Origin of the sequence: Bradyrhizobium sp. CCBAU 53340 (assembly GCF_015291645.1) — a bacterium.
Taxonomy (GTDB): Bacteria; Pseudomonadota; Alphaproteobacteria; order Rhizobiales; family Xanthobacteraceae; genus Bradyrhizobium.
On record NZ_CP030055.1, the window covers coordinates 6,664,585 to 6,775,896 of the forward strand.

Sequence of the window (111,312 nt, forward strand, 5' to 3'; positions counted from 1 at the left end):
CGCGCGGAGCATGATAGGCCTTTTCCAGCCGGCCCCGCATCCGCGTCAGCGGCGTGCGCAGATCATGAGCGACGTTGTCGCTGACCTGCTTGACCTCGCCCATCAGCGTCTCGATGCGGTCGAGCATCTGGTTGAGGTTCTCGGCGACGCGGTCCCATTCGTCGTGGCTGCCGCGCAGCGGAATGCGCCGGTCGAGGCCGGACAGCATGATGGCGCGGCTGGTGGCGTTGATCTCCTCGATGCGCCCGACCGTGCGCCGCGTCACCAGCACGGCGGCGACGGCCGACAATACGACCAGCAGCACGGCGACTGTGATCATCGCCAGCTCGAGCATCGCCGTAAAGCCGCTCTGGTCGCCGACATCGCCGACCCGGCTCCGCACATAAGCTAGCGTGCCGAAATAGACGTAGGCCAGGATCGCCGCGACGATCAGGCCGAAGACCGCGATCGCGATCAGCGCCAGGCGGAAGGTCGAGGACCGAAGCGTGTTAGCCAGGAGCACGGAGGCAATATCCGATGCCGCGGATGGTGTGGATCAATGGATAGGCCTGGGCATCGTCGACCTTGCGGCGGACGCGTCCGACATAGACGTCGATGATGTTGGTCGAGGGATCGAAATGCAGGTCCCACACGTGCTGCAGCAGCATCGCACGGGACACGACGCGGCCCTCATTGCGCACGAGATATTCGAGCAGCTGGAATTCGCGCGGCAGCAGCGGAATCTTGCGACCGCGGCGGCTGGCGTTGCGCGCAATCAGATCGATGGCGAGATCGCCGACGCGCAGGATGGTTTCCTTGGCGATGGTCTCGCTGCGCCGCCCGAGCGCCTCGAGGCGGGCGAGCAGCTCGACGAAGGAAAACGGCTTGACGAGGTAGTCGTCGCCGCCGGCGCGCAAGCCCCGCACGCGGTCGTCGACCTCGCCGAGCGCGGAGATGATCAGGAACGGCGCGGCAATGCCGTCGTCGCGCAATTGCCGCATCACGGTGATGCCGTCGATGTCGGGCAGCATGCGGTCGATGGTGATCACGGCATAGTCGCGCGCAACACCTTGGCTGAGGGCTTCACGGCCGTTGGCTGCGAGATCGACCTCATAGCCTGACGTCGTCAGCTCCTCGGCGAGCTGGCCTGCGGTCTCCGCATCGTCCTCGACGACGAGGATGCGGCGATGGCCTCCGGTCATGACGAACTCCGCGCGACGATCGCCACCAGATTATCCCGTTCCGGGGCTGAGCGGAACCACCCGGTGACGATCGCGACAATGGTGCGGTCCGGCGGTGCTAGTACCAATTATCCCCGCACACATTGACCCATTGCCACCCATCGGGCGTCCAGCTCCTGCGCCAACAGCCGTCGTCATAGTAGTTGGCGTAGTAGAAGGGCGCGCCAAAGAAGGCGAACCGGTGGAAGCGGTGATGGTGGAAGAAGAAGGCATGACGGCCGATGAAGGGCCTGCCGTGCCAGGCGGTGCCGGCAAACCGCGGGCCGAAGGCCGCGCGGGTTGCGAGCGGTGCGCCGGCAAAGCGCGGCCCGATGGCTGCGTGGGCAGCCATCGGCGAGCCGACAAAGTGCGCGCCACTGAAATGCGCACCGCCCATGCTACCACTGAAGCCGGCGGCGTGCATGCCGCCCATGCCGCCGCCCAAATGGCCGCCGCCCATACCACCACCGTGACCGCCGCCTCCGCCACCGCCGCGGGCGAGCACTGGTGAAGCCAGCGCCATCGCTGCGGCGATCGCCACCGCAGTGAGGCCTTTGAGAAGCCTGTTGTCCATCGAAGCATCCTCCGTGCTGCGCGGCGATATCGTTGCCGCACCGGAGGGATCAGAGAGGAAGGGACAGGCCGCTTCAACTTACAAGCGCGCCAGATTCTGACGCGGAAGTTAGGATGCAGGCTCTCTCCCTGTCATTGCGAGGAGCTCTTGCGACGAAGCAATCCAGACCGTTTGCGCAGAGGGACTCTGGATTGCTTCGCTACGCTCGGACGACGCGGGGAGAACTCGCCCTATATCTCACGCCCGCTTGCCGTTGTTCTTCTCCGCGGCCCTGCGCATCGCCTCGGCGAGCGCGCCGCCGCTGCCGGAGGATTCCTGCTTGCGGGGGGCCGACGACGTCATGCGGGCTGGATTGCGCGCGCCGTTGTCGCGCTGCATGCCGGGGGCGTCCTTCTTGGCGCCCACCTCGTCGTCGAGGCGAAGCGTCAGCGAGATGCGCTTGCGGGCGACCTCGAAGTCCAGCACCTTCACCTTGACGATGTCGCCGGGCTTCACCACCTCGCGCGGATCCTTGATGAAGTTCTTCGACATCGCCGAGATGTGCACGAGGCCGTCCTGGTGCACGCCGATGTCGACGAAGGCGCCGAAGGCCGCGACGTTGGTCACGGTGCCCTCGAGGATCATGCCCTTCTGGAGATGCTTGATCTCCTCGACACCCTCCTTGAACACCGCGGCCTTGAAGGCCGGACGCGGGTCGCGGCCGGGCTTTTCCAATTCCTTCAAGATGTCGGTGACGGTCGGCAGACCGAAGGTCTCGTCGACGAAATCCTTCGGCTTCAAGGTGCGCACGATCTCGCTCGAGCCGATCAGTGCCTTGATGTCGCTCTTGGTCGCCGCGAGAATTCGGCGCACCACCGGATAGGCTTCCGGATGCACGCCGGAGGCATCGAGCGGATCCTCGCCGCCGAGGATGCGCAGGAAGCCGGCGCACTGCTCGAACGCCTTCGGCCCCAGGCGCGGCACTTCCTTGAGTGCCTTGCGCGACTTGAACGGCCCGTTGGCGTCACGATGCGCCACGATGCTCTGCGCGAGACCCGAACCGACACCCGACACGCGGGCGAGCAACGGCGCCGAGGCCGTATTGACGTCGACGCCGACGGCGTTCACGCAGTCTTCGACCACGGCATCGAGCGATTTGGCGAGCTTGGCCTGGCCGAGATCGTGCTGATACTGGCCGACGCCGATCGCCTTGGGCTCGATCTTGACGAGCTCGGCAAGCGGATCCTGCAGCCGGCGGGCGATCGAGACCGCGCCGCGCAGGGTGACGTCGAGGCCCGGCAGTTCCTCCGAGGCGAAGGCCGAGGCCGAGTAGACCGACGCGCCGGCTTCCGATACCACGATCTTGGACATCTTGAGCTCTGCGAGGCCCTTGACCAGCTCGGTCGCGAGCTTGTCGGTCTCGCGCGAGGCGGTGCCGTTGCCGATCGCGATCAGCTCGACGCGATGCTTGATCGCGAGCCGGCCGAGCGTTGCGAGCGACTCGTTCCACTGCCGCTGCGGCTCGTGCGGATAGATCGCCGTGGTGTCGACCACCTTGCCGGTTGCATCGATCACCGCGACCTTGACGCCGGTGCGGTAGCCGGGATCGAGACCCATGGTGACGCGGGTGCCGGCCGGCGCGGCCAGCAAGAGGTCGCGCAGGTTGGAGGCGAACACGCGCACCGCCTCGGTCTCGGCCGCATTCCACAGCCGCATGCGCAAATCGATGTTGAGATGCACCTGGATCTTGGTGCGCCAGGCCCAGCGCACGGTGTCGATCAGCCAGCGGTCGCCGGCGCGCTTGAGGTCGGCGATGCCGAACCGCTTCATGATCTTCAGTTCATAGGCGCCCGGAACTCCGGCGGGCGGCGCATCCTCGGCCTGGATCTGGAGATCGAGGATCTCTTCCTTCTCGCCGCGGAACATCGCGAGGATGCGGTGCGAGGGGAGTTTGGTCAGCGGCTCGGAGAAGTCGAAATAGTCGGCGAATTTTTCGCCCTCGGTCTTCTTGCCGTCACGCACCTTGGAGGCCATGCGCGCATTGGTCCACATGTCCTCGCGCAAGGCGCCGATCAGGTCGGCGTCTTCGTCGAAGCGCTCGACCAGGATGGCGCGGGCGCCGTCGAGCGCGGCGGCCGCATCGGCGACGCCCTTCTCGGCGTTGATGAAGCCTTCGGCGACGACCTTGGGATCGTTGCCGGGTTCGGCCATCAGCTGATTGGCGAGCGGCTCGAGGCCGGCCTCCTTGGCAATCTCCGCCTTGGTGCGGCGCTTCGGCTTGAACGGCAGATAGATGTCTTCGAGGCGGGCCTTGCTGTCGGCTGCCAAGATGGAAGCTTCGAGCGCGGCATCGAGCTTGCCCTGCTCGCGGACTGATTCGAGGATGGCCTTGCGGCGGTCTTCGAGCTCGCGCAGGTAGACCAGGCGCTCCTCCAGGGTGCGCAATTGCGCGTCGTCGAGCGCACCGGTCGCTTCCTTGCGGTAGCGGGCGATGAAGGGAACCGTGGCGCCGCCGTCGAGCAGCGCCACCGCCGCCTCGACCTGCTCCGCCCGAACCCCAAGCTCCTGCGCAATTTTCTGGTTGATATTTGCCACGCGAGATTTCCTCTATATTCCCAAGCACGCGACGCAGACCGAAATCCGGCCGCGGGACGCCGCTTATGGACCAACCAAGGTTGATTCATCAAGGTGCGGTGCGCAACCGTCGACAGAGGATTTTTTTCTTGCCTTGATGCGATCTCGCCACAATCATGGGGACGGCGCCGCTTCGTGTCCCGGACGCGCTGCAACGCTGTTGCGTTGCTGCGCAGAGCCGGGACCCAGGAGGCGACACTGGCGGTGTGGAGAGATGGGCCCCGGCTCTGCAGCGCACCGCACCGGACGATGCTTCGCATCGCCGGGGGCGTTGCGCTGCGTCCGGGGCACGAGAGTGCAGTGTGACGCACCGCTGCCTCCAGATCGTCATTGCGAGTGCAGCGAAGCAATCCAGAATCGCTCCGCGGAAGGGCTCTGGATTGCTTCGCTACGCTCGCAATGACGGAACAAGGGGCGGCGTCGGCATTCTCCAATGGGTATTACAGCTTGCAGACACACCCTCGCATCCTCGCGGCGTGTTTCGCCCGAGTTTTGCTTGTCCGCTTCACGCCCCTTCAAACAAAGGGCGCAGGGAAGGCCGGGTGCCGGCAGGCACCCGCGGTCTGCTGCGCGAAGATGTAGCGCAAAGAGACCGCACAGCAGCATACAGGTGGTGCCGAACACACGGCCTTCCCTGCGCGATGGTCGGACGGCTTATGCCGTGCTCTCCCGGGAGCCGAATTCCTTCTGGCCTCCCTCGCCTTGCGAAATTCACCGGCACAGCGCCGGTTGGCGCCATGCCGCATCCGCAAGACTTGGCCGTAGCGACGACGGTCGGGACCACACGGTTTTGCCGTACGCAGACTTTCCCGCTCAGCCATAAGGCTTCGCAGGACATCAAGCGCCGTTCGTACAACGCGGCTTGCGAGACGCTCACGGGGCTCGGCTCAATCCACTGCCCCGCCCTGCGACCCGCATCCGCGACGGCGCTGCCCGCGTCCACCGCAGCCCGATCCGCGGCTCGTGACGACGTACGACCGCCCCTTTTCGCCGGATCAGGATGAGCGAAACATACGACAAATCCGAATTTCGGTAAAGTGGAATATTTTTGGTGGGCGGGATTGACAGGCCGGCGAAACAGGGGCGTGGTCGTGCCACAAATTCAGTGTCGTCCTGGCGAAAGCCAGGACGACATCGAGGGATTGACATCCACCTCGGTTCTGCGGCTGGTTGGCGCGCCGGCTATCGAACGACGAGGACCACCCATGCGCACCACATCGGTCGGCGTTTTCAAGATCGCCACCAAGGGCCCCGGCGACGTCTCTGGCCTGATGAGCCTGATCGACACAGGCGCGATCGATCCCGACTCCATTCTGGCCATCCTCGGCAAGACCGAGGGCAATGGCGGCGTCAACGATTTCACGCGGGAATATGCCGTCGCGGCGCTGTGCGCGGCGCTGGCGCCGAAGCTCGGCCTGGCGCCTGAAGAAGTCGAGCAGCGCATCGCCTTCGTGATGTCGGGCGGGACCGAGGGCGTGCTCAGCCCGCACCTCACGGTGTTCACGCGCCGCGAGGCCGAGCGCCCGGCAAACATGTCAGGCAAGCGCCTGAGCATCGGCATGGCGCAGACGCGCGATTTCCTGCCCGAAGAGCTCGGCCGCTCGGCGCAGATCACCGAGACGGCCAAAGCGGTGAAGGCCGCGATGGACGATGCTGGCATCGCCAATCCTGCCGACGTTCATTTCGTCCAGATCAAATGCCCGCTGCTCACCAGCGAGCGTGTCGAGGCGGCCGCCGCACGTGGCCACAAGACGGCAACGATCAGCGCCTACGGCTCGATGGCCTATTCGCGCGGCGCTTCCGCGCTCGGCGTTGCCGTGGCGCTGGGCGAGGTCGCGCCTGAAATCTGCGATGAGGACGTGCTGCGGCGCTACGATCTGTTCTCCAAGGTCGCTTCGACCTCGTCCGGAATCGAGCTGATGCACAACGTCGTCATCGTGCTCGGAAATTCGGAAGGCTCGGCGAGCGAATTCGAGATCGGGCACGCCGTGATGAGCGACGCGATTGACGCTTCCGCCGTGACCGAGGCGCTGGCCAGCGTCGGACTTGGCGTCGGATTTGGCGTCGGATTTGGCGCGCAGGCAAAAGCCGGCCACGTGCTCGTCAACGTCTTCGCCAAGGCCGAGGCTTCGCCTGACGGCACCGTGCGCGGCCTCCGCCACACCATGCTCGAAGACACCGACATCAGCTCGACACGCCACGCCCGCGCGGCCGTCGGCGGCCTGATCGCCGGCCTTGCCGGCACCGGCGCGGTTTACGTCTCCGGCGGCGCCGAGCACCAGGGGCCGGCCGGCGGCGGGCCGGTTGCGGTGATCGCGCGGCTCTCCGATTGAGCGGCCACCCCTCCGCCCGGCGCAACCCTGCCCTTCGCGCCGGCTCAGTTGATTCAGGCCGGCCCTTGCGAAAAAGGTGGCGCCGCCATCCACGGGGATTTTGACTTCATGACTTTGCCGATGAGCTGGAACGAATGGGCGCAGCACGATGGCGTCGGCCTTGCGGCACGCGTCCGCAAGGGCGAGCTGACGGCAAAGGAATTGGCCCGACAGGCTGCGGCCGCCGTGGCCAAGGTCAATCCGACGCTGTCGGGCGTGGTCGAGCTGTTCGATGACGTGATCGCCGATCCGGCCAAGGACGGCGCCAATCTCGCCGGGCCCTTCGCCGGCCTGCCTTTCCTGATGAAGGATCTGGGTCCGACCATGAAGGGGCGACTGCAGGAAATGGGCTCGCTGCTGATGCGCGGCAATCGCGCCGCGGCCGACACGTTCCTCACTGGCAAATTCCGCCAGGCAGGCCTCAATCTGATCGGGCGCACCACGACGCCGGAATTCGGCGTGTGCTCGTCGGCCGACAATCCCGCCGTCTATGTCACGCGCAATCCCTGGAATACCGACTACACCACCTGCGGCTCCTCCGCGGGGAGCGCCGCGATGGTCGCGGCCGGCGTGGTGCCGATTGCACATGCGACCGACGGCGGCGGCTCGATCCGCATTCCCGCCGGAGTCAACGGCAATATCGGATTGAAAGTGTCGCGCGGCGTGTTCTCGCTGGCACCGCACATGTCCGATCTCACAGGTCTCGTCTCGATCCAGGGCTGCCAGTCGCGCACGGTGCGCGACACTGCGGCCTTCGTCGATCATGCCCGCGGGCCAGCGCCGGGCGAGTTCATGCCGTTCTGGACCACGGCGCAGCCTTACGGCGAGATGATCAAGCGCGATCCGTCGAAGCTGCGCATCGCACTCTCACACACCTGGGGCGACTACACCGCAACGCCGGAGATCGCCGCCGAGCTGGAGAAGACCGGCAAGTTCCTCGAAGGCCTCGGCCATCACGTCGACTATGCGCTGCCCGAGCTCGATTTCCGCGCTGCCTTCGCGGCGCAGACCACCTGCTACATCTCGAACTTCTCGGTGGTGATCTCCAACATGCTCGCGGCGCGCGGGCTGGAGCGACCGCCGGAAGATCTGATCGAGCCAATGAACATCCGGATCTGGGAAGCCGGCCTTCACACCAGCTTTGCCGACCGCGCAAAGATGCAGGCCGTGTTCAACACGACCTCGCGCGGCTTCGGCAGCTTCTTCGAGCAGTGGGACGTGATCCTGACGCCGATCACCGCGCTGCCGACGCCGAAGGTCGGCACCAGGCAATATCTCACCCTCTCCGACAATCCCGATGTGCTCGACTGGTTCGACAATCTCTGGCGCTTCTTCGCCTTCACGCCGCTCGGCAATCTCTGCGGCATGCCGGCGATCTCGCTGCCGATGGGTGCCCAAGATCACGGCCTGCCGCTCGGCATCCAGGCCATCGCCAAGCAGGCCAATGACGGCCTCTTGCTGCAACTCGCCGCCCAGATCGAGCGCGCGCTCGACGGCAAGTGGAACGGCGGGAAGAAGCCGACGGTGCATGTCGGCTGAGGCGATCGCACGCTCTAGCCAACGCCTCGTGCAATCGCCTTGTCGACACGCCCGCGCGACACACCATGCTCGGCGAGCAGGCGTGCCGCCGGGCTTCGCGTTTCGGCAAACAGAGCGACCAGCGCATTGACGCCGGTCACCTCCGGATATCCGACCTCCTGGGCCAGGAACGGGGCGCGCTGATCGACGCGCTTGAATGCCGCCGTGGGCTCGGCATGTCCAGCCTCGATCACGGTGTGCTTGAGTTCATTGTCGAGATACTGCACGAGGCCTTGTCTCAGCTTGTCGAGACCGGCGTCGCAGGCGCGCATCACGGCGGAGGCGTCCGCATCATCGGTCAGGGCCAACAGCAAATGCTCCAGCGTCGCGTATTGATGGCGGCGCCGGTCAGCCTCATCAAGCGCCCGCCGTTTCGTGGCCACATAGCCTGCCGAGACCGGCCGTTGCGACAGGTCGAGCAGCGCGTCGATCCGCTCGAGCCGTTTCATGGGATCGAGCGTCGCCAACAACTCGTACTTGTCACAAACGGGCAGCTTCATCCGCGTCGCGACGGTATCGGCGATCTGCCCGGGATCACGGGTTGAATCGAAGAACAGCCAAAGGTCCGGCAGCAGAATTCCGTGAGCCGCCGTGTAGTCCTGGAAGCGTTGATAGATCCTTCGGATCAGATCCCTGGCATCGCGGACCGCGCCCTCGCTGACGTCAACGACCTCAGCCTGATAGGCGACCGCCTCAGTCGCAAAGCTGCGGAGCGCGACGCGCCGAAGCCCGCGCGTCAGCACCTTGAACGTGCCATCCTGGAGCGGTTCAAGTTCGAGCAGTTGCGACAGGATGCCGATCTCGTAGACATCGGACAATCGGGGATCATCGACGGCTGCCTCGCGCTGGATCGCTATCACGATCTCCCGTCCACCTTCGAACGCCTGGTTCAGAGCCCGAATGGTGCTCTCGCGGCCGACAAACAGCGGGTAAGTTGCGTTCGGAAACGGAACGAGATCTCGCAACGGAATGGCCGGATAGAGCGCCGTTGTCCTCTTGAGCCGTGCAGCCGGCACGATGGGGTCACGGCGCTCGGCGTGGAGCAGCGCCGACAGCGTGTTCCAGTCGGCCAAGCCGAACATTTTCGACACCAGCTCCAGGCTTTCGCTGTGACTGATGGTGACGGCCTTGGTGGTCAGGGAGTCGCGCAGGGTCTGCGCCATAGCCTTGGCATCGCGAAAATCGCGCATCGGTTCGTCCTCTGCATGAGCGATCCAGGTGTGTCAGGTGGTTGCGTTGCTGACCCGGTCGCTCGGGCAAAGGGGGGCCGATCAAGGCTCGATACATTCACCGTACCACGGAGGGTGCAACCGGCAGGTCGTATCAACCTGCGCGAAAAGTGACGCAAAGCCGGATGGCTGTCAATCTCAGTTCTTGCTCAGTTCTTCACCGCCGGAATCTCTTCCGCCGGTTGCTGCTGCTGGCCGAGCTTGAGCATCGCCAGCGCCTTGTCGAGCGCTTCGCGCAAGGCGAGCGCCGCGGCCGGGCTGCAGCGTAAGTGCGCGGTCTGGACCACATCGACCCTGACGGCGGCACCGATCGGCACCAGGAGATTTGCGGCGAGCTCGATCTGGATCGCGCCGTTGTGATGGCCGAAGCAGGATGCACCGTCGAAATAGATGATCGGCGCCCGCTCCGAGCTCGAGGTGGAAATGGTGACGGGCCCCGGATCGGCGGCAGGCGTTTCGGGATCGGCCATGGGGCACTCCTCGCAGGCAGGGAACGGACGTCCACCATCGTTGCTTCGGCGGGCCCTGTCGAGGCCAAACCTGCCGTGCTAGCTTCGCATGCGGGTTTTGCGCGGCGCCCGACACTGGTTTAGAACACCTCCATGTCCATTTCAGCGACCACGCTTCCGTTCGAGGAACTCGCCGAGGCCATCAAGGGCCGCCGCTCCGATTACGGCCATATCAGCGGGCTCCAGCTCGACCGGTTCGCGCCTGGTGAGGCATGGTCCAGCCTGCCCTATCGCCCCGTCTTCGTCGGCGACACCGAGACCGGCGTGCTGCATGGCGGCGTCGTCACCGCGATGCTGGACGAAAGCTGCGGCATGGCGGTGCAGCTTGCGCTCGACGGCAGCAGCGCGATCGCGACGCTCGATCTGCGCATCGACTACCAGAAGCCGGCGACGCCCGGCCTTGCCATCAAGGCGCACTCGGTCTGCTATCGCACTACCCGCTCGATCGCCTTCGTGCGCTCCACCGCGTACCAGGAGTCTGAGGACGATCCGGTGGCGACGGCCACGGCCTGCTTCATGATCGGCGCCAACCGCACCAACATGCTCGCGGACCGCCGGATGGATTCGCGCAGCATTCCGACGCTGGAAGCGCCTGATGATCCGGACGGCCCGTTCGCCACCAGCCCGTTCGCGCGCGCCCTCGGCATTCGCGTCAACGACGACAGCACGCTGACGATGCCGTTCTCGCCGAAGATCATCGGCAACCCGATCCTGCCAGCGATCCATGGCGGCATGACCGGCGCCTTTCTCGAGACCACGGCGATCCTTGGCGTTCGGCGCGAGCTTGGGATCGCGACGCTACCGAAGCCAATCGGACTCACTATCAACTACTTGCGCTCCGGTCGGGCGCTGGACACGATCGCCAATGTCTCGATCGTAAAACAGGGAAGGCGTATCGTCGCCTTCGAAGCGCGGGCCTGGCAGGACGATCCGGACAAGCCGATCGCCTCCGCCTTCGGCCATTTCATGCTGCGGCCGACGCCCGAAGGCGACGAGGAATAGGCGTATTTTACTTGACGGAACGGGCTTGACGTCGAAGGTTTGGGTCCCACCATAGCGCATTCCGGCGAGAGGTATTGGCTTGCGGCATCCGATCGACATCATCGCCATGTTTGCCGCCATCTGGCTGCTCGCCTCGATGGTGCTCGATGCGCTGACGCCGAAGGAGCTGACGGCGGTCATGATCGCGATTGCGATCGCGCCGGCCGTGGTCATCACCGCCGTGTTCTATTATCTGCGCTGCCCGCGCACGGATTTCGCGGTGATGTTCGCGGCGCTCTGGCTGATCTCCGATATCGCCATCGCCTTCATCTCGCCGAAGGAGCTGCCGCTCTGGCTTCTGCTGCTCGGCTTCGTGCCGGCGGCGCTGATCGGCATCGTGCTGCACTGGCAGCGCTTCCAGCGCCGCCATGAGCAACTGCCCGCGCCGTCCGCGAAGCGCGGCTAGCACAAGAACTCAGCCGCTCTGAACGGCGAGATCGTAGGCGTCGATCGTCACCTTTGCGCGCGCGGCGACATCCGATGCAGACATGCCAGGCTTGTAAAGGCTGGAGCCGAGGCCGAAGGCGGTGACGCCGCCCTTGATGTATTCGGCAAAATTCTGGTCGGACACGCCGCCGACGGCGGCAATCATCACGCCGGCGGGCAGCACCGCGCGGATCGCGGCGATGCCGGATGCACCGAGCACGCTCGCCGGAAAGAACTTCAGGCCCGATGCGGCGGAACGTGCCGCCAGCAATGCCTCCGTCGGCGAGAATACGCCGGGCAATGTCACCATGCCGTGCTGATGCGCGCGCGCCAGCACGTCAGTATCGACATTCGGCGAGACCATCAGCTTGCCGCCGGCGTCGTTGAGGCGATCGACATCCGCCGCTGACAGCACCGTGCCGGCGCCGATCAGCACACGCGCCGGCGCGAGCTTCGCGGCGGTCGCGATCGAGCGGAACGGATCGGGAGAATTCAAGGGTACCTCGATCGCGGTCATGCCGGCCTCGATCAACACACTGACGATGGCCTCGGCCTCGTCGGGCTTGACGCCGCGCAGGATCGCGACCAGCGGACGCTTCATCGGCGGAAAGGGAACGCTCATCTCAAAGATCCTCTCACTTCGTCCAGATCGCCGCAGCCGCCATCGACAGGCCGCGACGCACCGCTTTATCGGCATCGACCGAGTTGACGCTGACCGCCAGCGCATCGAAGGCCTGCCGATACAGAGCCGCCAGCCGTCCCGACGCAATCAGCGTGACGCCGGCTTTTGGCACCGTGCCGGAAAGGCCGGCTGCGAGCTCGGCGCCGATCAACGTGCCCGACAAGGTCTCGCGCGCCGCGGCCGGCGTGCTGCCGAACAAGAGCTGACGCGACCGTGCGGTGAACAGCAGATTGGCGGCGAAGGCCGGCGCCGCGAATGCGGCTTTCACGGCCGCCTCGAAGCTTTCGGTATCCTCGGCGTCATCGGCGCCGGCGACCGCGAGCGACAAAATCGTCTCGCGCGAGACGACGCTGAAAAGCTCGCCGGTCATGAACGTCGAGAAATGCGCAACGGTGCCGTTCTGCACGCGCACCCATTTCGAATGGGTGCCGGGCATGCAGACCAGCGCCTCGCCGGGGGCCTCGAGGCCGAGCGCGCCGAGCAACTGGGTCTCTTCGCCGCGCATCACGTCCGGCACTTTCACGTCGCGTTGCGCGATGCCCGGCAGGATGCGGATGTCGCGCGCCTCGCCCGGCACCCGCGCGGCCTGTTTGAGGATCGCCGAAAGCGGCGCCGGCGTGTCGACATAGCCGGCCTCGACCCAGCCGGTCTTGGCGCCGGCCATGCCGCAGACCAGCACCGGCAGATCATGCGGCGCGCTGACAGCGGCCAGGTGCGCTTGCAGCACGCCGGCGAAACCGGCCTTCGCCGCAGCCAGCATGCCCTCGTCGCTGCGACGCTCGGCCAGCACGCGGCCGGTGCGATCGACCAGCCACAGGCGGAAACTGCTGGTGCCCCAATCGACCGCGACAAAAGCGGGTTCGGTCATTTCGAATCGTATCCCTGTCGTGTCCCTTGTCGTGTCCCTGGGTCTCACGGCCGAGACGCCGTCTCGCGACAATGAGACGGACGCCTCGCAAATCTGCCCCGGGATATCGGCTATTGCGGCCCTAAACCAGCGTTTTCTCGCAAGGCTGCGGGGCAAGCGGCGCTGGCACACCGCTTGCTGAAGCTGTGCTGTTCGAATCCCGGAACGCGCAGCAAGACGCGTCAACGCCAGATGAGGAAACCCATGGAGATCGGCTATTTTACGATGCCTTCGCATCCGCCGGAGTGCGGGTTGAAGGAAGGACATGATTGGGACCTGCAGGTCCTGCGCTGGCTCGACGAGCTCGGCTATCAGGAGGCCTGGATCGGCGAGCACCACACCGCGCCCTGGGAACCCAATCCCACGCCGGACCTCTTGATCGCGCAGGCCCTGATGCAGACCAAACGTTTGCGGATCGGGCCGGGCGGCTTCCTCTTGCCCTATCACCACCCGGCCGAGCTCGCCAACCGCGTTGCCATGCTGGACCATCTCTCGGAAGGGCGGCTCAATTTCGGCGTGGCGGCCTCGGGGCTTCCAAGCGACTGGGCGATGTTCAACGTCGACGGGATGAGCGGCCAGAACCGCGACATGACGCGCGAGGCGCTGGAGATCATTTTAAAGCTCTGGACCGAGCCTGCGCCATTCACCCACAAGGGCAAGTTCTGGACGGTGACCAAGCCGGACACGATGTTCGATTTCCTCAAGCCCCACATCAAACCGCTGCAGGCGCCGCATCCGCCGATCGGCGTTGCCGGGCTGTCGAAGAACTCGGACACGTTGAAGCTCGCGGGCGAACGCGGCTTCATTCCGATGAGCCTCAACCTCAACCCGACCTATGTCTCCAGCCATTGGGACTCGGTCGAGATCGGCGCCGCGAAAACCGGCCGCAAGCCGAACCGGCAGGACTGGCGGCTGGTGCGCGAGGTGTTCGTGGCCGACACCGACGAGGAGGCGTGGAAGCTCTCGACCGGCGACATGATGGGCCGGATGATGAGCGAGTACTTCCTGCCGCTGCTCGGCCATTTCGGCTTCAAGGATTATCTGAAGCACTCACCCGAGGTGCCCGATAGCGACGTCACCGTCGAATATTGCGCCAAGCGGAACTGGGTCGTCGGATCGCCGTCGACGGTCGCCGAGAAGATCGAAAAGATCTACGACGAGGTCGGCGGCTTCGGCGTGCTCTGTGTGTTCGGCTTCGACTACAAGCACAAGCCGGAAGCCTGGCACCGCTCGCTCGCGCTGCTGAAGAACGAGGTGATGCCGCGCCTGAAGCATCTCGGCTCCGCGAAGAAGGCAGCTTGACGCTTTGCGGGTGCGGCGCGAACGTGTCGCACCCGCATTGATTTCGGAGATTTCCGCGTGACGGTCGATACCAAGCCTCTCGACGCAAAGGATTTCAAGCAGGCGATGCGCCAATGCGCCGGCGCGGTTGCGCTGGTCACCGTTGGTGCCGAGCACGGCAAGCGCACCGGACTGACAGTGACATCGGCGACCTCGCTGTCGGACAATCCGCCCTCGCTGATCGTCTGCGTCAACCGCAACGCCAGCGCCCACGCCCGCATTCGCGAGGAAGGCGCGTTCGCGATCAATTTCCTGCAGGAGGATCACGCCCTGCTGGCGCTGACCTTCAGCGGCCAGAAGGGCGTCAACGGCGACGATCGGTTTGCGTTCGGGCAATGGACGCGCGGCGCCACCGGCGCGCCGGTGCTGACCGACGCCGTCGCCGCGTTCGATTGCGTGCTGGCGCAGGAGTTCGAGACCAGGACGCATTCGATCTTCGTCGGCGAGGTCCGCGGCGCGACGCATTCGGCCACGGCGACCCCGCTGGTTTACTTGCGCAGCAGCTTCCACACGCCGCAGGAAATCCGCGAGACCGTTTCAGTCGGCGACCTCGACTCCCGGCATTTGAGCTGGACGGATTTTTCGTAAGCAGCGGCATCGGCAGTGCGCGCCCTCCCCGCTTGCGGGGAGGCGAAGGCTTGCCACTGTTCCTCATGTCGAGTGCTGCTGCCGAGGTGCTGCGCTTGCGCCCGAGGGCGGAACTTTCAACTCGTGGCCGTGCAGGCCCAACGCAATCAACATGACAGCCGCCAGGGCGACACCACCAAACGCAACTTCGGGCGCAGCATCGGGTGAGACCACCAACATGCTTGCGCGGAGCGGTACTTGGCGGACGGGGTCCTGTTCGCTGTTATGGCGTGGGTCGGCCGAATGTCCCGCGAACCGGCGCAGGCAAAGGAAAACGAGGAGCAGCAATGCCGCGCCGCCCGCGAGCGGCTCGATCGGGGCGGTCAAAGATGCGTAAGAGAGCGTGTGAGCCCCGGTGTAGAGAAGGAGCGTGGCCGGCAAAGCCATGCTGCTAATCAGCGGTGCGAGCGCGGGACGATACTGGGCGGGGCGATCTTCTCGATCCGCGAGCACCACGAAAAGTATGGCAACGATCATCAAATGACCTATCCCGTCCACCTTGCCAAAATCGAGGGTTGCGGCGGTAAGCACCAGCAGCAAGGCAAGCGCGGAGAGACGTCGGACTAACGGTGTCCAGAACAGCGCGAAAGCCAGGCCGAATTCCACAATCCCGGCGGCGGTAACGACGGTCGAGACATCGAAACCCAAGGTCAACTCTGGATGATCGACCGCGATCGCAGCGACCCAGGCCGGGTATACAAATTTCTCCATCGACGGCCATAACAGGGACAGGGCGACGGTCCATCGCAGGAAATCAGAGCGAAAAGCAAGCAGTTTGGCATCGCGCGATACGGAAAGCACGAACCAGACCCCGAGCCCCAGAAAGACCGGGTAGTCCAGCATGTGAAACAGACCATAGCAGGCGGCACCATAGCCATAGAGCAGCAGTATGGCTGCCCCCGCCGCCGGGAGTGTGGGCCGCGCGGCCAAAAACAACGGGATGAGCAACTGAATGGCCGAGAGCCAGATACTGTTTGCTTCGAGTTCCGGGGTGAGAATGAGCCCACCGTGAGCCCACAACAAAGCGAAGAATACCGCCGCGGCCCCTCGCAGAAGGTCATCGACGCGACGGCGCAGAGGCTCGGTCACGTGATCCAGAAATCTTGATAGCATGAGTCCGACCGTGGTCTGCTCTGCCGCACAGGCGAGATAAAACAGTGCAAGGAACAGCGCCAAGAACAGAAAAAACGTGGTGGTGAATACCGCCTGAATCGGCAGCGGATCATCGGACACGATGCATGGCACGAACCACTTCACGTGAGCGGACGCCATGTCGGTCATTGAGATGAGGTTGACGACCAAACATCCGGAGAAAATCACCGCTTTTGTGCATCTTGATCTGACGCGTCTGGAATTGAACAGGGTGGAAATGCCATTGCAGCTGGCCGCGTGATCAATACTCATCAGCTCATCCAAATATTTTTGTCCGAAAATCATTCGCGGTCGACTACAGTAGTGCGTGGACCGAAGAATGCGTTCGTTGATTTAGGTGACGTTCGGCTTTCCGCGTGTGAACCGGCTCACTGCGGCTGGTCACAGATCCGTTAAGGCAGTGCGACTGCTACTCCGCAATTCAATTGCCGGTTGTAATCCTGTCAATCTTCCCTCCCTTCAGCAAAGCAGTCGACCGCACCGTGGGAGCGGAGTGAAGTGAGTGGGGCTGACAAGATCGACGACACGCCGACAAGGGGAGAGGGGAAGAACGCCGGCCGGACGAGATTGAACGCTACTGCGCCGTCTCGATCTTCAGCTGCTTGATCTTCCGATACAGTGTGGCGCGGCTGAGTTTTAGCGCGCGGGCTGCTTCGGTGACGCGGCCGCCGTGCTTGCGCAGCGCCTCGATGATCGTGGCGCGCTCGGCCGCTGCGAGATCGGCTTCCGCTGCCCTTCCCCCAAATGGGGGCAGGTCGAGATCGGCGTCCGTGATGACGCCATCCTCCGCCGTGCAACCGGCGAGCCGCAGCACGTGGCGGAGCTGGCGCATGTTACCGGGATAGGGATAGGCCGAGAGCAGCGCCCAGGCTTCGCCTGAGAGGCAGCAATTCGGCGCCTCCTCGCGCGCGACTTGGGCGATTATATCATCCCTGTCGGCGCGCTCGCGCAAGGCCGGCAGCCGCACCTCCATGCCGCGCAGGCGGAAATAGAGGTCGGCGCGGAAGGCGCCCTCCTCCGCCATGCGGCCGAGGTCGCGATGGGTGGCGCTGATCAGGCGGATATCGACCGGCACCGGCTTGAGCGCACCGAGCGGCCAGACCTCGTGGTTCTCCAGCACGCGCAACAGCCGCGTCTGCAGCGCGATCGGCATGTCGCCGATCTCGTCCAGGAACAGCGTGCCGCCATCGGCCTGCACGATCAGTCCCTTCGAGCCGTCGCGCCGCGCGCCGGTGAAGGCCCCGGCCTCGTAGCCGAACAGCTCGGCGTCGATCAGGCTCTCCGGCATCGCCGCGCAATTCAGCGCGACGTAATTGTTGCGCGCGCGGTTGCTGGCCGCGTGAATGGCGCGCGCGAACACGTCCTTGCCGACGCCGGTCTCGCCATGCAGCAGCACCGGCAGATTGTGGTCGCCGATGCTGCGGAGCCGCTTCACGCTCTTGACCAGGCCGGGATCACGGCCGGCAAGCCGGTGCAGCGCGTCGAAACGATCGAGCGCAACATCGTTGCGCAGTGCAGAGGGTCTTGCGCGCAGCGGCGGGCTGACATGGCTCTGGCCCAAGGTGCGGCCATCGGCGCGGCGCAGCTCGACGAGCTCGTCGACATTGCGCGAATGATCGAGCTTGATGTAGCGCGACAGGTCGATGCCCGAGGCGATCAGGCCGTCGGTGAGGCCAAGCAAGGCGCGCGCCGAGCGGCAGGCACCGACGATGCGCCGGTCGTCGTCATAGGCGAGCAGACCGCTGCCGCCATCGCCGGGCACGGTCGCGATCCAGGCGGTACGGAAATGCGCGCGAAAAATCGCGCCCTCCATCCGCCGCGTCGCCTCCATCGTCACTGCGAGGGCAAGCTGATGCGCGGCGCGCTCGAGGTCCTCGCGGCAGGACGTGATGTTGATCGCACCGGCGAGGCGTCCGGCCTGGTCGAACAGCGGCGCCACGGCGCAGGAGAACATGTGCCATTGCGCGCGAAAATGCTCGTCGCGATGCACCAGGATCGGCTTCTGCTCGGCGAGCGCGGTGCCGAGACCGTTGGTGCCCTCGAACGTCTCGGCGAAATTCGAGCCGGTATAGATCTTCCAGTCCATGAACATCCGTGCGTCGGCTTCGCCAGGCAGACGGCTGAACAGCATGGTCGCATTGGCATCGGCCAGATTGACGCAGTAGCCGGCGTCGCGCAGCACGCGGGCGAGATCGTCGAGTTCGGGCGTGAGCAGCCGGATGGTCTCTTCCATCGGCTCGGCGACGTGACGGATCTCCGCTTCGGTGAGCGTCTGCGGCGGGCCCTGGCGGGCGGGATCGAGCTTGTGGCTGATCAGGCAGCGCCGCCAGGAGTTTTCGATGCGCGAAGAGGCATCGACGTCGGCCACATGATTGGCCACGGACAAGACACGGGCGACATGGTTCGAGGCCGACAGGCTGGCCATCGCGGACGTCTCCACCCTGTATTATTGTGCAAAGTCTGGCACCACAGGCGGGGATGTCAATCGGGAACCGGGAAGGTGTGTATGGCACACGGTCTCAACGGTCGTCATGGCCGGGCTTGTCCCGGCCATCCACGTGGTCGCCGCCCGTGCGAAAGAACGTGGATGCCCGGGACGAGCCCGGGCATGACGATGTGGAGGCAGATAGCCTCAAACGGCTCTGATTTGCTGCACCGCCCTCACCACGTGTCGATGCATGGCCGCTTCTTCGACGTCCTCGGCCCCGGCTTCGGCACCGAGCGCAGGCCCGCCATGATCCAGCGCCGCGTCTCGGCGGGGTCGATGACGTTGTCGATCTCGAACACCGAGGCGATCGAGACCGCCTTGCCGTTGGCGTAGAGCTCGGCGACCTTGTTGCGATAATACGTCTCGCGCTCCTCGGGATCGGCGATCGCCTCCATCTCCTTGCGGAAGCCGAGGCGGACATAGCCTTCGAGGCCCATGCCGCCGAACTCGCCGGTCGGCCAGGCCGCCGTGAAGAACGAGGCGTGGAAGCCGCCGCCGATCATCGACTGTGCGCCAAGGCCATAGCCCTTGCGCAGCACGATGCCGAACAACGGCACGGTCAGGCTCGCGCCCGTGACGAACATGCGCGAGACGTGACGCACGATCGCGGTCTTCTCCGCTTCCGGGCCGACCATGAAGCCGGGCGTATCGCAGAGCGAGACGACGGGCAGATCGAACGCATCGCAAAGCTGGAGGAAGCGCGCAGCCTTGTCGCCGGCGTCGGCGTCGATGGCGCCGCCGAGATGGCGCGGATTGTTGGCGATCAGGCCGAACGGTTTGCCCTCGATGCGGATCAGCGCGGTGATCATGCCGACGCCGTAATCACGGCGCAGCTCCAGCACCGAGTCCTTGTCGGCGACGAGGTCGATCACACTGCGGATGTCGTAGACGCGCAGGCGGTTTTCGGGGATGGCGCGACGGAGCAGGCGCTGGTCGGCCGCTTCCCAGTCCTTCACCGCGCCCTGGAAGTAGGAGAGGTATTTCTGCGCGACCGAGGTCGCCTCCTGCTCGTCTTCAACAAGAATGTCGATGACGCCGTTCGGCGACTGGAACGAGACAGGGCCGACCTCGGCCGGATGATAGACGCCGAGCCCGCCGCCCTCGATCATGGCGGGACCGCCCATGCCGATCGAGGCGTTCTTGGTGGCGATGATGACGTCGCAGCAGCCGAGCATGGCGGCGTTACCGGCAAAGCAATAGCCGGAGACGACGCCGATGACCGGCACGAGGCCGGAGAGCCTTGCGAACTGGACGAAAGATGGACCGTCGAGGCCGGTCATACCGAGCCGGTCGGTGTCGCCCGGCCGGCCGCCACCGCCTTCGGCATAGAACACCAGCGGCACGCGCCAGTCTTCCGCAAGGGTCAGCATGCGGTCGATCTTCTTGTGGTTCATATGGCCCTGCGTGCCCGCGAGCACGGTGTAGTCATAGGCCACGACGATGCAGCGGGCGGCGTCTCCGCCGAACTTTTCGGCGTTGACAGTGGCAACGCCCATGACGAGGCCGTCGGCCGGCGTGTTCTTGATGAGATCGTCGAGCTTGCGCCGGCGCCGCTGCGCCGCGATGGCGAGGCTGCCATATTCCATGAACGAGCCGTCGTCGACGAGCTGCGCGACGTTCTCGCGCGCGGTGCGCTGGTTGGTGTTGCGGCGGCGCTCGACCGAGGCCGGGCGGTTCGCATCGAGCGTATTGGCCTGGCGGGCGATCAGCTCGGCAAGATCAGGGCGGATGTGATCGAGATCGATGTCGGCTTCCGCCGCAGCGTGATCGGCCGCAACGTCGAGCGGCTCGATATACATGATCGGCTCGCCATGGAGCAGCGTGACGCCGTCACCGGCCGCGAGCTTCATGACGCGGCCGCCCTGCTCGGCCATCACGAGATGCTCCATCTTCATGGATTCGATCACGGCAAGCTGCTGGCCGGGGCGCACGACCTCGCCCTCCCGCACCTGAATAGTGACGATGGTGCCCTGCAAGGGCGCCGCGACCATCACGGCGCCCTCGGGCACGACTTGCGCGACGTGCGCCTCGGCGGCATGCGCGCCGCCACGGTCGGCCGCGGCAAAGTACAGCGGCTTGGCTGCGCCATCGGCCGCCTCGACGAGCTTGGCGATGTTGCGGTCGATAAAATCGGTGGCGATGCGGTTGGTCCTGAAATCGGGATGCGCCAGCACGGCCTGGAGGAAGGCGATGTTGGTGACGACGCCGTCGATCCGGAACTCGCGCAAGGCGCGCAAGGCCTTGGCCACGACGTCATGCCAGGCCTCGCCCGGCGTATGCACGATCACTTTTGCGAGCAGCGAGTCGAACGCAGCGCTGGTCTTGTAGCCGGCATAGCCAAAGCTATCGACGCGGACACCAGGCCCGGATGGCGGCTCGAACACGGCGAGCACGCCGCCGGTCGGATGTGTCGCGCCTGACACGTCCAGCGTCTCCATGTTGACTCGGAGCTGCATCGCATAGCCGCGCGGCTTCGGGATCGCGCTTTGCGCAAGGCCGAGCGAGGCCAGCGTCGCGCCTGATGCGACCGCGAGCTGGGCACGAACAAGGTCGAGGCCGAGCACCTCCTCCGTCACGGTGTGCTCGACCTGAAGCCGCGGATTGGCCTCGATGAAGGCGAAGCTGTCCTCCGCGGTGCCGTCGACCAGGAATTCGAAAGTGCCGAGGTTGTCGTAAGACGCTGCCGCCGCGAGCTGCCTCGCCGCCTCGATAATGCGGCCGCGCAAGCCGTCGCTGAGCGACGGGCTCGGCGCCACCTCGATCAGCTTCTGATGCCGGCGCTGGATGGTGCATTCGCGCTCCCAGAGATGCGAGATCGCACCGTGACGATCGCCGATGATCTGCACCTCGATGTGGCGCGCCTGCCGGATCAGTCGCTCGGCATAGACGCCGTCGTAGCCGAATGCCGCCTTGGCCTCGGACTGGCAGCGCGCATAGGCTTCTGTCAGATCGGCCGCGTTCTCGACCACACGCATGCCGCGGCCACCGCCGCCGGCCATCGCCTTGATCACGATCGCCGCGTTGTTGCCAAGCGAGCTGAAGAAGGCGGTGATCTCGTCGAGCGACGACGGCCCGCTGGTGCCGGCAATGATCGGCACGCCGCAGCGCTTGGCAAGTTGTCGGGCCGCGACCTTGTCGCCGAACAATTCGAGTGCCGTCGCCTTCGGCCCGACGAAGGTGATACCTGCATCGGCGCAGGCTTTTGCGAACGCTGCGTTCTCACTGAGGAAGCCGTAGCCGGGATGCACGGCATCGCAGCCGGCGCTCTTCGCCGCCTTCACCACGGATTCGATGTCGAGATAGGCCCGTGCGCCGCGGCCGGGGATTTCGATCGCCTCATCGGCCACGCGCACATGCAAGGAGAGCGCATCATCAGCGGGATGGATCGCAACCGTCGCAATGCCGGCGTCAGCCGCGGCACGCGCGATGCGGATGGCGATCTCGCCGCGATTGGCGATCAGGAGCTTCTTGAACGACATCGTCTCTCTCACTCAGGCTGCGGCAGGCTGGTTCGGGTTGAGGTCCTGCTTCTTCACCTTGCCCGTGGCGGTCAAGGGCAGCGCGTCGATGATGCGCACCTCCGGCACCTTGTAGACGGCCATGCGCTCGGCGCACCAGGCGCGAATATCCTCCGCGGAGATGGTGCCGACCGCCTCCGGTTTGAGCTGGATATAGGCCACGGGCACCTGTCCCTTGTCAGGGTCGTCGCGCCCGACCACGCCGGAGCCGAGCACCTTCGGATGCTGGCCGAGCAGCGCCTCGATCTCCGGCGGAAACACGCTCATGCCCTTGACCTTCAGCATCTCCTTGCGCCGGCCGAGGAAGTGCAAAAAGCCGTCCTTGTCGATGGTGCCGATATCGCCGGTCCGCAGCCAGCCGTCGATCAGCGACTCCGCGGTCGCCTCCGGCTTGTTCCAGTAGCTCTTCAGCAGCGACGGCGTGCGCACGCGGATCTCGCCTTCCGCGCCGAGCGGCAGCAACGCGCCGGTCTCGAAATCGGTGATCTTGAACTCGGCGCCGGGGACCGGCAGGCCGACGAAGATCGGCTGATTGTTGAGATCGAAATCGTCGTCCTGGAAGCCTGCCGTGAACGTGTTGGAGGTGTGGGTCTCCGTCATGCCCCAGGCCGCCTCCATCAGGATGGTGCCGGTGAGGTCCTTCCAGCGCTTGCGATAATCGGCGTTGAGCTTCTTGACGAAGGAGACGACGCGGACCTGCTGCAGCGACGACAGGTTGAACTCGCTCCAGCGCGGATGGTCCATCAGCTCGACCGCGCCGTCGACCGGCATCGCCGTGATCGTGACCTTGTATTTGTCGATCGCAGCCATCGCGCCGACCGCGTCCCAGCGCGCCAGCAGGACCAGCGTCCCGCCCGAGAATAACGGGAAGATCAGGCCGAAATTCTCACCTGCAATCCAGAACTCCGGAAAGAAGGACAGGAACACACTGCTCTCGTCAGACAGCACCGAGACGCCGTAATTGGCGGCCGCCGTGTAGATCATGTCGCGATGGGTATGGACGCAGCCCTTGGGCATGCCGGTGGTACCGCCAGTGTAGTTGAGCGCGGCGACCTCATCGAGGCCGGGCGGCGGCAGCGGCGTCGGCGCGGGCAGCGCGGCAAGGGCGGGCAGCAGATCGGTCGCACCTGAAACCGCGATACGCGGCGCGCGGATCGAGTCGGGCGTCGGAAATGAGGGCGTCGCAGGGACAACATCTGCAAAGCTGGTGACGACGATCTCGCGCAGGCTCACTTCGCTTCTGACCTGCTCGACGATGGGGATGAGCTGGTCGAGCGCCACGATCACCTCGGCCTTGGTGTCGTTGAGCTCGTAGGAGAGCTCGAACGCGCGCGACAGCGGGCTCACGGGCACATGGACCGCGCCGAGCTTCAAAATGCCGAAGAACACGATGTGGAACTGCGGACAGTTCGGCAGGAAGACGGCGACGCGATCGCCCTTGCGCACGCCCTTGGCCTGCAACAGCGCCGCGAAGCGATCGCTCTGCTGGTCGAGATCGGCGTAGGTCGTGACATGCCCGTAGAAGATCACCGCGGGACGTGTGGGGCTCCGCTTCGCCCAGGCGCGCAGATATTCCGTCAGGGGGACTTCGCCGTGCAGATAGTTGGGCGAGCGCGGCAGGCCCTTGGGCCAGGCCTTCTCCCACAGGCCGTGCAAGGTGGCGAGGTAATCCTTCTCATTGAGGCCTGCACTCATGACGTCATCCCGTGTTGCTTTTCTTTTTCGCTGGGCATGCGCCAGCCGCCCACCGATATGATTACAGGTCGAGCACGGGAGTGATCATGTCAAGGAAAACAGTTTCGCATCACGGGCGATGCCGCGACGCGGAAAAATCACGTCTTGATCAGCCGCATCATCCGCGCCACGGCAGACGGGACCGGCGCGATAACGGGCACGGAAAACATCGATTGCAGGTCGCGAGCAGCCTCACCCAGCGGCCCGCCGCCGATGATGACCGCCTCGGCGCGGTCGTGCACGATGCAGGCCTCGACCGTGCCGGCCAGCGCCCCGCGCAATCGCGGGGGATCGCGCATCAACTCTAGCGGATCACCCTCAGCGAAGCGGCTGCCTGTATAGAACGATCTTATTCCCAACGCGTCGGGCATCGCGTCGATCTTAGCCTTCAGCAGCGGCGTCGTGGTCGCGACGCCGAAGCGGCGACCGCCTTCGGCCGCTTCCAGCATCGAGGACTCGCCGATGCCGACCGCGGGCATTTTCAACGCCGCTCTGATCGCCGCGAGACCGGGGTCGCCGAACGCCGAGACGATGATGCCGTCGCAGAAATTTTGATGCGCTCGCGCGATTTCGTCGACCTCCGACGCGGCGGCCTCGAGCGCATCCGCGGAGACAATCATCTGTGGCGCACGCGTTGCCGTGGCGCCGATGATGTCGAAAACATCGGCAGCGGCGGACTTCGCGATGGCGACCATCATCGCGGTGGTCGCCGCCTTGCTGTTCGGATTAATCAGCAGGATGCGGTGGGGGGATGAAGCCATCCTCCAACCATACTAGGCCGCCCGCACGCCGGCAACGAAGGCGCTGACCTCGTTCTCCAGCGACTGCAGCTTCTCGGTCAGCCGGCCGCTCGATTGCAGCACGAGGCCCGCGGCCTGGCCGGTCGCCGCCGTCGCATCAGTGACGCCGGAGATGTTCTGCGAGACCTGGTCGGTGCCGGAGGCCGCCTCCTGCACGCTGTGCGCAATGGCCTGGGTCGCGGCGCCCTGCTCCTCGACTGCGGCTGCGATCGACGAGGAAATCTCGTTGACCTCCATGATGGTGGCGCGGATGCTTTCGATATTGCCGACGACCTGGTTGGTCTCGGCCTGGATCGCGGTGATCTGCGCGCCGATCTCGTCGGTTGCCTTCGCGGTCTGGCTCGCGAGCGATTTCACTTCGCTCGCGACGACCGCAAAGCCCTTGCCGGCCTCGCCGGCACGCGCCGCTTCGATCGTCGCATTGAGCGCGAGCAGATTGGTTTGCGAGGCGATCTGGTTGATGAGGTCGATCACCTCGCCGATCTTGTGGGCGGCCTGAGCGAGCCCCTGCACGGTATCGTTGGTGCGCTGGCCATCGGCGGCCGCCTTGTCGGCGACCATTGCAGCCTGCGCGACGCGCTGGCTGATCTCGGTGATCGAGGCCGACAGCTGCCCTGCGGCGGACGCCACCGTCTGCACATTGTTCGAGGCCTGCTGGCAGGCGTTGGCGACGAAGCTGGCGCGGTCGGTCGCCTTGTCAGCGGTCTCCGACATGCCTTGCGCGGCCTGCTGCATCGCGCGCGCCTCGTTGAAGACGTCGCGGACGACGGCCTGGACGCTCGCTTCGAATCTGCCGGCGAGATCCGCCATCGTCTTGCGCTTCTCGTCGTCGGCCTTCTGCTTGCTCTCCTGCTGCTCGGCATGCATCCGGCCCACGGCCGACGCATTGTCCTTGAACACGGCCAGCGCCTTGGCGAGCCCGCCGACCTCGTCGGCGCGGTTGGTGTAGGGCACCTCGAATGCGCTGTCGCCGGCGGCGAGGCGCTCGGTAAGGTCGGTGATCTTCGCCAGCGGCCGCGTCACGCTGCGGCCGATCACGAAGGATGCGCCCAGCACTAGCACGAACACGGCGAGACAGACGAGGCCGAACGTCATTGCATCCTGGCGGAATACCGCATCGACATCGTCGAGATAGATGCCGGTGCCGATGATCCAGCCCCACGGCGCAAAGCCCTTCACATAGGAGATCTTCGCGACCGGCTGCTCGAAGCCCGGCTTGGGCCAGAGGTAGCTGTAGAAGCCCGCACCCTGTTTCTTGACGACGTCAACGAAGCCGAGGAACAGCGCGTTGCCGGACGGGTCCTTCATCCCGGCGAGATCCTTGCCGTCAAGCTCGGGCTTGATCGGATGCATGACCATCTTCGGGGTCATGTCGTTGATCCAGAAATACTCGACCTTGTCGTAGCGCAGGCTCTTGATCTCGGCCATGGCGCCGGCCTGCGCCTGCTCGCGCGTCAGCTTTCCGTCGCTCTCGAGTTTCTGGTAGTGCGCCAGGATGCCGTAGCCGACATCGACCATGTGCTGGGTCTTGGCCTGGCGGTCGGCGATCATCTGGCTGCGCAGGGTCGACAGCGCAATCGGGGCCAGTGCGATCATGCCGACAAGGCTGATGCCGACAATGAGGACCAGCTTGAAACTGATGCGGGAGAAAATCATCGGTGCTCGCTAGAATTGGCGGGGCTGATATGCCATTTTATCCCGTGCCCCTTAGCAAAGCTTTAAGCATTGGGGTTCCCGGCACGGATCTTCGGCGTCGTCTGCGAGGAGGCCCCACCGAAACCAGGTCCATCCTGTTGCTAACGCCTAGCGGCCACCCTTGCCGAGCACGAGGTCGATCGTGTGGGCAGCGATCTTGCGCAACTGCGGCTCGTCATCGAAGGCGCGCTCGAGCACGGCAAGGCCGCGCGTGACCGTGATGATGTGCAGTGCTGCGGCGGCCGCATCGCCGTTGAACTCGCCGCGCGCGGCGCCTGCCGACATCGCGTCCTGAACCAGCGTGGTGATGCGCGAGATGAGGGTCGCAAAGGCCTTCCGCGCCTCCTCGTCGAGCCCCTCGCCTTCAGCCGCGCCAAGCTCCATCAATCCCCGCGTTGTCGGGCAGCCACGCGGCGGCGAGCCGGCGCGGAAATTGCTGATGGTGAGGTCGAAGAACGCCGTCAGGCGTTTGCGCAATGAGCCGGTGCCAAGCGCCTTTTGCAAGGCGAGGAGATAGTCGCCGGCGTAGCGCTCATAGGCCTGAAGGAACAACGCCTCCTTGCTGCCGAAGGCGTTGTAGAGGCTGCCGCGCTGGACGCCGGCATCGCGCGCGATGTCCGACAGCGAGGTGCCGCGCACGCCCTTGCGCCAGAACTGGTCGAACGCGATGCGCAGGACCTCGTCATGATCGAATTCGCGCGGCCTCAATTGACTCTTCCAGTATTTGACACGGCGTCAAGAATGTGATTTCTGGACATCGTGTCAAAAACCAATCGGGATTGATAGCCCGTTTTCGCCAATGGGCCGAACGACCGGCGCTCGCATGCGCCCGGCCGGACGGTCCCGCATGCTAAGGGACCAGCTGATGCCATTGCTTCACATCTCGATGCGCGCCGGAAAGCGGGATGCCTACCGGCAGGCGATCCTCGACAGCCTCTACCGCGCCATGCGCGAGGCGCTGAACGTGCCCGATGGCGACGAGTTCATGACCATCAGCGAGCTATCGCCCGCAAACTTCCGCTGTGGCAACGCTTACGGCGTCAACCGCAGCGAAGATGCCGTGCTGATCCAGATCACCGTGTTCGCCTCGCGCACCCCTGAGCAGAAGAAGGCGCTCTACCGCCGGATCGTGGAGCTACTCGGCGACAACCCCGGCATCCGCCCCGAGGATGTTTTCGTCAACGTGCTCGACGCGCCCGCGGAGAACTGGTCCGTCGGACATGGCATCGCTCAGTTTGCGTGAGTGCTGAGGACCCGTCACCTTCTGAAGAATTGCGGAAGGAGGCGTGACATGACGACGTTTCGGGGAAGCTGCCTCTGCGGCGAGGTTGCCTTCGAGGTCGAGGGCCCGTTCGATCGATTCCAGTGGGCCTCGCGTGCGGAATGGTACGTGCACGGAGACGCCTTGCCGGTAGAGGACTAAGGCTCAGCCTCCCGCGGGCACGCCGTGGTGACGGTGATATTCGCTCGGCGCCGGCCAGGACCACCCCTTCAGCGTCGTTCGATACGGTTCGAAGATCTCGATCTTGAGCGGATGGCACGCCGCCACATCGCTGGAATGGGTTGCGCTGCAGTCGCCGCCGGGACAGGCCGACAACGCTCCGAGCAGGTCGATCTCGGCAAAGAACTCGATGAAGTCGCCGGGGCGGACCGGGCTTGCCTTCATGAAATATTGATGCGTGTCCCGCGTGAAGCCCGTGCACATGAAGACGTTGAGTACATCGTGGACGTGATGCTCCACCGCGGCGGGATCGAGCTTCAACTCGGCGGCGAGCGCGCGCGACAGGTTGGAGTGGCAGCAGAAATCGTAACTCGTACCGTTCAACAGGAGATTGGTGTAGGGATCGCAGCGCGTGCCGATGACATCATGAATGCCGGCGCCGTCGGCGTCGAAACCGTACCAGCCAAGCGTATCGTGGCTGATGGTCGCCATCGGCCGCAGATAAGGCATCGTGCTCCAGAGCCTGTTACCGAGGCCGACGTGGGTGCCATGGAGCGCCCGCGTCTTGCCGCTGAAGAAGCGCTCGGCGAGATTACCTGCGTTCCAGAGATTGAGATCGCCGACCTGCGGGCCTTCGATGCTGATGATACGGACGAATTGTCCGCGCGCCACGCGAAAAGCGCGCGCATCACGTGGCGGCACGATGAGTTCGTGCGTCTTGACCATCGTCTGCCGCGCGGATTCGAGCGTAGCCATGTCAGGCCCGGGCATCGACCCGGCCGGATAAACGATGGCCGGCTTGGCAGCGCGGCGCAAGGCTGCGTCAGTGGGAGCGGATGAGTTCTTCAGGGACATCGTTGGCCTCGGATCGACACGGCAAGACAACAAGCGGCTGACATTGGCGCGATTGACTCTATTGCCTCACGTCAAGGCAAAGCAATACAGCCGTCCATCAGCCCATCGACCTCGGCCTTCGACAGCACGCCGAGCTCGGCGATGAAGACGATCCGCGCGCGCGGTACGCCCGGTGCAGGTGCATCGCCCGGCGCAAGCGTCGCACGGCCGCCCGCGAACTGGAACACCATCTGGCGGCCGGGCTGCTCGACCGTTTCGAACAGGCCTTTGGCGCGAGCCAGCTTCGGTGCCAGCTTGCCGATCGCCTGCTGCAGGCGCGGCAGCGAGAGCGGCTGATCAGAGGTCCAGCTCAGCGTCTCGAAGCGCTCTTCGGCCGGACGCTTCGGCCCCGGCTCGCGCGGCGCGGACGCGCGATCGCTGGCGGGAAACAACAGCGCGGACGGAATCTCGCCGTGCTTGGCATCGACCACCACGGCCGGCACGCGCTGCGCGCGGATGGCCTCGCGCATCCGCGCGCCCGCGCATTCGCCCGCCAGATCCAGCTTGGTCAATGCCACGATATCGGCAACCCGCAGCTGCGAGCGCTGCAGCGCGTCGTCGAGGGCTGCCGGCGGTGTCGTCGCGTCCAAGACGCAGAGCACGGTTTCCAGCGGTGCCTCGCGCAGGATCACGGGATCCATCAGATTGCGGACGATGTCGGCGGGATCGGCGACGCCGCTGGTCTCGATCACGATGTATTCCGGCTTCGGATCACGCCGCAGCAAGGTCGAGAGCGTGCGGAGCAGATCGCCTTCGAGCGAACAGCAGATGCAGCCATTGGCGAGACTGACCACGCCGTCGCTTGCGCCTGCGATCAACTCCGCATCGATATTGATCGCGCCGAAATCGTTGACAACGGCGGCAATGCGCCGTCCGTCGGCATTTGCCAGCAGATGATTGACGACCGTGGTCTTGCCCGCCCCCAGAAAGCCCGTCACCAGGAGAATGGGGACCGGCATGGATCAGCTCCCGGCGACGGGACGGCGCACGGGCCGGCCGGGTCGCGCCGCCACATCCAGCACGCCGTCGTTGATCAGCACCTGGCCGCTGACGACGAGATGCCGCACGCCTTCCGACGCACGGTTCATCGCCGTGAAGGTCGCGCGGTCCGAGAGCTTCTCGTAGTCGAACACGACGATGTCGGCATCGGCATCCATGGTCAGCCGGCCCTTGCTGCGCATCGCGGGCGTGCTCTGCGACAGGATCTCGGCGGGGATCAGCGCACATTTTCGCACGCCTTCCAGCAGCGAGACCGCCTTGCGCTCGCGCACCCATTCGCGGATGAATTTCGTGAAGCAGCCGGCGGAGCGCGGATGCGAGGTGGCGTCATCAGGCAGCGGCCAGGCGTCGCCGGTGTAAGTCTTGCCGTCCAATGTCGTCCACGGCATCGCGTCGGAGGCAATCGCACCGCCAGGATAGAGCACCGACATGTCGAGCAGATCGCGGTGATGCGCATTGTGCTCGGTGTCGAGGATGTGCCAGAGCACCAGCGAGGACGGCTCCTCGGCCTGCGCCTTCAGCAGCTCCTCGCGGTCGTGGAAGCGATAGCCGTCGGTTACGCGCTGCACGGAATCGTAACCGGTGCCGTTGCGCTCGACGAATTGCGGATCGCTGAAGAAGGCGGCCGCCAGCACGGTCGAGCCGGTGCCGTAAGGATAGGCCTCGACCGTGATCGGCAGCCCCTGCGCCTGTGCCTTCTCGATCAGCACGCGGCAGCGCTCGATGTCGGTCTTGCTCGACGAATTGAAGTGGCAGATGTGCATATGCGCGCCGGTCGCGCCGGCATAGCCGATCAGGCGAATATAGGCTTCCGCCGCGCTTTCAGGGTCGATGCGCGACATGTAGGCGACGTGGGTGAAGGTCGGCACGTTCTGACTGGCCGCGAGTTGGCACACTGCTGTCAGCTCCTGCACACCGGCGCCGGGCGCGTAAGCGTTCAAGATGCCGATGCCGATGCCGCCCTCGTTCAGGCCACGCGTGAGGCGCTCGAGGATGCCCGCCACTTCCGCATCGGTCGCCACATTGTCCATCCAGCGGCGGTCGCGCATGGCATTGCCGAATGCCTCCAGCGAGCTCTCCGCATTGGAGCCCGTCATCGCGCCGATGCGCGCGAAGGCCCAGTTGGTGGCGGCGCCGTAATTCAGCACGCGGCCCTTCCTCGCCTGGCGCTCGTACCAGGAGCCGACCGGCAGCACGCCGGCCTCGAGATCGAGCGTCGTCGTCACGCCGTCGAAGGCCTGCATGCGATCGGCGGGGATAGACTGGCCATGCGCATGCAGGTCAATGAAGCCGGGTGCGACCACGAGCCCGGTCGCATCGATCACCCGCTCGGCACCTCCGAGCGAGGCACCGACGGCGGCGATCTTGCCGTCCGCCACGGCAACGTCGCCAACGGCATCCATTCCGCTCGCGGGATCCACCACACGGCCGCCCGAGATCACCAACCCGCTCATATCGCCACTCCGCCACGCTATGTTCAAAGCCCCCAAAGGTCCGGCAACAGCTTCGGAGGCGGAGACCAGCCGCATTGCGCACCGTCCCGTCGCGCATCAAGGCAGATTTTTTGATGAACCACCACTGCCACTGAAGCCGACTGAGTATGCAGATTGCTGCACGCCATCACGGGGTGCGCGCGGAAGGGGCGCAGTCCCGGGTTGCATCTCGGCCGAGACCAAGCTATTGGATGCGCGCATTTTCATTTTGGAGGCGACCATGTCGACGACTGCACGCTTCCCGGGGTTGCCGCGCGATATTTGACGCGCCTGCCCGGGACCCATGTCCCGGGTGAACCATAAATCTCCAAATCGACTCTCATCTGCCGCGGCCATCGGTGCCGCGATTGAGAACCTATTGGCATGACACCCCATCTTCTGCCGGCCCCCCGTCAGGTGGCCGGGCGTTCCGACCTGCTCGAACGCAGGCTTCGGCGATATCATCCGCACGTCCAGGGCGCGGTGCGCGCGCTGGCCATGCGACATCCGCGCCTTGCCGACCTCGCGGCGAGCTTTCCTGCGCTTCTGTTCGCGCTGGCCGTTCCGCGAGGAGGGCTCGATCCCGCATGCGCTGTTGCATCCGTGATCGACGGCGCGGCCCTCGCGCAAACCGCCGCTCTTGCCAATATGCCGATGTGGCTGCGCAAGATGCCGCCGGAAGCCTTTGTGAGCCCGATCCCGCACCTGCCTGATGGCGAGCTCTTTCGCCGACAGATCGCGAACCATCTTCCGCGTTCTCCAAAGCTTGCGCCGGCATGGCTTCAGCTCGTCGCCGATGCCGCCGCGCTTGCGCATGAGCCAGTCGCGGCGTGGATCGCGCGCGAATATGTCCGCGCGCCGCAGCAGGTGCCTGCCGCACGGCTGCGACGCATCTCGCTTTGGGCCTGGTTCTCCGCCGAGCCCGCGACATCAGGGCATGACCTGATCGAACGGCCGTGGACGCCGGACATGCGGATCGATGCCGCGTGTTCGGCCGCGAGTGATTGGCAAACGGCAGTGAGCCTGCATGTGAATCTCGGCCGGCGGCCGATCGCCGACATGTGGCTGCGCGGGGGCCGGATCGCGGGGTACGAGTTCCTGCCGCTGGATTCGATCGCCGCGATCATCGAGGAGGCTAAGGTGATGCGGAATTGCCTCCGAACCTACGGCACCCACCTCGCGCATGATCAGACGCGGATGTGGAGCGTGAGGAAGGACGGCGAACGCGTCGCGACGCTGCAGATCGCCCGCCGCTATCGCGATCCATTGCCGAACATCGTCCAGCTCAAGGGGCCCGGCAACATCGAGGTCTCGCGCGAATTGTGGTGGGCGGCGCGTCAATGGCTGCACAGGCACGATCTGTCGCAGATCGTGATCAAGCCGCGGAACTGGGGCACAGCGCCGCTCGATCGCGAAAGCTGGATGTCGCTGTGGCGGCCCTACTGGCTCGCCAAGCGGCGCATCCCCGACTGGCTGCCCTTGGCTCCGTCGCGCGAGGCGCTGGAAGCGCTGCAAGCCCTGTAAGGCCTCAAAATCGCCGGCAACGGCTGACGTCTACCGGACACCACGAGTGTTCACGCAGCAACAACCTCCGGTCCCGAAGGCCCGGAGGTCGCAGGCCGGACAAGCACTCGCTCAGTTCTGTCTGTGAATGGTGATGTTGATGTGGCTGCCGCCGAAAGCCGAGGCGAAGGCGTTCTCGGCTGCGGCGAATTCCGAGCCGACCCACTTTGCGGCCGCGGAGACTTCGTGCTTGATCCAGCCCCAGATGCCGGCTGCAGCCACGCCGTCGAGTTCGCCGATAGAGAGTTCGCGGGTTTCAAAGCCGGCGTCGTCAAGATTTTTCATGTTCGTCTCCCGTTGGTGCGGGCCGTCCCGCAAGCACTGGTAGGATGCACGCGCTCACCGATGACGGCTGTGACGATGATCACCCCGATGACGACGACCAGTCAGGCCGGCAATCTGCGCTCCGCGACGATCCGCACGGGCGGAAAGACGACGCAATCGACCACGTCGAAAATCACTTCGATGGCGCGATCGAACGCCAGCGCGAATGCAATGGCATCATCACGTCGTTCGTCGGCGATCGCAGCGCCGAGGGTACAATGCGGCGTCCACGTGCCGGGCCGGTAATGAGGACGACAATATTCCGGATCGATTGCCGCGCTGATAGCGCGATGGATGCGAACCAACGCTTCATCGACCACCGGCTCTGCCCAGAGGACAAGCGGATAACCTTCGAACCAGCGGATTCGTTTGAACTGGATGCACAGTTGCGTTTCGCCGGCCGTGGCGGCCAGTATGGCGTCCCACGCGGTCTTTTCGTCGATCGCGGGCCCGTCATAGATCGCAAAAGTAAGATGCGGACGGTAGCCGAGCGCGCGCATCGACGCCTTGGTCTCGAACGCGCCGACCTGATCCCACAGCCGCTCGATCTGATTTGCCGAACCGTTGTCGGCCCGGACGGTGACGGCCAATGCCACGGGCGCGCCACTCACTGCTCGTCATTTCCAAGGGCTGCTCGGCTTAGGTCGGAGGCATTTGCGGAGGCCGGGTGAGGATGAATGCCATAGCGGCGCAGCTTGGCATAGACGGTGCTCTTGGCGAGACCGAGCGCTGAGGCGGCGGCTGCCACATTGCCATCGCGCGATCGGAGCGTGCGCGCGATGAGGTCGCGTTCGGACGACTCGGCCAGCGAGAAGTCCTGTTCGCCTCCGGAGCGCAAACCGGTCTGCCGGATGAGATCGGGCAGGTCTGAAACGTCGATCACGTCGCCGCCGCTGATCAGCATGACACTCTCGACCAAGTTGCGCAGTTCGCGCACATTGCCCGGCCAATCGTGACTCTGCAGACACGCCAGCGCATCTACGGCAAAACGGCGATCGCCGAGGCCGTAGCGCGCCCTGGCCTGGGCAATAAAGTGATCGACCAGCATCGGAATATCATCCGGCCGCTCCCGCAGCGGAGGTACGACGACCGGGACGACCGCGAGGCGGTAGTACAGGTCCTTGCGGAAGCGCCGTTCGTTGACCTCGGTCTGCAAGTCGCGGTTGGTTGCCGCGATGAGGCGGAAGTCCACCTTGCGCGCCATGGTTTCGCCGATGCGGTTGATCTCACCGTTCTCCAGCGCGCGCAGCAACATGGGCTGAAGGTCGATCGGCAATTCGCCGATCTCGTCGAGGAAGAGAGTCCCGCCTGACGCGGCCTCGATCTTTCCGGCGGAACCGCCGCGACGTGCGCCGGTGAAAGCGCCCTCCACATAGCCGAACAATTCGCTGGCGAGCAGTTCGCGCGAGACGCTTCCGCAATTGACGACGACGAAGGGACGCTCGTGCCGAGGCGATGCCGCATGCATGCCTTGGGCAAAGACTTCCTTGCCGACGCCTGTTTCGCCCAGCAGAAGGACAGGCGCCGAAGTTGCCGCCACGCGACGGCATGTCTCGACCACCGCATGCATCTTTGCACTGCCGTGGACGACGCTCGCGAATGCGTTCGACCCCCCGCGCGCGATCGGCGGGAGGCTCCTGTTGGCCGCCGCCGGCTTCGGCGCCACCATGATCGTGCCGAGGTGCTCACCCTCATGGATCACCGGCCGCAGCCATTCTTCCTTGATCCAGGCCGGACGAGAGACGCCGCGATCATCGCTGGTCCCGAGTTGGGGAAAATCAGGCTGGCTCCGCGGCGCGCCGAGATCGCGCATGATCTGCGCCATCTCGCCATTGGCCTTGAAGGGACGCCCGACGCTATCGAACAACACCGTGTGGTGCCGATCTGTGGCAGGCAGCATCCAGAAGCACTGATCGAGAAGCCGATAGCGGGCGTCCATCTCCATCTGGAGCAACTGCGCCTCGATGCGGGCCGCCGCCGAGATCGCCAGCGCGAGGGCTTGTCGCCCGTAGGAATCGGACAGTCCGGAAATGTCGATCGCCCCGATCACCGCGCCGTCGATGGGATCGCGGATCACGGAAGCCGAGCAGGTCCAGCGCTGGATGCCCGAGCAGAAATGTTCGGTGGCATGGACCTGGATCGCCTGGCCGGTTTGCAGCGCCGTGCCGATCGCGTTGGTGCCGCAGGTCGCCTCGCTCCAATTGCTGCCGGGCAGCAGGTGGGTCTTCTCCACGGCATTGCGCAGCGCCAGACGGGTGTCGCCTTCCAGGCGCAGCACGACGCCATCGACATCGGTCAGCACCATCACCGTACCGGTCTCGCGCATATAGTCGCGCGCCAGCGCCATGGTGGAAGCGCCGGCGTGGACCAGGCGCGTGCGCTTGTCGAGCAGGCGGTGCAGCCGCTCGTCATTCATTGGCCTCGGCGCCTGGCTCAGGCGATAGTCCACGGCCGATTTCCGGCTCCGCCGCCAGGAATCGTCGATCGCCGGTCGAACGACCTGCCCGCCGACGCCGGTCCCGGACATGAAGCGTTCCCAACTCGTCAGGATGTCGCGTTCAATGCCTGGATTTGCAAAGGCTTCCTCTGGCGTCTGCCCCAACACGCTTCCTCCTTTGACGCGCTGAGTGGCCCACGAGTCGTCTTGTTCTGGTTGTCGTGGCGAGTCTTCTTGTCTTGGCGGACCCGGGGTTTTGTCGGCTGAGTTTGAGACCATTCCGTGCCAACGCGCAACTGATAACGGGCTCGCCGTGCAACTTTGGTGCGCCTCCGGCCGCGAAAGCGGAGGCGCACACATTACCTTAGTCCATTGAGGCGCTTACGCCGCCTTGCGCCGGTGCAGGGTGTCGTAGAAGGCGGTCTCGAAGCGCATATAGCCGGTGAACGAAGCCGGATCGCCGAACGGCAGGATCTGGGTCGCCCAATAGCCGCCGAAGCCATTCTGTCGGTCGATCCAATAGAACAGGTTCGCAAGGCCCGCCCAGCCGAGTGCACCTGCGGGTCGGCCCGTCGGAGCTTCCTCGTCATTGACCATGAACGTGAATGCCCAGGATTTCGATTGCCCCGGGAAGAACTCGGCGTCGTTGGAGAGCGATTTGATCACGCCCGGCAGCGCCGTCACCTTGAGATCGCCGAGCTGGTTCTTTTCCGCCATCTTGACGGTCTCCGGCTTGAGCACGCGGCCGTGCGGTCCGTTGCCGTCGTTCAGCCACATCCTGATAAAGCGCATGTAGTCGCCGACGGTGCTGTAGAGGCCATGCCCGCCCATATGGACCTCGGGACTGGCAGGCAATTCGAAGTCCATCGGGGTCAGCGAGCCATCGGCGTTGCGGGCGTGCATGCCAGCGAGCTTGCTGCGCACGGCATCATTGATCTCGAACGTCGTGCTCGCCATTCCGAGCGGCTTGAAGATGCGCTCGGCGAAGACCTCGCCGAGCCGTTTGCCGGTAATGCCCTCGACGACCTGCCCGACCCAATCAATGTTCGTTCCGTACTCCCACTTCGAGCCGGGATCGAACAGAAGCGGCGTCATGATCGAGGCCTTGGACGACGTGATAACGCTCGGCTGTCCGTGCTCGGTGGCGAGGCGCAGATAGTTCTCGTTGAAGAAGTCGTAACCGAAGCCGCCGACGTGCAGCAGCAGCATGCGCGTGGTTACGTCGCGCTTCGGCGCGCGCAGCCTGGGCTGGCCCTTGGCGTCGAAGCCGTCGATCACCTGCAGCTTGCCGATATCGGGCGCATACTTCCTGGCGGGAGCATCGAGGTCGAGCTTGCCCTCTTCGATGAGCTGCAGGGCGGCGGTGCCGGTCATCGCCTTGGTGGTCGAGAAGATGGCGAAGCTCGAGTCGGTCGTCATCGCCTCAGGTCTGTCGGTGCGGCGCTTGCCTGCGGCGCCCTCGTAGATGTTGCCATTGCGGTCCGTCACCATCGCGACCACGCCCGGGACACCCGGCCCGCTCGTGACGGTCTCGTTGAGGATTGCGTCGGCGTCTACAGCGAATTCCTTGCACATATATGTCCTCCGTTGAATTTTGGCAGATGCGAAAAGGAGGGCCGCGCTCACGGGGAACGCTCGCGCGACCCTGTGTCATTCACTGCTTGGCAAAGCCCGGATAGGCCGAGGAGGCGACTTCATCGCACTTCTGGCGATACGTTCCGACGCCGCCGATATAGGACAGCAGACGCCGCGGCTTGCCCTCGACATTCGAACCCATGTACCAGGACTGCGTCTTGGTCACGAGGGTCGTGTTCGCGATCTCGTCGTGATGCGCGACCCAGGCGTCCTCCGTCTCCTTCGTGGGTTCAATGACGCTCAGATGGTTCTTCTTGAGATACGCGATGCAATCGCTGATCCACTCGACCTGCTGCTGAAGGCATGTCGTCATGTTGCAGAGCGCTGTCGACGGCGCCAGCGGCGCGCCGGTCGTGAAAAGATTCGGGTAGCCGTGGACCTGAAGCCCCATCGTGGTGCGGATATCGCGGCTCCACTCGTCCTTCAGCGAACGGCCGTCGCGACCGCGGATGTCGATGCGGGTGAGTGCGCCCGTGCCGGCGTCGAAGCCGGTCGCCAGGATGATGACGTCGAAATTGTACGACGTGCCATCGGTGAGCTCGATGCCCTGCGGCGTAATCCGCTTGATCGGGTTGTTCTTGACGCTGACCAGCTCGACATTCGGCTGGTGATAGGCCTCGAGATAGTTGGTCTCGAGCGGAACGCGATGCGTGCCGAAGCCGTAATCGGTCGGAATCAGCGTCTCGCAGAGCTTGGGGTCCTTCAGGCGCGCGCGCATCTTGTTGCGGACGAATTCCGAGATCTCCTCGCTGACCTCCTCCTCGAAGAACATCTCGACAAATGAAGCGAGCCACAGCCGGAGCGAGCCTTCATCCCAGATCTTCTCCAGCACGGCGTGACGCTGCTCGGGCGTGAGATCCTTCCAGGCACCATTGGTGAAGTCGTATTCGAAGCCCGTGAAGGAATGAGGCAGAACCTTGCGGAATTCCTCGAGCCGCGCCTTGTAGGCCTCGACCTCTTTCGGCCCGTATTTCGGGTTCTTCATCGGAATGATGTATTGCGGCGTGCGAACGAACACCTTCAGACTGCCGACCTCGCCGGCGATGGTCTGGATGACCTGAATGCCTGTGGCACCATTGCCGACCACCGCGACGCGCTTGCCGGCGAGGTCGAGCCTCTCCTTCGGATAGCGCCCGGTGTGAACGAGGGTGCCCTTGAACGTCTCCTGTCCGGGAAACACTGAGGTCAGCGCTGCGGACAGCATACCGGTGCAGGTGATCAGGAATTGCGCGTCGATGACTTCGCCCTTGTCGGTCGTGATCGTCCAGCGCTGCGTCGCCTCGTTGAAGACGGCACTCGTGACCGTCGTTGAGAAGCGGATGTCCTTGCGCAGGTCGAGCTTGTCGGCGACGTAGTTGAGCCACTTTTCGATCTCGGGCTGGCCGGGGAAGCGTTCGCTCCAGCTCCAGCCTTTGTAGAGCTCTTCCGAGAACAGATACTGATAGATGTAGGCCTCGGAGTCGAAGCGCGCGCCGGGATAGCGATTCCAGTACCAGGTGCCGCCGACGCCGGTTGCGGTGTCGACCGCCTTGACCTTGAGGCCCAGCTCGTCGCGCAGCTTATAGAGCTGGTAGAGACCGGCCACACCGGTGCCGATCACCACCGCATCGAGGCTCTCCCGCCGATGCGCGCCATTGGTCTTGTTCTCACTCATGCATTCCTCCCAATCTCGTTTGTTGTCCTCCTCCCGCCAAAGGCGTGAGATGAGATTGGGAAACGCAGATAGTGTGCCAACTCCGATGCCTGGCTCTAAGCGATTGCGATGATTGAGTTATGGTCTGTCGGCCGCGATGCTGCAGGTTCGAAATTCGAACCGGAGGCGACGGGCGAGGCCGAAATTCGATCGAGCCTCGCCAAACGCCGTCACACTGCACGTTCGCCTTGTGGCGCTCATGCAGACGAACCGGCAACCGTCTGCTTCAGCCCGAACGGAAAATCGCGAAGGAGCTTGGCCGAGGACCGTTGCGCTGCATCGAACAAGCGGCTTTGCCGTCATCGCGGCGTAGCGTCGCAAATTGCGGAGACAACAAGGATTCGGCGGAAAATGGCGCGCCACTCAGAACAAAGCTGTGAACTCTTATGTGATTAAAGTCGCTTTGTAACATAAATCCACGCTGTCAAAACTCGACTTGCGCAGATAGTCTAGTGGCGGCAGCTATCATATCCTTGGCGCTCGACACGATAAGCTTGGGGCCACACGCAGCCACAAGCCATACGCATTGCCGCGAGGGAGTTTGTGCATGTCAGCAGAGATGCCGAACATACGTCGGGTGCAAGGGTATTGCAGTCTGTGCATCGCCCGCTGCGGTACGGTCGCCACGGTGACGGATGGCCAATTCACACGTCTGGACCCCGATCCGACCCACCCCACCGGCGCGGCTATTTGTGCCAAGGGCCGAGCGGCGCCCGAACTGGTTTATCACAAGGACAGGCTGAAGCGACCGCTGCGTCGAACGCGACCAAAAGGCGACGCCGATCCGGGATGGGAGGAAATATCGTGGGATGCGGCACTCGACCAGATCGCCGCCGCCATGCGGCGTATCGCCGAGCAGCATGGGCCTGAGGCGGTCGCGTTCAGTCAATCATCGCCTTCGACGACCGCGATTGCGGATTCGGCTGCCTTCGTTACGAGGCTGATGAATGCATTTGGGACCCCGAACTTCTTGTCCGGGGTCGAGCTGTGCGGCTGGGGACGCGGCTTTGCGACGCGCTACGTGTTCGGCGTCGGCAGCGTTGCGACCAACACCGGCGGCGCGATGGCCGACATTGCCGAGTCCGGCTGCCTGATCCTGTGGGGCTACAATCCATCCTTTACACGCATTACGCATGCGACCGCGACGGTCGCCGGGCTGAAGCGCGGAATGAAGTTGATCGTGATCGATCCGCGCCACGCCGGGCTTGCCAACAAGGCCGACGTCTGGCTGCGCCTGCGCCCCGGAACCGACGGCGCGCTCGCGCTGGGGCTCGCCAACATCATGATCGAGCGCGGATGGTACGACGAGTCGTTCGTCCGCGCGTGGAGCAACGGACCGCTTCTGGTTCGCTCCGACACCGGCAGGTTGCTCAGGACAGAAGATCTAGCCTCCGGCGGACAGGGACAGTTTGTCGCCTGGGACTGCGGATCCAACCAAGCCGTCAACTACGATCCGGCGATTGGCCGCTACGAGGGACAAACTCAGCAACTTGCCTTGCGAGGCGAATACATTGTCGCAACCAAAGACGACCCGATCTCCTGTCGGCCCGTGTTCGATCGCTACGCGGCACTGTGCAGCAAATATTCCCCCGAAGTGATCAAGACGACATGCTGGATCCCTCCCGATCAATTGGAGCAAGCGGCTCGGACCATCTGGCACGCCCGGCCTGTTTCTTATTATGCGTGGAGCGGACACGAGCAACATGCCAACAGCACGGACACGGCGCGCGCGATGGCCATGCTCTATGCCTTGACCGGCAGCTTCGATGCAGCCGGCGGCAACGTGCTGTTCCCTGCGGTGCCGACGGCTTCGATCACCGGAGAGAACCTGCCTGCGGCAAAACAACGAGCTCCTGCAATCGGGTTTACTGAGCGTCCGCTCGGGCCTGGGCGCTGGAACCAGGTCTCGCCCCACGATCTTTACCGGGCTGTTCTCGAAGGCACTCCCTATCCCGTTCGGGGACTCATCGGTTTCGGTTCAAATCTATTGCTCGCTCACGGCGATCCGGTGCGCGGACGGGCTGCGCTCGCCGCTCTCGATTTTTACGCCCATGCCGATCTGTTCATGACGCCGACGGCAGCGCTTGCGGATATTGTGCTGCCTGTGGCGTCCTGCTTCGAACGCGAAGCGCTCAAGATTGGCTTCGATATCAGCGCGGAGGCGCAATCGCACGTCCAGCTTCGGCCGGCCATCGTCGCCCCACCCGGCGAAGCACGGTCCGACACCGATATCGTATTTGGCCTTGCCGCGCGTCTCGGCCTCGGCGAGCATTTCTGGAACGGCGATGTCGACGCCGCCTACCGGCAGCAACTTGGCCCAAGCGGCATCACGCTGGAGCAGCTTCGCGCGCATCCTGCGGGGGTACGGAAACCGCTAACGACGCAGCACCGCAAATACGCCGAGCGCGATGACAAGGGAAACCCGCGCGGTTTCCCGACGCCGTCGCGGAAGGTCGAATTCTGGTCAGAAACCTTCCTTGATCACGGCTATTCGGCCATGCCGGATTTTGTCGAGCCCTCGATCGGTCCGGTCGCGCGCCCCGATCTGGCTACGTCTTTCCCCTTGATCCTGACATGTGCGAAACCGAGCCTCTTTTGTCAGACCCAGCATCGTGCGCTGCCGGGGCTGCGCAAGCGCGCATCGAATCCGGAGATCGAGCTCAATCCCGCGACGGCCTCGGCACGCGGCATCAGAAACGGCGATTGGGTCGACGTGCGCACCCCGGCCGGCGGAATGCGGGCGCGAGCGCGCTTCAATGACGAGCTCGATCCGCGCGTCGTCGTCGGCGAGCATGGCTGGTGGCAGGGTTGCGATGAACTGGGAGTTGGCGATCGCGATCCATTCGGTCCTGATGGCACGAACTTCAACCTGATGGTCGACGCCAGCGTCCGCGATCCCGTCAGCGGCACGCCATCGCATCGCTCCAACCTTTGCGAAGTCCGGCCGGTGCGGGAAGCTCGTGCAGAAGAGCGCTAGGCCTACGTCGAACGATCAGTCACGCGACGCTGAGGCCGGGATCGTATGGGATCGTAGAACAGCGCGCAAAATCGCAGCATGGCGCTCCCTAGGGGACTTTAGGCTCCTAGCGAGATCAAAGACTTAGAGGACGGTGGGACAGAAAACGGTTCTAGGGAATCGTTATCGTTTCTAGCGCGACTGTCTCACCAGCGGCACCCCAAAAGGCGCCGCAAAGGGGTGGAATTCGACATGACTGAGACTGCAAACGGAGGCCTCCCCGAGGCCGCCGCAAAACCCGTTTCCGCTGCCGTGAGCGGCAAGGGGCAAGACTTCAACGACATGCTGGCGAGCGCCGAGCCGGGTCGGATCGCCGACCTGGTCGATTACGGCGATAACCTCGGCGACGCCGACGACCTGGGCGGCTTTGTAGATGGCGCCAGGGAGGTCCAAGACGCGCAATCCGCGTCTCCCCGTTCCTGGGGCTTCGATGTCGCGGAAATCAACCGTAGCTATGCCCTGGCGATCTGGGGCGGCAAGGCGGTGGTGGTGAACGAACAGCCGTCCGGCCCGGTCAATGACCGGGTGCGGGTGATGATGTTCGAGTCGATGAATTCTTGGTTCGGAAACCGATTCACGGAAACGGTCGGCTCGGACGGCAAGATTCGGGCTGCGACCTGGGCAAAGGCCTGGCATTCGCATCCGGATCGGCGGTCATACGACGGAGTCGAGTTTTGGCCGAACCCGGACGGAGCCAAAGGCACACCAGGCTATCTGAATTTCTGGCGCGGTTTCGACGTGGCGCCTTCGCCGACGGGATCGTACAAGACCTTTCGCGACCATCTGCTCACGAACGTCTGCGACGGCAACGTCGAGCTATTCAACTACGTCTTTGGCTGGATGGCGCATATCGTGCAGAAGCCGCGCGAGCGGCTTGGCACCGCGATCGTGCTGCGCGGCCGGCGGGGAACCGGCAAGAGTAAGGTTGGCGAGGTGCTAGGGTCACTGTTTTCGTCGCACTATTTCCAGGTGGATGACGCCCGATACATCACGGGCCAATTCAATGCGCACATGGCGAGTTGCTTGCTGCTGCAGGCCGATGAAGCGGTGTGGGCTGGCGACAAGGCGGCTGAGGGACGGCTCAAGGGATTGATCACGAGCGAAATGCAGATGATCGAATCCAAGGGCGTCGATCCGATCCGCTTGCGCAATTTCGTTCGCGTGATCATGTCGTCGAACGAGGGTTGGGTTGTGCCTGCTGGAATGGATGAGCGCCGGTTCGTCGTTCTCGACGTTAACCCGCGGTGCGCCCAAGATCGCGCATACTTCGCTGAAATGGATGAGGAGTTGAAGAACGGCGGGCGCGAGCGGCTGCTTCACGACCTCCTGACATTCGACTTGACTCAGGTCGACTTGTGGCACCTCCCGCAAACTCAAGCCTTGCTGGATCAAAAGGTTCGATCGCTCGATACGATCGATGACTTTTGGTTCAATCGTCTAGACGACGGCAGCGACTGGCCCAAGCAGATCACCTGCGCTGATCTTTACGGGGAATATCTCAAGGCAGCGTCACAGATTGGCGTCGGTCGGAAGCGCGGCCAGGCTGAGTTTGGTAAGCGCCTCGCCAAGCTAGTGCCGGGGCTCCGCAGATACCGGCCTGCAATCGAGGTTGCACCCGGCGTGACAAAGCAGGTCTGGTGCTACGAGATTCCGCCACTAAGTGAATGCCGCGCGGCATTTGACGAATTGCTCGGCCAACCCGTCGATTGGCCGGCGCTTCCCCCGGGAGAGGGCGAGCGAGCGCAGCATGTGCCGGATGACGACGATATTCCCGTCTAGGGGATATCCTAGGCCATCCTAGCGCATCCGGGCATGCGGAATTCAAGAAATCACTGCAGCACAGGCACAAATCCTAGGTATCCTAGGAATCCTAGTCGCGCGCGCGTAGGCAAACCAAGCCGGTCTCAGGTCGTCCTGCTCGGCTAGTTTTTTCCTGACTTCCAATAATTCATGGATTCCTAGGATACCTAGGATTTGTGCCTGTGCCGCAAGGGTTTCTTGAAATCCTAGCGCCGCCCGATGCCTGGATATCCAGGATATCAAACATCAAACTCGGATCAACCTATCGGTTCTGCCGTCAACGTCGCTTTAGGCGACCTTGGCGGCGGAGCCTTTCTTTTTGAGGAACTACCAGTGAGCAAACTAACCGCCGAACAAATCGCCTTCGCGAAAACTATGTCGATCAAACAGCGCTCTGTTCTCAGAACGTTGGATAACTTCCCGTTCTATTTGAGCGCGAGCGAGCGGGCCGACCGCGAAATTGACGACCTGTTCCGAAACAAGCTTGTGCAGTGCTGCCACTATGACAGCCCGGCGGGGAGCCCTCGTGCCCTTCCAGCCTGGGGGGTGACGCAGGCCGGCAAGGCCGTTGTTGCCAGGCTGGAAAAGGGACAGCTCTAAGCGGCGGGTCCTTCCCAGGCCGGCACCCGCCTACGGCACAAGGGCGCCCCGAAAACGCTCTAGCTGCAAATTTTTGAAATTGGGTTGACGCGGTTGCATTGACGCGACCGGGGGTTGACCACGCGAACGAAAGGAACACTCGATGTCTACCATCCTTGAAGCCTTGGCCGTCATTAAAGCCAAAGACCAGACCGGCAACGCGCTCGAGTCCGTGACGCAAAAGGTCAACCGCATGTCGCGCGCCTGGTCGGCGCTATCCCGCGACATCGAAAAGCACGTCGCGCTCGGCCAGAAGGCGGAGGTGCAGGCCTCGCGCCTGGCGCGCGCCGGCCAGGCGATCAGCACTGGCGCCAAGATGGCGAGCGCGGTCGCCGGCGCCTATGCTGGCTCAAGCGCGGCGCGCCTGGTCGCAACGCACCTGGCAAAATCCGGCGCTGATCGCGGTCATGAGGAGGTGCGCATGCGCGCCGCCGGCATGACCGACCAAGAGGTCAAAGAAGCCGAGGAGTTGGCGCGCGCGACCAGCGCGAAATACAAGTCGATTTCGACAACTGAGATCATGCACTCGGCGCGCAACATTCGATCGGTCGTCGGCACTTTTGAGGAGGCGACCAAGATCATTGACCCGCTGATGAAGTTGCGAGTCGTCGCGCAAGGTGCTCACCCGGAAAAGGCCGAGGAGCTAGGCGAGGATTTCGACAAGCTGATCAAAGGTATGGAAATCAAGGGCGTGACGCAGGATCACGCCAAGTTCGAGCACTATATCGACAACATGGCGAAAGCCGTGAACGTGTTCGGCGATACACTGCGGCCGACCGACTTTTACGAAATGTTCAAGTATGGGCGCGCAGCAACGAATGCGCTCGGCGATGAGTTCATGCTCAAGACGGCGCCGACGCTGGCGCAGGAGTTGGGCGGATCGTCGGCAGGTAAAGCGCTGTCGAGCTTCCACACTCAATTCGTCGGCGGCAAGATGTCGAATAAGGCCGTCGACATGCTCAACAAATACGGCCTGGTTGACCAGTCGAAGGTGATCCGCACCACCACGGGCGCCGTTAAGGGCGTGCTGCCTGGCGGCATCATCGGCGGCGAATATCTGAAGCCTGGGCAAGAGGACCCTTACGCCTGGACTAACAAGGTGCTGTTGCCGCACCTGGCGCAAAAGGGCGTCACCGATCCGGCGGAAATCCAGGAGGCAATTAGCGCGATGGCGTCGCAGCAGACGACCGCGCAAATGATGAGCATTTTCGCCACACAGCAAAAGCGCATTGAGAAGGATTGGGACCTGATCCAGAAGGCGCACGGCATCAGTGCGGCCGACGAATATCTCAAGAGCGATCCGAAGGTCGCGCAAGAGGCGGTCAAAAAGCAATTCGACAACTACATGGGCGAGACGGCCAAGCCTTTCGTCGGCCCCGCAACGACCAGCATGAATTGGCTGGCGTCGGGCCTCAACTACATGTCGGACTACGCCAGGCAGAATCCAGGGCATCATGCCGCGGCCACTGCCTGGGGTACAGCGATGGGCGGCGCGCTTAGCGCTGATACCGCGCAATCGATGTTCGGGAAGATCTTCGGCAAGGGCGGAGGCAGCTTCCTGTTGAGCAAGGTCGTGGCCACGATGGCGCCGATGCTCGCGATCGCTCAACTCGGCAGCGATGTCGTCACCGACGACGATATCGCGCGCTTGAAGCGATATGAGGCCGGCCCGCGCTCACGGTTCGACGCCTTGAAAGCAATCGACGACTCGGAAAGGGCGGCCGACATCTACGGCCACGATGATCCGGTATACGACGCGCAACTCAGGGCGATGAATGCGGCCAAACGCGCCAAGATCGAAAGCGAGTTGACCGATCTCGGCTTCGCGCCGGCCGGCACGCCTGGGCGCGGCATGATGGCAGGAAGCTATACCATCGACGATTTGCAGCGAGCGCTCGGTATTGGCGGCGACAGGGAGCCCGCGAAGGCTGAAATTGTCGGGAACGCTACGCTCGAAACGACCGTGAGAGTTGAGCCGTCGCCGGATTTCCTCGCCAAGGTCGATCAGCGCGTCGACAACAAGATCAACGCCTTCCGCAGTTCTGGCGCCGGCGCGTCAGGCTCAACCGGCTCGACCGGCCGGAGCATGCCGGAAGCGACGGCCCCGATGTGATACAATCAATTTGGATTCGGAATTGAGGTGATGCTTATGGCTTTGGCGCCAGAGGATATGCGGTTCGCTTTGGATGACGCGCGCCGCCGGCATACGGCGGTCGTTGACCAGATAGCTGCGAACGATCGCCAAGCGCTTGGTTTCCTCCAATTGTACGTGGCGCTGGCTGGAGGCTCCCTTTCAGGCGGTGCGGCGATCGCGCTTTCGGGCGCCAACACTTTCCCGAAGGCTCTCGGCTATGGACTTTTTGGCTTTGCCGTCCCGTTGATTCTCGGCGCGATGTTTTGCATGGCCTCCATCTGGCCCAGCAACATCAGCCTACCTGGACGCAAGCCTGACTTTTGGATATGGGCAAACGAGGTTACGGCGGAGAAGGCATATCTGGCCTATCTCGAAAATCTCGCCATCAAGGAAGCGCAGAACACACGCCTCAATATCAAACTCTCGCGGTTGATGCTTATCGCAAAGGCCCTGGGCGTCGCCGCGCCTGTGGTTGCAATCATCGCAGGCGCGGCTTCCTTTTGGTTTCGTTAAAGAGCGCCGTTCACTTAATTCTAAACGGCGGCGTCTGAGTTCTTCTATTGTCCGTGTCCGGCGGTGGCTCTCTGGGCGGTGGTGGCGGCGGCGGGGGCTTCTTGTCATCAGACATCAAACATTCCCTTGTCTCTCTGGCGGCTCCTACGAATCGGGAGGCGGCAACAATTATAGACCTGTTTCGCCTGTGATTTCTTGGCTCCTCGAATCTTCCAGCCGGCAACTAGCCGATCCCGCTAGTTTATCAAAAGCCCAAACTAGCCGATCCCGCTATTGCGCGACCACAGTGAACCTGGAAATTGCTTCCTGGGTGTAGTAGCCCGCGGAATCAGAGAAAGGCGCGCCGATCGGCGCGGCGGTTTGCTCTACGCAACCGATCGAAAACCGACACAAAGCCGGCCACCGCCGCTTATGTCGGGAGGCGAACGCTATAAAACACCTTCGGGGAAAGCGTTCGAACCTGTCCTCTCTGACCAGGCTACTACCCTCCCGGCGCCAGGCCGGCACCCTGGCGATGGCTGTCGTAGGCCAAAAGACAGAGAGACTCGCTATGAAGAACCCAACCGCGCCCGGCGTGCATTATGCCACGTTCATCAATGAGGATACGGGCGAGGTGATCCCGCTCTATCTTCGTTCCCGCGAAGAGATCGACCTGGAAATCGATCATCGGATATGCCGCGATCGAGTGATCGGCCTCGATAGCACCGAGCACGAAGTGACTCGCGCCAAGTTTCATGAGGCCTTAAAGGCCCTGGCGCGGTCGCTCGCGCGCGCCGCCGCAATCGAGGATTATCGGTGCCAGAACTCGACCGTTGCGACATAGGGCGAACTCGACAATCTTGTCGGGGGACTATGGACGATGACGGGTTGCTTTACATACACCCGACCATGCGAAAGACCCGCAACGACAAACCCGCCCCTCGCCGGCGGGTTTTTGTTTTCGTGCGCTCCGGTTCGACATTTTTGTCAGGGGGTCATAGACCGGAACGGGGTGCTTGACATACACCTGATCCTGCAAAGAACCCGCAGCAGCTACACCCGCCCTCGCCGGCGGGTTTTTTGCTGGCAGCATTCACCAGGACTCCGCGCGGCATCCCCGCGCCGGGTCCTTTTTTTTGGCCGTGGCAACGGTCCTACCGCACATGTGCAGATGGAGAAAGAAACGATGATCAGAGAATTCTCACCGCAAGCGACCGCCTACGCGGTCCGTTGCAAACCCGACGCCATTCGCGACTGGCGCCGCCTGGGCCTCCTCAACGGCCTCAGTGAACGCAAGGGGAAAGGGCACCTTTTCACTGTGTCCGACGTTGCGCGAATTGCTGTCGCAGCTTTCATTGCTCGCAACGGCGCGACCCTCCGCCAGGCGTTCGAAATCGTCGATCGGCGCGGGGCCATCATCGACACCGTCGCCGCGACCGAGCGCAATGCGCCAGGCGCCGGCCAGGATTATGTGCTTACGTTCGTCGTTGATCCGGACGTTAGTTTTCCCGCGAGCATCACCAATGCTCCGATCTCGAACATCGAATTCGACGCGGAGCCGATCGGCGCCCTGCAAATCAACGTCTCACGCCTGGTTCGATCCGCACTGGAACGTCTCGTGACCTATGACAAGTGGGACGCGGGCGCCGCCGCCTAACGAGAGCCCAAGCCACTATGTCAACAAAGGAACCTGGCTTACCTGAACCGCCGGCCGACTTCGAACAGCGCTGCTCCGAGACATACAAGCGGCTCCAAGCCGGCGAGCCAATGACCATCCAGGACATCGCCGATCAACTCGGCTTGCCCTTTGAATTCCTGGGGGCGTGCCTGGCCGTCTATTCGGCAGCCGTCTACGGCGTTCCTGTCGTGATCGACTCGAGCCGACCAACCACCCACTAAAAGGAAAAATTCCTATGACGAAATCTAGGGCTCGCCGGCCTCAGCCGGCGGCAACGGATTTGCACGTCCGCCGCGCGCCGGTTCGGGCGACCACGTTCGACTCCGCGACAGGCGCTTTCTCTGCCGTGATCGCGACCGACACGCCGGTCGCGCGCCGCGATGGCGAATACGGCGATTATTTCGAAGTGTTGTCGCTCGCGCCGGCTTCCGTCCGGCTCGACCGATTGAAATCTGGTGCATCGCCGATTCTCGACTCGCATCGGTCGGGATCGGCCCGCGATCAGATCGGCGTTGTTACCGACGCCAGGATCGAGGCCGGTCAACTGGTCGCCGACGCACGTCTATCGCCTCGCGACGACGTAAAGGGCATCGCGACCGACCTCGCGGCGGGCACACCGCCGAACGTCAGCGTTGGCTATCGCGTGTACGCCAGCGTCGAGAGCCGAGACCGCGAAGGCCGGCTGATTATCACGCGCACCGATTGGGAACCGTTCGAGGTCAGCCTCGTGGCCATTCCGGCCGATCCCAAAACTCACGTCCGAAATCAGAAAGGAATCTCTATGCCTAAGAAGCACACCATTCGTCCCACCGATTCTCACGAGGGCGATCACGACGCCGACACCGTCGTCGCGCAGCGCGGCGAAACCGGCCAGGACAATCTCTTGTCTCGCGACGCAATCGCTATCCTCGACCACGCGGCGGCCCGCGGCATGTCGGTTGAATTTGCTCGGCAGCACATTGCCGAGGGCTCGACCATTCATGAATTTCGGCTTGCGGTGCTCGATGAAATGGCCGAACGCGCATCCCGCCTTCACATCAATAGCCGCACTGACAGCAGCGCGACGTTCGATAATCCGGACTTCACAGCTCGCATGGTTGGCGATGTGCTGTATGCCCGCATGACCGGCACGCGACCCGAGGGCGCAGCAGCGGAATTGGCCGGCAAGTCGCTGCTCGATCTCGGCGCGATGATGTTGGAGCAGCGCGGAGAGCGCCCGAATTGGCGCAACCGGGATCAATTGGCGAATCAGATTCTGACGCGCGCCGGCGATATGACCACGTCGGACTTCCCGAACCTCCTGACCGCGAGCGGCCACAGGGTTCTCAACCAGTCTTATCAGGTGGCGCAGACTCCGCTGCTCCAGCTTTGCAAGCGGCGCGATGCCGTCGACTTCCGCGCTTTGACTCAGGTCAAGCTGAGCGAGGCTCCCCGCCTGCTTGAAGTCAAGGAAAGCGGCGAGGTGAAGCATGGTGCGCGTTCGGAATCGGCCGAGTCGTTCAAGCTCAAGACTTATGCGCGCATCTTTTCAATCTCGCGCCAGGCGATCGTGAATGACGATCTTGGCGCCTTCGCGGACAGCGCTAGCGCGTTCGGCCGCGCCGCTGCTCAAACCGAGTCCGACTTGCTGGTGAGCCTGCTCACGGCCAACAGCGGGAACGGCGCCAATCTTGCTGACAACGTCGCGCTGTATGATGCGGCGCACGGCAACAAAGCCGCCGCCGCCGGCGGAATCGGCATTTCGACGTTGTCTGATGGCCGCCAGGCAATGCGAAGCCAAAAGGACATCGACGGCAAGACGTTGATTTCCGTGAGCCCGAAATACCTGGTTGTCGGCAGCCAGATCGAAACCATTGCCGAGCAGTTCTTGCATACGATCTCCGCTGTCGACTCAACCAAGGTGAACCCCTTCGGCGGAAAGCTGACGTTGCTGGTCGAGCCGCGTCTTTCCGGGCTGGCTTGGCGCCTGTTCTGCGATCCGGCGGAAGTGGCGTGCCTGATGGTGGCGTATCTCAACGGTGCCGACGGCCCGATGGTCGAGCAGCGCCTCGGATGGGACGTGCTCGGTTTGGAAATTCGCGCCGTGCTCGACGTGGGCTTCGGCCTGAATGACTTCCGGGGCACCTACCTGAACCCTGGCGCCTAACAAATACTGCGAGCAAGCAAACCCAAGAGGGTGTCGCGGCCTTCATCCGGTAGCAGAAAGCTATCCTCCCCGGCTTGCTCGCAGAGTCATGAGCGGGGCCAAGGATAGCACCAAGGCCGCATTTTCCTTTCCAGGCTAGATCACATGCTCGACGAAAAACCGTCTGCGCGCCGCAGCAGCACGTTGCCGCTGTCGTTGCCGCCGCGAGGCTTATCGCGTGTTCAAGCCGCTGAGTACATCGGGGTCAGCCCCTCGACGTTTGACAAAATGGTCGCCGAGGGCGACATGCCCGCGCCCAAGAAGATCAGGGGGCGGGTGATTTGGGATCGCAAACAGCTTGACTGCGCCTTTGACGCATTCGACGATGGCGGCGAAAATCCATGGGATTGAATTCGGTTTCCAGCATGCGCGTGCCGCTTAAGTACATTTGCGAGGATGTCGATCGGCACGGCAACGTGCGCTGCTACGTCCGCGCACCAGGGAAACGAAAGGTGCGCATTCGCGCGCTGCCTGGCACGCCCGAATTTATGGACGAATATCAAGCGGCGATCGCAACAGCCGCCGAGGCACCTTTGCGCCAGGCCGACGCCGCAAAGAAAGGATCGTTCCGCTATCTCTGCATTCGCTACTACGGGAGTTCGGCCTACAAGGCTTTGGACATCAGCACGCGCAATTGGCAGCGTCGAGCCCTCGACGAGATCGCCGGCGAGCATGGAGCGAAGCCGATTGCGATGATGCAGCCTCGGCACGTGCGGCGGATGCGCGACGCAAAGGCTACAACGCCGGCCGCCGCTAATCAGCTCGTGAAGGCATTGCGGGCCTTATTCTCCTGGGCAAACGAGGCGGAGGAAACGACCGTGAATCCGACGGTCGGAGTGAAAAAGCTGAAATATCGGTCGGAGGGCCATCACACTTGGACCGATGAAGAGATTCAACAGTATTACGTGCGGCACCCGCTCGGCACGAAAGCGCGGCTTGCGCTCGATTTGCTGCGCTATACGACGGGGCGGCGCGAGGATGCGCCGCGCCTCGGCCGACAACATACGCGCGACGGCCGAGTCCGCTTCCGCCAGGCAAAGAATGAGCATCGCAACCCGATCGACATCGATATGCCGCTGCACCCGGCGTTGGCCGAAAGCATCGCGGCGGCCAAGGTTGGCACCAATATGACGTTTCTACTCACCGAGTTCGGCAAGCCATTCACGGCGAATGGATTCGGGAACAAGTTCAAGGATTGGTGCCGGCAAGCCGATCTGCCACACTGCTCGGCGCACGGCATTCGCAAAGCCACTTCGACGGCACTCGCAGAAGCCGGCGCAACGCCACACGAGATCATGGCGATTACCGGCCATCAGACCTTGGAGGAGGTAGAGCGCTACACGAGGGCGGCGAGCCGAAAGAAGACGGCCGACAAAGCCATGGCGAAACTTGCAGGGTGAAGATGACCTAGTATTTGCGAGCTCCTGCACCGAGCACCGGCTTCGGCCGGAGGTCCTTCTCGAGGCGATAGACTTCCGCCTCTATTTCTTCCGGTGAAAATTTTTTGGTGTAGGTGTGGTCTCCGTAGGTGAACACAAACGTTATTCGGCCGAAATCGCGAATGAATTCGGCACTGCTTATCCCCGCGGAGTCGGTAAGTCGTGCTCCAAGATTGAACTGTTGGCCCGCCGGGATTCCGTATCCCGTAGGCGAGACCAAATCGCCTTTGTCATTAACGACAAGGATCTGGAATTGCTTGCCTGTGATCTCCGAGCGAACGTAGCCATCTAGCGGCCGGATAAAATCGTTCGATTTATTCTGTCCCACCGCCTGGAACGATTGAATATGAACGCCATTTTCGCCGCCGCTTGCGCCGAAAATATATTGGCCTCGTAACCAAGTAATTGGACCTCCGTCATCCGGCAGCAAAATGGGCACTGAGTTGTTAGATGTTGCTGCCTTGGCTTCTCGACTTGCTTGGGGGGATCGTTGAACGTGCATCCAAACGGCGCCAGCGAGCGCGATAGCGAGACCCAGAATGACTACGTGAGAAGGCTCCAACATTTTCACCAACTGAATTGGGCGCCTCAGTTTCTCTCGAACGGAAGCGCGGTTTGTTTTGTTGTGGAGAGGCCAACAGAGAACGATGAGCGTAGCGAGGGAAAAAATCTCCACTCCGTTTTGGAGCGGTTTCTGCCATTCCGAACCTGGCGACAGGCTAATCATCGTCAGAGCGCAAGATACGGCGAAGCCCAGAAGGCCCCATACAGAGCTAGACCACATTCCAAAGCCCCCCGGTTGCGCGGGCCGGTAGATTCGTGCGCTAGGGGAAAGTTACCCGATCTATGCGGGCGAACGTATGGGGCACATACGGTGTCCCACTGAAAACTGAGGTGGGACAAAAAACGAAAATTATTGAGTGACTACAACGCCATAAAACGCGCGTGGCGCGCCATTCAGAACAAAACTGCGAACTCATATATCATTGAAGTTATTATATAAAATGAACACGCCTGACAAGTGGTCGAGTTTAGGAAGCGAGTGCTTCCCGAACAAGTACCGGGGCTTGTGAGCGGGGCGGAGCCCAATTTGGGCAGCTGTTGAGTTGCACAATTGTCGGCCGAGGGACCGAAATGTGGACACGGACATTGTGTGGTGTCCAGGGCAGCTTTTCCGAATGCCGCGAGATTTCCAGATTGTGGCCCGCGGGGGAAGCCGGTCCATCCTAATTGCGGTCCCCGGCCAAGCCCACCTTAGCGCTACGCGCCTAGATATTTCCGAAATGGGGGAACGCCGGTCTGGGGGGACTATTGCCTCTGCGGCGGCGGAAATTTTGCGAGGAGCAGGACAGTCACCATCGCGGCCGGAGCGGCGTAATGCCCGCTTAGTCGCGATCAAGCCATCCCTCCAAGCAAGAGAAATATCATGAACAGGTCGAAGCCAACCCATTTCCGCAACTCGTTGAATTTGAGAGACAAGGTGCAGGTCAAGATCCTGCGCAAGCGGCTCAAGCTGACGGATGAGCAGTTTAGCAGCGTCCTTCGCAAATCGGGCATTTCAATCTCGGCTATCGCCAAGGAAGCCGCTACTTTGAAGTAACGAACAGCAGCGACGGGCATGAAGATAGTCTTGTCTCCATTGTCTTGCGACGCGATTGATTGTCTTTTCGATTGTCCCAGTAGCTCAATCGCGACAGATGCTTCCAGATTCGTCGGCGTATCGCCAACGATATAGCGCCCGGGCAACCGGATCACGCGGCGCGAACATGGCTGGGTTACTGACTGCCGGCCGGTCATCACTCATTGAACACCAGCCGTCCGCCTTAATGCAGATCTCGACTCGAGCGTCCCTTTGCGCTCGATACGGATTATTTGTCCCACCGTTGTGAGCTTCCGTCCATTTTGCCGCGTCGGAGGCCGTTAACTTGTCTGCATCATTCTCGCACTGCTTTGCGATCTGAATCAGACGGTCGCGGGGAAAAGCATAGTATCTCACGGCATGGGGAATCAGCGCGAGCGCAATGGCTGCTGCCAACGTGAGCTTGATCAATCTCAGCAAATGGCGCCCCAACCGACAAACAAAACAGTAGAAGAATGCTCGACAGGCTTCACCTCGGGGCCGCACGCTCCGCCAAGGTATTTCACCGCTTCACAGGCTCAGTCGGTTTCGCGGTATCCCATGGGCGTTTGCCGGACGCGTCACGATCCCATGGGCGCGCAACCGATGCTGATTTCTCTTCCAATACATCTTTAGCGCGTGCCGCCTTGATCTGGTCGCGAATTGACATTTCTGTTGCAGCAGGCGCTTGCTCGGCCGCTCGAACATTAGCACTGGATGACAAGAAGAGGATCGCGCCGACCACCAAGATCTTTTCCATCAATGCCGATAGCACGATCACCCGTTGTTGTCCGATCTATCTTCGACCCCAGCGCGGAGCTAACAACAACGATCGCCTTCCACGCAACGCAGTCGACGCAGTGATAGTCAGCCGAAGGCTGCCGTGCAGCTTACGCAGGTGTGCCAGGCTAGACAGCGGACTTTGAGATCCTCGTGCGGGCCGCCGGACCAGCAACCATTTTCTGCCACATCTCTTGTCCTCCATCACCGATCGAGGCTGCACAAGGGGCATCGGTCGCTGGCACATGGAACTCCCGTCTGTCTCCGGAGTGCGTCATGACCCGGTACTATTTCGATCTCGTCGACGATGACGGCCTGTTCCTTGACGAGGAAGGTCTGGAACTTGCTGACGTTCGGGCGGCGCAGGTTGAGGCGGCAAAGTCATTGGCCGACATGGCACGGGATGCGACGTATGAATCTGGTAGTTCTTCAAAGCGCCATATGGCAATTGCGGTACGGGACGACGCCGGTCCCGTGATGCATGTGGGGTTCGAATTTGGCGACGGAGGGCGGCAACAGTGACAGGGCCTATGGGTGCCGGCGTTGCTCCTCGATCCACCTTCGAGCATCCATGAGGTGGCCCCTCGTCGCGCCGCAATAGCGGTCAAGCGTCCGCCTCACGCTTGACTGCGCCGCCTACCTCTTTTTTGCCGACCCGAAATCCGGCTGCCAGGCGACCTCTTTCCGGCTGGGCTGTGCTGCGATCACCTTGGCTTTTTCCTTCTTCGGCTTCTTGGCTTCGCGATTGCCGCGTTGCTGTCCCTTGGCCATGACGTCCATCTCCTGTTGGGGTTCAAGTTCTTTCAGTTCGTCCGACTGCAGGATGCGCCCGCGAGGCGTGCAGACGCGGACATCCATGTAACCGTCGCGCAGCAGCTTTCGCGCGAGCCGCAGTGCAACGATCGCGCTGCCACGGCCGAGATTGGCGCTGCCATATTCGTTGGTCCCCATGACCAGGTAAGGCACGCGCGTTGCCTTAGCCATTGAGGATGGCCGCAGCACACACCAGAAGCAAAAGGAACAACGGAACGATCACCGGCGGGACCATCCATTCCGAGGCGCGAAAACGCGACATCGAGCGCTCCTGCAACTCTGTCGGCGGGAGCGCACGTGACCCTCAGTCACCGGTCGATGCCGTTGAGAAGTGCGGTGATGCGACAACCCTACGCCTGCGAGGCGCCAATAGCGAGTGCTAAAACGCAGTTCGGGCAAGGCTGCACTGCGACGTCAGCGCGCGGCAATGGCGAATGTGCTGGCTATTGCTCAATGACGGGCGCATGGTCGTCGCTGTCGGTCGGTTAGGGCCCCTCTTGCAAAAAGGCAGGCGTGCATGACCATCCGCTCACGGCGAGAGACCGTCACGTTCAGACATCCGTTCCGAATCCGCGGCATCGAGCGGCTGCTGCCCGCCGGCGCCTACGAGGTCATCACTGATGAAGAAACGATCGAGGGTCTCACCTTCTCGGCCTATCGCCGCATCGCCACGATGATTATGGTGCCGGCGGAAGGCGTTCGCGACTCAATGGAGATGCTCTCGATCGGCTCAGTCGATCTCGCCAATGCGCAGGCTGCGGATGCGAGCGCCGCATGACTGACCATCCCGTAGATCTCGACAAGCATCGCGGCATGGCTGCGCAGAAGGCTACCGATCTGCGCCGCGCGCTGGCAGACGTCGAGGCCCATGTCAGGGAATTGCGTGAGCGGGAGGCCGAACTTGAACACCGCATGATGACGGTGCCCGCCGCTTCCTGGCCGGAGGCTGCGGTCAAGGCGCGGCACCTGCTCAACCTCTATGCCGCGAGCCTGCCCGCCGAGGATACGAGGCACCGGGCGCTGGTCGCGTCGTTGCTCGACGACTTCGTCCGGCTCTCGGGCGAGGACTGACGGCAGAGCAACTCTCCGCACGCGCGATCGTGCCAGCAACGGTCACTTAAAGGAGGAAGCCATGACGCTCACGAGCGGTCGCTACATCGGCCACGAATATGACCGGATGATCGTGCTGTTCTCGATGCAGGACGGCGGTAAGGAAATTCCCTGCGCGATCTCGACCACCGCGATGGACTATCTTGAGCGCGGCCCGCAGGTCCGCCCCGAGCAGCGCGAAGCCCAATTCGTCCGCCTACGCGACCGCATCGAGGCCCGCGCGGCCAGCAAGTATCGAGCGACGGAACTTGAAGGAGATCCTCGGGGTATCGTGCTGCGCGGCATCGATTTCAGAACCTAACAACATGCCATGTCGTGATCTGGGAATCGCTTAGGCGAATTCTTCACAAGTTGGCCCCGGCGCCCGATAACTCGCCCAGCAGAGACGGACAGGCCGATGCTCAAGACAACGTCAATGCGTTCTGGACGTCGCAAGGAACCCGTAAGCGACTGAAGGCCAGTTAACGATCAATAGTTTTTCTTGAACGATCGACGCGGACGGCCCTGAACTCCGATGGTCCCTCGATCAAACGCTGCCTTCGCATCGCTTGATCATCGCCCTTCGCAGAATTGTCCGCCCTCTCGTCTATAACTTTGCCAGCCAGGTGAGCGGCACGCGCGCGTTGGGTCAGAATGCGATGATCACTCGTGCCCGTCTTCGTCATCTCGATCTCCTGGATTACAGACCGCGACTGAAATCTGGCAGCTACGCACCCCCGCTTTTGCTGCGTCGAACTCGGCGCAACCACCATGGCAATCTATGGCAATAACGTTCCTCTACGCGCATTCCCGTTACGCGCGCTCCTTGCCGGCGATCTGCGGCAAGGGAGGCTTGCGCTCGGGAAGCTTCTTTTTCGGGGGCGCCGGCAGCAAACCTTCCCTGATGGCCTGCTTCCGAGCGAGCTTACGGGCCCGGCGAATAGCCTCGGATTTTTCGCGCGTCTTTCTTTCGGAAGGCTTTTCGTATGAGCGCCGCTGCTTCATTTCGCGAAAGACACCCTCGCGTTGCATCTTCTTCTTCAGAACACGAAGGGCCTGGTCGACATTGTTGTCGCGAACAAGTACCTGCAATTGACATTCCTCGCTGGGCTGCGAATGCGCAAGTCCTGCATGCAGCCAATTGCGCAGGAGTCTCGTGGCGATTGCGATGATGGGAGTGACGGCGTCTTCTTCCGCCGGCCTCGAACAAGCCGGTCTATGCGTCACGGCAATCAAGTTCGGTAGAGCAACGTGACCACTGTCAGCCGCGCTGTCAATGGATAGAGCCGTTCCCACACGTCGTTTGGAGCCCTCGATCGCAAAGGAACGTTCGCCCACACGCGCTCGTGTAGCAGCGCTCTCGGAAACAATTTTGAGTGTTGCCTTGCAAAAAGCCGAAAATGATATATATTGAAGAAATTCGATTAGCCGCTGTGCCTTGTTGAACGCGCCCGCGGGCTCCTTTTCCAAAGACATCGACGAAGTTGAAGTAATCGCGTGCTCGTCACGCGATACGCGCTCGCGCGCTTTGGAGAATGAAAATGACGACAGGTACTGTTAAGTGGTTCAACGGCCAAAAAGGCTTTGGATTTATCCAGCCGCCGACGGCAGCAATGATGTGTTCGTTCACATCAGCGCGGTCGAACGGGCTGGCCTTGCGGGTCTCGCCGAGGGCCAAAAGGTTAACTTTGAGGCCAAGACCGACAAGATGCGCGGCAAAGTGAGTGCCGAAAACCTCTCGCTGGCTTGATTTGTCGACGCCGCTTTCACGGATGTACTGAAACGGCAGGCTGCCCGCTCGATCTTCGGATGGAGCGGGTTTTGTTTTTCATAATGCGGGTTGAGGATGATCGCCAGGAAATCGGCAGAGCCGTCGCCCGAAGGTATCGCGCGCTCGAACCGCAAGCGATTGGCTGCTGAAGACGGCGCGCGGGCATTGGCTGACGCGGAACGGCAGGCCATCGAGGTGCGAAAGAACATGGCGCGCCTCCGCGAGCTGCGTGAGGCCAAGGAAGTTGCCGACATCGCGTTTCGGGCATCGCTGCCTGCGCCCGCACCGACGAAGCGCAAAAACAGGTCGGCGCGATAGTCGAACTCGCGATCGCACGGCATCATCGTGAAACCGAATTGCACGGGCTGGGTGGATGCCTAGAGTCAAAGCAGACGGCGGGGGAACGATCACTTTCATGCTTGCGCTTGGCGCAGCACGGCAGATGTGCAGGCTTACAACGACGTTTCAGACCGACAAGCAGGCCTTCAGTTATCTTCACAAATATCGAAAAGAATTCGAGCATATAGCCCGTGCGCGGCTCGCCTCCGGCGAGCTCGAAAACGGAATCGTCGTGCTCTCGATGCTCTAAATCGAGAGCGACGATTATGCCCGGGAGTCTTTCGGCTTGGCTTCACGCGCCAATCGGGCCGCCTTCAGACGCTCGTGATTATCGTGCAGGGATTGCTGATCTTTCGCGTAATCGGTCATTGGTTTTTCTGTTCGCACCAATTTGAACGCGTTGTTCGCCTCCCGCAGATGCCGGGCAGCCTTCGCTTCGTTTTTCATCATTTTGATCTCCAGGAATTGGATCAGCGCCGGTCTGGGGCTCTCGCCATGACAGCCCAAGCGATATTTGCCAGGAGCGGATCAGCGTGAACGCTCCGCTTTGCGCCAGATCTTTCGCGAGGTCTCAGCGCGTTGTCGAACAACGGCAAGCGGACGCTGCCTACAGTTATCAACGCTTTCGCGGAACGCATGTTCCCGAGGGGCGAGCCGAAGCCCACGCCGCCGCTCGTCTGCCAGACGTTCAGCTAAAATCGCAACCAGTGTGGCGCCGCTCACGAGCTAAGCGCTTCCACCAGAACTCAGGTTAGCACATCATCGGCGTTGTGTGCGCGTTTCCTTGCCGATTCCTGAAGGCGGTAATCGCCATATGCACCAAGTGCAGTTTGCCCCCGACTGCGGGTGAAATGTCGAACGGGTACGCGTCGGCAAGACCAAGTGAGCGGTTGAGGCGGTTGATCGTCAGAGCGAGCGGGGTCCACAACTCAAGGAGCGCACCGAAATCGCTTTCCAGATACGGGTCATTCAGCGTGTGCTTTCCGCGCGCGTCCAACGACAACGGAAGTCCTGCCAGGGAATCCAGGGTCGAGACGATGTGCAGGAAGTGAGCGAAAGTCTCTGCCCAATCCTCCCAGGGATGATACGTCGCATACATGCTAATGTGACTCGCCGGATCGCAAGACCAATCCTGACGGGCATAATAATAGGCAAGCGCTGCCTGGTAGTTCTCTGTCTCGTCGCCAAACACCAGCCGAAACGGCGCTCGAAAACCCGCTTCGTGGATCAGGGCATTCCAGTAAAAGTGCCCTATCTCGTGTCGAAAGTGACCAAGCAGGGTGCGATAGGGTTCGCGAAAGGAAACACGCCTGATCTCGCGTTGTACGTCATCGGCCTCCGCAAGGTTGAGCGTTATCAGGCCGGATTCGTGACCGGTCAGGACCGGCCCATGCTCGTCCGAGAGAATCTCGAATGCCAGGCGAAATCCACCCGCGAACGCGATCGGCACGCGAAGCCGTCTCAGGTCGTAGATCAGCCTGCGCTTGGCTTCCTCCACGCGCTTCCAAAGGGCTACGTTACGGGGATTCTGTGTGGCGGGAATGACATGGGTCAGGGAGCAGGACATGCAGTAGGAAGTCGTGGAAACCGCGCACCAGTTGCAACCGATGATATTCCGATTGACGCATTCAAGGGCACTTTCCGCACCGATCATCGCCATATTCTCGGGATCGAAGATCAACGGCTGCATGCAGCCGTTGCATTTGGAGAGCTCGAAGGCCGATAGTTGCCCGCAATGAGGACATTTGAAATCTCTCATGATGGCGCACGACCATTGAGGGTGTCGATCAACGCACGTTGCTTCTTCAACGCGCGCTTCCTCAGAATATCAGCATCAACCTCGCTCACGGTTCGACGCGCGCCCTGGTAAGAGGCCTTCTCAGATACAGGCCGCGCCCCCCAGTCTTGCGTGGGTTGAATGGACATGGGCGTGACCCCGGATCGCATTTTCATCTTCAACAAAGCCTTCAGTTTGAAACGGGTTCCGGTCAGGCGCTGGGCGGATGTTCTCCACTCAATCGAGCATACGGCTGGCGGTCGGGACAGCGATGGCATACTGTTCACACCCGAGCGCTCGCAGCCTTCATCGGTGACGATGCCCAAATGGGGGTTCGTAACGGTCGCAATCATCTCTTTGGAGCTACTTCCATGAAGATCCGCGTCGGCTTCGAGATGATCTACGACTTTCCGCAACCGACCCCTCTTATCGCAGTTGTCGGCACTCACTTCACACGGGCATCCGACATTGTCCTGCCCGATCATCTTGTCAGCGAGCCGTCGGTGCCGATCACGCCCTACCGCGACGGTTTCGGGAATTGGTGCAGTCGTCTTGTCGCGCCAGCCGGCCGCATGCGCCTCTCAGCGGACGGCACAGTCCGAGACAGCGGTCTACCTGACGTGATCGTACCATCGGCCCAACAGCACGCAGTGGAAGATCTTCCGTCGGACACCATCGTATATTTGCTCGGCAGTCGGTATGTCGAGACTGACCGACTTACCGACGTGGCGTGGAAGTTGTTCGAGAAGACCGCGCCCGGTTGGGCACGGGTCAAGGCGATCTGCAACTTCGTGCATAACCACATTGCTTTCGGCTACGAGCACGCCCGCCCGACCAAGACCGCCTGGGAAGTGTTCAACGAAGGCAAAGGCGTTTGCCGGGACTATGCACATCTGGCTATAGCGTTCTGCCGCTGCATGAACATTCCTGCGCGCTACTGCACCGGCTATCTCGGTGACATCGGCATGGCGCCTCCATATGCCGCCGGCGATTTCGCGGGCTGGTGCGAAGCCTATATCGGTGGTCGCTGGTACACGTTCGATCCACGTAACAACATTCCGCGGATTGGTCGCGTCCTGATCGCGCAGGGCCGCGATGCCGCCGACGTTCCGATCACCCAGACATTCGGACCCAACACGTTGCTAAGTTTCAAGGTTTGGGCCGACGAACTCACCGGCTGATCGCAAAAGGGCTGCAATGCGACGGTCCACATCGAATCCCCGGAACCGCGAAAGACAGAACTATTGCCCGGCCTTATTCGCTTCGAAGGTCAACGCGGCTTGAAATACGTGCCCGGCTTCCGTTCGAACCTCGATAGCAACGTCCGGCCGGTTTTCCTCACCGGCCAAATCGCGGGCCAGTCCCGCCAATGTGTGAGCCGCCTCCATCTCAGCCTCACGTTGCGTTGAAAACTCTATTCCGTCTTCGTCCGGGTACAGTTCCCGATCGTCTCTGATATCGAAGAAATATCGGATCATCATGAGCGCCTGTTGGAAAGATGTCTGCGCCAGCGCGAGAGGTCCGCAAGCCGATCCAGGATTCGAATTACATTGGCGGCTGAAGTCCCGGAGAACTGAGCCACCTGTTCACCTCCAGGGCAACATCGATCTGCCGGGCCTTCTGAAGTAGTTCGGCGCGCCGGACGCAAACAGGCATCTCTTGAGCCTGCTGGCGCAAATTGATCGCCTCTTAAGTGAGACGGTATTCGAATGTCGAAGATTGAGACTCGCTACGAACCTGCACGGCTTTCTCCCTTGAATGGGCGGGAGCGCGACAGGCGTTCTCATCACCGATGGCTGCCTCGGGTGGGGCGGTGACGACCTTGATATATGTGCTCCAAGGCGCTCCGACCAGACATGATTGAAGAAATGTTTTTGGACAGCCTTACGGCTAGTCGAGTACTCCAACTGGAGCCGGAGACCCAGTCGAGATGGAGGCGTCTGTTCTCACAGGCAGCCTCAATGTTTCGTGCTCTCACTTCGATGGACGATCGATACGCAGAAAAGCCGTTCAGTCATCGAGCGCACTTCAACCGCCAAATCTGGACGACTGCCTTTGAACACGGACTCTCTGGCGATCCCCGTCAGCGTTTGCATCGCTTCAACTTCAGCAGCCTTCTGATTGGGCAGTCGTAGTCCTTCCTCGTCGGCGAAAAACTCGCGGCCACTCTGGATGTCAAAGAAATAGCGTTCCATAAGAGCACTCCACTTCCGTGCAGGCGGGAGCGCTCTCGGTCTCTCAGTCACCGACGCCTACGGGACAAGCCTCGGCCGGTGATCGGAAGACAATACGCCAGCTCTAACTTGGTTGCCAGAGATTCCGGGGCCAGCCGGGTCTAAGCAGCGGCAACTTGGACAGACTGCCTCCGTAAGCGCCTCAGAATCGAATTCGAGCCATCGGGCATCGACCACCATCACCTGACTTGGTCAACGGATTGTTCCGACGACAAGACTATCAGACCGGTAGCTGCAATTCCGGCGAATGCGACCATTCATCCAGGTGGCAGGCGACATCGGCCTGACGGGCCTTCTTGATCAGCGCATCCCTTTCTGGTCCCGGCGGGAGCTTGGCGGCCTGGTCAAGAACTTCTTTGGACCACGCTGTTAGTCGCTCCTGCAACGTGAGTTGTTGTTTGAAACGACGTCGCTTCTGCATGGCGTTCATCTCCAAGTTGATGGCGACAACCGGCGATCTGCTCCGGGCAAAGCCGCGGGCTCACGGTGAACATAACGCTACAAAACAGACAGGTTCAAACCATAACAAAGATCAATGTGACCGAAAAAATCTGGCGCAGGCCGCACACAGCAGCTCTCCGTTCTAATGCATCCAGATTCGGCTGGCCGACAGGCCGATACAGAGAGCTTCTTGGTGTCTTGAGCTACTTACTCAATCTACTCTATCTACCCGCAGGAGCGACCTTACCCATAAACCCGGCGACGTGAGGTGACTAAGCAATGTCTGCTTTGCCCCTATAGCGACCGACTTCGGGCGGCAGCGCAATATGTCGCGATGGGCCAACTCCGGATCTACGTAACCGGCCCACAACTCCAGCGCACGTGCACACGAAGTCCGAGCAAGGGTCGGGTAGAGAGACCCCGGCTCGGCGAACTGTGCGCCGCCGCTGGCTCTGGGCCGCAAGCTGGACGTATCTCCGCCAAGTGATTTCGGAACGAAGTGCCTCGGGGCGACTTGGCTCGGTGAAACCGTCGCTCGCCGCCAACCAAACGGCGCATGTCGCGGATAGCCAAAGGTCCACCACCGGACCTGCCGTTCTCCGAGCGCTCGCGCAGACAGCCAACAGTGGCTGTCTCCAGTTCCATAGATTGGGCAGCCGTGCCCGCACACGGAAAGCTGCGGAGGAGCAGGCGCAATTTCTGAATCTCGGCGCCGCATTGGCCGAAGGAGGCTTCGCTATGCCCCATCCCAAGGACATAGACCGCAGCCACAGTCGAGCAATTATGAAAGTGATTGGCCAGCAACTGCGTGCGTCGCTGAAGCTTGAGCCGGAACAACCGGAAAGCTTTAGAGGCCAAATCGAACGGCTGCGGGAATTGGAGGAGCGGTCACCAGCAATTGTTCCCGCTGACGAGGATGGGCAACAACGCGGCTGAGGTCGGCTCTGTTTGAGTTGCTGCCGGCGCGACGGACACCGAAATTACGTGTTTCATGAAGCCGGGGTAAGCTGGAAATTTACTTGCGTTAATGCAGACCAGCCAAAGCGGTGACAGGATGGCTGTGCTGATTTTGGAGGCCGATCCAATCTGCGACGGAGCCAGCATGCCGCGCTACTTCTTCCATATCTCTGATTGCTCTTCGCTGGATGATGCCGGCACTGAGCTCCCCGACATTGCAGCCGCACAAGCTGAAGCCGTGCAAATGAGTGGCCAAATCATCAAACAAGGCTCAATGGGAAATCTGTGGAAGGACATTCCGTGGGAGATGAAGGTAACCGACGGTCCATTACCACACGGCCGGACGCTCTTCGTTCTGCGGTTTGCCGCACTTCAATCTGAGCCTCCCTCCTAAGGGCGTGGTTTGCTGCCGAGAATGCTAACAGCTCCGAGGTCATGTTCCCCCCGGAGTTTTTGTGTTAGCGTATCAGCATTGCTGGCGTTAATGCAGGGTAGCTGGCAACTGAGAGTGTTGTGCTCCCGCCCCAGAACTCGGGTGCTGCAATGCCAAGCAAAATATTGATAAAACGGCTGCAAGCCGTTGTTGGACTCTCCGACGAGGACCGGACCAAGCTCGCGAACATGCCCCATACGGTGAAGGAATTCACTGACGGCGAGTACATCGTTCGTGAAGGAGACAGAGCGTCCCGGTGCGCCATCGTGATGAGCGGGTTTGTGTTTCGTCAGAAGGTCGTCGGCACCCGAGCCCAGATCCTGTCGATCGACCTGGCTGGCGATATGCCGGACCTGCACACTTTGCAGCTACCCGTCATGGACCAAAATATTTGCAGTGCGGGTCCATCGACCGTTGGCTTTGTGCCGCACACCTATCTCAATGATATCCTGATTAGCTCTCCCGGACTGGTTCACGCGCTCTGGCGCGAGACCCTTGTCGATGCCGCGATTTACCGCGAATGGATTGCAGGCCTTGCCCGCGACGCGCGCTCACGAGTGGGGCACCTCATCTGCGAGCTTGCGGCGCGACTCGAAGTCGTCGGATTGCTGGAGAACGCCAGCTTTTATCTTCCATTCACCCAGCAGAACATCGCGGATGCCTGCGGTTTGTCCGTCGTGCACATCAATCGGACTATACAGGAGCTAAGACAACTCCGACTCATTGAGTGGGAGAGGCGCACGTTGACGCTGCTCCGACGGAAGGAGCTGGAGGAGCTGGCGGACTTCACGCCAGAGTATCTCCATCTCAGGGATGAAAAACTTTGACAGCCCAAACCTGCGCAATTAGGGGTATTGAACCTTGAACTGAAGCCCTTCCGAGCACATGCGTACTATGCGGCTCGACGCGAGACACGTCTGGACGACACGGCGTTCGGCCCCTACAGGCCCCCGAACGCTAACAGCATAACGAGTCAGCTCTGGGTCATTTTCGACGCATTTGGCAGGGATTGAGGACTGGTTGATGTCCGCTCCTGTCCGTAAGCGCCGTACCAAGAGCGGGCCAGGAGAGTTGCGTTTGGCCGGACCGCCGTGATTCAAGGTCCCGAACTGGGGACTCGAATCATGCGCTACGAACTCGCCGACCATGAATGGACCGCCATCAAGCCGATGCTGCCGAACAAGCCGCGTGGCGTTCCTCGGGTGAACGACAGTCGGGTCCTGAATGGCATTTTCTGGGTCCTCCGATCAGGAGCACCCTGGCGTGATCTGCCGACGGCGTTTGGCCCATACACCACTTGCTACAACCGTTTCGTTAGGTGGCGGCGGGCCAATGTTTGGGGCCGCATCATAGAAGCGCTTGCCACTGCCCATGATGCCGCTGTCCAAATGATCGACACCTCCATTGTCCGCGTGCATCAGCATGGAGCCTGCATCACAAGGAACCAGCGCCAATCGATGGGAAGGTCCCGCGGCGGCTTGACGAGCAAAATCCATGCGGTGGTCGATGGCAATGGTCTGCCGGTACGGCTGGCGCTGAGCCCGGGTGAGGCCCATGACGTTCGACTCGCCGGAAAACTGCTGTCTCGTCTGAAATCCGGGTCGATGCTGCTTGCTGACCGTGGGTATGATGCGGACTGGGATCAGGGAGCTTGCCATGAAGAAGGGCGCGTGGGCCAACATCCCGCCGAAAAGCAATCGCAGCGATCCGATTTGCTTCAGCCCTTATCTCTATCGTGCTCGCAACCAGGTCGAGCGGTTCTTCAACAGGATCAAACAATGTCGTCGGGTGGCGACGCGCTACGATAGGCTCGCCGCCAACTACCTCGCATTCATTCAACTCGCGTCAATCCGGCTATGGCTGCGCCTTAATGAGTCCGCGTCCTAAGTCGTTGCAGGCATGCTGAACTCAAAAATTGTCTCTTTGCCGCTCGAGACGACCTTAAGCGTCCCGTCATGGGCTCGCGCAATCTCGGATGCGATGTAGAGGCCGAGACCTAAACCTTGCTGGCTGGGACGGTCGCCGCGGGTGTAAGGCAGAAACAGGCTTTGCATCGCCTTGTCCGAGATCGGCGTACCGTAATTTGTCACCCTGAGGGTAAATCTTCCATCGCTCGTCCTTGCCGAAACAATGATTGGCTTGTCGATGTCGCCATAGGTGACCGCATTCCCGAGTAAATTGGAGAACAATTGGCTGATCTTGATGCGATCGCATCGAACCGGCTCGTTTAGGGCAATATCGGTCTCGATGTTAAGGCTTGGCCACGCCAGACGCATTTCGTTGATGACGTGTTCGATCACGGGGGTCAGTGGCTCGTTTGCGTCGGGCCTGATCGTCAATCCGCCGCCGAGGCGGCCGCGGGCAAAATCCATGATGTTGTCCACCAGACCCGCCATTCGCATCACGGATTTCTGGATTGATGCGACGATGTCGGGCGCTCGCTCGCTATTCGCATTCTTGAGGAGAACACGCATGCCGCCGGCTATTGACGCCAGCGGATTGCGGAGGTCGTGTCCCAGCACGCCGATAAATTGCTCGCGCAGCTCCGACGTCTTCCGTTCGTCAAGAAGATCGGCTCGGGTGCTTTTCAGGTCCGCTTCGGCAGACTGCCGCCCCACCTCACTGGCCAGCAGGCTTTCTGACCTCTTGGCAAGGTCGGCCTGAGATTGCTCGAAGCGCTCGTTGAGATCCAAATGCGCAGCGATCAATTCCCCAAAAAGCCGCAAGCTTTCGACGATCTCAGGTCGATTTAACTCACGCGGTCGCGGATCGATCGCGCAGAGCGTGCCCCAGATGTCTCCGTTCGCACGCTTGATCGGAGCTGAGATGTAGCTCCTGAAGCCATACATGCGTGGCGTCGGGTGATTGCAAAATCTGGAATCCGTCTCGACGTCATCGATGACAACCAGTTCGCCGTGGCCGCGAATTTCATTGCAGATCGTCGTTTCGACGTGAAGCTCGCTCCCTTCCACGAGGCCGAAATCTATGCTGTCGCGAACAGCACAGCACAACCAGCGATCGCTGGTCACCCTGGCGACCGCTACGAAGCCCATGCCCGTTAAGCGGGTTACGGCATCCAAAATTTTCGGAACAGCATTGATTTGCTGAACGGCGGTGATTTCGCCGCTAAGTTCGGTTATCATTGAACTATACTCAGGGGAGCATCTGGGTTCCTGACCCAACTCTGGAAGAGATAGAATGTTCTCGGAACAACGCGAGGCGGGAGCCGTTGCGTGTTGACCTCTAGAGTAAAGTACCCCTATTCGGTGGCTCACAAATTTGTTGTTTTGATAGTCGAGGACGAGTTCCTCATTCGTCTGAACGCGGCTGAGATGGTACGCGAGCTGGGCTACGAGGTCGTAGAGGCCGCCGATGCGGATCACGCAATCGAGCTCCTGGAGAACACCGCCGATATAGCGATCGTATTTACCGATATCCAGATGCCCGGCTCGATGGATGGCCTGGGACTTCTAGCCACCGTTCGCGACCGTTGGCCTCCGATCGCACTGCTGGTCACTTCGGGCCAGGTAGAACCTGCCGTCGAGGATCTTCCCGCCGGAGCCCGCTTCCTGGCCAAGCCCTATGTGCAGAGGCAGCTCGGCCAGCATCTCCATGCTCTCACCGGATGATGGCCAGCCGCCCGTCCCCTGTGTTTTGATTTCGATGCGGGCCTGCGAAGGTTTGGAAAATGGTCAATCACGCAGCGTGCTTAAAGCGTCTATCTGGGTCAGAAGGACAGCTTACACTCTTGCCTTGGCGGGAGTTCCCAATGCCTGGCGAAATTGGCTTCCGCATAGGCGTGATCGTACTCGGGACTATCCCGGTCGTGTTGGTGATCGCCGCCGTTTTTGGAAGTGAACCGCCCGATCCGGAGACGCAATCGACTGCCAATCTACTTTCGGCAGCAATGGACCAAGATTGATCTGGCTCGGTGGTAAGAAGACTGCTATAGCATTGGTATCACCGCGCGCTTAGTGGCTGTTATCGGTGACTGAGAGCTTTGCGCTCCCGCCTCAACCCAGTGAAGGCGGTAAGATGTCAAAATCCGACAAATTCGAAATCCGTGAGTGGCTTGTGCCGCCGCTATTGGTGCCGGTCTTCCTCACACTGCTGATCGCGGTTGTGGCTATTCTGTAGCTGCAAGCGGTTCAGCAACCATGCGTTCAAAATGCAAATCGAATGCCTGGAGCAAGTTTGGGCCAATGGGAGCCGATAATGGCAAACACCGCAATCATCAGGGATGCCTACGGCGTTCCGGCAATTTTCGTTGGCTCGAAAACAGGCCGGGACGATGCGCCTTTTGTTTTCGTGAGCGTCGGGGGTGAGGAGCGCCGGATGCGCTGCTCTGAGTGGGATGCTCTTCCAATCTGGACCGGCCAGCGTCCTTCTTGGGTCAACAAAGGTGGATCATGACGGGACCTTCGGTGTGAGCAGAACTCGATCCGGTATGCGGACGGCGGCGCTCCTGCTCGCGTCGGGATTAAGCACATCTGCGTTAGCCGCTTCCGTAGCGGAACCGAATTGCAGCGCGATCGAGAGCACCAGTGCCCGGCTCTCCTGTTACGATGCGGCGTTTCCGCCAAAGGCCAAGAAGCCCGCCGAAACCGATAGTGCCCCATCGTCAGGGTACAAGGACCCATTCGTTGCGGAAGAGGCTCGAACCGCCGCAAAGCTGAAGAACATTTGCCGCGGTTGCTGAGCTTCGCCGACCGAGCGGGCGTATCCGATCATGTACGCTCCTATTTGAGGGTTCAATTTGATGACGAACGAGGATGCAAGAGGTCGTCGGACGGGCCGCCAACGAAGGCGAGCCCTTCGTTTGGCGGGTGCGGTGTTGGATGACAGGGCCGACAGCTCCGCGAGCTCGCAGGAGCACCAGATGCGCAAGCAGCGTCTTCTCGACGGGCCCGCGGAGTTTCGGGAAGTTCGAGTCGATCGTTCAGAGAAGACTTCAAGCGACGCTGATTGATCAGCGTTTCTCGCTGCCTACGTGTTGTTTCGTCGCGGAGCGATGACGGCGCATGGAACATCAGGGTATTGAGTATACGGTGGTTCAAACGATCAATCCACCTGGCTGGAAATGGTCGTTTGAGCGAGCCGGTCGGTCATCGAAAACAGGCATCGGCTTCAATCGAGCAGAGGCTATCATCGCAGCTCAACGTGCCATCATCCAATGGCTCAGGGAAAAGCAGCTTCGATCAAATACGCTCGGTCTGCGACCTACCGATTCTTGAATTATCTTTGACCTCGGGCGTTGCCACTCGATGCCGATGAACCTTAGGGCGACACGTCGGGACTAACCTTTGTCGGGATTTTACCCTCACCCTCCCGGGGCTGGTGATCCGCCGCCTGCGCTTTATTTAAGCGGGCGGCGTTTTTTGTTCCCTTTGTCCCAAGCGATGACTCTCTGACAGATGTTTGGGTTTGCTATCGGCGCATCGCCATATATTGCGCTGCCGGCGCGCCTCCACCGGCACAAGGCTGACGTCGCTCGTATCATCGTCGTTCAAGGTTAGCGACCGATCCGTTTCAAGCCACGGGTAAAGCACCTCATGGTGCACAGGTGTGGTCTGGTCTCCGCAAACTTCTGCATTTTTCTGCTCGGCAGGCAACCGGCTTCAGGGCTTTGTAGAAGTGATGGGGGCCGAGAGGTCGAGCTGTCTTTCTATTCTAAATTCCGAGCCCGCGTTTTCGGCCAAATTGCCAGGAAATGTCATCGCCACGCATGATGCCGACGACCTCTCGGCCGATTTCCTTCTCAATAGCCGGGCGCCACGGTACGAGGCTGAAGCCGAGTCCGCCATCGATCATGGCGAAGCGGCCGCTGGCGAGTTGGGTGGATCCGATCAACTTGCCGCGAATGGTTTGACCATCTTCGATCGCTTGGAAAGCAAGGCCTCGTTCAGCGGCGAGCTTCCGTCCAACTCGCTCGACCTCTCGACGTTCGAGCGTGGGCAGAAGGTCGGCTCTCGCACGGACGCCACCATCGGGCATGCGCCGGGCGTGGCCCCGCCGGATCAATTCGTCCTTCCGCCGTTCCAAGGCGTCCCGCACCTCAGCGCCGAAGCCTCCCTCGGCCAGCATACCGCGGTTGGGATTGACTAATTGCCGGTCGAGCCAAGTAGCGCCGTCGCTGGTCACCTGGCGATCAAGATCGAAGGCCGAGTGGACCCGCAGACTCGTCCGCCGGCCAACGCCGGCCTCATAGGCCTGTGCGCGGGCTTCGAGATCGTCCGGTATAATCCAACGGTCGGGACCTGCCCGCTCGACGATGCCGGCCCGGCGCAACGCCTCCAGGCGGCGGATGTGGCTTTCGACATAGGCCTGATAGTCGCCGCCGGGAACACGCACGTGACCTGCCTCGGCAAGCGCCCGATGCTCGTTCGGGTGGTACTCGCCGGTGCCTCTCGCAAGCTCAGCGATATTGCGGTCGGCGGGACGTGGGCCGGCCGGCGCGCGCCCAATCTCGACGATCGCGCCGATCCTCGCCTCGTCGGCAATCGCAGCGTCCCTCAAGGCCACGTGGTGGACGCGTCCGTCGATGCCATCGACGATGATTCCGACCCTATCGGCGAGCTCATCAGCCAGCTCCTTGCCGATGACCCTGCCGATCACCGGGGCCGATGTCGTATCGCCGTGGAGGAGGATGTTCTCTGCGCCTCGTGCTTGCCCCTGCGCGGCGAGGGAACGGTTGATGGACTTGATGATATCGCCGCGTTCGCCAAGCTCTCTCAATGCCGGCTCGAGCCGATCGGACAGGTGCCAGACGCCGGGTTCAATCTCCCTTGCCAATCCGAAGCGCCCCAGCACCTGCAATCGTCCGATCCGGAGCGTCCGATCGAAGTCGGCGTGGCGCTGACCGGCGTCCGGCCGCAGGTCGAGGAAGCCATTATCGGCCGCCCCCACCATCGCGCGATCAATGCGGGTGAAGCGCTCGGCGGCGATCTCCGCCTGAAGCTTCGTCCGCACCTCAATATCCGTCTCAGGTCCTAGCTCTAGGGTCGCCCGGTCCTGGGCGCGGAGCCGCAACCCATCCGTGATGTAGTCCTGGGCGATAATGAGATCCTTACCGAGATCGTCCTTGCCCCGGATCACGATATGGCTGTGAGGATGGCCGGTGTTGAAGTGGTCGACCGCGACCCAATCGAGGCTCGTGCCGAGATCCTCTTCCATTTGCCGCATCACGTCCCTCGTGAAGCCATGGAGATCGGACAGACGATCGCCGTCCTCGGGAACCACGATGAAGCGGAATTGGTGGCGGTCCTCGCGCCCCTGCTCGACGAAGGCCCGGCCATCCACCCGTTCGTCATCCGGTCCATAGAGCTGACCTCGCCCGCCGTCGCGGGTCGTCCCATCGCGCTGGAGGTAGTTGAGATGCGCATGGGCAGCTCTGCTGCCGATCTTCAACCGGACGATCCGTGCCTTGACCACGACACGGCGCATACGCTGGCTCGCGTCCCGCTGCCCCGCCGCCAACTTCAATCGATCGGCCGCGGCTTGGCCCCGACCGATCCGCGAGCAACGACCTTTTTTGGGACGCGTCGACCGCGAAGGACCTCTGTTCTTGCCGCGCGACCGTCCCGGCGTCAGGGGGCCTCCATTGGCCTTCACGGCAGCCTTCATGACCTGCGCGAAGAACGACTTCGGCCGCCGCGCGCTGCCTCCTCTGTCACGGATGCGGCCGGGGCGGGGGCGGAAATCTGATTTGTCGTCGCGGCTCATGCAAGCGATGTCGCAGCCTGCGTCCTCGAACGCAATCATCGGCATGCCGCCATCGCATCAACGGCAGCAAAAACAAGGAATTGGCGGATTCAGCGCCCCCGCTCTGGCGACATCGGCTCTAAAACCAGTGTGCAGACAAGGGCTTCGAGCAAACGCTAGTTTGCTTTAATCTTGCCCTCCACCGTAGCTTCGCCGATCATGCGCCAATCCACGCTAGATCACGACTGCCATTCGAAAGAAAGTCTCAGCATCTGTGAGATTGATCGCGCAATGCCAAGCAATATCTCGACGTTGAGAGTACGTCTTCGCCAATACGAGTACATTCCTAGTGATCCGCAACGATCGAGTAATCAACGTAGGTCTCGCGATCTCCAACTGCACACATCCGGTTTTCCTTTCGCAAATTCGTAGCGCCAATCCGCGTCTCCGAGCTGCGAGGCAAATGCTCTAGCGGAAGCCAACGTCTGTCAACAAACAGTGTTGCGCCGGCAACATTCTGGCATCAACGACGCAGCGCAAAAGTCGGCGCGGAGCGTATACGGTTGTTGTCGGATGTCGTATAGCGATTGTTCGCACGGCCTAGACCCTGCCCAGGCCATGCCGCCGCCTCGGATGTTCACGAATGCTTCGATCGCCGGTAGGAGCACGCATGTGGTCATCGTGGTGGCGGCAAGATCTCCCCGTTGATCGCTTGGCCGCGCGATTTCCGGGCAGCGGGCGCGGTCAATGACGCGCTCACTTGGGAGCGCGCCGCGAAGCGGTCGAAGATCATTGACCGCGACCGTTGCCCGGAACACGATGGCTCGCTTGCGGTCAGCAAGTGGTGGTGAACCACTTGCAGCGCTGCGAGCCGGGCAGGCGAAAACCACCCGCTTCGCCGAGCGGACGCCCACCCAAAGTAGCTCAGTCCTACATGACAGACGCAAGTGAGACTGTATCCCAGGATCGTCCTGGCGGTGGGACAAACGGAAGCCACTCCGCCGTTCGCTTGTCATCGTGCGCTATGCTGCGAAGGCCGCCACCATCGATTGCGCCGGCGCTCCCATTGCATTCCCTAGCGGGATGGCTCGCAACGATCCGCATCGAACCAAGCGCAAGCTGCCGACAACAGCGCAAGGCAGCGCGGCCGCCGGCCCCCTTCCGCCGACCTGCGATGGCGGTGATGACCCAGTCTGCGAAACCATCGCTGTCGTCGACGACTTACCGACAAAGATCGCCATATCTTCGCGCGAATTGGACGTCATTGACGCGTTCTTGGGACCGCTGCTCGATGACCTGCTCAAATGATTTCGACTCGCGAAGGAGCCGTTCGTGAATTTGCAAATGTCCATCCCCTCGCGTGCTGCACTCTACCTGCGAGTCTCGACCATGAGGCAGGCCGAAGTCGATCTCTCGATCCCTGACCAACGCTCGCAGACAGCCTCCTATTGTGAACGGCAAGGGTGGCAGGTCATCGCGGAGTATGTCGAGCCCGGCGCATCTGCGATGGACGACCAGCGCCCGGAATTCCAGCGCATGATTGAGCGCGCGTCCGACGACGATCGGCCCTTCGACGTTATCGTGGTGCACAGCTTTAGCCGTTTCTTCCGCGACGCGTTCGGGCTTGAGATGTACATCCGCCGGCTGGCCAAGTACGGGGTTCGGCTAGTGTCGATCACCCAGGAGTTGGGCGATGATCCCTCGCAAGTGATGATGCGGCAGGTGATCGCGCTGTTCGACGAATATCAGAGCCGCGAGAACGCCAAGCATGTGCTGCGAGCGATGAAGGAGAACGCTCGTCAGGGCTTTTACAACGGCTCTCGCGTGCCACTCGGCTACACCGTCGCGGACGTCGAGAAACGTGGACACCGGACAAAAAAGCGCCTCATCATCGACCCTGTCGAAGCAGAGACTGTGCGGTTGATCTTCAAGCTCTACCTCAACGGTGAAGCAACGAGTGGGCCTCTTGGCGTCAAGGAGATTGCCAAAACCTTGAACACACGCGGCATGCGAACGCGGCTCGGCGCGCGCTTTGGCGTGGGGCCGGTGCACAAGATCCTGACCAATCCAATCTATATCGGCGAGTGGCGCTTCAACCGGCGCCATGCAAAAACCGGACGCGAGAAACCGGTCACGGAAATCATCGCCGTGGAGGTGGCGTCCATCATCGAGCGCGCCGCCTTCGACGAAGTCCAGCGCACGCTCGTCGCGCGCAATCCACGAACGACGCCGCCAAGGGTGACCACGGGACCGATTCTACTGACGGGGCTCGCGCACTGCGCTAGTTGCGGCAGCGCCATGACGATGCGCAGCGGAACCTCCAAAACCGGGCGAGTTTATCGATACTACTCCTGCTCAGCTGCTGCACGTATGGGCAAGACCGCGTGTAAGGGGCGGTCGATCCCAATGGACAAGCTAGACCAGTTGGTGACCAGCCATATTGCCGATCGTCTGCTGGTTCCAGATCGTATCACCGCTCTCCTTGCGGAAATCGTTCAGAAGCGAGCGGTGGCCGGTGGCGAAGTCCAGGACCGCATCGACCAATTGTCACGGCAGGCAAGGGCCGCTGAGGAAAAGCTCCGGCGCCTCTATGCCCTGGTCGAAGATGGCATCACGGATCTGGACGAGGTCCTGAAAGCTCGTCTTGCCGATATCAAGGCAGATCGAGATCAGGCGCAAAGCGCGCTTGACCGGATCAAAAGCCGAGCGTCAACCGCGTGCATCGACCGGAGCAAAATCGAACGCTTCGGCTCCCTGATGCGCGAAAGCATAACCGCGGGCAGCGTTCCGTTCCGCAAATCCTATCTGCGCTCACTGATTGATGCGGTCGAGGTTGATGACCGCGTCATCCGTATTCACGGGTCAAAAACGACCCTCGAACAAGCCATTATGGCCAGCGATCAACCGGAAAGGAGGGTTCGCGGTTTTGTACGCAAATGGCGCTCCCTAGGGGAATCGAACCCCTGTTTCAGCCTTGAGAGGGCCGCGTCCTAACCGCTAGACGAAGGGAGCGTGAGGGCTAGCCAATAGCCTCGAAATTTGTTCGCCGCAAGGACCGAACGGGCCTTTTATGGCTCATTGGCAAATTTCAGCTTGCCGGTCGGCTTGAGCGTGTGGGCGTCGAAGGTGCGGATCTCGGTGACCCCGCCGATATCCAGGGTCACCACGAGGCGGTCGCCGGCAACGCCGGTGGAGACGATCTTGGCGCCTTTCGGCAGCGTGGCGGTGACGTCGCTCAACGGATCGGCCGCCCTTCCCTCCGACTTGAAAAGGCGGTAGCCCACCGCGATCAGGACGGCGCAAACAGCCAGCGCCGTGGTCAACCCCGCGATCAGCATCATCCGCCGCACCCGCGCGAACAGCGCGGCCTGCTCGGGGGTCGGTTCGGGAACAGCGGTATCAGACGTCGTCATGGAAAGCTCAGGTTCAGCGCAAAGGTTGGAAGTCGTGGTCGCAGGCGACGAGGGCTCGGCCCGGCTCGACCGTGTGCTGGCGGCGCGCCTTCCCGACTTGTCGCGATCAAGGCTCAAAGCCCTGATTCGGGCGGGCGCGGTGAGCCTCAAGGCAGCCCCGGTCCGCGACCCCGCTTATCATGTCGCCTCGGGCGATACGATCATAATCGACGTGCCGGAAGCGGCGCCTGCCGAACCCAAGGGCGAGGACATTGCCCTCGATATCGTGTTCGAGGACGACGACATCATCGTCATCAACAAGCCCAAGGGCCTGGTCGTCCATCCCGCGGCCGGGCATGAGACCGGAACCCTGGTCAACGCGCTGATCGCCCATTGCGGCGCCTCGCTGTCAGGCATCGGCGGGGTCCGCCGGCCCGGCATCGTGCACCGGCTGGACAAGGATACGACCGGGCTGATGGTGGTCGCCAAGAACGACCTCGCCCACGCCTCGCTCACCGCCCAATTCGCCGATCACGGCCGCACCGGGCCGATGCGGCGCGGCTACATGGCATTCGCCTGGGGGCTGCCCGGCCGCCATCGCGGCACCATCGACGCGCCGATCGACCGCCATCCGCATGCGCGAGAAAAGATGGCGGTGCGCCAGGGCGGCCGCGAGGCGGTGACGCATTGGGAGCTGCTGGAAAGTTTCAACGGGCGCGATGGCAAGCCGGTGGCGGCACTGCTGGCCTGCGAGCTCGAAACCGGCCGCACCCACCAGATCCGCGTCCACCTCGCCCATATCGGCCACCCCCTGATGGGCGATGCGGTCTATGGCCCCCACTTCAAGACCAAGGCGAACCAGCTCGGTCCTGAGTCGCAGGCAGCTTTAGCGGCGCTGGGGCGGCAGGCTCTGCACGCTTATCTGCTGGTATTGAAGCACCCCAGGAATGGAGAACTTCTTCACTGGGAGACCGGCCTGCCGGAGGATCTGGTTCTCCTGGAACGCGCCCTGAAAGCGGCGCTATGACGCAGGCCCCTTAAGAAAATCGTTACATTACAAAAAGTTATAGCTGCCACACGGGGACGTGACGTCAGCAATCCTTCCCTTTTTGACCCCCCATAGGGTATATTGCGCCTGCGTTGGAAATGACCGACGTGGAACATCGCAGCTACGGCCGGCTTTAACCAAGCGGTCGTCTGCCTGGCCCGCCGCTATCGGGGGCCTGAACCTTTGGAGGGCTTACAATGGCCCGTACCGCTGCTTTGCCGGTCCTCAATGGAGAATCCGGCCTCTCTCGCTACCTCGCCGAGATCCGCAAGTTCCCGATGCTGGAACCCCAGCAGGAATACATGCTCGCCAAGCGTTGGCGCGAGCATGACGATCGCGACGCGGCGCACCAACTCGTCACCAGCCATCTCCGGCTCGTCGCCAAGATCGCCATGGGCTATCGCGGCTACGGCCTGCCTATCTCCGAAGTCGTCTCGGAAGGCAATGTCGGCCTGATGCAGGCGGTCAAGCGTTTCGAGCCTGAAAAGGGCTTCCGTCTCGCCACCTACGCGATGTGGTGGATCAAGGCGTCGATTCAAGAGTACATCCTGCGTTCCTGGTCGCTCGTGAAGATGGGCACCACCGCGAACCAGAAGAAGCTGTTCTTCAACCTGCGCAAGGCGAAGAGCAAGATCAACGCGCTGGACGAAGGCGATCTCCGCCCCGACCAGGTCGCGACCATTGCCAAGCGCCTCGGCGTGACGGACCAGGACGTGATCGACATGAACCGCCGCCTCGGTGGCGATGCCTCGCTCAACGCGCCGATCCGCGACGACGGCGAAGCCGGCGAATGGCAGGACTGGCTGGTCGACAATACGCCCAACCAGGAAGCCATGATGGCGGAGCACGAGGAGTATGATCACCGCCGTGACGCGCTGAACGGCGCCATGGGCGTGCTCAACCCGCGTGAGCGCCGCATCTTCGAGGCCCGCCGCCTCGCCGATGAGCCGATGACGCTGGAAGACCTTGCCGCCGAGTTCGGCGTGTCGCGTGAGCGCGTCCGCCAGATCGAGGTCCGCGCTTTCGAGAAGGTGCAGTCCGCGGTCAAGGGCACGATTGCACGGGCCGAACAAGCCGCGCTGGAAGCCGCGCACTAAGCGCGCGGCTTTTCGCGCCAGACATTGGCGGATCGAGACGAGACGAAAAGCCGGCGGCAACGCCGGCTTTTTTGTTGTGTGAGCGACGGCATGTTCGCAGGACGCGCCGGCGGGGCATCTTGAACGGATGCGACGGGTCGGCCGACCAAAGATGATCGGGCCACATCCAGAGAATGGGCACGCGCCGTGTCGATCATCCTGCAATCCACCGTCGGCGGCTTTTCCGCCCAGTTCATGCGCAAGCTGCCGCTGGTCGAACAGGCGATGCGCGACCACGGCCTTGATCCGGCGGAGTTCGTGATCTCCAAGGACTACGCCTCGACCTCGACGATCCCGATCATGGGACCGTTCTTCTTCAACTACAGCGTCTATTTCGGCGAGGAGCAGTTCACCGTCACCGAGCCGAACGACATGGTGTTCCTGGACTACTTCATCAATCGCGTGCTGGCCGCCGACGGCCCGCCGGAATTGCCGCAGCGGCCGGGACTGATCCGACGGTTGTTCGGCTGGATGGCGCAGCCGGTATAGCTCGCCATCCCCGCGCGCGACGATCATTCCAATCAATCATGCTTGTCGCAGAACGCCAGTCGGTGTATGTGCTGCCGCCCGGCGCGAGGTCGCGCCCTTTTGCTTCAGCGCTTTCGAGGGAGGCGGCATGATCAGCAGTTCGATACGTTCTGACCGCCGCCCGCCTCCGATCGGCCACCGATCATAGGCTGAACGCCGCCGCGCGGCTGCGCTCCATTCATTCCATCTGACTACGAGGGGCGTGACGCAACACGGCGTCGCGCCGTGTCGTCATGTATTTGCGGTTCGTTACACCGCTCATCCACCCGCACAGCCGGGTGGAGAGCGGCTTCTTCCGTGCGTCCTGGTACATCCAGCGCAACAATTGCCCGGACTGGATCCGGCACGAACTCGCGGACCAGTTCGACTGGTTCGGCGAGCATCTGCCGATTCCCGGACGTATCGCGCGACACTTCAAGCGGCGCGATACGATCTGGGGCATCTGCTGGTTCGATCCGGGGGCACGCGAGGCCGTCAGCCGCGCGCGCTATTGCGCATGGCTGCTCGAAGAGGGCGGCCTGCCGGTGCGCACGATCACGACCTCGCGTCAGCGCGAGGTGATCTGGCGCGACGCGCATCAGATCGTCACGAAGCCTGGCGCCGATCTTCCCAGGGCGTTTCCTTGAGCATGGGAGGTCCGGCTCAGGTGCGATGCCGTCCGGCACCGGGGTCTCGGCCTCCGGTTGCCGGCTCGCCTGCCCGCGCCCTACTCCCCCCAGGTCCGCGCCAGCGTGGCGAGCCAGCAGCCTTCGCAATAGCGGGCGTCCTTGAAGTCGATCCAGTTGTGGGCATAGACGTGGTCGAGGGCGATGCCGTAACGGGCGCGCAGCACCTGGACCAAAATCCTCCAGGCTGCGACCTGCGCCGCGGTCGGACCGATCGTGACATCAGGGTAGTTGCCGGCGAACTCGACACCGATCGAATTGTCGCGCACGACCTGATGGTAGGTCCCGCTGTTGTCGATGTACTTGTTGTCGTTGCGGTTGGCGCCGTCGGTGTGGGTCGGCACCAGATTGTCCGCGACCGACCAGTAGACCGTGCCGTCGGTCTCGACCCAGACCATCACGCCGCGCCGGGTAGGATTTTTCGACTGTTCGTTTGCGCCGATGCGGGCCGAGCCTGATGGACCTTCGGTCTGGTGCACGATGATGTTGCGCCAGGGATGGGCATTGGCGACATCCCCCCACGGCGCGAGCCAGACAATCGTTAGCCCGGGGATGTCGGGCGTGCCGGTGCTGCGCGCGAGCTTTTCCAGTTCAGCATCCGCGGCCAAGGCCGGGGTGAGAAGAAGAGCAGCAAGAATGGCCGCGAGCAGGCGAGCTATCATCATGGGGGTCCAATGCGGACCTGATTTTAGCACGTCAGGCGAATTTGCGCGCGACTTCGACCGGCTCGGGCGACAGCGGCGGGGCCGGATCATAGACCGCAAAATCGTTCTTGCCGTTCTTCTTGGCGGCATAGAGGGCGTGGTCGGCATGGGCGATCAGCCTGTCAGGGAATTGGCCGATGCCGCGATCCCATTCGGCAACGCCGATCGAGATCGCGATCGGGATGTCGTTGCCGGAGCAGCCGGCGGCGTCCTGGCGGCAGACCTCGACGATGCGGCGGGCGATCAGCACGCCTTCACGCAGGGACGAGGACGGCAGCACGACGCAGAACTCGTCGCCGCCGGTGCGGGCGAGCATGTCGCCGGGCCGGAGGCGCGTCTGCGCCATCAAGGTGAAGTGCTGGAGACAGGCGTCGCCCGCGGCATGGCCGTGGGTGTCGTTGATGGTCTTGAAGCCGTCGAGATCTATCACCAGCAGCGAGAACGGCTCGCCGCTGCGTTCGGAGCGGGCGCATTCCTCCGACAATCGCTGCAACAGATGGCGGCGGTTGGCGACCCCCGTGAGATCATCGAGCAGCGCGAGATCGGCAACCTCGTTGCGCAAGCGATCCATCGCCATCAGCAGGAAGCCGAAATTGAGCGTCATCGACAGGAAGAGAAGCGACAGCACCATGACCGCATGGCCCTGACCGCCGGCCACGGCCGAGAAATCGGCGCCGAGCGAATTGCCGACTGCGCGCACGACGAAGGTCGCGATGATGGTGAGGATGACGATGCCGGACAGTCGCGCCCCCGGGCTGGCCCGGCCTTCCGGCGGCGACAGCAACAGGCGTAGCGACAGCACCAAGGGCAGGCCCTGACCGACCGTGTAGCTGAGCATGCGCAGCTGCATCTGGTCGTAGCCGACCTTGAACAGCACCACGCCGGCGAGGCTCAGGGCCGCCGTCGCGACCATGAGGCGCAAATGCACCGGCCGGTCATAGAAGCGCTGAATGCCCATGGCGGCGAGGCAACTCGCCGCGATGATACCGGTGGCCCCGAACAGAAGCGGCACGGGAGAATCGACGAGCAGGCGGATCAGCGCCGTCATCGCGCCGGCCGCCCCGACGAAGGCCGATGCCATCCAGAACCGCGCGGCCGCGAATTTGGGGTAGGAGCGTGTCACGTAGGCCCAGATCAGGCCGAGCGCCAAGAAGTTGACGACGAAGACCATCCAAAGCGTCGGTACGTTCAGCATGGCGTCCGCGATACGCGCAGCGTCCCGCCCCCTCGCCCTAGCAGAAGTTCGTCCATGACCCGCCCCGTGTTCTTGCGGAGGATCATGGCGGGTTGCACTTAACGGAACCTCACTGCGGTCGTCGAAAGCGCCTGCTTGGTTTTGAATTCATGAACACTGCGTCTCGGTTATCAGATCGTTAGGCACGTCGCCGGCGTCGACGGACGCACATCGAGACGCACCGCGGAGCGGATTCGCGGGCCAAAATCACCTGAAAATGCATCTGAGCTGTGGATAACGGGATGACACAGATGTGACGACACGGGGCAGCGACCCGCGAATCTGCTGAGTTTGTCATTGAGGATGTTGCGAGGCTGGCCCTCCGCCGAGCGTTCCTCGTGTCGCGTTTCACCATTAACCCTTAAGAGGATCCTATGGCTAAGAAAGCGAAGAAGGCGACGAAGAAGAAGGCGAAAAAGGCCAAGAAGGCGAAGAAGAAGTAACGCGGCTTCTTTTTCTTTGCCCGGGTGGAGCTCGCTCCGCCCGGGCTTCGGGACGGGCTGAGAGATCGAAGCTTTGAGAGATTGAAGGTGGCGGGCGCTAGGCCCGCTTTTTTTATGGCTAGCGTTCGGCGAAGGCGAGCTTGGCGCCGAGCAGGGCGAAGCCGGCCGCAAAGGAGCGGCGCAGCCAGGCCATCACACCGGGCCTGGAGATGACATGCTCGCGCACGGACGCCGCGCAGAAGCCGTAGAGGACGAACACCGCAAAGGTCATCACCATGAAGGCGCCGCTCAATTCCAGCATCCGCGCCAGCACATGCGCCTCGTCCACCGCGATGAACTGCGGCAGGAAGGCGAGGAAGAAGATCGAGAGCTTGGGGTTGAGGATGTTGATCAGAAAGCCGGTGACGATGACCCGGCCGCTCGATCGCTCCTTGATCTGGCCGTCGACGGCAATCGCGCCGCGCTCGCGCAGCGCCTGCCAGGACATGTAGAGCAGATAGGCCACGCCGCACCATTTCAGCGCGGCAAAGGCCAGCGCGCTGGTGTGGAGCACGGCGGCAAGCCCCAGCATCGCCGCGGTCATATGCGGCACGATCCCGAGCGTGCAGCCGAAGGCGGCCGCCACGCTGGCGCGCGAACCGCGCGTGAGTGCGGCGGCCAAGGTGTAGAGAACGCCGGTGCCCGGCGAAGCGACGACGATCAGCGAGGTGAGCAGAAAGGACCAGGACATGCCTCGTCTCTACCACTCCAGACGCCTAGCGAGAAGTCACGACCCGGTCAGCGCGCCGCCCGATCAAGCACCTGATGACGGCGCCTTCGCATCAGTTGGTCTGGGCGATCTCGGCCTCGCGCAACACATCGAGCGGCGCCCACGGCTTGGCCCAGAATTTCGCGCCGTCGGGCAAGGGCTGCATCAAGGGGCGGCCGGAGGTCACGACGACGTCGAGCTTCGGATTGCGGTCCTTGGCGACATGGGCCAGCTCGACGCCGTTCATGCGGCCGGCGAGCTGGACGTCGGTCAGCATCAACAGGAGCGCACCGGCATTCTTGTCCAGCACGCGCTCGGCCGCTTCCGCGCTTTCGCATTGGATGACCTGGTAGCCGCTTTCCTCAAGCAGCAGGCAAAGCATCTCCCGCTGCATGAGGTCGTCTTCGACGATGAGGGCGGTCGCAGGAAATGGCTTTGATTGTCCCATCGGCAGCTCCCAATGCTTGCCTCCGTTCAAGTAACCCATGTTAAAGAGGGAGCGGCGGATCGGTTCGGTTCCAAACTGAAAAAATGTAAATTCTTGTTCCCTGGGCGGGGCTTGACGGGAGGGCATCATGACGGTGATTCGCGGCGCGGCCGCCATCACGGGCGCGGCGAGCGGCATCGGCCGTGCGCTGGCAATCGAGCTCGCGCAACGTGGCGTTGACCTCGCGCTCGCCGATCGCGACGAGGCGGGGCTGAAGAGCCTCGCCGCCGAGATCGGCGCGCAGCGCAAGGTCAGCCTGCATCGCGTCGATGTCGGCGAGCCAGCCGACATCGCGCAGTTCGCGCGCGATGCGATCGCGGCGCATCCCGCGCTCAACATCCTCGTCAACAATGCCGGCGTGGCGCTGATGGGGACGTTCGAGGAGATCGACCAGGCGCAGATGGACTGGCTGTTCGACATCAACTTCTGGGGCGTGGTGCACGGCACCCGCGCCTTCCTGCCGCATCTGAAGACGCAAGCAGAGGCGCATATCGTCAACCTCTCCTCGATCTTCGGCATCATCGCGCCGCCAGGACAATCGGCCTATGCGGCGGCGAAATTCGCGGTGCGCGGCTTTTCCGAGAGCGTGCGGCATGAGCTCGCGGTCGCGGGCAGCCCGGTCAGATTGTCGGTCGTGCATCCCGGCGGCGTCGCCACCTCAATCGCGCGCTCCTCGCGCACCGGCGTTGGCGTCACCGACAATGCACGCCGCGCGCAGGCGATCGACCGGTTCGAGAGTGCGGCGCGAACGACGCCGAAACAGGCCGCGCTGCGCATCATCAGGGGCATCGAGCGAAACGAGCCGCGCATCCTGATCGGCAGAGACGCGAGGTTCATGGACATCCTGCAGCGCTTCCGTCCGGGGACCTATTGGGCGCCGTTGCAGCGGCGGCTGGAGAAGATGGCGAAGGGGGCGTAGGCGGGTTTCCACTGTCGTCACCGCAAATTCCGCTGTCATTCCCCGCGAAGGCGGGGAATCTAGTACGCCGCAGCTCCTCGGTTCTAGCCAAGCCGCCCCTGGAATACTGGATCGCCCGCCTTCGCGGGCGATGACAGCGAATATGTGGTCACTGCCCCACCAGCCGGTCGGCAAAATAGCCGATCGTCTTGCGGTAGATCACCGCCCTGTTCCACTCGCGCATCGCCTCGAAATTGGCCGAGCCTTCGTCATAGGGCTGGCCCATCTTGAAGCCGTTGCTGTGGAGCAGGTTCGCGGTGGACGCGAGCACGTCGGCGACGCTGTGGCGGAGGTCGACATGGCCGTCGCCGTCGAAATCGACGCCGTATTTGACGTAGGACGACGGCAGGAACTGGGTCTGGCCGATCTCGCCGGCATAGGCGCCGATCAGATCGCGCAAGGGAAGATCACCGCGCTGCACGATCTTGAGCGCGGCGAGCAGCTCGCCCTGGAACAGTTCGGTGCGGCGGCAATCATGCGCGAGCGTCGTCAGCGTCCGGATCACCGGCAGCTTGCCCATGTCGCCCTTGCCGAAATCGCTCTCCAGGCCCCAGATCGCGACCAGGATCTGCCGGGGCACGCCGAACTGCTGTTCGATGCGCGACAGCAGCGCGGCATGGCGCTGCAACAGCGCCCGCCCGCCATTGATGCGGCCAGCGCCGACGCGGGTCGAGACATATTGCTCGAAGCTCTTGTTGAAGGTGTAGCGCTGGCGCCGGTCGAAGGCGAGCACCGCGCCGTCCTGCGTGATGCCGCTGAAGGCGGCGCTGGTCACGCCCGCCGAGACGCCCGCGGCCTGCGCTTCCGCACTCATGCCGGCGACGAAGCTGTTGAAGTCGCCGCCGCAACGCGCGGCCTCAGCCGACCCGCCGGCGAGGGACACAAGGATGGCGGCGGCGAAAAGCGGTCTCAACATCAAAAGGAGTCCTCTGCGGGGGCGCGAAGCGGAAGGCGATCATGCCCGGGAACGGGATTGGCGTCAAAGCAACCGCAGAACCGGTCACGCCAGGTGCCCGTGCCTGACGGCGCCGAAACAAAAACCGCAAAACAACCCCATGCACAGTAGACGCGCAGCGACCGTCGATTTTGTTTTTCCGAATTTAAGTTGACCCGTCGGGCAAAACAGGAGTATCGTGCCAGCATCGCAGACTCCGGACGTTGGCGCCCGCCCGCGAGGCGCCTGTTGGCAGCGAACGCCGCCAAAGCTGCGGGTTTGATCCGCATCAACGTGCCTCATGGCCTCGTTCATAGACTGGGACAAGCAGGAGCCGCCCAGGAACCAGAAGAGAGAGACGCGATGACCGGAATTACCCTGACCGCCGATCAGATCCGCAATGCACCCGCACCGGTGCGGCAATGGATCGAGCAGGAGGTGATCAATTCGCTCGGCCTTGCACCGCGGCCGCCCGCGGCCGCACCAGTTCAGACCGCCCATCTCGTCGCCTGTAGCGTGGACGAAGTGGCTGGCGTGCTCGAGCACATCCGCGGCACCTTCCCCGCGGTCAACGTCCTGTTCGAATTCGGCCGCCCCGGCATCAATTACGGGCAGCCCGCGGTGATGACCTTCCGCCTCATGGACATCCTGCATCACACGCGGCTGCAGGAGATCGGACAGGTCATGACGTGCCTCGAGATGATCAATCAGGCGCTGACCGTGGTGAGGAAAGACCCCTCCGCGCGGTTCTGCGGCTTCGACAACGAAGGCCATTGTCTGATCGCGCCGCAGACGCAGGCCAGCATCGCGACACTCTGGCAGGACATGATGGAGCGTCAGCAGATGCAGCAGGCCAAGGCCGGCGACCGGATCGCGCCGGCGGCGTGAACCGAACGGCGCGGGCCCGACGAGGAGCGGCCAGACCACGTAACGAGGGCAGTCGTGCCGAACACACGAGCCAGGCTGAAGTCCCTCCGCATGCCGCTTCTGCGCCTGCTCGCAATCAACCTTGCGATCGGCGCCTGCGCTGCGACGCTCCTGGTCGGTGGATTGCTCTGGCTCAACCCCGGACATCTGCGCGATTTGATCTTCGCCGATCGCGCGCCCGGCATCGGCCTTGCGTTGCTGCTGGCCTCGTTCGTCATCACCTTCGGCTCCGCCGCAATGGGCAGCGCGATCATGGCCCAAGGGCGCAAGCAGGACGATAGCAAAGGCAGCGGCGGCGGCACATCGCGATTGGCCGCGCAAAAGCTGCCGCGACGCGCGCCGCCAATGTGATGTGTGCAACGCAAGCGCGTTTGTCTGCCTGCGCTGGATGAGCTTCTCGCGCGTGCAACAATGTCTCGTCGAGCAGCTTCGCCGGCACATAAGCGCGCTCGCATTGCGTTGCGAGAGCATGCAAGATGAACAAATTACTTCAACTATCCAAGCATCTGCTTTGCGAAAGTGCGGGAACCGGTCGTCATGGTCTCCGCATATCTGATGCGCCTGCTGCGACATCAACGCCGCGATGATTTATCTTGCCACCGCAGAGCGCAGGCGATAGCCTTCTATCTCAGGTTGTCGCCCCGCCAGCCCCGGGCGACGCTGAAAGACCAAAATAAGCGGCGGGCTCCTCAGCCCGCCGTTTATTGCGGGCCCGCATCGGTCCCCTGACGAAGCGTCAGCACGCCTGCAAACAGACATCCTCGATCGATTGCGCGAAGCCATTTGACTATGACGCCGTGATCGACGACAAGCCGCCATGGCCAAAAAACCCGGAACCAACCCGAAAGGCGAATTCGCCTTTTTCAACGTCGTCTACGAAGATGGCTCCCAACGCTCCAACCGACGCGTGCCCACCGAATTGCTCGGGGGCATCGACGGCGACGAGCCCGCGCGCAACTTCATCATGGAGCAGGACCGCGAGATCGCCGAAAAATCGGGCCGGCCGGCGCTCGAGATCAAGCGCATCGAACGGGTCGGGGCGAAGAAGAAGTAACGCCCATTGGCATCGGTCCTTGCGCGCCGGCGACGCTCGCGGGCGAAGCCGCTCGCCCGATCGGACTAGACTGCTTCCAGCGCGGGCATGGCCGGATTGGTCCGTCGCGGCTGGGGCAGAACCCGCGGCTTGTTGATCAGGCTCACCAGCGTGTAGCTGATGATGAGCAGCAGGAACCACGAGCCGAACTTGGCGGGCGAGACCATGGCCCATCCGTGCTGCTGCGATGGATAGAGCCAGGTCTTGGTGAAGGTGCCGATATTCTCGGCGAACCAGATGAACAGTGTCACTAGGCCAAGACCGAGCAGAAGCGGCATCGACCGGTAATCGTCCCAGACCTTGAAATAGATCGTCGTGCGCGCGAACAGCAGCGCGGCCGCGGCAAACAGGACGATCCGCAGGTCCGGCACGTAATGATGGGTGAAGAAGTTGGCGTAGATCGCGACGCTCTGCACAACCAGCGCCCGGCGTGGCGGATGCCGTTCGAAGCGGAAATCGAACAGGCGCCACACGCGGCAGAGATAGCTGCCGATACAGGAATACATGAAGCCGGTGAACAGCGGCACGCCGGCAATCCTGAACAAGCTCGGCTCCGGGTAGATCCAGGAGCCGACCGAGGTCTTGAAGATCTCCATGACAGTGCCGACGACATGGTAGATGACGATGATCTTCGCCTCGTCCAGCGTCTCCAGGCGCGTCCCGAGCAGCAAGGCCTGAACGGCGATCATGCAGAGAAACAGAAAGTCGTAGCGCGCCAGCGGCGCGCTTGCGGGATAGAAGCGGTAAGTCGCGATCATCAGCGCAACCGCGATGCCGCCGAACAGGCAGGCCCAGCCCTGCTTGATGCCGAAGCGAAGAAATTCATAGAGGAATGCCGTCGATCGGCGCCGTGCCATCAAGCGCCCAAGACGCTGCTCGCGGACGATGAACCGGCGCAGCGGCGGCCAGGTCGCGGCCGCACTCGCGGGCGTTATGCCGGGGGCGGACTCGTCGGGCTGGGTGGATTGGTCGGAGGGGTGATGCACGATGGGAAGCGTGGTGGGCGATCGCGGACAAAGAATGACGAGCAAGAGGATGAAGCTTGCACGATCAATGCAAAAACGGTGCAGGACCGCGAGATCGCGGAGAAGTCTGGCCGGCCCGCGCGCCGGATCAAGCGGATCGAGGCGAAGAAGAAGCAGGCCGACGCAGGCAGGCGCTCACCAGCGCCCGCACCACCTATTCCAGGCAAACAGCAGATCGGCAAACCGGTCGTAGCCAAACCGCGTGACCGGCAGCGCCACAGGGTTGCCGAACAGCGCCGCAAGCCACCCCTCCCCCGGCGTCATCCGCCATAGTGCAATCGCGACATCCGCCCCGACGACGAGCCGGCCGGCCTCATCGGTCGCATGCAGGCGACGCCTGACGTCGTCGAGCGAAGCGCCAAACTGCGCCAGCGCATCGGGCTGCTCGTTGATGTCCTTGAAGTCCACGGCACCGCTGCGCACCAGCGCCAACAGCTTGTTGCGCTGCCAGTCGATGCCGGCGTCGCAGACGGGACAGCGGGTGTTGTAGTAGACGGTGAGGTGGGGGCTAACCATCAATGCCTTTAGACCGGCGCCTTCTGATTCCGCATCTTTATATTCGATAATGCAAACATTGGCGTACTCTAACGTGAACGATAACGTCTATGCGCTGCAGTTTCGATAAGCACTGAAATAGGTCAAACGAAAGCGCTCCCAGATTGTGAGGATCCAATAGCGCCAAATGTAGTCCAGAAGAATTCAGCTGGCTGACAATTTGCGGAAGCGCTGAGCTCGCTGGTCCTTTCGTTCGGCTGACGGGCGCGCCTAAGCCGTGCAACCGTATTTCTGCTGACGAAAGCAAATCAGGATCAGCATCAGATATGTGAACGCTTGAAAATGGATGGCTCGCACGCCCTTGCTTGTAAGCTGCAAGGGGACTTCCATCAATCAACTCACCAGTATCGCGAACTTGAGAGCGACCTGGGCCGCTAAAAACATCAATGAAGGCGCAATGACGATACTTACGACGAGTCGCACTCGATATCTGGACGTAGTCCGTAATGATCTTTTGCTTCTCCTTAGCCCATGGACCGACTTTCTCGATCCATAGGCCATCGTCATCCTGGAAGTAGCTCTCTCCTTTGGACGCCATGTTGCGAACTCTTCGCTTTCCTCTGAGCCTTCGTTCGTGATGCCGCGCTTGGAAACTCGCGCCAAATTTCGCCATCTAGTTTGCCACCGCCCTTCCCATTAACGGGCGGATCGATTTGCATGGCTTCGTCGGTCGTCAAGCCGTCTTCGAAAACTAGCGGATTATTTGAATAAGCTCCCCATTGCTTAAGGAAGGGCGCAACGTGATGCCGATGACATTCAGCAATTACGTCGCGCGCCCATTGAGGCTGCGTCGGCCTAGCCAAATCGGAGCGCACTCCGCTTTCACCACCAATGATAATCCAATCCGGAGTTTTCCCCTCAATCTCGATGGTCCCAAGAGGGCCGAGCGCAGGCTCGTAGCTTACAAACCTCACAACCGCTGGTAAAGCCAGCAGATGACGCACCCTTTGCTGGTAAGACTCTTTATCCTCGGCGGTTGTCCCGAGCCATACGTTCGGATATCCCGAGCCCCAATCGCGCGGGAGCATCTTCTTAATGTTCTGCGGCCGCTTGGTCAGAAGCTGCCAGTCAATCTGGTCGCATTGCCGAATGAGTTCAAATAAGTCCGCGCGCCACTCGGCATGAGCCTGATTGTCGAAAACGTCCGCCAAAGAAGCGCAAAATACTCGCTGTCGTCGACCGAACCTTCTCTGGAAATCTAGTGCTCGTGAATTCCAACCGAGTGGGCCGCGCCAATAGGATTCTGTCGTTCGTCGGCGAGCAAAATTGCCCCACCTGACCTGTCCGCTGCGTTTTGCCCATTTTTCTGCATAGCAAAAATCGCACGCTGACGGCCTGTTACCAGGCCGCTTGATCTTCGTGCATCCGACCCAGGGGTTGAATGTCGAATCGGTCCACTCGATTTTTGAAAAGCCTGCCATTGATGCCCTCCACATCCGAGTGTGTAAGCAAAAGATTAACCAACCGTTTGTTCTCTATTTGTTCTCCATAAAATTCCTCTCAGAGCCGAAGCTCCAAGAGGAAAAGTCGTCTCAATTATCCAAAAAGCTCCGCAGCTTCCTCGACCGCGACGGATGCTTCAGCTTGCGCAGCGCCTTTGCCTCGATCTGGCGGATGCGTTCGCGCGTCACGCTGAACTGCTGGCCGACTTCTTCCAGCGTGTGGTCGGTGTTCATGCCGATGCCGAAGCGCATGCGCAGGACGCGCTCTTCGCGGGGGGTGAGGGAGGCGAGCACGCGCGTGGTGGTCTCGCGCAGGTTCGACTGGATCGCGGCGTCGATCGGGAGGATCGCGTTCTTGTCCTCGATGAAATCGCCGAGGTGTGAATCCTCTTCGTCACCGACCGGCGTTTCGAGAGAGAGCGGCTCCTTGGCGATCTTGAGGACTTTTCGCACTTTCTCCAGCGGCATGCCGAGCTTTTCGGCGAGCTCCTCGGGAGTGGGCTCGCGGCCGATTTCGTTCAGCATCTGGCGAGAGGTGCGCACGATCTTGTTGATCGTCTCGATCATGTGCACGGGGATGCGGATGGTGCGGGCCTGGTCCGCAATCGAGCGGGTGATCGCCTGCCGGATCCACCACGTCGCGTAGGTCGAGAACTTGTAGCCGCGGCGGTATTCGAACTTATCGACCGCCTTCATCAGGCCGATATTGCCTTCCTGGATCAGGTCGAGGAATTGCAGGCCGCGGTTGGTGTATTTCTTCGCGATCGAGATCACGAGACGGAGATTGGCTTCCACCATCTCCTTCTTGGCCTGGCGTGCTTCGCGCTCGCCCTTCTGCACGGAGTGCACGATCTTGCGGAACTCGACGATCTCTAGGCCCGTCAGCGCGGCGAGCTGATGCACCTCGTGACGGAGGTCCTTGATGCGGTCCTTCTCGTGATGGACGAAGTTCTTCCAGCCCTTGGCCGACAGCTTCGAGACACGGTTGAGCCAGCGCGGATCGAGCTCCGAGCCGGTGTAGTTGCGCAGGAAGTCTTCGCGCGCGACGCCATGGCTGTCGGCGAGACGCATCAGGCGGCCCTCATGCGAGACGAGGCGCTTGTTGATGTCGTAGAGCTGCTCGACGAGTGAATCGATACGCGCCTGGTTGAGGCGTAGCGACTTCACCTCGACGATGATCTCGTCCTTGAGCTTGCGGTACTTGCGCTCCTGGTGCGGCGACAGCGAGGGACCGTGCGAAGTGCTCTCGAGCTGGTTCTGGATGTCCTGCTCCTGAAGCTTGCGCAGCTTCTTGTAGCTCTCGGCGATCTTGTCGAAGATCTCGACGACCTTGGGCTTGAGCTCGGCCTCGATCGCCGCGAGCGACATCTGGTTCTCGAACTCTTCGTCCTCGTCCATGTCGGCTTCGGCAGCGGCTTCGCCCGGATCCTTGTCCTCGCCGCCCGGGGCAGCCGCACCGGGCTGCGCGGCGCGGAACGGGGTCGGCGACGGCGGAGCGGCGGGCGGCGCGACATGCGCGGGCGCACCGGCGGCTGCCGCCTGGCCACCTTCGGCGGAGGCTTCACCGCCCTCACCGTTCGGACCTGCGATCATCGCCGTGTTCATGCCGCCCTTGGCGTCGGGGCCGGCATAGGTCGCTTCGAGATCGATGATGTCGCGGAGGAAGATCTTGCCTTCGTTGAGCTCGTCGCGCCAGATGATGATGGCCTGGAAGGTCAGCGGGCTTTCGCAGAGCCCTGCGATCATCGCCTCGCGGCCGGCCTCGATGCGCTTGGCGATGGCGATTTCGCCTTCGCGGGACAAGAGCTCGACCGTGCCCATCTCGCGCAGATACATGCGCACGGGATCGTCGGTGCGCTCGCCCGGCTCGCTCTTCTTGACCTCGGTGACGGCCTTCTGGGTGACCTCGACGAGCTCGTTATCGGTCTCGTCGTCGCCCTCGTCCTTCTCGTCCTCGCCTTCAGAATCGTCGGCTTCGGTGACGTTGATGCCCATGTCCGAGAGCATGGACATGATGTCCTCGATCTGCTCCGGGGAGGTCTGGTCGGACGGCAAGACTTCATTGAGCTGATCGAAGGTCACGAAGCCGCGCTTCTTGGCCTGTTTGATCATCTTCTTCACTGCCGCATCGGACAGATCGAGCAAGGGAGACGGCGCGTCCTGGGAGTCCTTCTCCGGCGCGTCCGCTGCCTTGTCGTCTTTTTCCTTGTCCTTCGCCTGCAGCGTCTTTGCCTTGGTGGCCATCCATTGCTCCTAAACGCGCTTCATGCGAGGCGATCGCCGCGCCCGCGTGAATTCACCTGAACCTGTTGCTCGACGCTCTCGCTTCGGCAGCTCTCGACACGGAAAGGGCGGCGCACATATCTCTCGCCACCCCCTGCTTTCTCTCGCCGGATTTGCCTAACGCTTCGTGAGCCTCTTTGTCGCGGCGGATGCAGGTGTAGTGCCAACAGCGATTGCGCGGATTTATTCCTGACGCGTCTGTTCTGCCTGCGGCCGCCTCCGGGCCAAAGTGCTACAAGACCGTTAAGCCTCGATTAACCCTGTTTTTGCCGCCAAACCTTGGATTTGGCGAGTCTTTTAGCGGTTGCGGCCGCAGCCGTCCGCATGATTCTTTCATCACACGCTCTTCTGGAACCGGCCGGACAGCTCGCCAAAACCCTCGATCAGGGCCTCGGTGCCGTCGACTTCGCCTATCCGAGCCTTGACGTCACGCAGCCACGCCAAATTCGCCTCGCTGGAGTCCTCCCCCAAGGCCAGCTCGGCGTCTTTCAGCTCTCTAAGTAGTGAATGCCACTGCCGATGCAAGGCAACGAGCTGGTGCCAGGTGGCAAGAACGTCGTCCCGCGCCGCGCCCTCGCGGGCGCCCCACACCGCCGCGGTGGTGATTCCGCCCTCAACCCGTTGAAGGACTTGAGAAAATCCGCCCCTTTCGAGATCGCTGCGCATCTTCTCGGCCTGCTCCTCCGGGTCCGGGGAGTGGTGATGGTCGTTGGCGAAGGCGGCGATGATGGCGGCCCGGAGCTTGTGGGCCTCGGGATGGGCGAGCTCGAGGGCCGCCACCTCCTCGAGGTGATCATGCAGCAGCCAGGGGTGGTTGATCAGGCATTGCAGGATCAGGGCCTCCCGGCGGGAGATGGCGCTGCGCTGTCCGCGCATGATCGGGCTCGCCGCAAGTTGCGGGCTCGCCGCCTGGTAGGGGCCTGATGGCAGCAGGGTGGGACCGGGCGGACCGCCGCGGCGATTCTGGCCACCGAATCGATTCGCCTGTCCCCCGCCGCGGGGCTGAAACGAGCGGCCGCCGGCCCCTTGCCGGAAATTGCCCCTGCCCGCAAAGCCGCCGCGCCCGCCGTCGGGCGAGAAGGTGCGCTGCAGCCGCTCGACGAAATCGTCGCGGTAGTAGCGTCGTACCACCTCGTCGCGGATGCCGTTGGACAATTCCTTGATGCGCGCCTCCAGCGCGGCGCGGCGTTCGGGCGTGGCGAAGTTGCCGCCTTCGAGCTCACGCGACCAGAGCATGTCGGCGAGCGGCCGGGCCGCCGCGATCACCTCCTCGATCGCGCCGCGGCCACTGGTGCGCACGAGATCGTCGGGGTCCTGCCCCTCCGGCAGCAGCGCGAAGCGAAGACTCTTGCCGGGCGCGAGGAATGGCAAGGCAAGGTCGGCAGCACGATAAGCCGCCTTCTGTCCGGCCCTGTCGCCGTCGAAGCAGAGGATCGGCTCGTCCGCCATCTTCCAGAGCAGCGCGAGCTGGTTTTCGGTCAGCGCTGTGCCGAGCGGCGCGACAGCACCGGGAAAACCCGCGGTGACCATGGCGATGACGTCGACATAGCCTTCGACCACGATCAGCGATGCGCCGTCATGCGTGGCTTTGCGCGCGGTCTGGTGATTGTAGAGATTGTCGCCCTTGTGGAAGAGCGGCGTCTCCGGCGAGTTCAGGTACTTTGCCGGAACGTCCTTCTCCAACGCGCGCCCGCCGAAGGCGATGACGCGGCCGCGCAGATCCGTGATCGGAAACATCACGCGATCGCGGAAGCGATCGTAAGGAACGGGGATGTCGTTGCCGGCAACCAGAAGTCCGGTCTCGATCATGTCCTCGACGGAGACACCGAGCTTGCCGAGATGCTCCTTCAGCGCAAAGCGCTCGGGCGGCGGCGGCGCATAGCCGAGGCGGAACTGCACTTGCGTCGCCGGCGAGATGGCGCGGTCAGCAAGATAGCCGCGCGCTTTCGCACCGACACGCGAGGCCAGCGTCTCCGCAAAGAACTTTGCCGCGAGCTCCATGACGTCATGCAGCGTGCGGCGGCGCTGCTCGTGCCGGGCCGCATCCGGTGTCACCGCCGGCAGCGGCAGCCCGGCCATGCCGGCGAGCCGCTCGACGGCTTCCGCGAACGGCACGCCGTCGGTCTCCATCACGAAGCTGATGATGTCGCCGTGCTTGCCGGAGGAGAAGTCGTGGTAAAAGCCCTTCTGGTCGTTGACGTAGAAGGACGGCGTCTTCTCCTGCTGGAACGGCGACAGCCCCTTCCACTCCCGCCCGGCCTTCTTCAGCTTGACGCGCTTGCCCACGACTTCGGAGACCGAAAGCCGGGCACGCAGCTCGTCAAGGAATTGGGGCGTTAAGCGCATAGCCATTGTGTAGCGCGAACCGGGGTGAGTCGGGCGGAAGATCAGGGATATAGGTGCGGGGTCGCCAAAAGTCAGGTTTAGGCGGGTTATCCTGACTATTCGACCTATGCACAGGGCTTGGTCCCGTCACCCCCGCGCGATAGCGAAGCCATTGTCGCTGTGGCGGCCGCTCCTTCAGCGGCCCTCGAAGGGCGACGGCCCGCCTCTTTCTGCGAGGCTGCATCCGGGCCGATTCATCCTTCGAGGCTCACCGCGCTTTGCGCGGCGAGCGCCTCAGGATGACGGGATGGGCAGGCGAGCCCCCTTGAACCCCGCCCGGTTCCACGCTTCCATGGGCCATGTTCAGGACCTTTCGGGGTGGCCAGAGCGGGGGCTGGCGCGTGACCTCGATGTCGCCTGTGACGGGCGAGCCCCTGCCCTTCATGCCGGCGCTGTCGGTCAACGACAGCGATGCCGTTGCGCTGCCGCTGGTGCCCTCGCGCAATGCCTGGCGGCTGGTCGGCGTGCCGAGCAGCTTGCGCTACACGGAACGGGCCGAGAAGCAGCAGCTCGAGAGCGTGCAGGCCGGCCTCGGCCGGCTGGAGGCAACCAGCGCGGCGCTGATCCCGATCCGCAAATCGCAGGCCTGGTGGGATCTGACGCAGGAAGAGCGGCGCAAGATCTTTGAAGACAAATCGCACCACATCGCCAGCAGTCTTCGCTTCCTGCCCGCGATCGCCCGCCAGCTCTATCACAGCCGCGACCTCGGCGAGCCGTTCGATTTCCTGACCTGGTTCGAGTTCGCGCCGGCCCACGCCTCGCTGTTCGAGGAGCTGGTCGGCATGCTCAGGCAGACCGAGGAGTGGAGCTATGTCGAGCGCGAGGTCGACGTGCGCGTGGTGAAGGAAGTGCTGTCGGCTTAGTGGTCGAGAAAGCGGCCGGACTCGATATGAGGCAGGCCCGTCACCGGCCAGTTGTAGATATAAGTCCATGCCGGTGCCGTCGTGCCATCCGCCCCGGTCACCTCGACCAGTTGCCGCAGATATTCGGTCGGCTCCGGAAAGCCCTCGCCGCAGGCTTCGTACATGTCGAGCTCGCGCAACAGCTCGTCGCCGGCGCGCAAGGCGAAGAGCTCGCCATGCACGACGTCCGATGATGCGTCGGACAGCAGCAATCCCGGATAATGCTTCACCAGCACGAGCCGGCCGCGGCACGTTGCTTCACCGAGGAAATCTGCATGCTGCGCCAACAGCCGCGCCATCGGATGGTCGAAGCCGCGCATCAGTGTGCCGTAGACGAAGAGACGATCGGAGGTCATGGGGGCTCTATAAACTCTCCGCGCCGTCATTGCGAGGAGCCCGCGACAAAACTGCGAAGCAGTTTTGCGCTGGTGCGACGAAGCAATCCAGACTATCGCCGCGGAAAGATCCTGGATTGCTTCGCTTCGCTCGCAATGACGAAGGAAGCACCATCTACACGACCTCCGCTTCCAGCTCCTCGCCGCGCTCCACGCCCGAGACCACCCTGACGCTGACGTCCATGACGTCGAACGCGTCCTGGGTGCCGATATAGATGCCGTGCAGCGGGATCGCCTGGCGCGGGTCGCGCGCGACCGCAACGCGGATGAGATCGCGGGTGCCGAGGATGCCGTTGGTCGGATCGAACTCGATCCAGCCCGCGCTCGGCAAGTACACCTGCACCCAGGCATGGGTCGAGCCGCCGCCGACATGGTGCTGCACGATGTCTTCAGGGACGAAGATGTAGCCGGAGACGAAGCGCGCGGCGATGCCGAGACGGCGCAGCGCCTCGATCATGAACAACGCGTAGTCGCGGCAGGTGCCCGTGCCCAATCGCAACGTATCGCAGGGACTCTGCGTGCCCGGCGCGTGACGCCTTTGGTATTTGAACTGCTTGCGAATCGTATGCGTGATGCGGCTGAGGATATCGAAGGTGGGCGACAACGCATTCTCGTCGAGAAAGCCGCGTGCCCATGCCGCCATCCTGCCGTCCGGATCGGAGTATTGCGGCGTGATGTACTGGACGAGATCGGGCAGCTCGGCATCATCGTAGACGAAGGGATAGAAATAGGCGGGATCGTCAGGCGTCAGCGCGAAGTCTTCCACCGGGTTGTGCTCGACCGTGACGTGCCAGTCGAACATCAGGCGATCGGCGCGCGCGTCGAAATCGACGACCGCGACCGAGTTGGCAAACACGTCGTGGATCCAGCGCAGCGACCTCGGCTCCGGCGAGATCTCGAGCCTGGACTCGAGCACGCGCAGATCATGGCCGTCGCTCGGACGCAGCATGAATCTGTGCTCACCGAACGCCACGGGCCTGATGTAGCGATATTCGGTCTTGTGATGAATCGTCAGCAGCGGCATCGTCGGGAGATCATGGTGATTTTGGGCAGACCTGATATTAACGATTGTTTGCCCAATGTCCGGGGCGACCGCTTTTTGCATAGGCAATCAGGATGGCTTTAGACACAGCCGAGGCGACGGATCAACTCCTTGGCGAGGGCGATATTCCACCGGTGCATGAGGTCAATGCGGAAGGGACATCGCCCTTCCTGCTGACATCGGACCATTACGGCCGCATCCTGCCGCGCGCGCTCGGCGATCTCGGCGTATCGGAAAGCGAGCTGGTCAGGCATATCGCCTGGGACATCGGCATCGCCGGTGTTGCCGAGCGGATGGCGCAGATGCTGGACGCCCACCTTGTCGCACAACGCTATTCGCGGCTCGTGATCGACTGTAACCGCTCGCCTGATGTCGCGAGCTCGATTCCCGTGATCTCGGAGGCGACCACGATCCCGCGCAACGAGGGCATTTCGGAACGCGAGCGTGCGGCACGGCGGCGCGAGATCTTCGAGCCCTATCATCGCCGCATCGACACCGTGATCGATCGCCGCCTGCACGACAAGCGGCCGACGGTGCTGGTGTCGCTGCACAGCTTCACGCCCGTCTATGCCGGCGTCGCGCGGCCCTGGCACATCGGCGCGCTCTACAATCGCGACAAGGTCCTGCCGCAGCTGCTGCTGAGACATTTGCGCGCCGAGGGCGATCTCGTGGTCGGCGACAATGAGCCCTATGCGGTGAGCGATCTCAGCGACTACACCATCCCCGTCCACGGCGAGGCGCGCGGCCTCGTCAACACCGGCATCGAGATCCGCCAGGATCTGATCGCGGATCAATCCGGCCAGCAGCAATGGGCGGAGCGGCTGGCAAGGATCTTTGGAGAGATCGAGGCGGAGTTGAAGCCGGCGCTGCTGCCCGGCTAGCCGCCCCGCGTCGCCACGAACAGCGCGAGCGCGGCGAAGATCGCGGCGATGCCCCACAGCACATAGGCGATACGGCCGTCGCCGCGGGCATCGAGCGTGGCCTCGGCAGGGTTATCGGGATTGACGTGAACCTCCACGGCCGCACCGTCCTGATAGCGCGACATCAGCTTCTCCAGCATCTTGCTCGAGGCCTGCGGCGTTTCGGCCGCAACCCGCGCGCATTCATTGGTGTAGCGGACGTTCTGATAGCTGTAGGTGTAGGTCACGTGCTTGCCGAACATCTCGGCGCCACGCACCTCGCCCGGCTCGCTCGCCTTGTGATATTCCTCGATTCCCGACAGCCTGATCGTGCCCGGCACGACCGGCCAGCGCGTCGCCGCGGCCGCCTGCCGCTGCGCGGCCCACGCCATCAGCGCGATGACGAACCCGAACGCGCCGAAGCCCACGACCATGCCTGCAAGATCCGGCCGGCCGATGTGATGGGTGAGCCAGGCGTAGCTCTGGTTGAGACCGAATGCCGAGCCGAAGACGATCGCGACCACGATGGCCGAGCCGATGCCGAGACAGCCCCACAAGCCCTTCGGCAGGTCGCGCTCCAGCACGGCCTTTTCAGGATGGCGCGGATTGTAATAGACCGTGACGATGCTGCCGGCCGGGTATTTCGCCAGCTTCTCGGCCACCTGGAAATTGCCGAGGTCTTCGCCGATCGAGATGCGGTTGCATCTCAGCTTGCGACCGCCGACGGAATATTCGTAGGTGACGTTCGCAAAATTGCGGGTTTCCGTGCGGTAGCCGTCCTCGTGCTCGTCGTCGGGCACCCTCTCCTCGCGCACCTCGGCGACCGATGTGACGACCTTGCCCGATACCTGCGGCCAGCTCCGCGCTTCGCGCGCCTGCCAGGTCTTCACGATGGCTGCAATCAGGATCAGCGCGAGCGGCGCAAGCAGCATTGCGTAAACGAGCGGGGGCAGATTGGGCACGGGCAAAATCCTTGGTCAGCGGCAATGCTTCCTTGGACGCACCACCGCGGACGAAGGTTCAACCGGGCCAAAGCGCGATGAGCCTTATCGCGCTTTGGGTTTTTGTTTGGGCATGATCTTTTCGGAAAACCGCTGTGCGCTTATGCGAATCATGCCGCAGCTCATTTCGCCCGGGTCAGCGCCAGCCAGATCCCGCCGCCGATCATGAAGCCGCCGGAGATGCGCGACATCAGACGGGTGCGCCGTGCCGAGAAGAACTTTCGGGCGCGGCCGGCGGCGACAGCATAGAGCGCGTCCGTCATCACGGCGGTGACCATGAAGGTGACGCCCAGCAGCGCGACCTGCGGAAAGTGCGGCTGGTTCATATCCATGAACTGCGGAATGAAAGCGCCGAAGAACACCAGCACCTTCGGATTCGACAGCAGCACCAGGAAACCTTGCAGGAAGAATCCGCCGCGCGGCGGGGCCGGCGGCTCGTCAAGCTTGACGCCTTCGATCGGTGCCCGGATCAGCTTGATGCCGAGCCAGACCAGGTAAGCCGCGCCGGCAAAGCGGACCCAGTCGAACCAGTAGCCCATGGTCGACATCAGCGACGTGAGGCCGACCGCGACGATGCCGATCACGATGGCAAGGCCCGCTTGCGCGCCGGCGACATTGGTCAGCGCCGCGCGGGTGCCGTGGCGCAGGCCGTTGGCGATGACGAGGGTGACAATCGGCCCCGGCAGCAGTGCGAGCGCAATGCAGGCGGCGACGAAGGCGAGATAGGCTTGCGTTGACATCATGTGGGAACTCGCGCTGAAAGCGTTTGCGGATATTAATGCACGGCACTTAGTTTCCGTCCAGCGCTGCGACCACCCATGCCTGCATCTGCGGGGTCTCGAGGAACACGAGCGCCGCTTGCTGCATCGCGCTGGTCTCGCCGCGCCCTTGTACTGCCGCGACAAAGAGGTCGCAGCGCTGTGAGAGAGCGATACCGGTCGCGGCGTGGCGCGCACCATCGGGCATATCGAGATCATAGCCTCGCGCGCGACCGCGCATCTCACCGACATGTACGACCTCGCCCGGCGCAGTTGCGGCAAAGCGCGGCGAGATCAGGTCGAGATCGGCGACACGATCGACCTCGTCGTCATCGGCGACGCCGCTGTCGCAATTGCAGAAGCCGCGCTTGGCGCGGACATACAGCTCGGCGCCGTCGCAGGCGCCGCCCTCGCAGCGAAAGGCGCGGCCCGCGGGCCAGCCGTCGCGCGGGAACGGCCACACGATCTCGCGCCAATGCGCTGATGATGCGTCTGGCAGCGGCGCGAGCCGATATGCGCCGACGCCGGAGGCGCCGAGCGCGACCACAGCCACCGCCATCGCCAGCGCGCGCCGCATCGTCAATTCTTCGGCAGGCCGGCGACGGCGCGCGCGGGCCCTGTCAGCTCGAGAACATGCAGGCCGGTGTTGGCACGATCGACGATGTAGATGTAGCCGCGGTCATCGGTCTCGACATTGTTGGTCTGGATCGCGACCTTGCAGCGCTCGCCGCCCTCGACCGGAATGCAGCGCTTGTCGGTCGCTTGCGTGATCGACGGAATGAAGTAGCCGACCTCCTTCGGATGATAGGGATCGCGGATGTCGAGCGCACGGACCCCGGCATTGAAGAAGGCGATGAAGGCCATCTTCTTGTAATAGACCGGCGCCATGCTCTCGTTCGAGGAATGCGAGCCGAACCGGCCGCCGCGCTGGCAGAACTGTCCGCTCGCCTCCGGCACGGTGTAGCTCGAGATCATCATCGGCCGGGTCTCGGTGGTGACGTCGGCGAACCAGACCATCTGCCTGGCCTCGCCGCATTCGTTCAGGATCGCCTCGTCGACGATCATGACAATGTCCCGCGTCTTGCCGTCCTTGTCCTCGGCGAACTCGGCGACGGGCATGTCGAGCATCGGAAACGTGGTGTGCGCGCCGTTGAACGCCGACATCGGCAGCCGCGAGATTTCGGGATAGCGCAGATTGTCCGGCGTCGGCTCCTTCGGTCCGTTCAGGAGCTTCTCGCGATCGACGATCTGCAAGATGCCGCCCTTGTTGGTGCCGTAGCCGAAATAGACGCGGTTGCCGTTTGGCCCGGTCGAGATCGGGCCATGCAATTCAGTCGGCACCGCACCGGTCGATCCGGGCTCCTGGCCGGGCAGGCCGAAATCGCGGATCTTTTGCGGATGCGCGGGATCAGAGAGATCATAGATTTGCGTCATGCGCCGCGTGCGCCAGTCCGGCGCGCCCGAAACGAGATAGGCGATGCCGGTTTCGCATTCCCACCAGCTCTTGTGCGTGTCCTTCAAGCCGCCGATGCGCGTGATCAGCACGGGATTGGCGGGATCGGCGACGTTCCAGACCTCATGCGCCTCGCTGCCGAAGGTGCGCAGCATGTAAACCGCATCGGGATCGGCCTTGGGCAGGGATTTGCCATCGCAGACCCGCACCATCTGCGCGCCGCCGGATTCGTACTTGCCTTCCTGCCCCGGCAGATGCCTGAGATATTTGGGGTGCGCGGGATCGGTGACATCGACGATCGAGGTCCCGTTCGGCTCCGCCTTGCCGGTCATCGGATTAACGGCAGCCGGCACGTCGTCGGTGCCACCGTGATGACCGATATAGGCGATCCAGCGGTCGCCCTGATGATGGATGGTGGGCTGATAGGCGCTGCGCGCCTGAAGATCGTTGCTGCCGACCAGCTTCATGTTGGACGACTCGGGCGGCGCCCCAATGGTCTGCTTCTGGGCATGAACGAAAGCGCTGCCGGCGAAAAGGACGAGGGCGGCAGCAGTCGAGACGCAACGGAACATCAAAGTCCTCCCGGAACCAATCTGCGTTGGCTGAGCTTCAAGGCTAACACAGCCATTTGCACGCGCCAAAGACACCATCTTAACATGCAACCATTTGGTTGCCTATTATCGCTGCCATGAATGAGGTCTTCAAAGCGCTCGCCGATGCGTCACGACGGTCGCTGCTGGACAGGCTTCACGCCAGGAACGGCCAGACGCTGGGCGAGCTCTGCGAAGGCCTCGCGATGACGCGCCAGGCGGTGACCAAGCACCTTGCCATTCTCGAAGAGGCCAATCTGGTCACGACCATCAGGCATGGTCGCGAGAAGCTGCACTATCTCAACCCGGTGCCGATCCATCAGATCGGCGAACGCTGGATCAGGAAGTTCGAGCGCGGCAAGCTCGCCGCGCTCAGCGAGTTGAAACGCCAGTTGGAGAAGCGCGATGAGTAAGCCGCAATTCGTCTATGTCACCTATATCGAGACCACGCCGGAAAAGCTGTGGCAGGCGCTGACATCGAGCGAGTTCACCAGGCAATACTGGTTCGGTGCCGAGGTCCGCTCCGACTGGACGGTCGGCTCGCCCTTCGCGCTTTCGCTGGACGGCGAGGTCACCGATTCAGGCGAAATCCTGGAGGCCGATCCGCCGCGGCGGCTGTCCTACAGCTTCAAGCACCACAAATATGAGGAGCTGCGCGGCGAGCCGATCTCGCGCGTTCTCTTCACCATCGAACCTTTCGGACCGGTCGTGCGTTTGACCGTGCTGCACGACGGCTTCATCGAGGGCGGCAAATATCTCGGCGCCGTCTCCAACGGCTGGCCAGCGATCCTGTCGCAGCTCAAGAGCCTCTTGGAGACCGGCAAGCTGCTCAACATCACGCGCGCGGCGCTCAACAAGGGGTTCGACGCAAAATGAAGCTCGACCAGTTCAAGCCGCTCACCGTCTACACCATCTACATCGCCTCCACGCCGGAGAAGGTATGGGAGGCGCTGACCTCCGCCGAGTTCAGCAAGCAATATTTCTTCGGCAACGCGGTGGAGGTCGAACCAAAGCTCGGCGGCGCCTTCATCGTGCGCACGCCTGACGGCGCCGTGCATATCAGCGGCGAGGTGCTCGCCTACGATCCGCCACACAGGCTTGCGGTGACGTTCAACGTCAACTGGCCCGAGCTGATCGAGAAGCTGGGGCCGACCCTCGTCACCTACGACATCGAGCAGGTCGGAGGTGCCGTCCGGCTCACCATGAGCGAGGGCCACGATCGCCCGCTGAGCGACGATATCCTCTCCGGCGGCCGCTCGGGCTGGCCGGCGATCCTCTCCAGCCTCAAGAGCGTGCTCGAGACCGGCAAGCCGCTGGTGGTGAAAATGGGGCCGCCGCAGCGGATGCTGGATGCGCTGAAGGCGATGGGGATCAAGACGCCGTAGCAGGTGTCGTCCCGGGGCGCGCGAAGCGCGAGCCCGGGACCCACCACAGGAAGGAGCATCGTAGGGTGGGCAAAGCGAAGCGTGCCCACGAACTCATGCTATTTTGAGAGGTGGTGGGCACGGCGCAAGGGCGCCTTTGCCCACCCTACGGCACTGCCCCCTGCGGTAATGGGTCCCGCCAGAACGACTACGGCACCGGCACCACCAGCCGCCGATAAAGGTGCCACGTGGCATGTCCGAGCACGGGCAGCGTCACCACCAGGCCGAGGAAGTACGGCAGCGCCGACACGATCAGCAGCATCACGATGACCGCCGCCCAGCCGATCATCGGCAGCGGGCTCGTCACCACCGCGCGCACGCTCGTCACCATGGCAGTGACGAAATCGACCTCGCGGTCGAGCAGCAGTGGAAACGACACCACCGTCAGCGAAAACAGGATCAGTGACAACACGGCGCCGACCGCGTTGCCGATGGCGAGGAACAGCAGACCCTCATTGGTCGTCAGCACCACCGTCATGAATTCCTGAAGGCTCGAGAACGAGGCGTGCAGGCCAAGCAAGAGCGCGATCAGGAGCCGCACCTGGTACATCCAGATCACGAACACGAACAGCGTGACGAAGGCCATCCAGCCGATCTCGCTGCGCGAACGTATCGCCGACCAGATCGCGCCAAAGGACACCGGCTCGCCGCGCTCGCGGCGGCGGCTCACCTCATAGAGACCGATGGCAACGAATGGCCCGATCAGCGCGAAGCCCGCGGCGAGCGGATAGACGAGATAGACCATGCCGAAGGCGGTGAGACAGAGGATGATGGTGATGCCGCCGGCGGCGTAGAGCGCGCCGAAGCAAAGCCCGTAGAGCGGCAGTGCCTGGAAGTCGCGCAGGCCCTCAACCACCGCCTCGGCGATATCGGGCGCCGCGACGGGACGCACCACAGGATCGACCTTGCCCGAGATGGACATCAGCTTCCTCCCACTTTCAGCGCGATCTTTCGTCGCACGCAGTTTCAGATATTAGCGCCACTGCGCGCGTGCGCAACTCATGCCGGGCAACGGGGAAGATTGTACCGGCGCCCCCGATGCACGCGTGGCGGAATCTTCACCTTCAGTGCGGTTTTCGCTCCGATAGCTATGGACTGGACAGACGAACGTGCCGCAAAATTGTACCTTCCAGCGACGCGCGCGAACAGCGGACCTGCCCCACCGATGAGCCTGCGTACCCGGTTACTGATCCTCGTCATCGCGGCCATGCTGGTGCCGGCGAGCCTCGTCGGCTTGCGTTTCGTGCAGAATCGCACCTCCGAGATCGATGCAGCCTTGGCCAATCTGGCCGCATCGGCAGACGACATCGCCAGCGATCTGGACGAGAAGATTCAGGGCACCGCGCAGCTTGATTACGGCCTCGCCCGAGCCCGCGACCTCGACACGCGCGACAAGGCGGCTTGCTCGGCATTTCTATCCGATGTCCGCGAAGAATATCCGCAGTTCACGGGAATCCTGACCATCGATCCCGACGGCAGCCTGTTCTGCGACTCGCTCCGGACCAACCGCACGCTCGATCTGAATGATCGTGCCTATTTCAACCAGGCAAAGGTCTCGCAGGGCGCCGTCGCGATTGAGCCGGTGTTCGGTCGCCTGACCGGAACGTCGGTGCTCCAGATCGCCTACCCGGTGCGATCGGACGCCGGCGCGCTGAAATTCGTGCTGCTCGCTTCGTTCAACCTGAACAAATTCGCGGAATTTCACGACAAGCGTTTGCTGGCCGAGAAGGAGATCATGCTCACCGACAGTAAAGGGACGATCCTCGTCGCCCCCAAGACGGGGGGCTGGAGCGAGCCCGTCGGCGCGTCGATCGCAGGGACCGACCTGTTCCGCTTCGCCGTAGCGCCCGATGGCGAGGCCTCTCGCGAGGTGACCGACCGCCAGGGCCGCAAGCAGGTCTGGGCCGTCGCCCGCTCGCCCTCGATCCGAAAGGCCGGCCTCTACATCCTGGTCGGACGTTCCAAGGACGGACTGGTCGGGGCGACGAACCGCAGGCTCTACGAGGACATGGCAATCCTCGCAGTGGCCTCCCTGCTGCTGCTCGCCGGCATCTGGATCCTTGCAACCGTCAGCGTTGGACGCCAGGTGGGACGGCTGGCCGCGATGGCGAAGCGGCTCGGGCTTGGCGACCTCAGCGCACGCATTCCGCCGCCGCATCCGAGCGGCGAGCTGGGCGGGCTGATGGCCCTGCTCAACGGCACTGCCGAGTCGCTCGAACATCAGCGCGTCGCCATCGCGGACCTCAGTCACAAGCTCAGTCAGTCCCTGAAGATGGAAGCCATGGGCCAGCTCACCGGCGGCGTGGCGCACGATTTCAACAATCTGCTCACCGTCATTCTCGGCAACTCCGAGCATCTTGCCGACAGGCTGGCGGGCGACAAGGAATTGCAGCGGATCGCCGCCGACATCGCAACCGCCGCCGAGCGCGGCTCGGACCTGACACGCAGCCTGCTCGCCTTTGCGCGCAAGCAGCCCTTGCGGCCGCGCGAGATCGACATTGCCGAGAAGGTCGTCAGCATGGAGCAGCTGCTGCGGCGGTCGCTCGGCGAGCACATCGAGTGCAGCTTCGCGTTCGGACCCGATTTGTGGCTGACCAGCGTCGATCCCGGCCAGCTGGCAACCGCCCTGCTCAATCTCGTGCTCAATGCACGCGACGCGATGCCCGACGGCGGCAAGCTGACGGTCGAGGTTCGCAATAGCTCGCTCGATCACTTCGAGCTCGACGTCGACGGCGAGCCGCACCCGGGGGACTACGTCATGGTGGCCGTGACGGATACCGGCTGCGGCATGGAAGCGGACGTCGCCGATCGCGCATTCGAGCCGTTCTTCACCACCAAGGAGGTCGGCAAGGGCACAGGGCTCGGCCTGAGCATGGTCTACGGATTCGCGCAGCAGTCCGGCGGTCTCGTGCAGCTGCAGTCCGAACCGGGGCGCGGCAGCGTCGTCAGGCTGTTCTTCCCCCGCGTCGCCGCGACGCACAACGAGGAACCGGCGCCGCCGGCACAGGTCATCGCCCCCGACGGAAGCGAAACCATTCTCGTCGTCGAGGACGACGACATGGTGCGAGCCTATGTCGAGAGTGAGCTCAGGACGCTGGGCTATCGCGTCATCGCGGCGTCGAGCGGGCCCGCGGCGCTGGATGTGTTGCGCCAGCCCGGGGACATCCATTTGCTCTTCACCGACGTCGTCATGCCCGGCGGCATGTTCGGGCCGGAGCTTGCGCGGCAAGCGACTGCCTTGCGTCCCGGCCTCAAAGTGCTGTTCACGTCCGGCTACAGCCAGGATCCCGTCAAGACACCCGAGGGGGTCGACGCCCGTATTCTGACGAAACCGTTCAAGCGGCAGGACCTCGCCGCGATGCTGCGGTCCGCATTGTCGGCGTCGCCGCGCTGAAGCGCGATGAGATTTGGATAGATCGTCATCGCGCTTCAGCTTGTTGTTTTGCGCATGATCTCCGCGCAAACGCGTTCCGCGTTTGTCGCGAGGGAAAGCCGCTGCGCACTTTGCGCTGACGCGGCCCTCCGGGTCCGGATCATGCGTTATTAGCGCGACGCGAGCAGCAGCGCCACGCCGAGATTGGCCGCAAACAGCGCCGCATCGATGACGAAGATCCTGAGCATCGGGCCCTTCAGCACCGGCCAGTACGCCACGCCGACACGTCCGCCGCGCATCAGCACGGGGACGTTGTAGGCGAATTGGCTGAAGTGACAGGCGGCGAAGAACAGGAACAGCGCAAGCTGCGCCTCTGCCGGCTGGAAGAAAGCCGGACGCACGGCCAGGAGGTAAAGCGACAAAAGCCCGATCGGCAGATTCATCCCGCCCAGGAAGGCCACGCTGGCCGCCAGGGTCGGCGCGATCGGATTGCTACGCTCTTCCCGCGGCAGCAGGATCTTCAGCGTATTGGCTTGCGCAATGCTGAACTGGATGAAGGCACCGCCAAACCAGAGCGCGTTGAAGAGCAGGACGAAATCCGAAAGGTGCATGATCATTTTCCGTAGAAGGCCTCGCTGCGCACCACACGGCCCGCATCGTCAAAATCCATGAACTCGCTGGCTCTGGTATCGCCAAGCCGCCACCACACCGTCAGCCGCGCGATCACCTCGTCCCAGCTCCAGCTCAAGATCTTCAGGTCAGCGCTTTCGACATGACCATAGGCCTCGCGCCAATAGGCGCGGATCTTCTCGGCGCCCTTGACGACAGGCGAACCGGTCAGCGACAGGGCCAGGGGACTGCGCATCTCGGCATTCTCGGCAAAATGCGCGACGACCGCGTCGATGTCGACCTTGCACCAATTCGCATGCCATGCCGCGACGAAGCGCTCGGCAGCGGCGCGATCCATCTTCCCTGCGCCCATATCCTGTCCGCTCACGGCGCGGCCCTCCCCGGCTCGTGGTCCGGGAAGGTGGCAAAGCCCGCGCCTCATGTCAATACTATTGACTTGAGAACCGATCAGTTGTTGTCGGCAATCGTCTCCATCACGGCCATCCAGGCCGCCGCGCCGCGGGCCCCGACACGGTCAAACGCTTCGCGCATGACCTTGCGCTCGTGGCCCGATGCCGTTTGCTCGATCCGCTGCCCCGCGGCCGTCAGGCGCAACAGCTTGGAGCGATGCTGCTCGGGCGAGCGCTGCGACGTCAGCAGCTTGCGCTCCAGCAGGAGATTGAGCGGCCGGCTCAGGGCCTGCTTGGAAATGCCGAGGATATCGATCAGCGAGCCGATCGCGATGTCGGGCCGGCGCGCCACGACATAGAGAATACGATGGTGCGAGCGCGACAGGCCCTGCCTGGCGAGATAGTCGTCGGCTTCGAGCGTCATGCCGCGCCAGCCGTAATACATGAGCTCCAGCGCGGCATCGAGATCGTCGAGCTTCGCAAGGGAGGCGCGATGAAGCCCCGCGGCTTGAGATGTTTTTGGCATTCTTGGAAGCTACCCCCTCGCCCGCAGCTCGCGCCGCAGCACCTTTCCAGTCGCCGTCATCGGCAAGGTCTCGGCGAATTCGACGAAGCGCGGATATTCGTGGGCCGCAAGCTGCACCTTCACGAACTCCTGGATCTCGCGCGCGAGCGCATCGCTTGGAGCAAAGCCCGGACGCAGCACGATCCAGGCCTTGATCGATTCCGTCCTGATCGGATCGGGGATGCCGACCACCGCCGCCATCGCCACCGACGGGTGCTTCATCAGCGTATGCTCGATCTCGGACGGGCCGACGCGATAGCCGGCAGTGGTGATGACGTCGTCCTCGCGGCTGACGTACCAGAAATAGCCGTCCTCATCCTGCACGCCGAGATCACCCGTCAGCAGGAATTCGCCGGCATATTTCTTCGCCGTCGCTTCCGGATTGCGCCAATATTCGAGCATGGTCACGGGGCATGGCTGGCGTACGCCGATGATGCCGCGCTGGCCGCGGGGCAGCTCCTCGCCCTGATCGTTGACGATGCGAACGTCGAAGCCTGGGGTCGCCTTGCCCATCGAACCGGGCCGGATCGGAAACAGATTGGAGTTGCTGCCGATCACGAGATTGCACTCGGTCTGGCCGAACACTTCATGCGCATCGATGCCAAACGTCTCGCGCACCCAGCCGAGCAGTTCGCCGCCCAGCGATTCACCGCCGGTAAAGATGCTGCGCAGCTTCACGCCGGGATGTTTCACGCCGGCCTGCCGCATCAGCTTGAGCGCGGTCGGCGGAAGGAACACGTTGCGGACGGAAAGATCGGCCATCATCTGCATCGCCGCCTGCGGCTCGAACTTTCGCGCGCGATGTCCCACCAGCGGGATGCCGTGATACCAGAACGCGAACAGGCCGTTGATGAGGCCGCCGATCCAGGCCCAGTCCGCCGGCGTCCACATCAGATCGCCGGGCCGCGGCAGGAAGTTGTGGCACATCTCGACATTGGGCAGATGCCCGAGCACGACGCGGTGCGCATGCAGCGCGCCCTTCGGATTGCCCGTCGTACCCGAGGTGTAGATGATCAGCGCGGGATCGTCGGCGGAGGTGTCGACATTGGCAAAATCTTCGGACGCGGTTTCGATGGCCGACCAGAACGGTTTCGCGCCGGCGTGGACGGCGCCGCTCGTGATGTAGATGTCCTGCAGATACGGCAGCCGATCGCGGATTTTCGTGAGCTTCTCCCAGCCCGCCTCATCCGTGATGATCGCCTTCGCCTGCGAGTTCGACAGGCGGAATTCCAGCGCATCCTCGCCGAACAGCGCGAACAGGGGGATCGAGATCAGCCCGGAGCGGAATGCCGCCAGATGCGCGATCGGCAGCTCCAGCGATTGCGACAGAAACACCGCGACACGGTCGCCGCGCGCAAGGCCGTCGGCCTTCAGCACATTGGCGAAGCGGCGCGACATCTCCGCGACCTCGTCGAAGGAGGTGCGCGTGACGGTACCCATCTCGTCGACATAAACCAGCGCCAGCCGGCCGGTGCCGTCGGCGTGGCGATCGCAGCACGCCTCCGCGATGTTGAAGCGCGCCGGGATGTCCCAGCGGAAATTGCGATAGAGCTCGTCGTAGGTTGCGGCTTCTGTCAGCATGGCTCACCGCACCGTCGCGAAGAACTTTCTGACATCGCGCACGAACAGCTCCGGCTGCTCGAACGCGGCGAAGTGCCCACCCTTCTCCATCTCGCTCCAATGCGTGATATCCAGAAAACTCGGCTCCATCCAGCGCCGCACCGGCGTGATGATCTCCTTGGGAAACACCGCAACACCGGTTGGCACCTTCACAGCCGGCGTCGTGCGGCGCTTGCCAAAACTCTCCCAGTAGAGCCGCGCGGACGACGTCGCCGTCTCCGTGGTCCAGTAGAGCATGACGTTGTCGAGCAGCTCGTCTTTGGTGAAGATGTTTTCGGGATGGCCGTTGCAATCGGTCCAGGCCCAGAACTTTTCCAGGATCCAGGCGGCCTGCCCGCTCGGCGAATCCGTGAGGCCATAGCCGAGCGTCTGCGGCCGGGTCGATTGCTGCTTTGAATAGCCGGAGTCGAGATCGACATAATGCTTGAGGCCGGCGAGCGCGCGCTTCTCCTCCGGCGTCGGCTCGCCCTCGACCTTCGGCGCCGTGTTGAAGGCGAGCGTGATGTGGATGCCGGCGCAATGCTCCGGGTCCTGCGCGCCGAGCGAGGTCGTCACCGCCGAACCCCAGTCGCCGCCTTGCGCGCCGTAGCGCGCATAACCCAGCCGGTCCATCAGCTTGGCCCAGGTCGCGGCGATGCGATCGACGCCCCAGCCGGTGGTTTTGGGTTTTGCAGAGAAGCCGAAACCCGGCAGCGAGGGGCAGATCACGTGAAAGGCATCAGCTGGATTGCCGCCATGTGCGGCGGGATCGACCAGTGGCGCGATCACTTTCTGGAATTCGACGATCGAGCCGGGCCAGCCGTGAGTGACGATCAGCGGCAGCGCATTGGCTTCCTTCGAACGGACATGAAGGAAGTGGATGTCGAGCCCGTCGATCTCGGTGGTGAACTGCTCGAAGCGGTTGAGCTTGGCTTCACGCGCCCGCCAGTCGTAGCCATCGGCCCAGTAAGCACAGATCTCCTGAATCCATTTCAACGGCGCGCCCTGGCTCCAGTCATCGACCAGCTCGGCCTCCGGCCAGCGCGTGCGGGCGAGGCGCGATTTGAGGTCGGCGAGGACGTCGTCGCTGATGGCGATGCGGAACGGCTTGATGGCGGACATCGGCGACCTTCCCAGCTTCTTCTTGTCATTCCGGGGCGCGCCACTTGGCGCGAGCCCGGAATCCATTGAGCAACAGATTCAGCGGCACGATGGATTCCGGGTTCACGCTTCGCGTGCCCCGGAATGACGGGCCTAGCCCGACAGCGCGGCCTTCACCAGGCCGCTGGCCTTGCCGAAATCCATCTGGCCCGCGTACTTGGCGCGCAGCACCGCGATCACCTTGCCCATGTCCTTCATGCCGGCGGCGCCGGTTTCGGTGATGGCAGCCGAGATCGCCTTCTTCACCTCGTCGTCGGCCATCTGCTTCGGCAGGTAGGCCGAGATCACCGCAATCTCTTCCCGCTCCTGTGCCGCGAGCTCGGCGCGGCCGCCCTTGTCGTAGAGCTCGACCGCCTCCTGGCGCTGCTTGATCATCTTCTGCAGCACGGCGAGCAAATCGGCGTCGGACAGCGGCGGCTTGCCCTTGCCGCGGGCGTCGATGTCGGCGTTCTTGATGGTCGAGTTGACCATGCGCAGCGTGGAGAGCTTGCGCTCGTCCTTGGCCTTCATGGCCTCCTTGACCGCATTGTTGATGTCGTCGCGCAGCATGATCGTGATCCTCTCAATCCATGGCCCTGATCTAAGCCGTTCGCGGGAAAGAGGCCATAGCGGACCTTGTCACGGGGGTTCATTGTTTCCCGCCTGACGGCCAAAACGGCGCAAAATTTCAGGACCCAACCTAAGTCCCTGAGGGGACCTGTCAAATATGCAAAAACGCATGTGAATCCGGCGTTTCCCGCTTTGACGGGCGCCCGCAGGGGGCTTATGAAGCGGGCTCATGACACAACATGACAACGATCCCGCCTGGCCGGACCATAAACCGACCGCGCTCCTCGTGCTTGCCGATGGCACGGTGCTCGAAGGC

114 protein-coding genes, 1 tRNA gene and 2 pseudogenes (2 of these 117 cut by a window edge) are annotated in these 111,312 nt (G+C 62.7%); 54 read left to right on the forward strand and 63 right to left on the reverse strand.

Going from position 1 to position 111,312, the window contains the following annotated elements; genetic code table 11:
* From XH89_RS31470 to XH89_RS31485, 4 genes are all read right to left on the reverse strand, one after another.
* Nucleotides 1-502: the 5' portion of a HAMP domain-containing sensor histidine kinase gene (locus XH89_RS31470; protein ID WP_194464217.1), read on the reverse strand. 569 nt of this gene lie to the left of the window's left edge; only the first 502 of its 1,071 coding nucleotides appear in the window; its start codon is at nt 500-502; its stop codon lies off the left edge, out of view.
* A complete protein-coding gene (locus XH89_RS31475; protein ID WP_194464218.1) occupies nt 489-1,181 on the reverse strand; it encodes a response regulator transcription factor in 693 nt (230 codons plus the stop codon). The genes XH89_RS31470 and XH89_RS31475 overlap by 14 nt, the downstream gene beginning before the upstream one ends.
* Before the next feature lie 97 nt (nt 1,182-1,278).
* Nucleotides 1,279-1,773 (reverse strand): hypothetical protein, encoded by a 495-nt coding sequence (locus XH89_RS31480; protein WP_194464219.1) that lies wholly within the window; start codon nt 1,771-1,773, stop codon nt 1,279-1,281.
* A gap of 237 nt (nt 1,774-2,010) precedes the next feature.
* A complete protein-coding gene (locus tag XH89_RS31485; protein WP_194464220.1) occupies nt 2,011-4,347 on the reverse strand; it encodes a Tex family protein in 2,337 nt (778 codons plus the stop codon).
* 1,244 nt (nt 4,348-5,591) lie between these two features.
* Between XH89_RS31485 and XH89_RS31490 the strand changes: the two genes are divergently transcribed.
* Together XH89_RS31490 and XH89_RS31495 are read left to right on the forward strand one after the other, a co-directional pair.
* Nucleotides 5,592-6,719 (forward strand): ring-opening amidohydrolase, encoded by a 1,128-nt coding sequence (locus tag XH89_RS31490; RefSeq protein WP_194464221.1) that lies wholly within the window; start codon nt 5,592-5,594, stop codon nt 6,717-6,719.
* Between the two features lie 108 nt (nt 6,720-6,827).
* Nucleotides 6,828-8,297, forward strand: a complete 1,470-nt coding sequence (locus XH89_RS31495; RefSeq protein WP_194464222.1) for an amidase — start codon at nt 6,828-6,830, stop codon at nt 8,295-8,297.
* A 14-nt stretch (nt 8,298-8,311) separates the two neighbouring features.
* Here XH89_RS31495 and XH89_RS31500 read toward each other — a convergent pair whose 3' ends face one another.
* Together XH89_RS31500 and XH89_RS31505 are read right to left on the reverse strand one after the other, a co-directional pair.
* Nucleotides 8,312-9,526: an LON peptidase substrate-binding domain-containing protein gene (locus XH89_RS31500; protein WP_194464223.1), complete on the reverse strand. Its 1,215-nt coding sequence runs from the start codon at nt 9,524-9,526 to the stop codon at nt 8,312-8,314.
* A gap of 188 nt (nt 9,527-9,714) precedes the next feature.
* On the reverse strand, nt 9,715-10,035 hold the full coding sequence (locus tag XH89_RS31505; RefSeq protein WP_194464224.1) for a hypothetical protein: 321 nt from the start codon (nt 10,033-10,035) through the stop codon (nt 9,715-9,717).
* Nucleotides 10,036-10,167: 132 nt separating this feature from the next.
* Between XH89_RS31505 and XH89_RS31510 the strand changes: the two genes are divergently transcribed.
* Both XH89_RS31510 and XH89_RS31515 read left to right on the forward strand, forming a co-directional pair.
* A complete protein-coding gene (locus tag XH89_RS31510; RefSeq protein WP_194464225.1) occupies nt 10,168-11,076 on the forward strand; it encodes a PaaI family thioesterase in 909 nt (302 codons plus the stop codon).
* A 79-nt stretch (nt 11,077-11,155) separates the two neighbouring features.
* Nucleotides 11,156-11,521 carry a hypothetical protein gene (locus tag XH89_RS31515; protein ID WP_194464226.1) on the forward strand — a complete coding sequence of 122 codons (366 nt, stop codon included), beginning with the start codon at nt 11,156-11,158 and terminating at the stop codon, nt 11,519-11,521.
* 9 nt (nt 11,522-11,530) lie between these two features.
* Here the strand turns inward: XH89_RS31515 and XH89_RS31520 are convergent, their stop codons facing one another.
* Entirely contained in the window at nt 11,531-12,163 is a 633-nt protein-coding gene (locus XH89_RS31520; protein WP_194464227.1) for a 2-dehydro-3-deoxy-6-phosphogalactonate aldolase, read from the reverse strand.
* Between the two features lie 13 nt (nt 12,164-12,176).
* Entirely contained in the window at nt 12,177-13,091 is a 915-nt protein-coding gene (locus tag XH89_RS31525; protein ID WP_194464228.1) for a 2-dehydro-3-deoxygalactonokinase, read from the reverse strand.
* Between the two features lie 243 nt (nt 13,092-13,334).
* On the opposite strand from XH89_RS31525, the gene XH89_RS31530 reads away from it, so the two are divergent.
* Together XH89_RS31530 and XH89_RS31535 are read left to right on the forward strand one after the other, a co-directional pair.
* Nucleotides 13,335-14,432, forward strand: a complete 1,098-nt coding sequence (locus XH89_RS31530) for an LLM class flavin-dependent oxidoreductase (protein WP_194464229.1) — start codon at nt 13,335-13,337, stop codon at nt 14,430-14,432.
* A 57-nt stretch (nt 14,433-14,489) separates the two neighbouring features.
* Nucleotides 14,490-15,059, forward strand: a complete 570-nt coding sequence (locus tag XH89_RS31535) for a flavin reductase family protein (protein ID WP_194464230.1) — start codon at nt 14,490-14,492, stop codon at nt 15,057-15,059.
* Nucleotides 15,060-15,122: 63 nt separating this feature from the next.
* Here XH89_RS31535 and XH89_RS31540 read toward each other — a convergent pair whose 3' ends face one another.
* The 7 genes from XH89_RS31540 to XH89_RS31570 form a co-directional block, all read right to left on the reverse strand.
* Entirely contained in the window at nt 15,123-16,502 is a 1,380-nt protein-coding gene (locus tag XH89_RS31540; protein ID WP_194464231.1) for a hypothetical protein, read from the reverse strand.
* A 322-nt stretch (nt 16,503-16,824) separates the two neighbouring features.
* On the reverse strand, nt 16,825-18,675 hold the full coding sequence (locus XH89_RS31545) for a sigma-54-dependent Fis family transcriptional regulator (protein WP_194464232.1): 1,851 nt from the start codon (nt 18,673-18,675) through the stop codon (nt 16,825-16,827).
* A gap of 236 nt (nt 18,676-18,911) precedes the next feature.
* Nucleotides 18,912-22,217, reverse strand: coding sequence for a carboxyl transferase domain-containing protein (locus tag XH89_RS31550; RefSeq protein WP_194464233.1), 3,306 nt, complete (start codon nt 22,215-22,217; stop codon nt 18,912-18,914).
* Nucleotides 22,218-22,229: 12 nt separating this feature from the next.
* Nucleotides 22,230-23,951, reverse strand: coding sequence for an AMP-binding protein (locus XH89_RS31555; protein ID WP_194464234.1), 1,722 nt, complete (start codon nt 23,949-23,951; stop codon nt 22,230-22,232).
* A gap of 137 nt (nt 23,952-24,088) precedes the next feature.
* Nucleotides 24,089-24,751, reverse strand: coding sequence for an aspartate/glutamate racemase family protein (locus XH89_RS31560; protein WP_194464235.1), 663 nt, complete (start codon nt 24,749-24,751; stop codon nt 24,089-24,091).
* A gap of 12 nt (nt 24,752-24,763) precedes the next feature.
* A complete protein-coding gene (locus tag XH89_RS31565; protein WP_194464236.1) occupies nt 24,764-26,446 on the reverse strand; it encodes a methyl-accepting chemotaxis protein in 1,683 nt (560 codons plus the stop codon).
* Between the two features lie 147 nt (nt 26,447-26,593).
* Nucleotides 26,594-27,193 carry a TetR/AcrR family transcriptional regulator gene (locus tag XH89_RS31570; protein WP_194464237.1) on the reverse strand — a complete coding sequence of 200 codons (600 nt, stop codon included), beginning with the start codon at nt 27,191-27,193 and terminating at the stop codon, nt 26,594-26,596.
* Nucleotides 27,194-27,350: 157 nt separating this feature from the next.
* Between XH89_RS31570 and XH89_RS31575 the strand changes: the two genes are divergently transcribed.
* On the forward strand, nt 27,351-27,728 hold the full coding sequence (locus XH89_RS31575) for a tautomerase family protein (RefSeq protein WP_194464238.1): 378 nt from the start codon (nt 27,351-27,353) through the stop codon (nt 27,726-27,728).
* A 48-nt stretch (nt 27,729-27,776) separates the two neighbouring features.
* Nucleotides 27,777-27,908: a hypothetical protein gene (locus XH89_RS41925; RefSeq protein WP_256440008.1), complete on the forward strand. Its 132-nt coding sequence runs from the start codon at nt 27,777-27,779 to the stop codon at nt 27,906-27,908.
* Nucleotides 27,909-27,911: 3 nt separating this feature from the next.
* Here the strand turns inward: XH89_RS41925 and XH89_RS31580 are convergent, their stop codons facing one another.
* From XH89_RS31580 to XH89_RS31590, 3 genes are all read right to left on the reverse strand, one after another.
* On the reverse strand, nt 27,912-28,781 hold the full coding sequence (locus tag XH89_RS31580; protein ID WP_194464239.1) for a DUF1989 domain-containing protein: 870 nt from the start codon (nt 28,779-28,781) through the stop codon (nt 27,912-27,914).
* 71 nt (nt 28,782-28,852) lie between these two features.
* Nucleotides 28,853-29,779, reverse strand: coding sequence for a GTP-binding protein (locus XH89_RS31585; protein ID WP_194464240.1), 927 nt, complete (start codon nt 29,777-29,779; stop codon nt 28,853-28,855).
* 3 nt (nt 29,780-29,782) lie between these two features.
* Entirely contained in the window at nt 29,783-31,273 is a 1,491-nt protein-coding gene (locus tag XH89_RS31590; RefSeq protein ID WP_246767670.1) for an amidohydrolase family protein, read from the reverse strand.
* A 402-nt stretch (nt 31,274-31,675) separates the two neighbouring features.
* Between XH89_RS31590 and XH89_RS31595 the strand changes: the two genes are divergently transcribed.
* On the forward strand, nt 31,676-32,815 hold the full coding sequence (locus XH89_RS31595; protein WP_194464241.1) for a PcfJ domain-containing protein: 1,140 nt from the start codon (nt 31,676-31,678) through the stop codon (nt 32,813-32,815).
* Between the two features lie 111 nt (nt 32,816-32,926).
* Here XH89_RS31595 and XH89_RS31600 read toward each other — a convergent pair whose 3' ends face one another.
* The 5 genes from XH89_RS31600 to XH89_RS31620 all read right to left on the reverse strand — a co-directional run bounded on the left by XH89_RS31600 (nt 32,927) and on the right by XH89_RS31620 (nt 38,904).
* Complete coding sequence (locus XH89_RS31600; protein WP_194464242.1) at nt 32,927-33,139, reverse strand: hypothetical protein; 213 nt, start codon at nt 33,137-33,139, stop codon at nt 32,927-32,929.
* A 101-nt stretch (nt 33,140-33,240) separates the two neighbouring features.
* Nucleotides 33,241-33,774: a 2'-5' RNA ligase family protein gene (locus tag XH89_RS31605; RefSeq protein WP_194464243.1), complete on the reverse strand. Its 534-nt coding sequence runs from the start codon at nt 33,772-33,774 to the stop codon at nt 33,241-33,243.
* A gap of 11 nt (nt 33,775-33,785) precedes the next feature.
* Entirely contained in the window at nt 33,786-35,783 is a 1,998-nt protein-coding gene (locus tag XH89_RS31610; RefSeq protein ID WP_246767671.1) for a sigma-54-dependent Fis family transcriptional regulator, read from the reverse strand.
* Nucleotides 35,784-35,996: 213 nt separating this feature from the next.
* Nucleotides 35,997-37,190: a serine hydrolase gene (locus XH89_RS31615; protein WP_194464245.1), complete on the reverse strand. Its 1,194-nt coding sequence runs from the start codon at nt 37,188-37,190 to the stop codon at nt 35,997-35,999.
* A gap of 79 nt (nt 37,191-37,269) precedes the next feature.
* Nucleotides 37,270-38,904, reverse strand: coding sequence for an NAD(P)/FAD-dependent oxidoreductase (locus tag XH89_RS31620; protein WP_194464246.1), 1,635 nt, complete (start codon nt 38,902-38,904; stop codon nt 37,270-37,272).
* A gap of 598 nt (nt 38,905-39,502) precedes the next feature.
* Between XH89_RS31620 and XH89_RS31625 the strand changes: the two genes are divergently transcribed.
* The 11 genes from XH89_RS31625 to XH89_RS31670 all read left to right on the forward strand — a co-directional run bounded on the left by XH89_RS31625 (nt 39,503) and on the right by XH89_RS31670 (nt 52,287).
* Nucleotides 39,503-41,920, forward strand: coding sequence for a molybdopterin-dependent oxidoreductase (locus XH89_RS31625; RefSeq protein ID WP_246767921.1), 2,418 nt, complete (start codon nt 39,503-39,505; stop codon nt 41,918-41,920).
* A gap of 231 nt (nt 41,921-42,151) precedes the next feature.
* Nucleotides 42,152-43,738, forward strand: a complete 1,587-nt coding sequence (locus XH89_RS31630; RefSeq protein WP_194464248.1) for a DUF5906 domain-containing protein — start codon at nt 42,152-42,154, stop codon at nt 43,736-43,738.
* Nucleotides 43,739-44,092: 354 nt separating this feature from the next.
* On the forward strand, nt 44,093-44,359 hold the full coding sequence (locus tag XH89_RS31635) for a hypothetical protein (protein WP_194464249.1): 267 nt from the start codon (nt 44,093-44,095) through the stop codon (nt 44,357-44,359).
* Between the two features lie 460 nt (nt 44,360-44,819).
* On the forward strand, nt 44,820-46,511 hold the full coding sequence (locus XH89_RS31640; RefSeq protein WP_194464250.1) for a hypothetical protein: 1,692 nt from the start codon (nt 44,820-44,822) through the stop codon (nt 46,509-46,511).
* 30 nt (nt 46,512-46,541) lie between these two features.
* Nucleotides 46,542-47,045, forward strand: a complete 504-nt coding sequence (locus tag XH89_RS31645; protein ID WP_194464251.1) for a hypothetical protein — start codon at nt 46,542-46,544, stop codon at nt 47,043-47,045.
* A gap of 550 nt (nt 47,046-47,595) precedes the next feature.
* The gene (locus XH89_RS31650; protein ID WP_194464252.1) at nt 47,596-47,868 is read left to right on the forward strand and encodes a hypothetical protein; all 273 of its coding nucleotides are present in this window, start codon (nt 47,596-47,598) and stop codon (nt 47,866-47,868) included.
* Between the two features lie 342 nt (nt 47,869-48,210).
* Complete coding sequence (locus tag XH89_RS31655; RefSeq protein ID WP_194464253.1) at nt 48,211-48,681, forward strand: hypothetical protein; 471 nt, start codon at nt 48,211-48,213, stop codon at nt 48,679-48,681.
* A 110-nt stretch (nt 48,682-48,791) separates the two neighbouring features.
* A complete protein-coding gene (locus tag XH89_RS41930; protein ID WP_256440009.1) occupies nt 48,792-48,923 on the forward strand; it encodes a hypothetical protein in 132 nt (43 codons plus the stop codon).
* Nucleotides 48,924-49,048: 125 nt separating this feature from the next.
* On the forward strand, nt 49,049-50,848 hold the full coding sequence (locus tag XH89_RS31660; protein WP_194464254.1) for a prohead protease/major capsid protein fusion protein: 1,800 nt from the start codon (nt 49,049-49,051) through the stop codon (nt 50,846-50,848).
* A 144-nt stretch (nt 50,849-50,992) separates the two neighbouring features.
* Nucleotides 50,993-51,238, forward strand: coding sequence for an AlpA family transcriptional regulator (locus XH89_RS31665; RefSeq protein WP_194464255.1), 246 nt, complete (start codon nt 50,993-50,995; stop codon nt 51,236-51,238).
* Nucleotides 51,229-52,287 (forward strand): tyrosine-type recombinase/integrase, encoded by a 1,059-nt coding sequence (locus XH89_RS31670; protein WP_246767672.1) that lies wholly within the window; start codon nt 51,229-51,231, stop codon nt 52,285-52,287. The genes XH89_RS31665 and XH89_RS31670 overlap by 10 nt, the downstream gene beginning before the upstream one ends.
* A 7-nt stretch (nt 52,288-52,294) precedes the next feature.
* Here XH89_RS31670 and XH89_RS31675 read toward each other — a convergent pair whose 3' ends face one another.
* Complete coding sequence (locus XH89_RS31675) at nt 52,295-53,053, reverse strand: hypothetical protein (protein ID WP_194464256.1); 759 nt, start codon at nt 53,051-53,053, stop codon at nt 52,295-52,297.
* Between the two features lie 699 nt (nt 53,054-53,752).
* Here XH89_RS31675 and XH89_RS31680 point away from each other — a divergent pair.
* The gene (locus XH89_RS31680) at nt 53,753-53,926 is read left to right on the forward strand and encodes a DUF3606 domain-containing protein (protein WP_080669711.1); all 174 of its coding nucleotides are present in this window, start codon (nt 53,753-53,755) and stop codon (nt 53,924-53,926) included.
* 541 nt (nt 53,927-54,467) lie between these two features.
* On the opposite strand, the gene XH89_RS31685 is transcribed toward XH89_RS31680, so the two are convergent.
* Entirely contained in the window at nt 54,468-54,725 is a 258-nt protein-coding gene (locus tag XH89_RS31685) for a hypothetical protein (protein WP_014491568.1), read from the reverse strand.
* 275 nt (nt 54,726-55,000) lie between these two features.
* Between XH89_RS31685 and XH89_RS31690 the strand changes: the two genes are divergently transcribed.
* Nucleotides 55,001-55,246 (forward strand): hypothetical protein, encoded by a 246-nt coding sequence (locus XH89_RS31690; RefSeq protein WP_194464257.1) that lies wholly within the window; start codon nt 55,001-55,003, stop codon nt 55,244-55,246.
* Nucleotides 55,247-55,360: 114 nt separating this feature from the next.
* On the opposite strand, the gene XH89_RS31695 is transcribed toward XH89_RS31690, so the two are convergent.
* Nucleotides 55,361-55,708: a hypothetical protein gene (locus tag XH89_RS31695; protein WP_014491570.1), complete on the reverse strand. Its 348-nt coding sequence runs from the start codon at nt 55,706-55,708 to the stop codon at nt 55,361-55,363.
* A gap of 346 nt (nt 55,709-56,054) precedes the next feature.
* Between XH89_RS31695 and XH89_RS31700 the strand changes: the two genes are divergently transcribed.
* From XH89_RS31700 to XH89_RS31710, 3 genes are all read left to right on the forward strand, one after another.
* Nucleotides 56,055-56,315 (forward strand): hypothetical protein, encoded by a 261-nt coding sequence (locus tag XH89_RS31700; RefSeq protein ID WP_028160512.1) that lies wholly within the window; start codon nt 56,055-56,057, stop codon nt 56,313-56,315.
* Complete coding sequence (locus XH89_RS31705; protein ID WP_014491572.1) at nt 56,312-56,608, forward strand: hypothetical protein; 297 nt, start codon at nt 56,312-56,314, stop codon at nt 56,606-56,608. The genes XH89_RS31700 and XH89_RS31705 overlap by 4 nt, the downstream gene beginning before the upstream one ends.
* A gap of 61 nt (nt 56,609-56,669) precedes the next feature.
* Nucleotides 56,670-56,948, forward strand: coding sequence for a DUF1488 domain-containing protein (locus tag XH89_RS31710; protein WP_014491573.1), 279 nt, complete (start codon nt 56,670-56,672; stop codon nt 56,946-56,948).
* A 491-nt stretch (nt 56,949-57,439) separates the two neighbouring features.
* Here XH89_RS31710 and rpsU read toward each other — a convergent pair whose 3' ends face one another.
* Nucleotides 57,440-57,718: a 30S ribosomal protein S21 gene (gene rpsU / locus XH89_RS31715; RefSeq protein ID WP_014491574.1), complete on the reverse strand. Its 279-nt coding sequence runs from the start codon at nt 57,716-57,718 to the stop codon at nt 57,440-57,442.
* Nucleotides 57,719-58,167: 449 nt separating this feature from the next.
* Between rpsU and XH89_RS31720 the strand changes: the two are divergent.
* The 3 genes and pseudogenes from XH89_RS31720 (at nt 58,168) to XH89_RS31730 (ending at nt 58,986) form a co-directional block, all read left to right on the forward strand.
* Nucleotides 58,168-58,376 (forward strand): annotated as a pseudogene (locus XH89_RS31720) (cold-shock protein).
* Nucleotides 58,377-58,472: 96 nt separating this feature from the next.
* On the forward strand, nt 58,473-58,715 hold the full coding sequence (locus XH89_RS31725) for a hypothetical protein (RefSeq protein ID WP_014491576.1): 243 nt from the start codon (nt 58,473-58,475) through the stop codon (nt 58,713-58,715).
* A gap of 55 nt (nt 58,716-58,770) precedes the next feature.
* On the forward strand, nt 58,771-58,986 hold the full coding sequence (locus XH89_RS31730; RefSeq protein ID WP_014491577.1) for a hypothetical protein: 216 nt from the start codon (nt 58,771-58,773) through the stop codon (nt 58,984-58,986).
* A 14-nt stretch (nt 58,987-59,000) separates the two neighbouring features.
* Here XH89_RS31730 and XH89_RS31735 read toward each other — a convergent pair whose 3' ends face one another.
* The 3 genes from XH89_RS31735 to XH89_RS31745 form a co-directional block, all read right to left on the reverse strand.
* Nucleotides 59,001-59,183: a hypothetical protein gene (locus XH89_RS31735; protein WP_014491578.1), complete on the reverse strand. Its 183-nt coding sequence runs from the start codon at nt 59,181-59,183 to the stop codon at nt 59,001-59,003.
* Nucleotides 59,184-59,487: 304 nt separating this feature from the next.
* Nucleotides 59,488-60,426: a putative zinc-binding metallopeptidase gene (locus XH89_RS31740; RefSeq protein WP_246767673.1), complete on the reverse strand. Its 939-nt coding sequence runs from the start codon at nt 60,424-60,426 to the stop codon at nt 59,488-59,490.
* A gap of 65 nt (nt 60,427-60,491) precedes the next feature.
* On the reverse strand, nt 60,492-60,839 hold the full coding sequence (locus XH89_RS31745; protein WP_194464259.1) for a hypothetical protein: 348 nt from the start codon (nt 60,837-60,839) through the stop codon (nt 60,492-60,494).
* Nucleotides 60,840-60,884: 45 nt separating this feature from the next.
* Between XH89_RS31745 and XH89_RS31750 the strand changes: the two genes are divergently transcribed.
* On the forward strand, nt 60,885-61,694 hold the full coding sequence (locus XH89_RS31750) for a transglutaminase family protein (RefSeq protein ID WP_194464260.1): 810 nt from the start codon (nt 60,885-60,887) through the stop codon (nt 61,692-61,694).
* 60 nt (nt 61,695-61,754) lie between these two features.
* On the opposite strand, the gene XH89_RS31755 is transcribed toward XH89_RS31750, so the two are convergent.
* The 3 genes from XH89_RS31755 to XH89_RS31765 form a co-directional block, all read right to left on the reverse strand.
* Entirely contained in the window at nt 61,755-61,994 is a 240-nt protein-coding gene (locus tag XH89_RS31755) for a hypothetical protein (protein ID WP_014491582.1), read from the reverse strand.
* 477 nt (nt 61,995-62,471) lie between these two features.
* Complete coding sequence (locus XH89_RS31760) at nt 62,472-62,708, reverse strand: hypothetical protein (RefSeq protein ID WP_194464261.1); 237 nt, start codon at nt 62,706-62,708, stop codon at nt 62,472-62,474.
* A 259-nt stretch (nt 62,709-62,967) separates the two neighbouring features.
* The gene (locus XH89_RS31765; protein ID WP_128968233.1) at nt 62,968-63,168 is read right to left on the reverse strand and encodes a hypothetical protein; all 201 of its coding nucleotides are present in this window, start codon (nt 63,166-63,168) and stop codon (nt 62,968-62,970) included.
* Between the two features lie 758 nt (nt 63,169-63,926).
* On the opposite strand from XH89_RS31765, the gene XH89_RS31770 reads away from it, so the two are divergent.
* The 5 genes from XH89_RS31770 (at nt 63,927) to XH89_RS41440 (ending at nt 66,465) form a co-directional block, all read left to right on the forward strand.
* Complete coding sequence (locus XH89_RS31770) at nt 63,927-64,124, forward strand: hypothetical protein (protein ID WP_128968234.1); 198 nt, start codon at nt 63,927-63,929, stop codon at nt 64,122-64,124.
* Nucleotides 64,125-64,215: 91 nt separating this feature from the next.
* Nucleotides 64,216-64,539, forward strand: a complete 324-nt coding sequence (locus tag XH89_RS31775) for a hypothetical protein (protein ID WP_246767674.1) — start codon at nt 64,216-64,218, stop codon at nt 64,537-64,539.
* 149 nt (nt 64,540-64,688) lie between these two features.
* Nucleotides 64,689-65,405 carry a Crp/Fnr family transcriptional regulator gene (locus XH89_RS31780; RefSeq protein WP_194464262.1) on the forward strand — a complete coding sequence of 239 codons (717 nt, stop codon included), beginning with the start codon at nt 64,689-64,691 and terminating at the stop codon, nt 65,403-65,405.
* Nucleotides 65,406-65,702: 297 nt separating this feature from the next.
* Nucleotides 65,703-66,386, forward strand: coding sequence for an IS5 family transposase (locus XH89_RS31785; protein ID WP_246767675.1), 684 nt, complete (start codon nt 65,703-65,705; stop codon nt 66,384-66,386).
* Entirely contained in the window at nt 66,367-66,465 is a 99-nt protein-coding gene (locus XH89_RS41440) for a hypothetical protein (protein WP_244659486.1), read from the forward strand. Before XH89_RS31785 ends, XH89_RS41440 begins: the two co-directional genes overlap by 20 nt.
* On the opposite strand, the gene XH89_RS31790 is transcribed toward XH89_RS41440, so the two are convergent.
* A complete protein-coding gene (locus XH89_RS31790) occupies nt 66,462-67,721 on the reverse strand; it encodes a GAF domain-containing sensor histidine kinase (RefSeq protein WP_028160170.1) in 1,260 nt (419 codons plus the stop codon). The two genes, XH89_RS41440 and XH89_RS31790, sit on opposite strands and share 4 nt — an antisense overlap.
* Nucleotides 67,722-67,811: 90 nt before the next feature.
* Between XH89_RS31790 and XH89_RS31795 the strand changes: the two genes are divergently transcribed.
* The 3 genes from XH89_RS31795 to XH89_RS31805 all read left to right on the forward strand — a co-directional run bounded on the left by XH89_RS31795 (nt 67,812) and on the right by XH89_RS31805 (nt 68,991).
* Entirely contained in the window at nt 67,812-68,207 is a 396-nt protein-coding gene (locus XH89_RS31795) for a response regulator (protein ID WP_081492352.1), read from the forward strand.
* A gap of 140 nt (nt 68,208-68,347) precedes the next feature.
* Entirely contained in the window at nt 68,348-68,500 is a 153-nt protein-coding gene (locus XH89_RS31800; RefSeq protein WP_194464264.1) for a hypothetical protein, read from the forward strand.
* A 293-nt stretch (nt 68,501-68,793) separates the two neighbouring features.
* Nucleotides 68,794-68,991 (forward strand): hypothetical protein, encoded by a 198-nt coding sequence (locus XH89_RS31805; RefSeq protein ID WP_080669694.1) that lies wholly within the window; start codon nt 68,794-68,796, stop codon nt 68,989-68,991.
* Nucleotides 68,992-70,248: 1,257 nt separating this feature from the next.
* On the opposite strand, the gene XH89_RS31810 is transcribed toward XH89_RS31805, so the two are convergent.
* A complete protein-coding gene (locus tag XH89_RS31810; RefSeq protein ID WP_246767676.1) occupies nt 70,249-72,345 on the reverse strand; it encodes a DUF3363 domain-containing protein in 2,097 nt (698 codons plus the stop codon).
* Nucleotides 72,346-73,296: 951 nt separating this feature from the next.
* Here XH89_RS31810 and XH89_RS31815 point away from each other — a divergent pair.
* A complete protein-coding gene (locus XH89_RS31815; protein ID WP_194464265.1) occupies nt 73,297-73,587 on the forward strand; it encodes a hypothetical protein in 291 nt (96 codons plus the stop codon).
* A gap of 81 nt (nt 73,588-73,668) precedes the next feature.
* A pseudogene (locus XH89_RS41445) lies at nt 73,669-74,661 on the forward strand (recombinase family protein); the annotation flags it as partial.
* A gap of 33 nt (nt 74,662-74,694) precedes the next feature.
* Here XH89_RS41445 and XH89_RS41935 read toward each other — a convergent pair.
* From XH89_RS41935 to XH89_RS31830, 4 genes are all read right to left on the reverse strand, one after another.
* Nucleotides 74,695-74,823: a hypothetical protein gene (locus XH89_RS41935; RefSeq protein ID WP_256440010.1), complete on the reverse strand. Its 129-nt coding sequence runs from the start codon at nt 74,821-74,823 to the stop codon at nt 74,695-74,697.
* A gap of 3 nt (nt 74,824-74,826) precedes the next feature.
* Nucleotides 74,827-74,958, reverse strand: a complete 132-nt coding sequence (locus XH89_RS41940) for a hypothetical protein (protein WP_256440011.1) — start codon at nt 74,956-74,958, stop codon at nt 74,827-74,829.
* Between the two features lie 258 nt (nt 74,959-75,216).
* Nucleotides 75,217-75,291 (reverse strand) — tRNA-Glu (locus XH89_RS31825).
* A 56-nt stretch (nt 75,292-75,347) separates the two neighbouring features.
* Nucleotides 75,348-75,692 (reverse strand): hypothetical protein, encoded by a 345-nt coding sequence (locus XH89_RS31830; RefSeq protein ID WP_194464266.1) that lies wholly within the window; start codon nt 75,690-75,692, stop codon nt 75,348-75,350.
* Here XH89_RS31830 and XH89_RS31835 point away from each other — a divergent pair.
* From XH89_RS31835 to XH89_RS31850, 4 genes are all read left to right on the forward strand, one after another.
* Entirely contained in the window at nt 75,691-76,698 is a 1,008-nt protein-coding gene (locus XH89_RS31835; protein WP_194464267.1) for an RluA family pseudouridine synthase, read from the forward strand. The genes XH89_RS31830 and XH89_RS31835 overlap by 2 nt on opposite strands.
* Nucleotides 76,699-76,916: 218 nt before the next feature.
* Nucleotides 76,917-77,816, forward strand: coding sequence for an RNA polymerase sigma factor RpoH (gene rpoH, locus XH89_RS31840; protein WP_011090072.1), 900 nt, complete (start codon nt 76,917-76,919; stop codon nt 77,814-77,816).
* Nucleotides 77,817-78,002: 186 nt separating this feature from the next.
* On the forward strand, nt 78,003-78,344 hold the full coding sequence (locus XH89_RS31845; protein WP_194464268.1) for a hypothetical protein: 342 nt from the start codon (nt 78,003-78,005) through the stop codon (nt 78,342-78,344).
* A 272-nt stretch (nt 78,345-78,616) separates the two neighbouring features.
* Nucleotides 78,617-79,009, forward strand: coding sequence for a hypothetical protein (locus XH89_RS31850; RefSeq protein ID WP_194464269.1), 393 nt, complete (start codon nt 78,617-78,619; stop codon nt 79,007-79,009).
* An 80-nt stretch (nt 79,010-79,089) separates the two neighbouring features.
* On the opposite strand, the gene XH89_RS31855 is transcribed toward XH89_RS31850, so the two are convergent.
* The 4 genes from XH89_RS31855 to XH89_RS31870 all read right to left on the reverse strand — a co-directional run bounded on the left by XH89_RS31855 (nt 79,090) and on the right by XH89_RS31870 (nt 82,625).
* A complete protein-coding gene (locus tag XH89_RS31855) occupies nt 79,090-79,713 on the reverse strand; it encodes a peptidoglycan recognition family protein (RefSeq protein WP_194464270.1) in 624 nt (207 codons plus the stop codon).
* Nucleotides 79,714-79,744: 31 nt separating this feature from the next.
* Complete coding sequence (locus XH89_RS31860; protein WP_194464271.1) at nt 79,745-80,947, reverse strand: GGDEF domain-containing protein; 1,203 nt, start codon at nt 80,945-80,947, stop codon at nt 79,745-79,747.
* Nucleotides 80,948-81,547: 600 nt separating this feature from the next.
* Nucleotides 81,548-82,159, reverse strand: a complete 612-nt coding sequence (locus tag XH89_RS31865) for a LysE family translocator (protein ID WP_194464272.1) — start codon at nt 82,157-82,159, stop codon at nt 81,548-81,550.
* A gap of 91 nt (nt 82,160-82,250) precedes the next feature.
* Nucleotides 82,251-82,625, reverse strand: a complete 375-nt coding sequence (locus XH89_RS31870) for a response regulator (protein ID WP_194464273.1) — start codon at nt 82,623-82,625, stop codon at nt 82,251-82,253.
* Between the two features lie 127 nt (nt 82,626-82,752).
* Here XH89_RS31870 and XH89_RS31875 point away from each other — a divergent pair, with 127 nt between their 5' ends.
* Nucleotides 82,753-83,583: an SDR family oxidoreductase gene (locus XH89_RS31875; protein WP_194464274.1), complete on the forward strand. Its 831-nt coding sequence runs from the start codon at nt 82,753-82,755 to the stop codon at nt 83,581-83,583.
* 148 nt (nt 83,584-83,731) lie between these two features.
* On the opposite strand, the gene XH89_RS31880 is transcribed toward XH89_RS31875, so the two are convergent.
* The gene (locus XH89_RS31880) at nt 83,732-84,538 is read right to left on the reverse strand and encodes a lytic murein transglycosylase (RefSeq protein WP_194464275.1); all 807 of its coding nucleotides are present in this window, start codon (nt 84,536-84,538) and stop codon (nt 83,732-83,734) included.
* A 381-nt stretch (nt 84,539-84,919) separates the two neighbouring features.
* On the opposite strand from XH89_RS31880, the gene XH89_RS31885 reads away from it, so the two are divergent.
* The 3 genes from XH89_RS31885 to XH89_RS31895 all read left to right on the forward strand — a co-directional run bounded on the left by XH89_RS31885 (nt 84,920) and on the right by XH89_RS31895 (nt 86,537).
* A complete protein-coding gene (locus XH89_RS31885) occupies nt 84,920-85,444 on the forward strand; it encodes a hypothetical protein (protein WP_194464276.1) in 525 nt (174 codons plus the stop codon).
* Between the two features lie 90 nt (nt 85,445-85,534).
* Nucleotides 85,535-85,834: a hypothetical protein gene (locus tag XH89_RS31890; protein ID WP_194468695.1), complete on the forward strand. Its 300-nt coding sequence runs from the start codon at nt 85,535-85,537 to the stop codon at nt 85,832-85,834.
* Nucleotides 85,835-86,300: 466 nt separating this feature from the next.
* On the forward strand, nt 86,301-86,537 hold the full coding sequence (locus XH89_RS31895; RefSeq protein WP_194464277.1) for a hypothetical protein: 237 nt from the start codon (nt 86,301-86,303) through the stop codon (nt 86,535-86,537).
* 65 nt (nt 86,538-86,602) lie between these two features.
* On the opposite strand, the gene XH89_RS31900 is transcribed toward XH89_RS31895, so the two are convergent.
* The 6 genes from XH89_RS31900 to dnaG all read right to left on the reverse strand — a co-directional run bounded on the left by XH89_RS31900 (nt 86,603) and on the right by dnaG (nt 94,227).
* Complete coding sequence (locus XH89_RS31900; RefSeq protein WP_246767677.1) at nt 86,603-87,562, reverse strand: DUF817 domain-containing protein; 960 nt, start codon at nt 87,560-87,562, stop codon at nt 86,603-86,605.
* A 174-nt stretch (nt 87,563-87,736) separates the two neighbouring features.
* Nucleotides 87,737-88,117, reverse strand: a complete 381-nt coding sequence (locus XH89_RS31905) for a thiol-disulfide oxidoreductase DCC family protein (RefSeq protein ID WP_194464278.1) — start codon at nt 88,115-88,117, stop codon at nt 87,737-87,739.
* Between the two features lie 37 nt (nt 88,118-88,154).
* Complete coding sequence (tcmP, locus tag XH89_RS42165; protein WP_367401002.1) at nt 88,155-88,769, reverse strand: three-Cys-motif partner protein TcmP; 615 nt, start codon at nt 88,767-88,769, stop codon at nt 88,155-88,157.
* On the reverse strand, nt 88,660-89,577 hold the full coding sequence (locus XH89_RS31915) for a DUF5131 family protein (protein WP_194464280.1): 918 nt from the start codon (nt 89,575-89,577) through the stop codon (nt 88,660-88,662). Before XH89_RS31915 ends, tcmP begins: the two co-directional genes overlap by 110 nt.
* 111 nt (nt 89,578-89,688) lie before the next feature.
* Nucleotides 89,689-91,842 carry an RNA polymerase sigma factor RpoD gene (rpoD, locus tag XH89_RS31920; protein ID WP_194464281.1) on the reverse strand — a complete coding sequence of 718 codons (2,154 nt, stop codon included), beginning with the start codon at nt 91,840-91,842 and terminating at the stop codon, nt 89,689-89,691.
* Nucleotides 91,843-92,217: 375 nt separating this feature from the next.
* On the reverse strand, nt 92,218-94,227 hold the full coding sequence (dnaG, locus tag XH89_RS31925) for a DNA primase (protein WP_194468697.1): 2,010 nt from the start codon (nt 94,225-94,227) through the stop codon (nt 92,218-92,220).
* 338 nt (nt 94,228-94,565) lie between these two features.
* On the opposite strand from dnaG, the gene XH89_RS31930 reads away from it, so the two are divergent.
* Nucleotides 94,566-95,129, forward strand: coding sequence for a chlorite dismutase family protein (locus XH89_RS31930; RefSeq protein ID WP_194464282.1), 564 nt, complete (start codon nt 94,566-94,568; stop codon nt 95,127-95,129).
* On the opposite strand, the gene XH89_RS31935 is transcribed toward XH89_RS31930, so the two are convergent.
* Together XH89_RS31935 and XH89_RS31940 are read right to left on the reverse strand one after the other, a co-directional pair.
* Complete coding sequence (locus XH89_RS31935) at nt 95,126-95,524, reverse strand: gamma-glutamylcyclotransferase (RefSeq protein WP_194464283.1); 399 nt, start codon at nt 95,522-95,524, stop codon at nt 95,126-95,128. The genes XH89_RS31930 and XH89_RS31935 overlap by 4 nt on opposite strands.
* Before the next feature lie 154 nt (nt 95,525-95,678).
* A complete protein-coding gene (locus XH89_RS31940) occupies nt 95,679-96,587 on the reverse strand; it encodes a transglutaminase family protein (protein ID WP_194464284.1) in 909 nt (302 codons plus the stop codon).
* A 92-nt stretch (nt 96,588-96,679) separates the two neighbouring features.
* Here XH89_RS31940 and XH89_RS31945 point away from each other — a divergent pair, with 92 nt between their 5' ends.
* On the forward strand, nt 96,680-97,486 hold the full coding sequence (locus XH89_RS31945) for an N-formylglutamate amidohydrolase (RefSeq protein ID WP_194464285.1): 807 nt from the start codon (nt 96,680-96,682) through the stop codon (nt 97,484-97,486).
* Here the strand turns inward: XH89_RS31945 and XH89_RS31950 are convergent.
* The 4 genes from XH89_RS31950 to XH89_RS31965 form a co-directional block, all read right to left on the reverse strand.
* Entirely contained in the window at nt 97,483-98,466 is a 984-nt protein-coding gene (locus XH89_RS31950) for a DUF3592 domain-containing protein (protein ID WP_194464286.1), read from the reverse strand. The two genes, XH89_RS31945 and XH89_RS31950, sit on opposite strands and share 4 nt — an antisense overlap.
* Nucleotides 98,467-98,627: 161 nt before the next feature.
* Complete coding sequence (locus tag XH89_RS31955) at nt 98,628-99,248, reverse strand: LysE family translocator (RefSeq protein ID WP_194464287.1); 621 nt, start codon at nt 99,246-99,248, stop codon at nt 98,628-98,630.
* Between the two features lie 46 nt (nt 99,249-99,294).
* Nucleotides 99,295-99,840 carry a hypothetical protein gene (locus XH89_RS31960; RefSeq protein ID WP_194464288.1) on the reverse strand — a complete coding sequence of 182 codons (546 nt, stop codon included), beginning with the start codon at nt 99,838-99,840 and terminating at the stop codon, nt 99,295-99,297.
* 2 nt (nt 99,841-99,842) lie between these two features.
* A complete protein-coding gene (locus XH89_RS31965; protein WP_194464289.1) occupies nt 99,843-101,288 on the reverse strand; it encodes an LVIVD repeat-containing protein in 1,446 nt (481 codons plus the stop codon).
* Nucleotides 101,289-101,404: 116 nt separating this feature from the next.
* Here XH89_RS31965 and XH89_RS31970 point away from each other — a divergent pair, with 116 nt between their 5' ends.
* The 3 genes from XH89_RS31970 to XH89_RS31980 are packed head-to-tail and all read left to right on the forward strand — an operon-like array spanning nt 101,405 to nt 102,691.
* Entirely contained in the window at nt 101,405-101,719 is a 315-nt protein-coding gene (locus tag XH89_RS31970; RefSeq protein WP_194464290.1) for a helix-turn-helix transcriptional regulator, read from the forward strand.
* Nucleotides 101,712-102,182: an SRPBCC family protein gene (locus XH89_RS31975; RefSeq protein ID WP_194464291.1), complete on the forward strand. Its 471-nt coding sequence runs from the start codon at nt 101,712-101,714 to the stop codon at nt 102,180-102,182. Before XH89_RS31970 ends, XH89_RS31975 begins: the two co-directional genes overlap by 8 nt.
* Nucleotides 102,179-102,691 (forward strand): SRPBCC family protein, encoded by a 513-nt coding sequence (locus XH89_RS31980; protein WP_194464292.1) that lies wholly within the window; start codon nt 102,179-102,181, stop codon nt 102,689-102,691. The genes XH89_RS31975 and XH89_RS31980 overlap by 4 nt, the downstream gene beginning before the upstream one ends.
* Before the next feature lie 187 nt (nt 102,692-102,878).
* Here the strand turns inward: XH89_RS31980 and XH89_RS31985 are convergent, their stop codons facing one another.
* Nucleotides 102,879-103,652 carry a DUF2189 domain-containing protein gene (locus XH89_RS31985; protein WP_194464293.1) on the reverse strand — a complete coding sequence of 258 codons (774 nt, stop codon included), beginning with the start codon at nt 103,650-103,652 and terminating at the stop codon, nt 102,879-102,881.
* Between the two features lie 243 nt (nt 103,653-103,895).
* Between XH89_RS31985 and XH89_RS31990 the strand changes: the two genes are divergently transcribed.
* Complete coding sequence (locus XH89_RS31990; RefSeq protein WP_194464294.1) at nt 103,896-106,124, forward strand: ATP-binding protein; 2,229 nt, start codon at nt 103,896-103,898, stop codon at nt 106,122-106,124.
* 149 nt (nt 106,125-106,273) lie between these two features.
* Here XH89_RS31990 and XH89_RS31995 read toward each other — a convergent pair whose 3' ends face one another.
* The 6 genes from XH89_RS31995 to XH89_RS32020 form a co-directional block, all read right to left on the reverse strand.
* Nucleotides 106,274-106,714, reverse strand: a complete 441-nt coding sequence (locus tag XH89_RS31995; RefSeq protein ID WP_194464295.1) for a hypothetical protein — start codon at nt 106,712-106,714, stop codon at nt 106,274-106,276.
* A 2-nt stretch (nt 106,715-106,716) separates the two neighbouring features.
* Complete coding sequence (locus tag XH89_RS32000; protein ID WP_194468698.1) at nt 106,717-107,085, reverse strand: nuclear transport factor 2 family protein; 369 nt, start codon at nt 107,083-107,085, stop codon at nt 106,717-106,719.
* 95 nt (nt 107,086-107,180) lie between these two features.
* Complete coding sequence (locus tag XH89_RS32005; protein WP_194464296.1) at nt 107,181-107,648, reverse strand: MarR family winged helix-turn-helix transcriptional regulator; 468 nt, start codon at nt 107,646-107,648, stop codon at nt 107,181-107,183.
* A gap of 9 nt (nt 107,649-107,657) precedes the next feature.
* On the reverse strand, nt 107,658-109,268 hold the full coding sequence (locus XH89_RS32010; protein WP_194464297.1) for an acyl-CoA synthetase: 1,611 nt from the start codon (nt 109,266-109,268) through the stop codon (nt 107,658-107,660).
* Nucleotides 109,269-109,271: 3 nt separating this feature from the next.
* Complete coding sequence (locus tag XH89_RS32015; RefSeq protein WP_194464298.1) at nt 109,272-110,408, reverse strand: epoxide hydrolase family protein; 1,137 nt, start codon at nt 110,406-110,408, stop codon at nt 109,272-109,274.
* A 132-nt stretch (nt 110,409-110,540) separates the two neighbouring features.
* On the reverse strand, nt 110,541-110,996 hold the full coding sequence (locus XH89_RS32020) for a GatB/YqeY domain-containing protein (RefSeq protein ID WP_194464299.1): 456 nt from the start codon (nt 110,994-110,996) through the stop codon (nt 110,541-110,543).
* Between the two features lie 229 nt (nt 110,997-111,225).
* Between XH89_RS32020 and carA the strand changes: the two genes are divergently transcribed.
* Nucleotides 111,226-111,312, forward strand: partial view of a glutamine-hydrolyzing carbamoyl-phosphate synthase small subunit gene (carA, locus tag XH89_RS32025; RefSeq protein WP_194464300.1) — the start only. 1,104 nt of this gene lie beyond the right edge of the window; the window shows 87 of its 1,191 coding nt (coding positions 1-87); its start codon is at nt 111,226-111,228; its stop codon lies off the right edge, out of view.

Bases quoted from the DNA above. Each gene is read 5' to 3' on its own strand.
- XH89_RS32000 (WP_194468698.1), bottom strand. From the start codon at position 107,085: ATGGGCGCAGGGAAGATGGATCGCGCCGCTGCCGAGCGCTTCGTCGCG.
- XH89_RS31915 (WP_194464280.1), bottom strand. From the start codon at position 89,577: ATGGCAGGCTTTTCAAAAATCGAGTGGACCGATTCGACATTCAACCCC.
- XH89_RS31555 (WP_194464234.1), bottom strand. From the start codon at position 23,951: ATGAGTGCAGGCCTCAATGAGAAGGATTACCTCGCCACCTTGCACGGC.
- XH89_RS31975 (WP_194464291.1), top strand. From the start codon at position 101,712: ATGAGTAAGCCGCAATTCGTCTATGTCACCTATATCGAGACCACGCCG.
- XH89_RS31680 (WP_080669711.1), top strand. From the start codon at position 53,753: ATGAACAGGTCGAAGCCAACCCATTTCCGCAACTCGTTGAATTTGAGA.
- XH89_RS31580 (WP_194464239.1), bottom strand. From the start codon at position 28,781: ATGTCCCTGAAGAACTCATCCGCTCCCACTGACGCAGCCTTGCGCCGC.
- XH89_RS31665 (WP_194464255.1), top strand. From the start codon at position 50,993: ATGCTCGACGAAAAACCGTCTGCGCGCCGCAGCAGCACGTTGCCGCTG.
- XH89_RS31965 (WP_194464289.1), bottom strand. From the start codon at position 101,288: ATGTTCCGTTGCGTCTCGACTGCTGCCGCCCTCGTCCTTTTCGCCGGC.
- dnaG (WP_194468697.1), bottom strand. From the start codon at position 94,227: ATGCGCTTAACGCCCCAATTCCTTGACGAGCTGCGTGCCCGGCTTTCG.
- XH89_RS31695 (WP_014491570.1), bottom strand. From the start codon at position 55,708: ATGGCTAAGGCAACGCGCGTGCCTTACCTGGTCATGGGGACCAACGAA.
- XH89_RS31875 (WP_194464274.1), top strand. From the start codon at position 82,753: ATGACGGTGATTCGCGGCGCGGCCGCCATCACGGGCGCGGCGAGCGGC.
- XH89_RS31775 (WP_246767674.1), top strand. From the start codon at position 64,216: ATGCAGACCAGCCAAAGCGGTGACAGGATGGCTGTGCTGATTTTGGAG.
- XH89_RS31670 (WP_246767672.1), top strand. From the start codon at position 51,229: ATGGGATTGAATTCGGTTTCCAGCATGCGCGTGCCGCTTAAGTACATT.
- XH89_RS31505 (WP_194464224.1), bottom strand. From the start codon at position 10,035: ATGGCCGATCCCGAAACGCCTGCCGCCGATCCGGGGCCCGTCACCATT.
- XH89_RS31755 (WP_014491582.1), bottom strand. From the start codon at position 61,994: ATGATGATCCGATATTTCTTCGATATCAGAGACGATCGGGAACTGTAC.
- rpoD (WP_194464281.1), bottom strand. From the start codon at position 91,842: ATGGCCACCAAGGCAAAGACGCTGCAGGCGAAGGACAAGGAAAAAGAC.
- XH89_RS31575 (WP_194464238.1), top strand. From the start codon at position 27,351: ATGCCATTGCTTCACATCTCGATGCGCGCCGGAAAGCGGGATGCCTAC.
- XH89_RS31490 (WP_194464221.1), top strand. From the start codon at position 5,592: ATGCGCACCACATCGGTCGGCGTTTTCAAGATCGCCACCAAGGGCCCC.
- XH89_RS31525 (WP_194464228.1), bottom strand. From the start codon at position 13,091: ATGACCGAACCCGCTTTTGTCGCGGTCGATTGGGGCACCAGCAGTTTC.
- tcmP (WP_367401002.1), bottom strand. From the start codon at position 88,769: ATGGCGAAATTTGGCGCGAGTTTCCAAGCGCGGCATCACGAACGAAGG.
- XH89_RS31730 (WP_014491577.1), top strand. From the start codon at position 58,771: ATGCCTAGAGTCAAAGCAGACGGCGGGGGAACGATCACTTTCATGCTT.
- XH89_RS31640 (WP_194464250.1), top strand. From the start codon at position 44,820: ATGCGCGCCGCCGGCATGACCGACCAAGAGGTCAAAGAAGCCGAGGAG.
- XH89_RS31780 (WP_194464262.1), top strand. From the start codon at position 64,689: ATGCCAAGCAAAATATTGATAAAACGGCTGCAAGCCGTTGTTGGACTC.
- XH89_RS31585 (WP_194464240.1), bottom strand. From the start codon at position 29,779: ATGCCGGTCCCCATTCTCCTGGTGACGGGCTTTCTGGGGGCGGGCAAG.
- XH89_RS31500 (WP_194464223.1), bottom strand. From the start codon at position 9,526: ATGCGCGATTTTCGCGATGCCAAGGCTATGGCGCAGACCCTGCGCGAC.
- XH89_RS31835 (WP_194464267.1), top strand. From the start codon at position 75,691: ATGGAAAGCTCAGGTTCAGCGCAAAGGTTGGAAGTCGTGGTCGCAGGC.
- XH89_RS31620 (WP_194464246.1), bottom strand. From the start codon at position 38,904: ATGAGTGAGAACAAGACCAATGGCGCGCATCGGCGGGAGAGCCTCGAT.
- XH89_RS31970 (WP_194464290.1), top strand. From the start codon at position 101,405: ATGAATGAGGTCTTCAAAGCGCTCGCCGATGCGTCACGACGGTCGCTG.
- XH89_RS31785 (WP_246767675.1), top strand. From the start codon at position 65,703: ATGCGCTACGAACTCGCCGACCATGAATGGACCGCCATCAAGCCGATG.
- XH89_RS31480 (WP_194464219.1), bottom strand. From the start codon at position 1,773: ATGGACAACAGGCTTCTCAAAGGCCTCACTGCGGTGGCGATCGCCGCA.
- XH89_RS31760 (WP_194464261.1), bottom strand. From the start codon at position 62,708: ATGGAACGCTATTTCTTTGACATCCAGAGTGGCCGCGAGTTTTTCGCC.
- XH89_RS32005 (WP_194464296.1), bottom strand. From the start codon at position 107,648: ATGCCAAAAACATCTCAAGCCGCGGGGCTTCATCGCGCCTCCCTTGCG.
- XH89_RS31750 (WP_194464260.1), top strand. From the start codon at position 60,885: ATGAAGATCCGCGTCGGCTTCGAGATGATCTACGACTTTCCGCAACCG.
- XH89_RS31895 (WP_194464277.1), top strand. From the start codon at position 86,301: ATGGCCAAAAAACCCGGAACCAACCCGAAAGGCGAATTCGCCTTTTTC.
- XH89_RS31615 (WP_194464245.1), bottom strand. From the start codon at position 37,190: ATGTGCAAGGAATTCGCTGTAGACGCCGACGCAATCCTCAACGAGACC.
- XH89_RS31990 (WP_194464294.1), top strand. From the start codon at position 103,896: ATGAGCCTGCGTACCCGGTTACTGATCCTCGTCATCGCGGCCATGCTG.
- XH89_RS31475 (WP_194464218.1), bottom strand. From the start codon at position 1,181: ATGACCGGAGGCCATCGCCGCATCCTCGTCGTCGAGGACGATGCGGAG.
- XH89_RS31530 (WP_194464229.1), top strand. From the start codon at position 13,335: ATGGAGATCGGCTATTTTACGATGCCTTCGCATCCGCCGGAGTGCGGG.
- XH89_RS31630 (WP_194464248.1), top strand. From the start codon at position 42,152: ATGACTGAGACTGCAAACGGAGGCCTCCCCGAGGCCGCCGCAAAACCC.
- XH89_RS31935 (WP_194464283.1), bottom strand. From the start codon at position 95,524: ATGACCTCCGATCGTCTCTTCGTCTACGGCACACTGATGCGCGGCTTC.
- XH89_RS31690 (WP_194464257.1), top strand. From the start codon at position 55,001: ATGACCCGGTACTATTTCGATCTCGTCGACGATGACGGCCTGTTCCTT.
- XH89_RS41925 (WP_256440008.1), top strand. From the start codon at position 27,777: ATGACGACGTTTCGGGGAAGCTGCCTCTGCGGCGAGGTTGCCTTCGAG.
- XH89_RS31960 (WP_194464288.1), bottom strand. From the start codon at position 99,840: ATGCGGCGCGCGCTGGCGATGGCGGTGGCTGTGGTCGCGCTCGGCGCC.
- XH89_RS31560 (WP_194464235.1), bottom strand. From the start codon at position 24,751: ATGGCTTCATCCCCCCACCGCATCCTGCTGATTAATCCGAACAGCAAG.
- XH89_RS31675 (WP_194464256.1), bottom strand. From the start codon at position 53,053: ATGATTAGCCTGTCGCCAGGTTCGGAATGGCAGAAACCGCTCCAAAAC.
- XH89_RS31885 (WP_194464276.1), top strand. From the start codon at position 84,920: ATGACCGGAATTACCCTGACCGCCGATCAGATCCGCAATGCACCCGCA.
- XH89_RS31790 (WP_028160170.1), bottom strand. From the start codon at position 67,721: ATGATAACCGAACTTAGCGGCGAAATCACCGCCGTTCAGCAAATCAAT.
- XH89_RS32020 (WP_194464299.1), bottom strand. From the start codon at position 110,996: ATGCTGCGCGACGACATCAACAATGCGGTCAAGGAGGCCATGAAGGCC.
- XH89_RS31945 (WP_194464285.1), top strand. From the start codon at position 96,680: ATGGCTTTAGACACAGCCGAGGCGACGGATCAACTCCTTGGCGAGGGC.
- XH89_RS31645 (WP_194464251.1), top strand. From the start codon at position 46,542: ATGCTTATGGCTTTGGCGCCAGAGGATATGCGGTTCGCTTTGGATGAC.
- XH89_RS31590 (WP_246767670.1), bottom strand. From the start codon at position 31,273: ATGAGCGGGTTGGTGATCTCGGGCGGCCGTGTGGTGGATCCCGCGAGC.
- XH89_RS31725 (WP_014491576.1), top strand. From the start codon at position 58,473: ATGATCGCCAGGAAATCGGCAGAGCCGTCGCCCGAAGGTATCGCGCGC.
- XH89_RS31955 (WP_194464287.1), bottom strand. From the start codon at position 99,248: ATGATGTCAACGCAAGCCTATCTCGCCTTCGTCGCCGCCTGCATTGCG.
- XH89_RS31510 (WP_194464225.1), top strand. From the start codon at position 10,168: ATGTCCATTTCAGCGACCACGCTTCCGTTCGAGGAACTCGCCGAGGCC.
- XH89_RS31625 (WP_246767921.1), top strand. From the start codon at position 39,503: ATGCCGAACATACGTCGGGTGCAAGGGTATTGCAGTCTGTGCATCGCC.
- XH89_RS31830 (WP_194464266.1), bottom strand. From the start codon at position 75,692: ATGACGACGTCTGATACCGCTGTTCCCGAACCGACCCCCGAGCAGGCC.
- XH89_RS31890 (WP_194468695.1), top strand. From the start codon at position 85,535: ATGCCGCTTCTGCGCCTGCTCGCAATCAACCTTGCGATCGGCGCCTGC.
- XH89_RS31985 (WP_194464293.1), bottom strand. From the start codon at position 103,652: ATGTCCATCTCGGGCAAGGTCGATCCTGTGGTGCGTCCCGTCGCGGCG.
- XH89_RS31550 (WP_194464233.1), bottom strand. From the start codon at position 22,217: ATGTCGTTCAAGAAGCTCCTGATCGCCAATCGCGGCGAGATCGCCATC.
- XH89_RS31765 (WP_128968233.1), bottom strand. From the start codon at position 63,168: ATGCAGAAGCGACGTCGTTTCAAACAACAACTCACGTTGCAGGAGCGA.
- XH89_RS31655 (WP_194464253.1), top strand. From the start codon at position 48,211: ATGATCAGAGAATTCTCACCGCAAGCGACCGCCTACGCGGTCCGTTGC.
- XH89_RS31800 (WP_194464264.1), top strand. From the start codon at position 68,348: ATGCCTGGCGAAATTGGCTTCCGCATAGGCGTGATCGTACTCGGGACT.
- XH89_RS31600 (WP_194464242.1), bottom strand. From the start codon at position 33,139: ATGAAAAATCTTGACGACGCCGGCTTTGAAACCCGCGAACTCTCTATC.
- XH89_RS31770 (WP_128968234.1), top strand. From the start codon at position 63,927: ATGCCCCATCCCAAGGACATAGACCGCAGCCACAGTCGAGCAATTATG.
- XH89_RS31940 (WP_194464284.1), bottom strand. From the start codon at position 96,587: ATGCCGCTGCTGACGATTCATCACAAGACCGAATATCGCTACATCAGG.
- XH89_RS31595 (WP_194464241.1), top strand. From the start codon at position 31,676: ATGACACCCCATCTTCTGCCGGCCCCCCGTCAGGTGGCCGGGCGTTCC.
- XH89_RS31870 (WP_194464273.1), bottom strand. From the start codon at position 82,625: ATGGGACAATCAAAGCCATTTCCTGCGACCGCCCTCATCGTCGAAGAC.
- XH89_RS31545 (WP_194464232.1), bottom strand. From the start codon at position 18,675: ATGGCCAGCCTGTCGGCCTCGAACCATGTCGCCCGTGTCTTGTCCGTG.
- XH89_RS31495 (WP_194464222.1), top strand. From the start codon at position 6,828: ATGACTTTGCCGATGAGCTGGAACGAATGGGCGCAGCACGATGGCGTC.
- XH89_RS31710 (WP_014491573.1), top strand. From the start codon at position 56,670: ATGACGCTCACGAGCGGTCGCTACATCGGCCACGAATATGACCGGATG.
- XH89_RS41930 (WP_256440009.1), top strand. From the start codon at position 48,792: ATGACCATCCAGGACATCGCCGATCAACTCGGCTTGCCCTTTGAATTC.
- XH89_RS31995 (WP_194464295.1), bottom strand. From the start codon at position 106,714: ATGCACCTTTCGGATTTCGTCCTGCTCTTCAACGCGCTCTGGTTTGGC.
- XH89_RS31740 (WP_246767673.1), bottom strand. From the start codon at position 60,426: ATGCAGCCGTTGATCTTCGATCCCGAGAATATGGCGATGATCGGTGCG.
- XH89_RS31700 (WP_028160512.1), top strand. From the start codon at position 56,055: ATGACCATCCGCTCACGGCGAGAGACCGTCACGTTCAGACATCCGTTC.
- XH89_RS31855 (WP_194464270.1), bottom strand. From the start codon at position 79,713: ATGATGATAGCTCGCCTGCTCGCGGCCATTCTTGCTGCTCTTCTTCTC.
- XH89_RS31650 (WP_194464252.1), top strand. From the start codon at position 47,596: ATGAAGAACCCAACCGCGCCCGGCGTGCATTATGCCACGTTCATCAAT.
- XH89_RS31980 (WP_194464292.1), top strand. From the start codon at position 102,179: ATGAAGCTCGACCAGTTCAAGCCGCTCACCGTCTACACCATCTACATC.
- XH89_RS31805 (WP_080669694.1), top strand. From the start codon at position 68,794: ATGGCAAACACCGCAATCATCAGGGATGCCTACGGCGTTCCGGCAATT.
- XH89_RS31540 (WP_194464231.1), bottom strand. From the start codon at position 16,502: ATGAGTATTGATCACGCGGCCAGCTGCAATGGCATTTCCACCCTGTTC.
- XH89_RS31930 (WP_194464282.1), top strand. From the start codon at position 94,566: ATGTTCAGGACCTTTCGGGGTGGCCAGAGCGGGGGCTGGCGCGTGACC.
- rpoH (WP_011090072.1), top strand. From the start codon at position 76,917: ATGGCCCGTACCGCTGCTTTGCCGGTCCTCAATGGAGAATCCGGCCTC.
- XH89_RS32010 (WP_194464297.1), bottom strand. From the start codon at position 109,268: ATGCTGACAGAAGCCGCAACCTACGACGAGCTCTATCGCAATTTCCGC.
- XH89_RS31520 (WP_194464227.1), bottom strand. From the start codon at position 12,163: ATGAGCGTTCCCTTTCCGCCGATGAAGCGTCCGCTGGTCGCGATCCTG.
- XH89_RS31905 (WP_194464278.1), bottom strand. From the start codon at position 88,117: ATGGTTAGCCCCCACCTCACCGTCTACTACAACACCCGCTGTCCCGTC.
- XH89_RS31850 (WP_194464269.1), top strand. From the start codon at position 78,617: ATGTATTTGCGGTTCGTTACACCGCTCATCCACCCGCACAGCCGGGTG.
- XH89_RS32015 (WP_194464298.1), bottom strand. From the start codon at position 110,408: ATGTCCGCCATCAAGCCGTTCCGCATCGCCATCAGCGACGACGTCCTC.
- XH89_RS31880 (WP_194464275.1), bottom strand. From the start codon at position 84,538: ATGTTGAGACCGCTTTTCGCCGCCGCCATCCTTGTGTCCCTCGCCGGC.
- XH89_RS31865 (WP_194464272.1), bottom strand. From the start codon at position 82,159: ATGTCCTGGTCCTTTCTGCTCACCTCGCTGATCGTCGTCGCTTCGCCG.
- XH89_RS31735 (WP_014491578.1), bottom strand. From the start codon at position 59,183: ATGAAAAACGAAGCGAAGGCTGCCCGGCATCTGCGGGAGGCGAACAAC.
- XH89_RS31705 (WP_014491572.1), top strand. From the start codon at position 56,312: ATGACTGACCATCCCGTAGATCTCGACAAGCATCGCGGCATGGCTGCG.
- XH89_RS31810 (WP_246767676.1), bottom strand. From the start codon at position 72,345: ATGCCGATGATTGCGTTCGAGGACGCAGGCTGCGACATCGCTTGCATG.
- XH89_RS31565 (WP_194464236.1), bottom strand. From the start codon at position 26,446: ATGATTTTCTCCCGCATCAGTTTCAAGCTGGTCCTCATTGTCGGCATC.
- XH89_RS31860 (WP_194464271.1), bottom strand. From the start codon at position 80,947: ATGCTGAACGTACCGACGCTTTGGATGGTCTTCGTCGTCAACTTCTTG.